This window comes from Kitasatospora sp. NPDC034035, from assembly GCF_055575755.1.
In genome coordinates this window covers 359165-450142 of the sequence record NZ_JBVISA010000002.1, presented here as the reverse complement: position 1 = coordinate 450142, position 90978 = coordinate 359165, and the positions used below count along the sequence as shown (strand labels likewise).

Sequence of the window (90978 nt, the reverse complement as noted above, 5' to 3'; positions counted from 1 at the left end):
CGGAGGCAGGTCATATCCGGTATTAGACCTCGTTTCCAAGGCTTGTCCCAGAGTTCAGGGCAGATTTCCCACGTGTTACTCACCCGTTCGCCACTGATCCACCCCGAAGGGCTTCACCGTTCGACTTGCATGTGTTAAGCACGCCGCCAGCGTTCGTCCTGAGCCAGGATCAAACTCTCCGTGAATGTTTACCCGTAATCGGGTTCCCACTCGCGTTGAGCGGCACGGCAACCACCGGAATAGGGCGGCCCCGCGCACTGCGTCCTCGCTAGTGTTATTTCAAAAGGAATCTCCAACCCCAGGAAGTCCTGAGGCCGGGGATGTCAACATATCTGGCGTTGACTTTTGGCACGCTGTTGAGTTCTCAAGGAACGGACGCTTCCTTCGGACCGCCTTCCAGCGGACCCTCCGGGCTTCGTTCTTTCGTGTTCCCAGCTTATCAGATGTTTTCCGCTCCGTTTCCGGGGCTTCGTTCATCCAACTCGCCGGTGTCTTCCGGGGCTTGACGCCCTGTCCGACGTTTCAAACTCTAGCCGATCCCCGCTCCGAAAAGCGAATCCAGCCGCAATCCGATAAAACGAACACGCCGAATAAGAACCGAGCCGCGACGCACAAATGCAGACGCAACCCAGCCCGAACCTGGGAAGTGGTGTTTCAGAGGATTGGCCGCCCCGGGACCGTCCGCGCCGATGCGTGTCCGGTGCTCCCTGTCAGGCAACTCGAAGAACACTAGACCTCGGGGATGATCGAGTCAAGCTCCGCAAGCGGATTTTCGGCGACCGCTTCCGCCGGCAGGTGGAAGGCCAGGATGGCGACGTCGTCGTCGTGTTCCGAGGTCACTCCCATCGCCCGCAGCAGCCGGGCGCAGATCACCTCGGGGGTGCCGATCGCGCCGGTCAGCGTGCGGGCCAGGAGGTCGAGGCCCTGGTCGATGTCCTCGTCTCGGCGCTCGACCAGGCCGTCCGTGTAGAGGACACCGGTCGTGCCGGGGAGGAGGCGCAGGGTGTGGGAGAGGTGCAGGCCGCCGCCGGTGCCGAGCGGGGGACCGTTCTGTTCCTCGCTGCGCAGGATGGTTCCGTCGGGGCAGCGCAGCAGCATCGGGAGGTGGCCGGCCGAGGCGTAGGAGAGGGTGCGGCGCTGTGGGTCCCACACGGCGTAGGTGCAGGTGGCGATCTGGTTGGCGTCGATCTCCATGGCGATGCCGTCGAGGAGGCGCATCACCTCGTGCGGCGGCAGGTCGAGGCGGGCGTAGGCGCGGACCGCGGTGCGCAGCTGGCCCATGACGGCGGCTGCCCGCAGGCCGCGGCCCATGACGTCGCCGATGACGAGTGCCGTGCGCCCGCCGTCGATGGCGATGACGTCGTACCAGTCGCCGCCGACGGCCGCCTCGGCGCCGCCGGGTTGGTAGGTGGCGGCGACCCGCAGGTCCGCCGGCTGGTCGAGCTTCTGCGGGAGCAGGCTGCGCTGGAGGGTGACGGCGGCCTCGCGCTGGCGGCGTTCGGCTTCGCGCAGGCGGGCGGCGGCGAGGACCTGGTCGGTGACCTCGGCGGCGAAGATCAGGACGCCGGCGGGCGGGCCCTCGGCGGGGGTGTCGGTGGTGTCGCCGGGGCCGAGCGGGACACAGGAGACGTTGTAGTAGCGGTTGCCGGTGAGCCCGAGGATGCAGCGGGCCTTGACGCTGCGCGGGCGGCCGCCGCGGATGACCTGGTCCATCAGGGCCAGGACGCCCATGGTGCCGAGTTCGGGGAGGGCTTCGCCGGCGGGCCGGCCGGTGGGGCGTTCGCCGAAGAGTTCGCGGTAGGCGCGGTTGGCGTAGCCGAGCTGGTGGAGCGGGCCGTAGGTGACGGCGACCGGGGCGGGGATGCGGTTGAGGACCTCGCGCAGGTTCTGGGGTTTGTGCGGGTCGAGGAGTTCGGCGGCGGTGGTGGGGCTGGTCGGGTCGCGGGGGCTGGGCACGACGACACCGTCGCTGGAGGGCGTGCCCTCGTCGGTGCCGGCCCCGTTGGACGGGGTGGCACGCCAGGGGGCTCCGGTGAGCCGGGCGCTCCAACGCATGAGGTTCAAACGACGGCCGCTTCCTCGTTTTCCAGGCATATCATCACTTTTTGTGTACGCAGCAGCACACGGGGTAATGACCAGGTCGGGCTGATCCTGTCAGGCAGAGGCCCGATTTCGGAAGTCGCGCGCCCGGCGTGGCCGTCCGATCGACCTCCGGCCCGGGTCGGCGGGCGCGGTCAGCGGGGCGCATCCGGTCCGGCGTCGGACGGTCGCCCGAACTTCTGGTCGAACCCGTCCTCGAAGGCCGAACGCGGGTGCTCCATCGCACCCAGCGAAACCACCTCGCGGGAGAACACCCCGCCCAGCACCCAGTCCATCAGCACCCGCACCCGGCGCTCCGTGCTCGGCAGCCGCCGCAGGTGCCGCGCCCGGTGCAGCCACCAGGCCCGCCGACCGGTGAGCGTGCCGCCCCGCCGGGTGTGCGCGACGGCCCGGCGCAGGCCGAGCGAGGTCGAGCAGACCGCGGGGCCGGGCCGGTACTCGGCCAGGCCCGGCGCGTGCGGCCCACGGTCCAGGGCCACCGCGATGTTGCGGGCGAGCAGCTCGGCCTCGGCGAAGGCGTGCTGGGCGTTGGGCGCGCAGGGGGCGCCGTCCGCGTTCGGGTTCGGTACGGCCGCACAGTCGCCGGCCGCCCAGACGCCGGGCAGGGCGCGCCCGTCCGGTCCGACGGCCTGCAGGGTGGAGAGACAGCGGACCCGGCCGAGGGTGTCCAGCGGCAGGTCGGCGTCGCGCAGCAGCGGGGACGGCCGGACGCCCGCCGTCCAGACCAGCGTGCGGGCACCGAAGCGGCTGCCGTCCGAGAGCGCGACGACCCGGTCGACGGCGGACTCCAGGGTGGTGCGCAGCCGGATGTCGACTCCGCGTTCGCGCAGTTCGCCGAGGGTGTGCTCGGCGAGCTCGGGCGACTCCTCGGCGAGGATCCGGTCGGTCGCCTCGACCAGGACCCAGCGCAGGTCCTCCGCGCGGACGTTGTGGTAGCCGCGCACGGCGGCGCGGGCCATGTCCTCCAGCTCCGCGAGCGCGCCGACGCCCGCGTAGCCGGCACCGACGAAGACGAAGGTGAGCGCGGACTGGCGCAGCGCGGGGTCGCGGGTGGCGGAGGCGAGGTCGAGCTGTTCCAGGACGTGGTTGCGCAGGCCCACCGCCTCGCCGACCGTGGAGAAGCCGAGGCCGTGCTCGGCGAGGCCCGGCACCGGGGCCGTCCGGGAGACCGATCCGGGGGCCACCACCAGGATGTCGTAGGGGAGTTCGATCGGGGCGGGGGGTTCGCCGGGGCCCCCGGCGTCGGCCAGGGCGCGGCGGGCGGCGTGTTCGATCCGGGTGATCCGGGCGGTGAGCACCCGGCAGTCCGGCAGGACCCCGCGCAGTGGGACGACCACGTGTCTCGGGTCGATCGAACCGGCCGCGACCTCGGCCAGCAGCGGGTGGTAGGTGAAGTAGGCCTGGGGCTCGACGACGGTGATCTCCACCTCGCCGCGCCGCAGCCGCTCCCGCAGGCCGCGCTGGAGGTGGAGTGCGGTGGCGGTACCGGCGCATCCGCCGCCGGCGATCAGGATCCTGATGGTGCACCTCCTGCCGAGTGACGTTTCGTCCCGGCCTCGCGGCCGGGGGTGTCCCCCCATCACGCCCCCTATGAAGGACCGGCGGAGGTGGTCTTGTCCACAGTCCGTACGGGGCGGGTTGGGACGCGAGTGACTGTCGTGGCCAGTTGTGCTTCCTGGGCGACTTTCTGACGCACTTTCGGCCGCGAAGTGCCGTGAACTATGGTCGGATTGTGTACCGGGGCGGCTGTCGCCATGACAATCGGCGGCGACGCACCGTGGAGCGGCCACTACGGCCAGTTCCAGCGTTGGCGTGAGAACCCGACTGGGCCACAGTCATCCGGGGAAGGTTAGTTCCCGGACAGGGCCCCGGACGGTGCCGACGCGCCGAGCCGGACGTGGACCCGGCCCGGCGGCACGAACCGTGGTCACCGGAACGGGACGGGCGGCACGAGCGATGGGTCATCGGGTCATTTCTGACGAGCTGAGCTGCACCGGGGGGTGCGGGGGCGGGCGACGACAGGGTCCGGATTCGGACGCCTGCGGGGGAGAGTTGGGATGATGGAACAGGAGCAGGTGTTGGGTCGGGCGGGTGCACCGCAGGCCGGGCCGGGCATGGTGCCCGAGCAGCGCGGCCCGGTGGACCTGCCGGCGCAGACCGGGATGGCGCAGGTCGGCTTGGTTCAGGCCGGCATGGTTCAGGCCGGAGGCCCGTACCGGGCCGAGCCCGCACAGGCCACCGCGCCGGTGCCCGGGGCCCGGCTGCGGGTGGACGCCCGGCGGAACCTGGAGAGCGTGCTGCGGGCGGCCCGCGAGGTGTTCGGCGAGTTCGGCTACGGCGCGCCGATGGAGGAGGTCGCGCGCCGGGCCGGGGTCGGGGTCGGCACCGTCTACCGGCGCTTCCCGAGCAAGGAGGTGCTGGTCCAGCGGATCGCCGCCGAGGAGGTGGCGTGGCTGACCGCGCAGGCGCGCGAGTCGCTGTACGGCGGCGACGGCGCCTGGGCGGCGCTGGCCGGCTACCTGGCCCGGGCGGTGAGCAGCGGCGCCGGGCGGCTGCTGCCGCCGGAGGCGTTCCGGTACGCGGAGGAGCTGGGCCGGGTTCCCGAACAGCGGGTGCCGGAACCGCCCGCGGCGGTCCGCTTCGACCTGCGCGGTGAGGAGGCCCGCTCCGGCGGCGCGGCCGATCCGTCGGCCGCCGACGCCGATCCCCGGCTGCTGCTCCAGCTGCTGGCCGCGCTGGTGGCGCGGGCCGGTGCGGCGGGCGAACTGCGGCCGGGCGTCACGGTGTCGGACGTGGTGCTGGTGCTGACCGCGTCGGTGCCGGTGCACGCGACCCGTCCGTCGGTCTCGACTCCGCCGGCGGGCGGTTTCTCGCCGGTTTCCCCGCAGACGGACGGTCAGGCACTCGCCGGGCCATCGGACCGGCTGCTGCAGATCCTGCTGGACGGTCTGCGGGCACGCTGACATCCGACGGCGAGCGCGGGCGGCGCGCTTGGCGGGCAGGACAGTCGGACGGATCGCCGGCGCGCGGGACTGGAGCGCGCGCCGGGTGCGGGCGTCGTGCGACCCGGCGTCGCACGCTGGGCGAACACATCCGCGACGGCCCCACGGAAGAGTGGGGAACGGCCGGTCCGGCTACCGCCCGTCCCTGCGCTATGCCATCCTTTGCCCGTGGTTGGAGCCAATGTCCCGATGCGCGCCCTTCGCGCGCCGTCGGCGCCGTACGCTGGAGAACCGTGCGCCTACGTACTCCCGCGCGCCCTGCCACACTACGGGGGCTGTCGTGGAATCTGGGGTCCGTTGTGAGCGCCGAGGAACAGAACGACTACGGGTACGGCCTCGACTTCGGGGGCCTGTCCGGTAGTACCGCCGAAGGGTCCGCCGCGGGCCCGGGCGGGGTCGGCGGCGCAGGTGGCGCAGGTGGCATCGGCAGTGTCGGAGGGGCCGGCGGTGCCGGCGGGTCGGCCCAAGTGCCGGGCGCCGCACCGGGTTCGGCCGCCGGACACGTCCCCGACCAGGCCGGGATGCCCAGCCGCGAGTCACTCTCCGCCTCCGCCGCCGCGCTGCCCTCCGGCCGGGTGCCCGGCCAGGCCCCGGCGGGCCGGGGCGGCGTCGCCCCCGAGGCGTTCGTCGGTGAGCCGTTCGGCGACAGCCGGCCCGCGCGCCCGACCGTGCCCGCGCCCGCCGACCCGGTGGACGGCGAGCGCCCGCCCTCCGACGCCGAGTTGACCGCCCGGGTCCGGGCCGGCGACGACACCGCGTACGAGGAGATCTACCGCCGGCACGCCGACTCGGTCCGCCGCTACGCACGCACCTGCTGCCGGGACAGCTTCACCGCCGAGGACCTCGCGGGCGAGGTCTTCGCCCGCACCCTCCAGGCCCTACGGGCAGGCAGGGGACCGGAGTTCGCCGTCCGCGCGTACCTGCTGACCGCCGTGCGCAACGTCGCCGCCGCCTGGCACCGCAGCGAGCGCCGCGAACAACTCGTCGACGACTTCGCCGTCTTCGCGCAGACCTCGGCCGCCGTGGTCGACCTCGACCTGGCCGACCCGGGCGCCGACGCCTGGGCGATGGCCATGGCCGACCAGCGGATGGTCATGCAGGCCTACGCCGAACTGCCCGAGGACGACCGGGTGGTGCTCTGGCACACCGAGGTCGAACGCGAATCCCCCAAGACCGTCGCGGTGATGCTGGGCAAGACCGCCAACGCCACCGCCGTCCAGGCCCACCGCGCCCGCGACCGGCTCGCCGCCGCGTTCCTCCAGGCGCACGTCTCCGGCAGCCAGGACAGCGGGTGCGAGGCGTACGTCAACCGGCTGGGGGCGTACGCGCGCGGCTCGCTGCGCAAGCGCGCCTCGGCGGAGGTCGGGCGGCACCTCAGGGAGTGCGACCGCTGCACGGCGGCCTGCCTGGAACTGACCGAGATCAACACCGGCCTGCGCGCGCTGCTGCCCGGCGGCGTGCTCATCTGGGTCGGGGTCGGCGGGTTCAGCGCCGCCGCGGCCGCCGTCGGTGGGGTCGCCGCGGTCGGCGGCGCGGCGGCGGGGACGGCGGCGGCGACCGCCGGGTCCTCGGGGGCTGCGGCCGGTACGGCGGGTACTGCGGCGGGTTCGGCCGGTGCGGCGGGTGCCGCGGGCAGTGGTGCGGCCGGTGCCGGTGCGGCTTCCGGCGGGAACACGGCTGCGGCCGTGGTCGGCGAAGGCCTGGGGACCGCCGCCAAGGCCGGGATCGCCGCCGCCGTCGCGGTGGCCGCGGCCGCCGTCGCCGCGTACGCGCTGACCGGCTCGCCCGAACCGAAGCCGCCGGTGGCCGCTCCCCCGGCCACCAGTGCCCCGGCCGCCCCCGCCCCGGCACCGCCCGCTCCCCGGGCACCCGCCCCCGCGTCGGCCCCGCCCCCCGCTCCCGCCCCTCCGGCCCCGCAGCAGCCCGCGCCGAGCCCCAGCGCGAAGCCGTCCGCCAGGCCCGCGCAGGCTCCGCCCGCCATCCGGGCGCCGAAGCCCGCCACGCCCGCGCCCAGCCGCCCGGCCGCCCCGAAGCCGACCATCGCTCCCCCGGTCGGGCCCGAGCCGACCCTGCCGCCGGTGCCCATGCCCGAGGTGCCCGTCGTCCCGACGCCCACCCTGCCGCCGATCCCGACCCCGACCGTCACCCCACCCGCACCGCCCAAACCGCCCGCGCCCACCGACTTCTGGGCCGACTCGCTGCCCGTGGTCAAGCCCGGCCACAACCGGGTGCCGCCGGACCGGCCGAGCATCCGGCAGAAGGGCAGTGACAACTTCTGGCAGCGCGAGGGCGGCTGGATCGGCGGCGACTACCACCCGCACGCCCTCACCGTGCACGCCCCGGCGACCACCCTGATCGACCTCAACCGCAGCTGCACGTCCTTCGACGCGGTGGCCGGGGTGGACGACGCCACGCTCTCACCGGGCGGGGTGGTCTTCTCCGTCCAGGCCGGCGATGGCCGCACCCTGTGGCACTCCCGGACGCTCGCCGCCGGCGACGACGCGGTGCCCGTGCACGTGCCGCTGGCCGGGCAGACGTCGATCCGGCTGGTGGTCACGCCGGCGCACGGGATCTGGTCGGCGCTGAACGTCGCGGACTGGGCCGAGGCCCGCTTCAGGTGCTCCTGAAACGGGCCTCGGGCTCCGGGCGGTAAGGCTCCGGGCGGCAGGGGTCGGCTGCGGTACGGGTCAGATGGCGCAGGAGCCGTCCGCGCAGGCCTCCCCGGCCGGGGCGACCTGCACCGGGGCCGGCCGGCGCTCGCCGATCTCGGCCGCGACCTGGTCCAGCACCTTGCGGAAGGTCTCGGCCTCCTGGCCGCCCTGGACCGCCCACTTGCCCTCGAACACGAAGGTCGGCACGGCGGTGATGCCCAGTTCCCGGCCCTCGGCCAGCTGGGCGTTGACCTCGGCGGTGCCCTCGTCGCCCGCCAGGTAGGCGGTCACCCGCTCCCGGTCCAGGCCGACCGCCACGGCGACATCGGTCAGCGCGGCGCGGTCGCCGACGTCGACGCCGTCGGTGAAGTGCGCCGTGAGCAGCGCCTCCTTCAGCCGCCCCTGGACGGCCGGGCCGTACTCGGCCTCGGCAAGGTGCAGCAGGCGGTGACCGAGGAAGGTGTTGGCGTGCAGCGCGGCGTCGAAGTCGTACGTGATGCCCTCGGCGAGGCCCAGCTCGGCCACCCGGGCGTCCATCGCCACCGACTGCGGGCCGTAGCGCTCGGCCAGCCAGGCACGGTGCGGGCTCGCCGTCGCGGGGGCGTCCGGGACCAGCTGGTACGGGCGGTAGACGACCTCGACCTGCTCCTTGCCCGGGAAACCCTCCAGGGCCTGCTCGAAACGGCGCTTGCCGATCCAGCACCAGGGGCAGGCGATGTCGGACCAGATCTCGACCTTCATGCGGGGGGCTCCAGGGGGCGTCTTGTCAGATGTGTACGAGATGGGTGAACGATGAACCATCTCGGTACATTCCCGACAACCCCCTGACCTGCCGATTCAGCCCGCGGGCGGCGCCGGAACCACCAGAACCGGACACGCCGAGTGGTGGACCAACGCCGAACTCACCGAACCCAGCAGCAGCCGGGCGAAGCCACCGTTGCCCCGGGTGCCGACCACCAGCGTGTGCTGCCGGGTCGCCGCCTCCAGCAACACCTCGATGACATTGCCCAGCACCACGTGCAGCGACATCTCCCCCACGTACGGGGCGGGGCGCTGCCGCTGCACGGCGGCCACCGAGCGGCGCAGCCCGTCCGCCGTACTCTCCACCAGCGTCTCCACGCTCTCCTGCACCAGCTCCGCCATCCCCGGCGGATAGCCGGCCGGCGCCGGGTTCACCACGGCCAGCACGTAGAGCGGCAGGCCGAACAGCTCCGCCTCCGACATCGCCCGGTCCAGCGCCCACAGCGACCCGTCCGACCCGTCACACGCCGCCAGCACCCCGGCCGGCCGGCCGGTCGGCGGCCGCCCGAGCACCGACAGCACCACGGGCACGTCCCGCCCCGCGCTCCCACCGGCCACCGCACACCCTCCTCACCCGGATCCACACCCCCGCCATCATGGCCCGCCCCGCCGACCGCACCCCCGCCACCGCGCCGAGAGCGAGAGGAGGAGACCGGCGGACGGCGGGCGGGGTTCGGGTGGGCGCCGGGGCTGAGCTCGGGGCCGGTGGGAGCGCGGGGCGGGGCCGGAGGGTCAGGGGGCCAGGGCGGGGGGTTGGGGGTGGGGGAGGCCGGTCCAGCAGGCGCCGTGGCGGCGGGCGCGGAGGCGGCGGAGCCAGAGTTCGGTGGAGACGAGGTCGGCGAGGCCGGCGAGGGCGGCGGGGGACAGGGGGGTGGCGGGGTCGGCGGAGTGGGCGAGTTCGGCGCGGACGGCGGGGAGGTCGATGAGGCCGGCTTCGGCGAGGAGGGGGGCGTCGAAGAGTTCGGCGAGGCCGTCGGCAGCGAGGCGGAGGCCGGCGCGGGCGGGGGCGGTGCGGTCGGGGCGGGGGCCGCGGCCCCAGTCGGGGGGCAGGTCGGTGCGGCCGGCACCGGTGAGGACGGCGTGCAGGAGGGCGTGCCGGGCGCCGGGTTGGAGGCGGACGTCGTCGGGGAGCAGCCGGGCGGCGCGCACGACCTGGTTGTCGAGGAAGGGCGCGTGCAGCCGCTGGCCGGGTTGTTCGGCGGCGTGCACGAGCGTGCGGAAGGAGCGCGCCTGGCGGTAGAGCGCGTGCCGGGCGCGGTGTGCGCCGGGGTGTTCCCCGGGTGCCGGTTTGCGCGCCGCCAGGCGGAGCCGCAGGGCCACCGAGGAGAGCGCCTCGTCGGAGAGCCAGCGGGCGGCCGGGCCGGGCACGCACCAGGCGAGGTCGACGGCCGAGCGGCTGCCCGCCGTCCCGCGGCCGTCCGGGACGTGGCGGGCGGTCAGTTTGGCGGCGGCCTCGTCCAGCGCCTCGGCGTAGCGGATCCGGGAGAGCCGGTGGGCGGCCCGGACCACGGTGAGCGGGGTGCGCAGCGCGCCGGTCAGGACGCCCGCGACGGCCCGGTCGGCCCCGGCCAGCGCGGCGACCGGGGGCAGGAGTTCGCGCGGGCGGCCGGCCCGGATGAGGTCGGCGAGGCGGGCCGGGTGGCCGTCGAGGACCTGGCGGGCGCCGTAGCCGGTGAGGTGGTCGGTGCCGCCGGCGTCGAAGCGGGCCTCGGCGCGGTCGGCGGCCACGAGTTCGGGCCCGGGCTCGTCGGTGAGCCGGCCGGCCTGCGGGTCGGTGCGGAGTCCGGCGTACGGGAGGGTGTCGGGGCCGGGGTCGAGCACGGTGTGCCGCAGGCGCGGGGTGTCGGGGGCGAGCGCGAGGGTGGCGGGGGGTTCGGTCTCGCCGAGCGTGACGGCGGCCAACTGCTCGGGGGCGGCGGGTTCCCGGGCGGCGGGCCGGGCCCAGGAGCCCTTGACCGCGCCGTTCCTGGCGCCGACGGTCTCGGCGGTCTGCTGGGCCGGGACGGTCGGCGCGGGCACCGGCGGCACCGGCGGCAGCGGGACGGCGGCGGCGAGCAGGGCGACGGTCGCGGAGGCCGTGCCGTACGAGAGGTCGACGCCGAGCCGGGCCCGTCCGACCGGATCGAGGACCGGCGCGGTGGTACGGACCCGGGAGCGGACGGATTCCAGCAGGGCGCGGGTGAGTTCGCGGACGGCGGGCGCCTCGTCGCGGGGCTGCTCGGCGAAGGGCGGCTCGTCGTAGGCCGACAGGTACGGCCGGCCGCCGCGGATCCCCAGCACGTGGCCGGGCGGCACCTGCTGGACGCCCAGGTACGGGGTGCCGGTGCCGAGCGCCTCGGGAGACTCGGGGCAGGCGAGGCGGGCGGCGAGGTGACCGGTGTCCACGGCGGCGCCGACCAGGTCGGCCAGCGGGAGGGCGGCGGTGGCGTACGCGGTGCCGCCGCCCCAGGGGGTGTGGAAGACGGGCTGGGCGCCGGCGAGGTCGGTGAGCAGCAGGGTGGAGCGGGTGCCGGAGCGCAGGACGACGGTGTAGCTGCCGGGCCAGGCGGTCAGGTGGCGGACGGCTCCGCCGCGGGCGCCCGCGAGGCCGGCGGCGAGTTCGGCGTCGGTGGCGCCGCAGTGGCCGAGGACGGCGAGCCGGGTGGTGGCGGGGGTGTCCTCGACCGGGTCGGGGGCGGTGGGGCCGGTGCTGACCACGGCGGGGGCGCCGGGGCGGAGCGTGACCAGGCGGATCTCCTCGGGGCGCCAGTCGCCGACGGCCCAGAGCGGGTCGGCTCCGGTCCACAGCGGGCGTGCGGCGATCGGCGCGACCGTGCCGGGCGTCTCGCGCGCGGGTGTGCCCGCCCGGGGTGTGCCCGCTCTGGGCGTGCCCGTGCACCAGCCCGTCAGCCACCGCATCGTGCCTCCACCGGACGAGGACCTGCATCCGCGCGGCGCGTTCGCCACCGGGCGGGCGGTGCCGTCGGGCGGCCGGGTGGGTGTGCCGTGGCGGCCCGCGCGCGTCCCGACGTGCCTCCGCAGCTCGACGCGCCGTCAGGGGACATCGTGCCACCGCTCGGCGTCGCCGGGGCCGGTGTTGCCGGTTCCGCTTCGGTGGCGACCGGCCGACGGCGGGTGGGAACGGGCGGAGCGGCTGTCGGCACCGCGGCAAAACCGCGCGGAGCGGCCTGTCGGCGCCGGGTGGAGCCGAGGTGGGGCCGGGCGGGCCGGGCCTCCCCCTCCGTGGCCCGGACCGCCCGCGGGCCGCCTTTGGCATGGGCATCGCGAGATGGCCGAAAGGCGTCACCCGGCCCGGGAGGGCATCCGCATGCCCTCCCGGACTTCACCGCCACCCGCGGGGATTGAGGCGGCGGCATCCCCGGCCCGCCGGGTCCTCGACGGCGGGCCGACCCACGACCACCAGCGAATCGCCGACCAGCCGGTCGGGCCAGGGGGCACGGCCGGGCGCACGTGAACACGGGACCGGAGCACGACGCTCCGGCGCGCGGCGGGATCGGCCGGATCCGAGCGGTCCGGACCAACTCCCGTGCGACACCGCCGAGTGCGCGATCCCGCCATCCGGAATGCGACCTCTTAACCGTCGGAACGCGTCCGACTACTCTAGGTACAGCAGCCACGGCCCGGTGCCGCCCGGGCCCCGCGCACAAGGCCGCAGGAGGTGCCGCCGCCACCATGACCGTCAGCCCACGTGGACCGAACGAACGGCTCGGCACGCTCCTGACCCTCGCCCAGATCAGCAACGCCGGACTGGCCCGTCGGGTCAACGACCTCGGTGCCCAGCGCGGGCTGACCCTGCGGTACGACAAGACCTCGGTGGCCCGCTGGGTCAGCAAGGGCATGGTCCCGCAGGGGCCCGTCCCGCACCTGATCGCCACCGCGATCGGCGGCAAGCTCGGCCGGCCCGTCCCGCTGGAGGAGATCGGCCTGGGCGACACCGACCCGGCACCCGAACTCGGCCTGGCCTTCCCGCGCGACGTCGCCGAGGCCGTCCGCTCCGCCACCGACCTGTGGCGGGTCGACCTCGATCTGCGCCGGGGCCCCGGCGGCGGCCGGTGGAGCGACAGCCTGGCCGGCACCTTCTCGGTCGCGGCCTACGCGACGCCGGTCTCCCGCTGGCTGATCACCCCGGCCGACGGCTCGGTGGCCCGCGAGGTGCCGCGCTCCCCCAGTGACACGTCCTCCTACCGGGTCGGCCACTCGGACGCCGCCAAGCTCCGCGAGGCCGCCCAGGAGGCACGCCGCTGGGACTCCAAGTACGGTGGCGGGGACTGGCGTTCGTCGATGGTGCCGGAGTGCCTGCGAGTGGAGGCGGCGCCGCTGCTGCTGGCCTCGTACAGCGACGCGGTCGGCCGGGCGCTGTTCGGCGCGACGGCCGAACTGACCCGGCTGGCCGGGTGGATGGCCTTCGACACGGGGCAGCACGAGGCCGCCCAGCGGTACTACATCCAGGCCCTGCGGCTCGCCCGGGCCGCCGCCGACGTGCCGCTCGGCGGCTACGTGCTGGCCTCGATGAGCCTGCAGGCGGGCTACCGGGGCTTCGCCGAGGAGGCGGTCGATCTGGCGCAGGCCGCCCTGGAGCGCAACCGGGGCCTGGCCACCGCCCGCACCATGAGCTTCTTCCACCTGGTGGAGGCCCGGGCCCAGGCCAAGGCGCGCAACGCGGCGGCGTGCGCGACGGCGCTCGGCGCGGCGGAGAGCGCACTCGAACGGGCACGCGCCGGGGATCCGGATCCGGCGTGGATCGACTTCTACGCCTACGACCGGCTCGCCGCCGACGCCGCCGAGTGCTTCCGCGACCTCGGAGTGCCCTCGAAGGTCCGGCAGTTCACCCGCGAGGCGCTGGCCACGCCCACCGAGGGCTTCGTCCGCTCGCACGGCCTGCGGCTGGTGGTCTCGGCGATGGCCGAGGCGGAGGCGGGCAACCTGGACGCCGCGGTCGCCGCCGGCGAACGCGCCGTCGAGGTGGCCGGCCGGATCTCCTCGCAGCGCAGCCGGGAGTACGTGGTGGATATGCTGCGGCGCCTGGAGCCGTTCCACGGCGAGCGCCGGGTGCGGGAGCTCGCGGAGCGGGCACGGGCGGTGATCGTCGCTCCGGCGTGAGCGGTCGGGCCGGCGGGCGGCGGGGCGAAGGGGCGAAGAGCCGGCGGGGCCCGTTACGGCCTGACGGTAATTGAGGTGCGCCGGCGAGAGGGGCCTGGCTATGGTCTCTCTCGTCCAGGTGCGCAGGCAGAGGTTACTTCCAACTCCTTATTGGGCAGGTCGCGGGTTCGAATCCCGTCACCGGTTTCGGACCGGTGTAGCTCAGTGGCCAGAGCAGCTTCGTCACCTCAGCCGCCTTCGATCTCTGGACACCTACACGTGAATAGGTTTTTCCGCACCTCCCGGTGCGACGGCAGCGGTTACTTCTGGTAGGCGCCGGATTTCCGGCGTAGCGGTTCGAACCCGCGAAACACCGCCGCCACTCCGATCTCGGGAGGCAGTGCGCTTCGGAGTGCCCGGTGCGCAGGCGGGGGTTACTTCGGATCTTGCGGTTCCGGGTTCGAGTCCCGGGTGTGCCGTGCGCGAGCGCGGCCGCTAGCTCAAGTGGTAGAGCACAAGGCATACACCTCCGCCGACGTCGGCCGTCCCACGGTCGGCACGATCTCGGGCACCCCTCATGCGGCATGCCTCCGTCCCACTGACACCAACAGGCCGAGGGGGGCTGTCGCATGTCCAGGTTCAACATCCGCAAGACCAAGGCGAGTCCGAGTTCACCGGTGGCCACGACCGGGCAGCTCACCCGCAACCACAACGGCGGCGTCGGCCACGTCCGGAACCGCAAGTCCGAGCTGTTCCTGCTCGCGGTGGCCAACATGGTCGGCAAGGACACCTTCTACGAGCGCGGCGGCGACCGCGACGACCGCTACACCGCACTGGTGCGCGAACTCGCCGTCGCCGAGCCCGAGTGGACCCTCGGGCTGCTGCGCTGGCTGCGCTACGGCGCCCACATGCGCACCGCCGCCCTGGTCGGCGCCGCCGAGTTCACCCGCGCCCGGCTCGACGCGGGCGCCCACGGACACTCCCGACAGGCCGTCGCGGCGGTGCTGCGGCGCGCCGACGAGCCCGGCGAGCTGCTCGCGTACTGGACCTCGCGCTACGGCCGGGCGCTGCCCAAGCCGCTCAAGCGCGGCGTCGCGGACGCCGTCCGGCACCTCTACGACACCCGCTCGCTGCTCAAGTACGACACCGCGGGCAAGGGCTACCGCTTCGGCGACGTGATCGAGCTGACGCACCCTTCGCCGGACCCGGACAAGCCGTGGCAGGGCGCGCTGTTCGCGTACGCGCTGGACCGCCGGCACCGGCCGGAGGAGGCCGTCCCGCCCGCGTCCGACCGGATGCTGACCGCCAACCGCGCGCTGCTCTCGCTGCCCGTCGAGGAGCGCCGGGCCGCGGTGACCGCCGAGGACGGCGCCGAGCGGCTGGCCGCCGCCGGGCTGACCTGGGAGGCACTGGCCGGCTGGCTGCGGGGGCCGCTGGACGCGCCGGTCTGGGAGGCGGTCATCCCGTCGATGGGCCCGATGGCGCTGGTGCGGAACCTGCGCAACTTCGACCGGGCCGGGGTGTCGGACACTGTCGCGGCCGAGGTGGCCCGGCGGATCTCCGACAAGGGCGAGGTACGGCGCTCGCGCCAGTTCCCGTTCCGCTACCTGTCCGCGTACCGGCACGCGCCCTCGCTGCGCTGGGGGCACGCGCTGGAGACGGCGCTCGGGCACTCGCTGGCCAACGTGCCGGAGCTGCCCGGCCGGACGCTGATCCTGGTGGACCGCTCCGGTTCGATGTTCGACCGGTCCGGCGGCCCGACCGAGCTCAACCGGGCCGACTCGGCCGCGATCTTCGGCACCGCGCTGAAGGTCCGCGCCGCCGAGGCGGACCTGGTCGAGTTCGGGACCACCAGCCGGGTGATCGAGGTCGGCCGGGGGGAGGCGGTGCTGCGAGTGCTGGATCGTTTCTCCAGTCTCGGCGGCACCAACACCGCCGACGCCGTCCGCGCCCACTACCGCGGCCACGACCGGGTGGTGATCGTCACCGACGAGCAGACCGGCCCCCACCACTGGGGCGGCGACCCGCTCGCCGCCGTCCCCGCCCACGTCCCCGTCTACACCTGGAACCTGGCCGGCTACGCCCCGGCCCACGGCCCCAGCGGCGGCGCCCACCGCCACACCTTCGGCGGCCTGAGCGACGCGGCCTTCCGCCTCATCCCCCTCCTGGAAGCCGGGGCGAACGCCCACTGGCCCTGGGAGGAGTAAGAGGAGCAGGGGGCGGCGGCCGGCACGGTCGGCGGCCGGCCCCGGGGGCCGCACCGACCGAGGGGAGACGGTCGGCGTGGCGGCGAGCGGCCGGGAAGGGACCCACGGGGGTGGTTCCTTCCCGGCCGCTCGCCGTTCCGGCGCGGGCCCGTCGCGCCCTCGACCGGTCCGGGCCGCCGTGGCAGCATCGGCGGCGGGGGCGGCCGGGCGAGGCGAGGAGTCGGTGGTGGCGGACGAGGTCGACGTGCTGGTGGTGGGCGGCGGGATCGTCGGGCTGGCCACGGCGTACGCGCTGACCCGGGCGCGGCCCGGGCTGCGGGTCGCGGTGCTGGAGAAGGAGGCCGGCTTCGCCGCGCACCAGACCGGGCGCAACAGCGGGGTGATCCACAGCGGCGTCTACTACCGACCCGGTTCGTTCAAGGCCCGGTACGCCGTGGCGGGTGCCGCCGAGCTGGTGGCGTTCTGCCGCGACCACGGCATCCCGTACGAGGTGACCGGCAAGCTGATCGTGGCCACCGGCGCCGCCGAGCTGCCCCGGCTGGCGGCCCTGGCGGAGCGCGGGCGGGCGAACGGCATCCCGGTCACCGAGCTGGACCGGGCCGGGATCGCCCGGTACGAGCCGGAGGTGGCCGGGCTCGCCGGGCTGCACGTCGGCACCACCGGCATCTGCGACTTCCCGGCCGTCGCCACCGCCTACGGCCGGCTGGCCCGGGAGGCCGGCGCCGAGCTGCGGCCCGCCAGCGAGGTCCGGACGGTGGCGCGGCGCAGGGACCTGGTGACGGTGGGCACCGCCACCGGCGAGCTGCGCTGCCGGGTGCTGGTGAACTGCGCCGGACTGCACAGCGACCGGATCGCCCGGCTGGCCGGGGACGAGACCGGGGTGCGGATCGTGCCGTTCCGCGGCGAGTACTACGAACTGACCGAACGGCGCCGGAACTTGGTGCGCGGCCTGGTCTACCCGGTGCCCGACCCGGCCTTCCCCTTCCTCGGCGTGCACCTCACCCGGGGCATCCACGGGGACGTCCACGTCGGCCCGAACGCGGTGCCCGCGCTGGCCCGCGAGGGGTACGACTGGCGCACCGTCCGCCCGCGCGACCTGGCCGGGACGCTGGCCTTCCCCGGCACCTGGCGGATCGCCCGCCGGCACTGGCGGTACGAGCTGGGCGAGCTGCACCGCTCGCTGTCCAAGCGGGCGTTCACCGAGGCCGTCCGGCGGCTGCTGCCCGCCGTCTCCGCCGAGGACCTGGTGCCGGCCGCCGCCGGGGTGCGGGCCCAGGCGGTGGCCCGGGACGGCTCGCTGCTGGACGACTTCGCCTTCGCCGGCTTCGACCCGCAGGACCCGCGCTCCCCGCGCCGCGCGGTGCACGTGCTGAACGCCCCCTCCCCCGCCGCGACGGCCTCGCTGCCGATCGGCCGGGAGGTGGCCCGCCGCGCCCTGGCCGCCCTGGAAGCGGGCGGCTGAGCGGGCGGGTCCGCGGGCGGGTCCGCGGGCGGGTCCGCGGGCGGACGAGCGGGCGGACGAGCGGGCGGACGAGCGGCGGAGAAGCCCCGGAATGAGCCCGGTCACAGGCCCTTCGGGGGAGCCCCGGCGGCCCCGTAGACTCGGGGGATTGTGACTGCCACCGCCCCGATCCCCCAGCCCTCGCCGTCCGCCCGGATGTCCGCGGCGCCGGCCGCGTACCCCGCGCCGATGTACCCGCACAAGGCCACCGAGGCCCAGCACCGGGAGCACCGGATCCGCAGCTTCCAGCCGCGCCGGGGCCGGATGACCAACGCCCAGGCGAGCGCGCTGGACCGGAGCTGGGAGACCTTCGGCATCCCGATCGACGGCGCCCCGCTCGACCTGCGGGAGCTGTTCGGCGAACTGCCGGTGACGCTGGAGATCGGCTTCGGCATGGGCGAGACCACCGCCGCGATGGCCGCCGCCGACCCGGGCATGGGCATCCTCGCCGCCGACGTGCACACCCCGGGCCACGGCAACCTGTTCGGCCTGCTGGAGCGGGACGGCTCGGAGAACGTCCGGTCGGCCGCCGGGGACGCGGTGATCCTGCTGCGCGACATGCTCCCGGACGCCTCGCTGGCCGGTCTGCGGGTCTTCTTCGCCGACCCGTGGCCCAAGCCCAAGCACCACAAGCGCCGGCTGGTCCAGCCCTCCTTCCTCGACCTGGTGCTGCCCCGGCTCGCCCCCGGCGCCCTGGTGCACTGCGCCACCGACTGGGAGCCGTACGCGGAGCAGATGCTGGCGGTGCTGTCCGCCTCGCCGGAGCTGGAGAACCTGCACCCCGAGGGTGACGGGACCGGCTGGCTGGAGCCCGCGGACCACCCGGACGGCAGCGTCCCCGGTTACGCACCGCGACCGGACTGGCGGCCCGTCACCAAGTTCGAACGGGCCGGGATCGCCAAGGGCCACGTGGTCCACGACCTGCTGTTCCGCCGCCGCTGACGCACCGGCCGCCGTTCGAACGGCGGCCACCCGCCGACCGTACGGGCGGGCCACCGGCGGACGGTTCGTCCCGAGTCCTCCCGGCGGGCGGCTGCCGTGGCCTACCCTGTGCCGCATGGGCGGCCCGTCCGGCGGCGGGTCCCGGCCGATCGTTCGGACGACTGTTCGGACAGAGGTTCAGGTCGCCGCCGACGCACCGGAGACGGTCCCGCGCACCGGCGACACCCGGACCATCCCGGGGCCCCGGAGGCGCCGGGTCCACCGCCTGCTGCCCCGGCCGGGCGGCCCGTTACCGCGGGCCGCGAACGCCCAAGCCGCCGCGCCCGGCACGCCCGGGGGGCCGCCGGGCCGCAGCCGCTCGGTGGCGCTCTCCTCGGTCACCGCGACCGCCGTCCTGACCATGGTCGGCTGCGGGGCGCTGATCCTGCACCTGGTCCAACGGCAGACCGGCACCGTCGGGCTGCTGGTCGGCCTGGGCCTGGCGATGGTGCCGCTGCCGTTCGTGCTGGGCGGCCTGGCCTGGCTCAACCTCACCGCCCGGGTGCCGCTGCGGCACACCGTGTTCTGCCTCGGCTGGGGCGCCTGCGCCGCCACCACCGTCGCCATCCTCGCCAACAACTGGACGGCCGACTACCTGACCCGGCACCAGGGTTCGCTCGGCGAACTGCTCGGCGCCGGAATCGCCACCCCGGTGATCGAGGAGACCGCCAAGGCCACCGCCCTGCTGGTGCTGCTGCTGCCGCTCGGCCGACGGCAACGCTGCCAGGGCCGCCGCACCGGGCGCCCCTGCGCGCCGCTGCTGCGCCGGCTGCCCGCGCCCCGGCGCCCCCGCCCGTACCAGCGCCGCCAGGTCGGCCCGCACGCCCGCGGCCGGCTGCGCCCGTACCTGCGGCCGCTGCCCTACCTCCGCCCGGCCCCGCCGTCCGGCGGCGCCGGGCCGCACCGCCGCTCCCGGCCGCGCACCCTGGCCGCCGGAGTGGTGCTCGGCGGGATGACCGCGTGCGGCTTCGCCTTCACCGAGAACGCCCTCTACCTAGGCCGGGCCTTCACCAGCGACCAGCGGCAGCGGCTGGACAGCATCGGCCTCGGCGATCGGCCCAGCCTGCGCGACTTCGACAGCACCGTGCAGACCTTCGTCCTGCGTGCCCTGCTCTCCCCCTTCGCCCACCCGCTGTTCACCGCGCTGACCGGGATCGGCCTGGCCGTCGCGCTGACCACCGGGCGGCGCCGGCTCGCCCGGCTGGCCGCGCCGACCGGGCTGCTGCTGGCGATACTGCTGCACGGCACCTGGAACGCCGCCGCCGACCTCGGTACGGACGGCTTCCTGGTGGTGTACGCGGTGCTGATGGTGCCCTGCTTCGTCGCGCTGGTCTGCTTCGCGGCCTGGGCGAGGGCCCGCTCGGCCCGGCACCCGGCGCGGGGCCCCCGGCGCGGGCGGTCGAAACCCTCGCCGAGGGGCGCTTGAAGAACCGATTTCCCATCTCGGTGACTTCCACGTATTGTTGTGTTCACCGACGCGGGGTGGAGCAGCTCGGTAGCTCGCTGGGCTCATAACCCAGAGGTCGCAGGTTCAAATCCTGTCCCCGCTACTCAGTAGCCGGAAGGCCCGGAGGATTCGTCCTCCGGGCCTTTCGCGTTCCCGGCACCACCGCACCGCCGCAAGGCCGCGAATAAATCCGTTGCCCTCCGATCGGTGGGCTGCCTATCGTGGCAGCACACTGAAAGGAGGTGATCCTGAATTGAGTACCGTCAGGATGTGTGAGGTGGCTGCTCGCTAGAGCCGCCCCTGCCTGCGCAGGGTGAGGCCCCTGGCCTCCGGCAGGCGAAATCCATAGCAGTCACCCGGCCCGCGGGCTCACCGGAACATCCCCGGTGCCTCGGCGCCTGGCCAGTGCACGGGCCGGCGCGGAGGAGTAGCCCGCGGGTCGTCTGCGTTTCCGGGGGCGCCCGGGCCGCCCGCGGAGTCCTGGCGCCGCAGTCGGTGCTCCCGTGTCGTAGCCGGGGCACCCGTGTGTAGCCGGGGCACCCGTGTCGCAGTCGGTGCTCCCCCGTGTCGTAGCCGGGGCGTGCCCGGGACGTTTCCGGGGTGGGCCGCGGCGCTAGAGTCGGCGCGGGGTTCCGGAGCGGAGCGGCACGGACACAGGGGGTAGGCGATGACGAAGGCGCGACGACTTGGCGGCGGATCGGCGCTGCGGACGGCGCAGTGGGGTGCCGCCGGAGTACTGGCCGGGACGGGGCTGATCGGGCTGCTGCTGTTCGCCCTCGGCCGGGACCAGACCTGGCAGGCGCTCGGCGGCGGCCTGGTGGTGGCCGGAGCCTCGACGGTGCTCGGCGGCGGCCTGGGCTTCCTGTTCGGTGTGCCCCGGGTGCGCGGCGACTCGGGCGAGCCGCACGGCTCGTACGCGCCGAACACCAATCTGGAGCAGGTCTCGGACTGGCTGACCAAGGTGCTGCTGGGCGTCGGACTGACCCAGCTCGGGTCGCTCGGCGAGCGGCTGCACGAACTCGGGTCGGCGCTGGCGCCCACGCTCGGCGGGGGCGACGCCGCGGTGCCGTTCGCGGCGGCCCTGGTGCTCTACTTCCTGGTCTTCGGCTTCCTCGCGGGCTGGCTGGTGACCAGGCTCGCGCTGCCGCGGGCGCTGAACGACGCCGACCGGGCGCTGGACCTCTTCCTCGCCGGGCAGGACCGCGACCGGCACGGCGACAAGGTGGGTGCGGACGACCTGCGGGTCCGCGCGATGCAGCAGCTCGGGCTGCTGGGCGGCAGCGCGGAGCACCCCGCCGCGCTGGCCGGGCAGCTGCCGCCCGCCTCGGGTTCGCCGGCCGGGCCGGCGGGCGTGGTGGCCGAGGTCCGCTCGACCGCGCGGCGGTCGGCGCTGACCGCGGACCAGGTGCGGGACCTCTTCACGGACGGCTCCGAGGGGCGGCGGATCCAGGCCCTCGCCCTGATGCAGGGCGACCCGTCGCTCGCGGACCTGGCGAGCGTGCTGGACGCGATCGAGCACCCGCGCTCGGGCTTCGAGCAGTACCACGCGCTGCTGGCCGCCCGGGGACTGCTCTCCCGGCTGCCGGCCGCCGAGGCGCAGCGGCTGCGGGACGCGGTGGCGGCGCAGCTGGTCGATCCGCGGGGCATCCCGTACGGGTCGGACCGCAGCTGGCTGGCGGAGAAGATCCTCTCCCGGCTGCAGGTGACGGCCTTCGTGCCGGCCCAGCAGGCCCAGGCACCCCAGCCGACCCAGCCGACCCAGCCATCCCAGCCGTCCGGCTCGGCTGCACCCGATGCACCGGCCGCACCGGATGCACCGACCGCACCGGATGCGCCGACGTCGCCCGCCTCGCCCGCCTCGCCCGCCTCTTAGCGGCCCCTACAGCCCGGCGGCCACGGGCTGCCCGGCCTCCGCCCGGGGGCGGCGGTCGGCGGCCCGCAGGACCAGGACGCGGCGGGTGCGTCCGTCCTCGGCCCGGGGGAAGCGGCGGACCTCGCTGGCTATCCGGCGCTCGCCGAGCGCGTACCGCAGGGGGTCGAGGTGCCCGCAGCGGCGGCCCCGGCCGTCGTGCAGGGGCTGGACGCGGACCTCGCCGCCCAAGGAGGTGACCCGGACCAGCTCGGTCAGGGCGGCCAACTGGTGCTCGGGGCCGAAGAGTTCGGGGTAGGCGAAGAGCAGGTAGCCGCTCAGGGTGAGGGCGAAGGTGCCGTCCGCGAAGGGCAGCCGGGGCAGCGCGGCGGCCACGTACCGCTGCGGGTGCGCGGCGGAGTCGGCGGCGAACAGCCGGCGGGCGCGGTCCCAGCTGCGCAGGTAGCGCTCGGGCCGGTGCGGGCGGGGCGCGGGGTAGAGGTGCGGGCGGGCGGCCATCGCGACGGCCATCGCCGCCCGGGCGGCCCGGGCGCGGTCCGCGACCACCGGCAGCGGCAGGGCGTACGCCGGGTCGGCGGCGATCACCCGGCAGCCCAGCGCGCGCGCCTCGGCGGCCAGGCCGGCCGCGCCGCCGGGGCAGTCCAGCAGCGGCCCGGGGAGGGCGGCGAGCTGGGCCCGGGTGAGGTCGAACAGGGCGCAGTACTCGTCCAGCGGGCGGGAGGTGACCAGGACGTCCGGGGGTTCGGGGGGAATGCCTGGGGCGGCCACGCGGTCATCCGAACACGCGGCGGCCCCGTCCGCATCCGGAGTGCGAACGGGGCCGGGACCGAGTCGGGGCCGGACGGTCAGCGCCTGGTCAGCGGCCGAGCAGGCCCTGGGCGGCGGCCCGGTTGACGTTGGTCAGGCCGCGGACGAGCTGCGCGGTGAGGAAGACCAGCACCACCCCGACCAGCGAGAACCCGGCGATCTGCCACATCCCCTCGACGTAGTAGACGTGCCGGACGTGGTGGCCGTCGGTGTAGTCGAACAGCTGGTACCCGCGCCAGCCGGTGTAGGTCGGGAAGACCCAGTGGTAGACCGGGTAGAGCGCCATCGCCCAGCCGAGCAGCAGGAACACCAGGGTCATGGTGAAGCTGAAGATCGCCCAGGGGAACATCACCACCTGGTACAGCGCGGCCTTCCAGCCCGCCCCGTCCGCCAGCCGCGCGGTGATCGCGCCCCAGTTGCCCGGGCGGACCGGGCGCACCGGCTTCGGGCCGGGAACGTCCAGGGCCAGCATGCCCCGCGCCCGGGCCCGCTCCAGTCGGCCGAAGCCCCGGGCGGCGATGGTCAGGCCGGCCAGCACGGGCAGGCCGAGGGCGGTGACGAAGGTGCCGAGGCCGAGGCAGAACAGGGTGATCGCGACGGCGAAGCCGGCGATCGCCACCGGCAGGCCGCTGAGCACGTAGCCGACCTCGCGGTAGTAGTGCGCGGAGAACGGCGCCGTCCAGAAGGCGGGCGGCTGTCCGGTCCGGTGGGCCCGGGCGGGGCGCGGGTCGTCGCCGTGACCGTCCAGGACGTCCCACTCGTGGTCCCGTGTGCTTCGGCTGCTGCTCATGTTCCGGCCCCCGGCCCCTCGTACTGACGGTCGTTCGTGCTCGCTGACGTCGTCCAGTCTGGCCGAACCGCAGGTCGCGGCGGCATCCGGAGGCCTGGCGGATCGGGGGTGGGGTTAACCCCCCGGCCCCCGGCCCCCGGCCCCCGGTCCGCCGGCCCGCCGGTCTCCCTGGCCACACGGGTGCGCCGTGGGGGTTCAGCCGGTCGGGCCCGGCCACTCGTCGACGAGCAGCGCGAAGAGGTGCGAGTCGGAGCGGACGCCGTTCTCGAGCCGGTCGTGCCGGGCCCGCCCCTCCAGCCGGAACCCGAGTCGGGTGAGCACCTTGGCGGAGGCCGTGTTGCCCACGTCGGCCGAGGCCGTCAGCCGGTGCAGGTCCAGGGTGTGGAAGGCGAAGTCGCAGAGCAGGCCGGTGATCTCGCCCGCGTGGCCTCGGCCCCGGAAATCGCGGCCGAGGACGCAGCCTAGGTCGGCGGCGCGGTGCTTCCCGAGGGTGAGTGCGGCGTGTCCGATCGGGGTCGCGTCCTGCGGGTCCTCGGCGTCGGCGAGCCTGGTGACGGCGAGCCGGTAGGTGTCCCGCTCGTCGGCCATCGCCTCCTCCAGGTAGAGCTCGATCTGGTCGGCGCAGGTCTCGCGGTCGTACGGCTCGAACGGCAGGTGGCGGGTGACCTCCGGGTCGCCGAACAGGGCGTGCAGCGCGTCCACGTCGCCGTCGGTGTGGTGGTACTCGCGGATGGCCAGCCGGGGGCCGGTGAGTCGTACGGGGACCATGGCGGCCGACCCTACCGGCCCCCGGAGGCTACCGTTCGGACTATGAACGACGAAGACCTGCGACTCGCCCCGCGCACCAGGGCCGCCGACCTGCTCGCCTGGGCGGCCGAGCAGGGCCGCACGCCGGTGGCCGAGGCGCCGCTGCGCGCGGTGCTGGCGCTGCTGGAGCTGGGCGAGGGCAGGATGCACGACGGCTGGCCCGAACTGACCTCCGACGCGGTGGAGCACCTGCTGTACGAGCGGCTCCACCTGTACGTCCAACCCACCCCCGAGGAGGACCCGCTCGCGTACGGCGACGCGGTCCGGTTGCTGATCGACCACCAGCGGGCGGTCCGGCGGCTCAACGCCAAGCGCCAGGAGCGGCTGCACGCGGAGGCCGAGTGGCAGGGCGAGGTCGCGGCCGGGCTGCTGCGCCGCGCCGACCTGGTGACCTGGCCCCGGCTGTACGCGCTGCTGCTGCACGCGTACGGGGTGGACGTCGCGGACGAGGCGGCGGTGCGGGACTGGCTGACCGGCTTCGGCGAGCTCCCGGAGGAGGAGCGGCTGGCCGCGTACGAGTCGCTGGTGCCGGCCGGCTGGCTGGACGAGCCGGACGAGCGGGGCTGGGGACCGGGCCGGGTGCTGTCGGTCGGCATGGCCACGGACGGCGCGCGGCGGCTGCTGGAGCAGGGCCTGATGCGGCGCAGCTACCGCAACCTGGCCGAGCTGACCGCGCTCGGGCGGCCGATGCCGGACGAGCTGGCCGGTGACTTCGGGCAGTTCGAGGAGGCGGCGGTCGACGCGGCGCTCGACCTGTTCGGGGAGTGGACGGTGCCGGGGCTGCCGCGGCTGCTGGTGGCGGAGTTCCCCGAGCTGGCGCCGGAGCCCGGCCAGGAGGAGATCGACGCGTACGTGGCGCAGTTGCCCGCGGAGGAGTGAGACGCCGCGAAAAGCCCCCGGCCGCTCGAACCGAGCGTGCGACCGGGGGCTTTCGGGTGTCCGTTACGGGTTGAGGCCGTGCTGCTGGAGCCAGGGCTCCGGGTCGACCGGGGCGCCGCCGCCGGGGCGCACCTCCAGGTGCAGGTGCGGGCCGGTGACGTTGCCGGTCGCGCCGACCTTGCCGATCTGCTGGCCGGAGGCGACGCCGCCGGAGCCCTTGATGATCGAGGAGAGGTGGCAGTACCAGATCTCGGTGCCGTCGGGCAGGGTCTCGACGATCCGGTAGCCGTACGAGCCGGACCAGCCGGCCGAGGTGATGGTGCCCTGGCCGAGCGCGTACACCGGGGTGCCGGTGTCGGCGGCGAAGTCCAGGCCGGTGTGCAGGTTGGCCCAGTAGCGGGCGCTCTGGCCGTAGTGGGCGGAGAGCCGGTAGTCCTTCACCGGGAGGGTGAGGGCGGCGGCGCGCTTGGCCTCCGCCTCCGTCGCGGCGGCCTTGGCCTCCGCCTCCTTGGCGGCGGCCTTGGCCTCGGCCTCCTGCGCGGCCTGCACGCGGGCACCCTCCTCGGCGGCGGTGCGCTGGCTGTCGGCCTGCTGCTGGATGCGGGCGGCGAGCGCGAGGCCGGGGTCGGCGGCGAGCGCGACCGGGGTCTCGTCGGGGGCCTCGATGGCGGGCGCGACGGCCGGGGTGGCCGAGGCGAAGCCGGTGGCACCGAGGGTGGCGGCGACGGCGGTGACGCCGAGCAGCGGGGAGGCGCCGCGGGTCTGACGCGGCATCCGGTGCCGGTTGGCCTCGGCCTCCGGGCCGAGGGCCTCGGGCCCGTCCACGCCGGGGTGGTCGAGGAGCTGGGTACCGGCTGCGGGGCCGGCCGGGTGTGCCGGGGTGTGCGTCGACGCCACGGAGGCGCGCTCCTTTCCTTCCTTCGCGCCTACCGGGTTAGCTGACGGGTTCGGAGCAGGAAGGTCTCCTACGGCCGGGCCGGGGCCCCGCCGATTCACCCCAAGGAACATGGTTCCCCGGCTCCCTGACCTGCCCGGAGGCCGGTCGGCGGGATTAGGCGACGGCGCACGGTGCCGTCTGGGAACGGCGTTGACGACCGCGCTGCGTTATCAAACGTTAATCCTAGGACGCTCTGATTCCAAGCCATCCGTCCGGGACGGCAGTGGAGCGAGTGATCGGACGTCAACGAACGACCCCTCATGCGAGCACCCCATCTGAGTACTCCTACTCATGTGCGGCCCGGCCGGGCGGCCGCATCCTGGCGCCATGAGCGCACCGATGCAGAACCGCACGACGGCCGCGTACTACATCCAGGCCATCCTCTCCTTCGCCCTGTCGGGCACCGCCCTCGCCGTCGGGATCGCCTACCTGCCGGTCGGCGGGTGGACTCGGGCATTCCTCGGGATCGGCCTCCTCTACACGGTCACCTCCTCCTTCACCCTGGCGAAGGTGATCCGGGACCGGCACGAGTCGAACGAGATCGTCAGCCGGGTCGACCAGGCCCGACTGGAGAAGCTGCTCAGCGAGCACGACCCGTTCAAGCCCGAGGGGATCTGAGGCGAGCCAGCCTTCCCCTCTCCCGTCGACGCCCTCTTCGACAGTTCCTTCGAGACTCTCTTCGGCCGAGGGCTTGACGGCTAAGGCTATTAGCCTTAGCTTTATGGCTATCGGCAGCAGCGCCGATGTCGCAGCGAAGGACCGAGGAGGCCCACCATGAACGCCCCCATCAGCCCGGACACCCAGTACCTGACCGTCCCCGGCGGGCGGATCGCCTTCGACGACACCCGACAGGGCGACGGCACCCCCGTCGTCCTGCTCCCCGGAATGCTCGACAGCCGGGCCGCGTACCGGCACCTGCGCCCGCTGCTCGTCGCCGCCGGCCACCGCGTCGTCACCATGGACCTGCGCGGCTTCGGCGAATCCTCCATCGCCTGGGACGACTACGGCCCCGCCGCCATCGCCGGCGACGTCCTCGCCCTGCTCGACCACCTCGGCATCGAACGCGCCGTCCTCGCCGGGAACTCCTACACCGGCGCGACGGTCGTCAAGGCCGCCGGGGACGCCCCGGAGCGGATCGCCGGGATCGTCCTGATCGACGCCTTCGTCGAGAACCCGCAGCCCGGCGCCCTGATGCGCGGCGCCCTCCGCCTGATGAGCGCGGCCCTCGTCCACTGGCCCGCCTTCTGGGGCTTCTACCTGCGCCGGATGGCCTTCCCCGGCGCCAAGCCCGCCGACTTCGACGGCTACGTGGACGGACTGGTCGCCGCCCTGCGCACCCCGGGCCGCAAGACCGCCACCCGCGGATACGTCACCGGGGACTCGTCGCCGGCCGGCTGGACGGCCGCCGTGCGGTGCCCGGCGCTGGTGGTCATGGGCAGCAAGGACCCCGACTTCCCAAAGCCGGAACTCGTCGCCGACCGGCAGGTCGCGGCACTCGGCGCGCGGAAGGCGATGATCGAGGGGTCCGGGCACTATCCGATGGCCGACAACCCGCAGGCCACCACGGACGCCCTGCTGCCCTTCCTCGCCGAACTCGCCTGACCGCCGGCCCGGCCGCCCGACCGAGCGGCCGTCCGGCCCGACCCGTCGCCCGACTTCCGTACGGAGAAGCCGAAACCATGCCCCGCGTAGGACTGACCCCCGACCAGGTCGTCGACCACGCCCTCGCCCTCATCGACGAACAGGGCGCCGACGCCCTCACCCTGGCCGCCGTCGCCGCCCGGGCCGGGGTCGCCACCCCCTCGCTGTACAAGCACGTCAGCGGCGGCCTCGCCGAACTGCGGCAGCTGATCGCCGTCCGGGTCACCGAGGAGTTGGCCGACCGCCTCGCGGACGCCGCCGTCGGCCGCAGCGGGGACGACGCCGTCGCCACCGTCCTGCGCGCCTACCACGCGTACGCCACCGAACGCCCCCACCGCTACAACGCCCTCCCCCAGGCCCCGCAGCCCGACGACGACCTGGCCCGGGCGGCCGCCCGGCTCGTCGGCGTGATCATCGCCGTCCTGCGGGAGTACGGCCTCGACGGCTCCGAGGCGATCCACGCCGCCCGCACCGTCCGCTCCCTCGCCCACGGCTTCGCCTCCCTCACCACCGCCGGCGCCTTCCAACTCGCCGAGGACCTCACCACCACCCAGGACCGCCTCATCACCGCCCTCACCACCGGCCTGCGCACCTGGCCGGCGTAGCGGCCCGACCAGGTGCGCAGGCCGTGGTGGGCGGGGGCCGGTGCGGCGGCTCGGTCACCCTCCACCGTCCGGGGAAATGGGGTATTAAGAATCAGTGCCCCCCTCCGAGGACGACAGCCGGACTCCCGACCAGCGCCGGACCCCGCTCAGCGGTTCGACCACGCGCAGTGCGATGCGCTGTGTGCGCCTGCTGCTCGGCTGCACCAGCGCCGCCGAACTGCTCGGCACCGTCCTGGCCGAGGGCCCGAGTTGGATCACCGGCGAGGGTTCCGCGCTCTACCTGCTGGATGCCGCCGGGATGCTCCGGCTGACCGTCTCGCACGGGCTGCCGGAGCGGGCGCACGAGCGCTACGGCGTGGTCGATCCGGCCGGTGAGCTACCCGCGGCGATGGCCCTGCGGCTGCGCCGCCCCTACCTGCTCAGCCCGGAGCACACCGGCATCGACTACCCGAACCGGAACGCCGGCATGGGCACCGGGATGGTCACCGTGATCACCCTGCCGATGGTGGTGGACGAGCGGCCGGTCGGTGTCCTGGCGCTCGCGCTGGCCCACCGGGGCACCGTCCCGCGCCGTGACCTGGACGTCCTGGAGACGATCGCGGAGGCCTGCGCGCACCGGATCGACCACCTGCTCGACCACGCCGCGGACGCCCGGCTCCCGCAGGGCGCCCGTTCGCCGCTCGGCGCCCGCTCACCGCAGGGCGTCCGGTTATCCGACGGCCCGGTGCCGGAGGGGGCGGACGGCCGCCCCGCCGGGCCGGCCCATCCGCTGTTGTCGCTCGCCGTCCGGGCCGCCGGGCACGGCGCGTTCGAGCGCGATCTGGTCACCGGGGAGAGCTACTGGGACGCCGCGGCGTTCCGGGTGGCCGGGCGGCCGGTCTCCCCGGACGGCGCCGCCCCCGAGCTGGACCGCCTGGTCCACCCCGAGGACCTGCCGGACGTGCAGGCCGCGCTGGCCGAGGCGCTGGCCGCCGGCGGGCACTACCGGATCGGCTACCGGGTGCAGCGCCAGGGCGGCAAGGTGGCGCGGGTGGAGGAGTCCGGCGAGGTGATGCCGGACGTGCACGGGCGGCCGGTGCGGATCGCCGGGCTGCTCGCGGACGTCGGTCACCGGGAGCGGCCGCCGACCGACGAGGGGAGCTCGCCCGCCACCGCCCGGACGGCGCTGCTGCTGGCGCTCACCCGGGCGCTGTCGCGGGCGGTGACCGTCCGGGACGTCACCGCGGCGGTCACCGACATCGCCCGGCCGGCCCTCGGCGCCGCCGGCATCGTCCTCGACCTGGTGGACGAGGGCCGGCTGCTGCCCGTCTCGCACACCGTGTACGGGGGCCCGCGGCGCACCGAGCTCACCCGGCTGGCGGACCTGTCCGAGGCCGTGATGCAGCGTTCGCCGGCCCGCTCCGCCCCGCTGTTCAGCGAGCCCTCCGCCGCCCGCGCCCGGCACGACCCGCTCACCCCGGCGGCCTGGGCGGTGCTGCCGCTGGTCGCCTCCGGGCAGCAGGTCGGCTCCTGCCTGATCACCTTCGCCGCCGAGCGGGTGTTCAGCCGCGAGGACCGCACCCTGTACTCGGCCTTCGCCGGCATCCTCGCGCAGTCCCTGGAGCGGGCCCGGCTGTACGACACCCACCACCACCGGGCCACCGAGCTGCAGCGGGCGATGCTGCCGCGCACCCTGCCCCGGCTGTCCGGGATCGCCAGCGCCGCCCGCTACCTGCCGAGCACCGAGGGCATGCAGATCGGCGGCGACTGGTACGACCTGCTGCGGCTGCCGGACGGCCGGGTCGGGCTGGTGATCGGCGACGTCCAGGGGCACAACGCCGAGGCGACCGCCGTGATGGGCCAGCTGCGCAGCGGCCTGCGGGCGTACGCGACGGACGGGCACGACCCGGCCGCCACCCTGACCCGCACCAGCCGGCTGCTGGCCGAGCTGGACACCGAACTGTTCGCGACCTGCCTCTACCTGACCCTGGACCCGGCCGACGGCGAGCTGACGGCGGCCCGGGCCGGCCACCCGGCGCCGGTGCGGATCACCGCCGGCGCCCGGGCCGTCGAGCTGGACCTGCCGGGCGGGCCGCCGCTGGGCGTGGCCCCGGAGCGGCCGTACCCGCTGGCGGTGGAGCGGCTGGCGGTCGGCGAGACGCTGCTGGCGTACACCGACGGGCTGGTCGAGGACCGCGAGGAGGACTACGACGAGTCGGTGCAGCGGATGCTCGGCGGGCTGGAGCTGTGGGCCCGGCAGACCGGGCCGGGGCGGATCGGTCCGGCGGCCTCGCTGGAGCGGCTGGCCGACCTGCTCACCCTGAACGTGACCGAGCGGCGGTCCCGGCCGGACGACGTGGCGCTGCTGCTCCTGCATCGGACGACGCCCCTTCCGTAACGCCCTGCACACAGGTCCCACACATCACGGGACGTGAATCGGCCATCCGGCGTGACGCCGCCGCACCGCGGTCGGCCTGGCGGCGCCGTCCCGAGGTCTCGTGAGGTGCGGCGATCGAGGGCGAACGAGTCCGGGTTGAGGGCGGATTGGCGCGATTTTGACGAGATCCGGTCACTTGGCGAGATCCGTTCACACCTTCGTAGGATCATCACCCTAGAATTCGCCGCGTGACGATGACTCAGTGGTCCGTAACGGCAACCGGCGTACTCGCCGTCCTCGCCCTCGTGGCCGCCGCGCGGTACCGCGCCGTGTCCGTCACCCAGCGCCGCCGTGCCGACAGCCTCCAGCTCTCGCTGCACATCGCCGGCAAGGAGTTCCTCCTCGAACACAGCCGCCGGAACACCGAACTGGCCGCCGTGCAGCAGGAGCAGGAGCACACCGCCTCCACCCAGCGGGCCTTCCTCAGCGTCGCCCGCCGGATCCTGGTGATGGCCCACGACCAGCAGGCACTGCTGGACGAGATGGAGCGCACCCACGACGACCCGGCGCTGCTGGAGGGCCTGCTCAAGGCCGACCACGCGGCCGCCCAACAGGCCCGGCTGGCCCAGACCCTGGCCGTGCTGTGCGGCGCCCGGGCCGGGCGGCACTGGCCGGAACCGGTCACCCTGGAGGACGTCGTCCGCGGCGCCCAGTCCCGCATCCTGCCGTTCCAGCGGGTGGTGGTCCGCAGCCGGATCGAGACCGCGGTGGTCGGCGCCGCGGCCGAGGCGCTGATCCACGCGATCGCCGAACTGCTGGACAACGCCACCCGCTACTCCCCGCCCAGCACCCAGGTGTTCGTCACGCTGATGCCGGTGCACAACGGCGCCGTCATCGAGATCGACGACGGCGGCGTCGGCATGCCCGAGCAGGCCGTCGCCAAGGCCGCCGCCGCGCTCGCCGGCGGCAGCACCCTGGAAGTCTCCCGACTGGGCGAGGTGCCGCAGTTGGGCCTGGCCGCGGTCGGCCGGCTCGCCGAGCAGTACGGCTTCCGGGTCACCCTCAGCTCGGCGCCCTCACCGTACGGCGGTGTGCGCGTGGTCGTCCTGCTGCCGAACGCGCTGCTCACCGAGCCGCTGCCGCCCACCGTCCCCGGCCTCGGGCCGGACGACCGGACGTTCGACCCCGACCCCCGACCGGCCTCTCCCGTCGGTCACCCCCTGGTGGAGACCCCACCGCCCGGTCGGGCCCCCCAGCTCGGCGACACCCCGCCGCCGCTGCCCCGCCGGAGCCACCGGCGCGACCGCGCCGACCGCCCCGCCCAGCACGCCGCTCCCCCGCCGCCGCCCGCCCCGCCGTACCGCTCCGCCCGGGACGCGCAGGCGTTCATGGCGATGTTCCAGGCCGGGACCGCCAGCGGCCGATCGGCCGCCCGGGCCCAGGCCCCCTCCGACCCTTCCCGTCCTGCTTCCCCCCGACTTCCCCAGCGCTCCGGAGAGTTCCATGACCACCACCCCTGATCTCGGCTGGCTGCTCGCCGACATCATCGCCGTCCCGCAGGTCCAGCACGCCGTCGTCGTCTCCAACGACGGCCTGGAGATCGGCCGCAGCACGGGCATCGCGCGCGAGGACGCCGAACGGCTCGCCGCGGCCTGCTCCGGACTGCAGTCGCTGGCCCGCGGCGTCGCGACGGGCTTCGGCGGGCCGGGCAGCGCCACCCGCCAGATCATCATCGAGTACGGCGGCGGCTACCTCTTCATCGTCGCCGCCGGGGCCGGGGCGCACCTGGCCGTGGTGACCAGCGAGGCGGTGGACGCCGGCCTCGTCGCGTACCAGATGCAGGTCCTGGTCGAGCGGATCGGAACCCACCTCACCAGCCCGCCGCGGGTCGACCACGCGGCGGGGGGCCACCGGTGAGCGGGCCGGTCCGGCCGTACGTCATCACCGGCGGGCGCAGCCGCTCCACCCGGGCCGAGCTGGCCGTGGAGAGCCTGGTCAGCGCCCTGCCCGGACCATTAGGGCGGCCCGAACCGCCGCAACTGCCCGAGCACGCGCTCCTGAACCGGGAGCACCGGCGCATCCTCGGACTCTGCCACAGCCTGCTGTCCATCGCCGAGGTGGCGGCCCACCTGGGGCTGCCCTTCGGCGTCGTCAAGGTGCTGGTCGGGGACCTGTGGGACCTCGGCGCCGTGCAGGTGCTCCCGCCCGTCCCGCAGGCCGAACGCCTGCCCACAACCCTCCTGGAAGAGGTGCTCGTTGGCCTCCGCCAACTCCGCTGAAGCCGTCCCCGAGGCCGCCGGTGCGGCCGACGGGCCGCAGTACCTGCCGTCCTCGGTGCAGGGCGCGGTCAAGATCCTGGTCACCGGCCCGTTCGGGGTCGGCAAGACCACCCTGGTCGGCTCGCTGAGCGAGATCACCCCACTGCGCACCGAGGAGACCATGACCGCCGCCAGCAGCGGCGTCGACGACCTCACCGGGCACGACACCAAGACGACCACCACGGTCGCGCTGGACTTCGGCCGGATCACGCTCAACCCGCGGCTCGCGCTGTACCTGTTCGGCACGCCCGGACAGCAGCGGTTCTGGCCGCTCTGGGACGACCTGTCGCGCGGCGCGCTCGGCGCCATCGCCATGGTCGACCTGCGCCGACCGGACGAGAGCTTCGACGTCCTCGGCCGGCTGGAGGAGCAGCGCATCCCGTTCGCGGTGGCGGTCAACACCTTCCCGGACACGCCGAGCTACCCGGAGGAGGAGCTGCGCACGGCGCTGGACCTGCTGCCGGACGTGCCGATCCTGTTCTGCGACGCGCGCGACCGCCGGCAGTCCTACGACCTGCTGATCGACTTCGTCGACCACCTGCACCGCAGCTCGATCCTGGAGCTGCAGGGATGAGCGCCCCCGAACCCCCCATGCCCTCCGGGTGCCCCGTCGCGCACGGCGGCGGCCGCCCGCCCGGCAGCGGACTGCCCGTCGGCGTGCCGCTGACCCCGCTGTACGGACCGGCCGTCGCCGAGGACCCGCACGGCCTGTACGCCCGGCTGCGCGAACGCCACGGCCCGGTCGCGCCGATCGAGCTGGAGCCCGGGGTCGAGGCCTGGCTCGTCCTCGGCTACGCCGAACTGCTCGAACTCACCCGCAACGAGGCGCTGTTCTCCAAGGACTCGCGCCGCTGGCGGGTGCCCGCCGAGGGCCGGCTGCCCGCGAACTCCCGGCTGCTGACGATGACCTCCTGGCGGCCCACCCTGCTCAACCTGGACGGCGCCGAGCACCAGCGGCTGCGCTCCGCCGTCTCGGACACCCTCGCCCAGATCGACCACCACCAGCTGCGCGGGACCACCGAGGCCGCCGCCAACAGCCTGATCGACAGCTGGGGGCCGGACGGCACCGCCGACCTGATCACCCAGTACGCCCGGCGGCTGCCACTGCTGGTCTTCACCCAGCTGATCGGCCTGCCGGCCGAGGCCGGCCCCCGACTGGTCGAACTGATCAGCCACTTCGTGGACAGCAGTGCCGAATCGCAGCGCGCCGGCGCCGAGTTCCAGGCGATCCTGGTCGACCTGGTCCGGCGCCGCCGGGCCGCGCCCAGCGCCGACCTCACCTCCTGGCTGCTCGCCCACCCGGCCGGGCTGACCGACGAGGAGGCGGTGCACCACCTGGTGGTGCTGATGGTCGCGGGCAACGAGACCTCGATCAACTGGACCGGGAACACGCTGCGGCTGCTGCTCACCGACCGGCGCTTCCGGGCCACCCTCACCGGCGGCCGGCTCACCGTCTCCGACGCCCTGGAAGAGGTGCTCTGGCGGGACCCGCCGACGCAGAACTTCCCCGGCCGCTGGGCCACCGGCGACACCGTGCTCGGCGGCCAGTACATCAGCGCCGGCGACATGCTGGTCCTCGGCCTGGCCGCGGCCAACGCCGACCCGGCCGCCCAGGGCGTCTCCGCCGCCGCCCAGGGCTCCCTCGGCGGCAACCGGGCGCACCTCGCGTGGGGCGCGGGCCGGCACGTCTGCCCGGCCCAGCACCCGGCCCGGATCATCACCGAGACCGCCGTCGAGACCCTGCTGCACCGCCTGCCGGACCTCCAACTCGCTGTCCCGTCGGGCGAACTGGCCTGGCGCCCGTCCCCGTGGTCACGGGCCCTGACCGCCCTTCCGGTGCTGTACAGCGCCTTCACCCCGCCCCGCCCGCCAGCCCCCGAGAGGCCCGCATGGACACCGCCGTCGACTCCGCAGGAACCCGCCCCGAGCCCATCAGACTCGACCCCTTCGGAAGCGACCAGCACGGGGAGAACGCCCGACTCCGCGCGGCCGGCCCCGCGGTCCTGGTGGAGCTCCCTGGCGGGGTGGTGGTCTGGGCGATAACCCACCACGACACCCTCCAGTCGCTGCTGGCCGACCCCCGCGTCGGCAAGAACGCCGGACTGTGGACGACCTTCCGGGAAGGGCGGCTCCCGGAGGGCTGGCCGCTGACCAACTTCATCGTCGTGCCCGGCATGGTCACCGCCGACGGGGACGACCACCGGCGGCTGCGCGGACTGGTCTCGCAGGCCTTCACGCCGCGCCGGATAGCCGCCCTGGCGCCCGCCATCGAGGCCAGGGCCATCACGCTGCTCGACGAGGTCGCGAAGCTGGAGGGCGAGTTCGACCTCCGCACGCACTTCGCCTACCCGCTGCCGATGCAGGTGATCGGCGAACTGCTCGGCCTCGCGCTGGAGCAGCAGGACGAGCTGCACGCGCTGTCCGACACCCTGGTCTCCAGCTCGGCCACCCCGGCCGCGGCCATCGCCGCGCAGCGGGACCTGAACGCGCTGCTGGCCTCGGTGGTGGCGGCCAAGCGGGCCGCGCCCGGTGACGACCTGACCACCGACCTGATCGCCGCCCGCGAAGCCGGCCACAGCCTCGACCAGCAGCGGCTCAGCGAGGCCGAACTGGTCGGCACCCTGCTGCTGATGCTGGTCGCCGGGCACGAGACCACGCTCAACCTGATCACCAACGCCGTCCGCGCCCTGCTCGCCCACCCGGACCAGCTGCGGCTCGTCCTGGACGGCGCGCAGCCGTGGTCGGCGGTGGTCGAGGAGACGCTGCGCTACGACTCGCCGGTCGGGCAGTTCCCGCTGCGCTACGCGGTCGAGGACATCGAGGTCGGCGACGTGGTGATCCGGCGCGGCGAGGCACTGCTGGCCTCGTACGCGGCGGCCGGGCGCGACGCCGGGCACCACCCCGACGCCGACCGCTTCGACCTCACCCGCCGGCCCGCCCGGCACCTGTCGCTCGGCCACGGCCCGCACTTCTGCCTCGGCTCCGGGCTGGCCCGGCTGGAGGCCGAGACGGCGCTGCGGCACCTGTTCACGCGCTTCCCCGGGCTGGCCCTGGCGGAGGGCCGGACGAACGAGCCGATCGCGTCGTTCGTCAGCAACAGCGTGCGCACCCTGTGGGTGACGGTCGGCGCCGCCCGGTGACCTGAGGGCGGCCGGGTCGTTCGGCAGGGCATGAAGAAACTCGCCACTCTGGCCGCCCTCACCATGGCGGGCCTCGCCATCGCCGCCCCGGCGGCCTCCGCCGCCACCCAGACCGCCTCCTCGCCGGACGCCACCGGCGGCCTGACCGACGGCCTGAGCCTCTCCCCCGCCGACCTCGCCCTGAAGACCGCGAGCAAGCTCCCGGTGGTCGGGCACACCGCCGACGAGGTGGAGGCCGTCGGCACCAACCAGATGAGCCACCCCGGGCTCAGCGGGCAGATCGGCTGACCACCCGGTCAGCCGAGGGCGGCCGGCCGACCCCCGAACGGCCGGCCGCCCGGTTCGAGGTGCTCAGCCGGCGAAGAGCCCGTTGAGCTCCGGGTAGGTCAGCCCGCCGTCGAGGGCGGTGTACGTGCCACTCGCGTACACCTCCTCGGCGGCCCGGCGGACCGCCGCGTACGCCGCCCTGGCCAGACCCGGGCCGAGGCTGATCCGGGCCACGCCGAGCTTCGCCAGCTCGGCGACCGACGGCGAGCCCGGGCCGGCCAGCACGTTCAGCGGCGCCGGGACGGCCGCGACCAGGGCGGCGATGGTCTCCGGGTCGGCCACGCCGGGGACGAACACGCCGTCCGCGCCCGCCTCGACGTACGCCCGCAGCCGGCGGACCGCCTCGTCCAGCCGGCTCTCCGGGGCGCCGATCCCCAGTAGGAACACGTCGGTGCGCCCGTTGACGAAGAGCGGGACGCCGGCCGCGTCGGCCGCCGCCCGGGCCGCCGCGATCCGCTCGGCGGCCTCCTCCAGGGGGCGTCCCCCGTCCTCCAGGTTCACCCCGACCGCGCCGGTGTCGAGCAGCGCGGTGACGCTCTCGCCGACCCCGGCGGCGGTGTCCGCGTAGCCGCTCTCGAGGTCCGCGGTGACCGGCAGGTCGACCGACCGGACCACCTGGGCGGTCCTGGCCAGCACCTGCTCGCGGTCGGCGCCGCCGCCGTCCGGACTGCCGAGCGACCAGCAGACGCTCGCGCTGGCCGTCGCCACCGCGCGGGCCCCGGCGACGGCCACCAGGCGGGCGCTCGCCGCGTCCCACACGTTCGCCAGCACCAGGGGCTCGCCCGGGCGGTGCAGCTCCCGGAGCAGCCGGGCCTTCTCCTGCTGGGCGGTCAGCGTCGTCATGTCCCCGCTCCTCACTTCGCGGCCGGGCTCATGCGGGTGCTGACGGCGATCCGGTTCCAGGCGTTGATGGTGGCGATCAGCGCGACCAGCTGGGCCAGCTCCGCCTCCTCGAACTGCCCGGCGGCCTCCGCCCACACGGCGTCCGGCACGTGGCCCTGGGTCAGCAGGGTGACCGACTCGGTGAGGGCCAGGGCGGCGCGCTCGCGGGCGGTGAACCAGGGGGTCTCGCGCCAGGCCGGGAGGGAGAGCAGACGGTGCTCCCGCTCGCCCTGCTTGACGGCGTCGGTGGAGTGCATGTCGATGCAGAAGGCGCAGCCGTTGATCATCGAGGCGAGCAGCTTGACCAGCTCGACGATCACCGGGTCGAGGCCCGTCCGGGAGGCCCGGTCCACGGCCACCATCGCCTGGTAGTAGGCGGGGGCGTGCTCCGGCATCGAGAGGCGCTGGTCCGGGCCGGGCACGTGGGCGTGGGTCCCGTCCGCCGTCACGGTCTCATTCGTCGTCGTCATGGCTGCCAGCCTAGGCAGTCGGTGGCCCGTTGCACTGGTGCATTGGGTGCCGGGTTCCTTGGGCCACTTCCGGTGCACGAACAGGCGTGCGAGGATCGCTGGGAGGACGAGGTCAGGGGACAGGGTCGTGTGCACGGCGTTCGTCAGCATCGAGCCGGGTGCGGCGGTGCCGGTGCTGCTGCTGTCCGTCCGGGACGAGTACCTGGGGCGCGCCTGGCTGCCGCCGGACCACCACTGGCCGGACCGGCCCGAACTGCTCGGCGGACTGGACCTCGCGGCCGGCGGCACCTGGCTGGCCGTCGACCCCACCCGGCGCACCGCCGCCTGCCTGCTGAACGGCTTCGGCCCGCTCGCCCCCGCCGACTCCCGGCGGACCCGGGGCCGACTGCCGCTCACCGCCGTCACGGAGGGCGGCATCGGCCACCTCGACCTCACCCCGTACGACCCCTTCCACCTCGTCCTGGTCCGCCCGGACGGCGCCACCGTCGCCGGCTGGGACGGCAACCGCCTGGCGGAGCGCGAACTGCCCGCCGGCCTCAGCGTGGTGCTCAACGACGGGCTGGAGGGCCTGGCCGCCAAGCGCTCCGCCTCCGAGCGGATCAGCGCGCTGATGGCCGCCCGCGCCGCCCACTTCCGGGCCCGCTTCACCGCCGCGCCCCGGCCCGAACCGACCGGCGACGGGCCCGCCGCGCGGGCCTGGGGCGGGTGGCTGCCGATCGTCTCCGGCGACGGGCTGGCGCGGGACGAGGACGCGGCGCTGATCCAGCGGCGGGACTTCGGCGACGGGCGGATCTGGGGCTCCTCGTCGATCTCGCTGCTCGCGCTCGGGCCGGACCGACTGCGGTACGACTTCGCGGCCGCCCCGGTGGCGGCGGACGGGTCGGGCTGGCAGCGGGTGGCGGTCTCCTGAGGCCCGCCGTCGGCGGCTACGGCGTCAGGGACTTGAACCTGACGTTGCGGGAGGCGGCATCGTGGCGTGCGCCGAGCCCGAAGCCGCACCCCGAGGAGCCACGATGCACCGCCTGCCCGCCGTCCTGACCGTCGCCCTGCCGCTGGTGGGCACGCCGCTCGCGGTGAGCGCCGTCGTCCTGCTCGGCGACGCGGCGCACCGGGCCGTCCCGTCCCCCACCGTACTGGCCGTCGTAGCAGGGGCGTTGATCCACCATCTCGGCGCCGATGTCGCCCGGACGTACGGTCGGTGAACTTCTGGCGGCGGGACTGCCGGGCGTCTACATGCCCGTAGTAGCTTCGCGAGGGCCACCGGATCAGGCCGGCCGCCGACCCCCCGAGCGAAGGTGCGCGATGTCCACCCTGACCTACCCGGAAGCGATAGGCGTCGGCCTGCTGCAGGGTGTGACGGAACTGTTCCCGGTCTCCAGCCTCGGCCACAGCATCCTGCTGCCCGCCCTGATCGGCGGGAAGATCCAGCACGACCTCGACATGACCGCCGAGGGCTCGTCCTACCTCGCCGCCCTGGTCGCCCTGCACCTGGCCACCGCGCTCGCCCTGGTCGTGTACTTCTGGAACGACTGGGTCCGCATCGTCGGCGGGCTCCTCAGCTCGATCCGCCACCGCCGGGTGGAGAGCCGCAACGAGAAGCTCGCCTGGCTGCTCATCCTCTCCACCATCCCGGTCGGCGTGGCCGGCCTCGTGCTGGAGAAGGCCCTGCGCAACGCGCTCGGCAAGCCCGTCCCGGCCGCCGTCTTCCTCGCCCTCAACGGGCTCGTGCTGCTCGGCGCCGAACGGCTCAAGCGCGGCGGCACCGGCCGCCGCCGGGCCACCGGGCACGCCGCCCCCGTCGACGAGCCGGGCCTGGACCCGGCGGTCGCCTCCGACCAGCGGCTGACCAGGCTGGGCTACGGGCAGGGCGCCTGGATCGGCGCCGCGCAGATCCTCGCGCTGTTCCCCGGCATCAGCCGCTCCGGCGTCACCATGAGCGCCGGCATCCTGCGCGGACTGCACCACGAGGACGCCGCCCGTTTCTCCTTCCTGCTCGCCACCCCGGTCATCCTGGCCGCCTCGGTGCTGAAGGTCCCCGAGCTGTTCAAGCCGGAGAACTCCGCCGTGCTCGGCCCGGTCGCCGCGGGCAGCGTCGCGGCCTTCGTCGCCGGGTACGTCTCGGTGCGGTTCCTCACCAAGTACTTCGAGACCCGCAGCCTGACGCCGTTCGCGGTCTACTGCTTCCTGGCCGGCGTCGGCAGCGCGGTCTACCTGTCCGTCTGACGACCCACGGGGAACGGCCGGACCGGGCGGGACGCGCCGCGGTGGGCGGCCCTCCGGGCCCGGCCGGCGGGGTGCCGGACGGGCCCCGAGCACCGGCCGGGCCTCAGACCACGAGGCCCAGGGCGGCCAGGCGGGTCGGGTCGGTGAGGATGTTCATCTCGGTGATGCGCCCGTCGTGGATGGTGAACGACATCACCGACAGCGGACGGCCCTCGGCGAAGGACACCACCCCGGGCGAACCGTTGACCAGGACCAGAGCGCCGTCGGCGGCGAAGCGGGCGAAGGCGATCGCCTGCGACGCGACGTCCGCCGCACCCCGGCGCAGCACGCTCGGCACCAGCGTGCCGCCGTCGGAACGGGCCACCACGTCCGGGTCCAGCACGGTCAGCAGGGCATCGAAGTCACCGCCCCGGGAGGCCGTCAGGAAGGCCTCCACCACCTCCCGCTTACGGGCGTTGTCGGCGTCCGCGGCCGGGGTGGCGCCCTGCACCCGACGGCGGGCGCGACTGGCCAGCTGCCGGGTGGAGGCCGCGGTACGGCCGAGCACCTCGGCGATCCCGTCGAAGGGCACCTCGAACATGTCGTGCAGCACGAAGGCCACCCGCTCCGCCGGGGACAGCGTCTCCAGGACCACCATGAGCGCGATCCCGACCGAGTCGGCGACCAGGATCTCGTGCACCGGGTCCAACGCCGCCAACCCGCTCACCACCGGGTCCGGCAACCGCACCTGCCCGTCCTGCTCCGGCAGCGGGTCCTCCCGGCGGGACGTGCGGGAGCGCAACTGGTCCAGGCAGACCCGGCCGACCACCGTGGTGAGCCAGGCCCCGAGGTTGCGCACCTCGCCCACGTCGCTGCGGCTCAGCTTCAGCCAGGCCTCCTGGACGGCGTCCTCGGCTTCGGCGATCGACCCGAGCATACGGTAGGCCACCGCCCGCAGTTGCGCGCGCTCCGCCTCGAAACGCCCTGCCAGCACGGCCAGTTCGGCCGGAGAAATTTCCTCGCTCACGCTGTCACATCCTCGCGTCGGGATCCGTCGGTCCAGTGACGGACGCTAACCGAAGAGGAGATCACCGTGACCACCGCCCGCATGAAGAACCCCGCCATGGTCCTGCCGGACGCGACCAAGGGCATCCAGGCCATCTACAAGGCCGCGTACCAGGGCGGCGTCGCCCCGCAGCTCCTGGAACTGGTCCACCTGCGCGCCAGCCAGATCAACGGCTGCAGCGCCTGCGTGTTCTCGGGCGTCAACGGCGCGAAGAAGCACGGCGAGACCGACGAGCGGCTGCACGCCGTCGCGGCCTGGCGCGAGGCACCGTTCTTCACCGACGAGGAACGCGCCGCCCTCGAACTCACCGAAGCCGCCACCCGCATCGCCGACCGCTCCGGCAAGGCCGTCCCGGACGCGATCTGGGACGCCGCCGCCGACCACTTCACCGAGGAGCAGCTCTCCGCGATCATCCTGATGATCGCGCTGACCAACTTCTTCAACCGCATCAACACCACCATCGAAGAGCCCGCCGGCACCACCTGGTGAACCCGGCTGGCAGCTCCCCCGCGCGAGAATGGGAGCGTGACCGGCTCCTGGACCTCCTTCGGCGGCGACCTGCACCTGGACCTCACCGAGCGGCGCGCCGCCGGAGCCGGGCTGCGGGCCGCCCTCGAGGACGCCCTGCGCGAGGCCGTCCAGGACGGGAGACTCGGACCCGGCACCAGACTGCCCTCCTCCCGGGCCCTCGGCGAAGACCTCGGGATCGCCCGCAACACCGTCGTCGAGGCGTACGGCCAGCTCACCGCGGAAGGCTGGCTGAACTCCCGGCAGGGCTCCGGCACCACCGTCGCCGGACGGACCGTGCCGGACCCGCCCGCCGCGGGCCGGCGGGCCGCCGCCCGGACCGAGCCCCGGCGGCGGCCCGTCCGGCACGACCTGATGTCCGGGCGGCCCGACCTCTCGCTCTTCCCCCGCACCGCCTGGCTCGCCGCCGCCCGCCGCGCCCTCGCCACCGCACCGCACGAAGCCCTCGACTACGGCAGCCCTCTCGGCCGGATCGAACTGCGGCAGGCCCTCACCCACTACCTGGCCCGGGTCCGCGGCGTCCGTACCGACCCCGACCACCTGCTCATCTGCTCCGGCGTCACCCAGGGCCTCGGCCTGCTCTGCACCGCCCTGCGGCAGCGCGGCGCCCAGGCGCTCGCCGTCGAGGAGTACGGGCTGCCGCCCCAGCACGCCATCGCCCGGGCCGCCGGACTCACCACCGTCCCGCTGCCACTGGACGAGGAGGGCGCCCGGACCGACCGGCTCGACACCCGCCCCGGCGCCGCCCTGCTCACCCCGGCCCACCAGTACCCCACCGGCGCCCCGCTCTCCGCCGAACGGCGGGCCGAGGCGGTGCGGTGGGCGCGCGAACAGGACCGGTACGTCATCGAGGACGACTACGACGGCGAGTTCCGCTACGACCGGCAACCGCTCGGTGCCATGCAGGCACTCGACCCGGAACGCGTCGTGTACGCCGGAACGGCCGCCAAGAGCCTCGCGCCGGGCCTGCGGCTGGCCTGGCTCGCCCTGCCGGACGCCCTCGTCGAACCGGTCGCCCGGCTCAAGGTGCTCGCCGACACGATGTCCCCGGTGCTCGACCAGCTGACCCTGGCGGAGCTGATCACCTCCGGCACGTACGACCGCCACGTACGGCGCTGCCGCCTCCACTACCGGCGCCGCCGCGACACGTTGGTCGCCGCACTCGCCGAACACGCCCCGCACGTCCGGGTCACCGGCATCGCGGCCGGCCTGCACGCCGTCCTCCAACTCCCGCCCGGCTCCACCCCCGAAGCCGAACTCCTCGCCCGTGCCCAAGCCGTCGGCCTCTCCCTGAACGGCCTCACCTGGCACCGCGCCACCCCGACCCCCACCGACACCCCGCCTTCCCTCGTCATCGGCTACGGCACCCCGCCCGACCACGCCTTCCCGGCCGCACTGCAGGCCCTCTGCGAACTGCTGCGCGGCGCGTGAGGAGGAGCGGGCGAAGGGTTCCGCCCGCCTCCCTCAGGGTGGGGGCGGGCGGGCGGCGGGGGCGGCTACTTGTTGCGGCTGCCGAGTTCGAACAGGAGCATGATGAAGCCGGCGAAGACGTGGATGCCGGCGGTGTAGATGACCAGCCGGAGGTAGACCCGCTTGTTGGCCCACTTGCCGGCGTCCATGGTCTTCGGGCCGGCGGGAGTGTCAGCGGCAGCGGCCGGGGTGGCAGGGGCCGGGGTGGCAGTGGCGGGATCGGCCATGGGGATCTCCTCCGAGGTGTTCTGACGGCAGGTCAGTGGGTCGCGGCGGGGCCGCCGCCGAGGCAGAGTTCGCCGCCGGGACTCTGCAGCAGGGTGTGGACGAAGAGCAGTTCGACGCCGTGGTCCGACTCGGCGGCGATGCAGTGCGGGGTGAGCGAGTCGAAGTGGGCGGAGTCGCCCACGGCGAGGTGGTGGACCCGGTCGCCGAGGGTGAGCCGGAGTGCGCCCTGCAGGACGTACAGCCATTCCTCGCCGGGGTGGACCCGGACCACCGCGTCCTGGACACCCGGCGGGACGTGCACCCGCAGGGCCTGCATGGCGCGGCCGGGGGCGCCGGCCCGGCGGTAGCCCCAGCCGCCGGCCCGGCCGGGTTCGATGGCGCCGCCGCGGACCACCGGGTCCGGTTCGGCCATGGTCTCGCCGAGCAGGCCGGACACCGAGGTGCCGTAGGCGCGGGCGAGGCCGAGCAGGACGGGCAGCGAGGGCTGGCGCCGGCCGGTCTCCAGCCGGGAGAGATACGCTGGGGACAGTCCGATCCGCGCGGCGGCCACCTCCAGGGTGAGGCGGCTGCTGAGCCGGTGCTCGCGGAGGCGGGCGGCGAGGCCGGCGACCTCCTGGTCGTCGAGCTGGTCGCCGGTGGCGGGGGTGCCGGTGGAGCTGGTGGTCATGTGCCCAGTGGACACCTGGCGTGCCGCACGGGCAAGAAATTTGCCTCAGAGGCAATCCCCGGAGGCGCTCCCCCGTCGCTCAGGGCCGGGGGATGTTCCGCAGGTTGCTCCGGGCCAGGTCGATCATGCGTCCGACGCCGCCGGAGAGCACCGTCCGGCCGGCCGCCAGCGCGAAGCCCTTCAGCTGGGCGGCGGTGATGTGCGGCGGGATGGACAGCGCGTTGGGATCGGTGACCACGTCCACCAGGGCCGGCCCGGGCCGTTCGAGCGCCTCGGCCAGCACCTCCCGCACCCGGGCCGGTTCGGCCACCCGCTTGGCCGGGATCCCCATCGCCCGGGCGATCCCCGCGTAGTCCACGTCCCCGTTGTCGATCTCGTACTCCGGGTAGCCGGAGACCAGCATCTCCAGCTTGATCATGCCGAGCGCGCCGTTGTTGAACACCACCGTCTTCACCGGCAGCCGGTGCTTCGCCACCGTGAGCAGTTCGCCGAGGAGCATGCCGAGGCCGCCGTCGCCGGACATCGCGATCACCTGGCGGCCGGGGTTGGCGAGCTGGGCGCCGATGGCGTGCGGGAGGGCGTTGGCCATCGAGCCGTGGAGGAAGGAGCCGATCACCCGGCGGTGGCCGTTGGGCTGCAGGTAGCGGGCGGCCCAGACGTTGTTCATGCCGGTGTCGACGGTGAACACCGCGTCCTGGGCGGCGACGTCGTCGAGGACGGCGGCGACGTACTCGGGGTGGATCGGCAGGTGCTTCTCGATGTCGCGGGTGTAGGCGCCGACCACGTCCTCCAGCGCGCGGCAGTGCTTGCGCAGCATGCCGTCGAGGAAGGCGCGGTCGGGTTCGGCGTCCAGCAGCGGCAGGACGGCCCGCAGGGTGGCGGCGACGTCGCCGTGGACGGCCAGGTCGAGCGCGGTGCGGCGGCCGAGGCGGGTCGCGTCGTGGTCGACCTGAACGGTGTGGACCTGCGGCAGGAAGGAGTCGTACGGGAAGTCGGTGCCGAGCAGCAGCACCAGGTCGGCGGAGTGCAGCGCCTCGTGGCAGGCCCCGTAGCCGAGCAGGCCGCTCATGCCGACGTCGTACGGGTTGTCGTACTGGATCCATTCCTTGCCGCGCAGGGAGTGGCCGATCGGCGCGTTCAGGGCCTGCGCCGCCTCCATCACCTCGGCGTGCGCGCCGCGCACCCCCGCGCCGCAGAACAGCACGACCTTACGGGCCGCGTTGAGCAGCCGGGCCAGCTCCTGCACCTGGGACCACGGCGGCGCGGCGACGGCCTGCTCGGTGAGGAAGTGGCTGGTGCCGGTGGGTCCGGCGGCGGGCAGCGCGGCGACGTCGCCGGGGAAGGCCAGCACCGAGACGCCGTGCGAGCCGAGCGCGTGCTGGATGGCGATCCGCAGCAGCCGGGGCAGCTGGGCGGGGGTGGAGAGCATCTCGCACCAGTTGCTGCAGTCGGTGAACACCCGCTCGGGGTGGGTCTCCTGGAAGAAGCCGGTGCCGATCTGGCCGGACGGGATGTGCGAGGCGAGGGCGAGGACGGGCAGGCCACTGCGCTGGGCGTCGTAGAGGCCCTGGACGAGGTGGGTGTTGCCGGGGCCGCAGGAGCCGGCGCAGACGGCGAGCCGGCCGGTGAGTTCGGCCTCGGCGGCGGCCGCGAAGGCGCCGGCCTCCTCGTTGCGCACGTGCACCCAGCCGATGCCCTCGGACCGGCGGATCGCGTCCACGACGGGGTTGAGGCTGTCGCCGACGACGCCGTAGACCCGCTCCACCCCGGCCTGCCGGAGCACCTCCACCATCTGTTCGGCCACGCTCGCCACGGGTGCGACTCCTTCGCTGGGCGCCGATCGTCATGGGCACCTGCACCCTCCGACGGACGGGGGGTGCGCGCAGCCGGGGTGCGCCGAACGGGTGACACGGCAGGTCGGGTGACAGGACAGGTCGGGGGGGTCGGGCAGGTCGGGGGGGTCGGGCAGGTCGGGGGCCGGGCGCTACTCGGCCGCGAGGTGGTCCGGTTGGCCGAGTTTGCCGGCGGCCAGGCCCGCCTGGGGTTGGCGGCGGGCGGGCTCGCGGCCGGGAGGCTGGGCGACGCGCTCCTGGGCGGGCGGGGCGGTGGTGGGCAGGGTGACCGGTCGGCCCGCCTTGACCTGGACCGTCTCGCCGTCGTGCCGCAGGTGGAGGACCTCGCCGCGGCGCAGCGTGTACGTCGTGTGCTCGTGGCTGATCCGGACGCCGAGCAGGTGTCCGCGCACCAGCAGGGAGAAGCTCAGCCGCATCAGCCCGGACGGCAGCCGGGGGCGGAAGAACAGCGTCTCGTCGTGGTCGCGCAGCCCGCCGAAGCCGGCCACCAGGGCGATGCAGGCCCCGGCGAGCGAGGCCATGTGCAGGCCGTCGCGGGTGTTGCCGCCGAGGTCGTGGAGGTCCATCAGGGCGGCTTCGGCGGTGTAGTCGTACGCGAGGTCGAGCTGGCCGACCTCGGCGGCGATGACGGCCTGGGTGCAGGCGGAGAGCGAGGAGTCGCGGACGGTGAGGCGCTCGTAGTAGGCGAAGTTGCGGGCCTTCTGCTCGTCGGTGAAGGCGTCGCCGCGGACCTGCATGGCGAGCACCAGGTCGGCCTGCTTGACCACCTGCTTGCGGTACAGGTCGAAGTACGGGAAGTGCAGCAGCAGCGGGTACTTCTCGGGCGGGGTGTTCTCGAAGTCCCACACCTGGTGGTGGGTGAAGTCGTCGGCCTGCGGGTGGACGCCGAGGTCCTCGTCGTACGGGATGTACATCGCGGCGGCCGCGTCCCGCCAGGCGGCGGTCTCCTCGGTGTCGACGCCGAGGGCGGCGGCCTCGCGCGGGTGGCGGACGGCGGCCTCGGCCGCGGCGCGCAGGTTCGCCTGCGCCATCAGGTTGGTGAACACGTTGTTGTCGGCGACGGCGCTGTACTCGTCGGGGCCGGTGACGCCCTCGATCCGGAACCTGCCGGCGACGTCGTGGTGGCCGAGCGAGCGCCACATCCGGGCGGTCTCGACGAGGAGTTCGAGCCCGTACTCGCGCTCGAACTCCTCGTCCGCGGTGGCCCGGACGTAGCGGGCGACGGCGGCGGCGATGTCGGCGCCGATGTGGAAGGCGGCGGTGCCGGCCGGCCAGTACCCGGAGCACTCCTCGCCGCGGATCGTCCGCCACGGGAACACCGCGCCGGACAGGCCGAGTTGGGCGGCCCGTTCGCGGGCCAGCGGGAGCGTGGTGTGCCGCCAGCGCAGGGCCTGGTTGACGGCGGCAGGCAGGCAGTAGGTGAGCACCGGCAGGACGAAGGTCTCGGTGTCCCAGAAGCTGTGCCCGTCGTAGCCGGGGCCGGTCAGCCCCTTGGCGGGGATGGCCCGCTCCTCGCTGCGGGCGCCGGCCTGCAGGACGTGGAAGATCGCGAACCGGACGGCCTGCTGGAGTTCGACGTCGCCCTCGATCTCGATGTCGCTGGTCTCCCAGAACTCCCGCAGGAACTCGGCCTGTTCCGCGACCAGTCCGTCCCAGCCGGTGTACCGGGCGGCGGTCAGCGCGGCCTCCACCTGGTCCCGGACGGCGGGCAGCGAGCGGGTGCCGGACCAGCCGTAGGCCATGAACTTGGCCAGCCGCAGCCGCTGTCCCGGCTCCAGCACGGAGGTGACGCTGATCCGGCACTGGTCGGGGTCGGCCTCGGCGACGGTGTCGAGCTTCTCCGGGCCTTCGATGACGTGGTCCATCCCGGCCGCGACCCGGATGCCGCTGTAGCGGGTGCGGTGGACCAGGACGCCCTTGGTGGCAGTGGCGTGGTGCGCCTCGGACTGCAGCGGCGCCTCCAGGACGGCCGCGGCGCGCGGGTCGCCCTCGGGGCCTCCGGGCAGCTGCTCGTTGGCGACCAGCTCGGACTGCAGGACGATCCGCACCGGGCCGTCCACCGCCTCGACGCTGTACTCGACGGCGGCGACGGCGCGCTGGGTGAGCGAGACCAGCCGGGAGGAGCGCACCCGGATGGTCCGGCCGGCCGGGGAGACCCACTCGGCCTCGCGGTGCAGCAGCCCCTCGCGGAAGTCCAACCAGCGCTTGTGGCTGATGAGTTCGCCGTAGCGCAGGTCGAAGGGCTCGTCGTCCACCAGCAGCCGGATGATCTTGCCGTTGGTCACGTTGATGACGCTCTGGCTGGACTCCGGGTAGCCGTAGCCGCCCTCGCCGTACGGCAGCGGGCGCAGCTCGAAGACGCCGTTGAGGTAGGTGCCGGGCAGGCCGTGCGGCTCACCCTCGTCCAGGTTGGCCCGCAGGCCGATGTGCCCGTTGGAGAGCGCGAAGACGGACTCGGAGCGGGCCAGCGCGGCCAGGTCCAGGCCCAGTTCGGTGATCTGCCAGGGGTCGATCGCGAAGTTGTCCGAGGGACTCATGCACCCACCTCGCTGCGCTCGGCAGGGGCATCCGCCCAGACGCACCCCTCGATGACTCGCTCACTACGCTCGCTCATGCACCCACCTCGCTGCGCTCGCTCATACGGGCTCCTGCAGGAGTTCGGAGAGGTCGTCGACGACCACGGTGGCGCCGTCGCGGCGCAGTTCGGCGGCCTGTCCGGTGCGGTTCACGCCGACCACCGCGCCGAAGCCGCCGGCCCGGCCGGAGGCGACCCCGGCGAGCGCGTCCTCGAAGACGGCGGCGCGCGCGGGCTCGACGCCGAGCGCGCGGGCGGCGTACAGGTAGGTGTCGGGAGCGGGCTTGCCGGGCAGGCCCTCGGCCTTGGCGACGGTGCCGTCCACGATCACGTCGAACAGTTCCTCGATGCCCGCCGCCCGCAGCACGTCACGGCAGTTGGCGCTGGAGGAGACCACCGCGCTGGGCAGCCCGGCCGCGCGCAGCCGGTGCACGTAGGCGACCGAGCCCTCGTACGGCTGGACGCCCTGCTCGCGGATCATGCGCAGCACGGTGTCGTTCTTGGCCCGGCTGATCCCTTGGACGGTACGGGAGTTGGGCGGGTCGTCGGGGGTGCCCTCGGGCAGGTCGATGTCTCGGCTGTGCAGGAACGCCCGGGTGCCGTCGAGGCGTGGGCGGCCGTCCACGTAGGTGTCGTAGTCGATGACGGCGTCGAAGGGGACGAACGGCCCGCCGGTGCGGGCGGCTTCGGCGCGCAGGAAGGCGTCGAAGGTGTCCTTCCAGGCCGCGGCGTGCACCTTCGCGGTCTGGGTGAGCACCCCGTCGAGGTCGAAGAGGAAAGCGCGGATGTCGTCCGGTAGCCCCAGCATGGGTGCAGTCTTACCCGGGAACGGGGGGAAGCCGCCCATTTCCCGGCGGCGCGTCGCGGGAAGGGCGGCTTCCGCCGGCCCGGCCGTGCCGCGGGCGGCTACGGGGGGCACGCGGACGACTACGGGGAGTCGGGCAGCTGCGCGTCGGGCGCCTGGACGACCGCGAAGACCGCGCCCTGCGGGTCCCGGACCACGGACATCCGGCCGGACTGCATGTCGAACGGCGGCTGGATCACCGAGCCGCCCGCCTTGACCAGGGCGTCCACCGTGGAGTCGGTGTCGTCCACCGAGAAGTAGGTCATCCAGTGCGAGGGGGTGCCCGGCGCCAGGTAGCCGGGGATCGGCTGCATGCCGCCCACCGTGCGGTCGGCGACGTTGAACGACAAGTAGCCGTCCATGCCCTGGATGGTCGCCGCGCGCAGCCCGAGCGCCGGCCGGTAGAAGCGGCCGGCCGCGTCGGTGTCGGCGGTGTTGAGCTCGTTCCAGACCAGCGCGCCCGGTTCGTTGACCACGCCCGCGCCGATGAAGTCCATGGCCTGCCAGACGCCGAACACCGCGCCGGTCGGGTCGGCGGCGACCATCATCCGGCCGATCGTGCCGACGTCCATCGGCTCGTACAGGATCGTGCCGCCGGCTGCGGCGATCGCCCGGTTGCTCTCGTCGGCGTCGTCCGAGGCGAGGTAGGTGGTCCAGGCGACGGACGGTGCCACGTTGCTGCCCGACGGCGCGACCGCCGCCATGATCCCGGCGACCGGCCGGTCGTTGAGCATGCACACGGAGTAGCCGCCGAAGTCGGCCGGGCCGACCTCGCCCTGCCAGCCGAACAGGTCGCGGTAGAAGTCGAGCGCGGCCTGCTGGTCGCTCGCCATCAGGTCGACCCAGCACGGGGTGCCGGGCTGGTACGGATCGGTGACTACGGGCATTGCGGGGCCTCCCGGAGGCGGTGGTGGCCGACGGCTGTGGAGACAGGGGGGCGGGGAAACAGGGGGGCGGGGAGACAGGGGGGCGGGGAGACAGGGGGGCGGTGGTCGCGGGAACGGGGCCGGTGCGACGGCGCCCCACCGCCACCATCGGCCCGGCGCCGCGATCCCGCCACCGGACGGCGCCCCGGCGGGCGACCTGCGGCAGGTTACGGAGCGTCGTGGCGCCGGGCCGTGACGAAGTACGGCTGCACCTTGCCGCTCTGCGCGTAGTCCTTGAGCCGGACCAGCAGTTCGGCCCAGGTGCCGGCCACCGCCGGGACGCCTTCCTCGCTGCCCGGCTGCCAGCCGCCGTGCCGGAACAGCAGCCGGGTGCGGTCGGGCGCTCCGGGCTGCTCGGGCTGTCCGGGGTGTCCGGGGTGTCCGGGGTGCTGAGGCTGCTCGGGCTGCTCGGCGAGGTCCCAGCTGATCCAGGTGCCGGCCCAGTGCGGCGGGAAGGCTCCGGCGTTCGTCCACACCACCCGGTCTTGGTCGGCCCGTTCCACGCGGAGCCGGAACGGCTCGGGGACCTCGGGGAAGTCGAACAGCAGGATGTCGTCCTCCCGGTCCACGGCGGTGGTCCACCAGGCGGTCAGCCCGTCGTGCGTGGTGAGTGCGGCGAGGACGACGGTCCGGGGCGCGGCGATGTCGAGCTGCAGGGCGATCTCGGGCATGGGGTCCGCCTTTCGGGACCTCGGACAGGCCTACGGCCACCATGGCACGACCCCCGGGCCCACGCGCCCCGGAGGGCGCCGGCCCGGGGGTCGTCCCCGCTGTCCGGTGGCTGCGGTCAGCCGCCGCTGCCGTAGGTGGTGTTGGCGCAGATGTCGTCGTCCGCCGAGCGGGCGTCGTTGGTGACGGTGGTGGGCAGCGGCTGCGGCGGGGTCGAGGCGCCCGGGGCGCCGCCGGCCGCGGCGGAGGGGACGCCGAGGCCGACGGCCGACGCGAAGTCCTGGCCGACGATCACCGAGATGCCCCGCGAGCTGCCGGAGGAGAGCTCGGCGCCGGGGAACAGCGCGGCGATCTTCTCGGCGTTCGCCTTCTGCCCGGAGCCGTACTCGATCGTGGTGGTCTTGTACTTGGTGCTCGCCGCCTGGCCCCCCGTGGTGGCGGTGAACTTGGCGGCCTTCAGCTGCTCGGTGCCCTTGCCGGCCAGGCCGTTGACGACGGTCCCGTTGTAGACCGCCACCTTGATCGCGGCGTTGGAGGCGTCCCCGACCGGGGCGGGCGGGGTGGTGGGCGAGGGCTGCTGCGGAGCCGGGCTGGTGCCGCTGCCGGCCCCGTCCGGCTGCTGGCCGGTGGCGTTCTGGCCGTCGATGGTCTGGTCGGCCTTGAGGGTCTCCCAGAGCTTGTTGGCGTCCGGCTGGATGAGGTCGATGTTGGCGTCCTGGGTGCGGTAACGCCAGGGCGCCGTCACGAACTTGAGGTCGTGCAGGTCGATGTTCTTCAGCGACAGGCCGAAGGAGAGCAGCTTGTCGGCGGAGTCCAGGCCCGGGTCGACGGTCAGCGACTTGGTGGCGGCGTCGGCGAGCGGCAGGAGGGTGGTGGGGCCCATCCCCTCCTTCTTGATCTTGCTGATGAGGGAGCTCATGAAGGCCTGCTGGCGCTTCATCCGACCGATGTCCGAGCCGTCGCCGATGCCGTGGCGCAGGCGCACGTAGTCGAGCGCCTTCTGGCCGTCCACGGTCTGCTTGCCCTGCGGGAGGACGAGCGCGCCCTTCTTGTGCAGGTTGGGGTTGATGTCCCCCTCGTAGATCGGCTCCGGCAGGCAGACGTCCACGCCGCCGACGGCCTTGGTCATCGAGGAGAAGCCGTTGAAGTCGACCACGAGGGTGTGGTCGACCCGGATGCCGGTCACCTTCTCCACGGTGTTCTGGGTGCAGGCCGGGTTTCCGGCGTCAGTGCCGCCGGTCGAGAAGGCGGCGTTGAACAGGTCGTTGTTGCCGCCCTTGCTCCATTTGCCGTTGGGCAGCTTGCAGGACGGCAGCTGGACAATCGTGTTGCGCGGGATCGAGATGCCCACGGCGTGCTTGTGGTCGGCGTAGACGTGCAGCAGGATCGTGGTGTCCGAGCGGGCGCCGCCGTCCTCGCCGCCGCCGAGGTCGTTGTTCCCGTTGCCGCGGCTGTCCGAGCCGATCAGCAGGATGTTGACCGGCTTGTTGCCGTCCGCGTCGGCCTTGGCCTCGGGCGGCCGGTCGGTCGCTATCGCGTCGGCGTCGAAGGACTTGATGTTGGCGTTCAGCTTGAAGTAGATCGCACCGCCCGCACCGGCGATCAGCACCAGCACACCGGCCGCCGACCAGGCGACGATCTTCTTCACGTTCTTCTTCGGCTTGGCGTTCTTGCGCGCCGCCGCCCGGCCGCCGGCCCCGGAGTCCGCGTTGCCGCCGCCGCGGCCGCCCTTGCCCTGGGCAGCGGCACGGCGGGCCTCGGCCCGTCCGCCGGACCGCGGGGACGGCACGGCGTCACCGCTCTCGGTGCCCTCCGCCGTGAGGGCACCGGGCGCGTCCTCGCCCCGAGCCGGGCCCTCGCCCCACTGACCTGACATGCGCGTACCTTTCACCGACGGAAGCGACGCCCCGGACGATCTGGCGCACCGCACACAGAGAGACGGCCCGAACCGTTCCCAGGTTGCACATACGACCGTCGGCATCAACCGACGATCGTGGCTTCCGATCATATTTAGGTGCGGCACGGTCACGGACCCCCGGTCGGCGGGCAAACCCGCCGACACCCGGGCAACCACCAGGCAGAACACCCGAAACCGCCCGATTCCGACGTGACTTACGCCACTCCGGCGCTCCCTGCCCGGGGTGCGGACGGGCGCTGCGACGGGCTCCGCAGCAGGCCCTGGGGCATGTCCCGGGGCATGTCCCGGGACATGCCCCGCGGCAGGCTCTGAGACATGCCCCGTGGCAGGCCCTGAGGCATGCCCCGCACAAGGCTCAGAGCCAACCTCGGCGCCCGGCCAGGAGGCCGGCCTCGAAGCGGCTACGGGCGCCGAGCCGGTCCATGAGGTCGGCCATCATCCGGCGCACCGTGCGCAGGGAGACACCGAGGTGCTTGCCGGCCGCCTCGTCGGTGTAGCCCTGGCCGAGCAGGCGGAGCAGCTCCTGTTCCTGGCGGGTCAGGCCCTGGGCGTCGCGCTCGCGCGGGGCCCCGAAGGGGGTCGCGTCGGCCCAGGTCTGCTCGAACAGCGAGAGGAGGGCGGTGATCACGCCGGGCGAGGAGATCTGCACCGCGCCCTTGCGGGTGTTGGCCGGGTCGATCGGGACGAGGGCCACCCGCCGGTCGATGACCATCATCCGTAGCGGGAGCGCGGGCACCGTCCGCACCTCGCAGCCCAGTCCGGTCAGCCACTCGGCGTGCTGGACGGTGGCCCGGTCCTTGCGGACGCTGTCCAGGTAGACCGTCCGCATCGCCACGCCGCGGGCGAGCAGTTCCTCGTTGCCCGGGCGGCTGGCCTGGAGCGAGGCGGCGGACTGGGCCCCGCCGGGGTTGAAGGTGAGCAGTTCGTTGGAGACCGAGCGGACCAGCTCGTCCAGTCGGGCCTGCACCGTGGCGAGCCCGATCAGCCGCTCCAGCTGGCTGTCCTCCCGCGCCGACTCGTCCCGGTACTCGGCGAGCAGGGTGGTGATCGCCGCCTGGCGCCGCTCGAACTCCTGCTGGGCACGCTGCTGGACGGACTCGTAGTGGCGCAGCAGGGCGGGCAGCCCGACCCTCGGGTCGACCGGCCGCAGGCCGCCCGGGAGCTCGCCCGGGAGTTCCTCGGACGGTCGGAGCAGGCGGAGGTCGGCGAGCTGGTCGAGCGCGCCGCGGACCCGCCCCTCGGTCAGGCCGAGCTCCTCGGCGAGGCCCTTGGCATCCAGGTGATGATCGGTCAGCATTAACCGGTAGACCGCCTGTGCCGCGTCGTCGATCCCGTCCAACATCGGCGCACCACCCCCGCAGTCCGTCCCCTCGACCGGCAACTTCGACCGGACGAGTTGCCGCCTGATCATGCCAGGGCGAACGGACCGGGACAACCGTCCGACGCCCCCCGTTCCGCCCCCCGGATCGGCCGGATCGGGACAAGGTAATGGAAGGGTAATGGCACCATCGTGCCAGGGCGATCTTCCTGCCGTCCCGAACACCTTCCGGTGCCCCTCGGCGTGCAGCAGACTTTCGGTTGTCGGGGAGCGGCGAGCTCCCCGGCCGGGCCCGCCAATGACCGCGGACCGCCCTCACCGGCGGTCGACCGCCGCGGCCGCGGAAATGCCCGGCATCCGCTTCCGAAACATCGCTCGTCCAGGGGGATTCCATGCTTTCCTGTCGCAAGTTCGCCTGCACCACCGCCGCCGCGATCGCCCTGGCCTGTGGCGTCCTGGCCGGGTCCGCGCAGGCCGCAACCGGCCACGCACCGATCGTCGGCACGGGCGTCACCCTCCCGGCCGCCACCGTGCTGGGCCACCTCGCCGACGAGATCAACATGTCCCGGCTCGCCGAGGCGCCCGCCATCAACACGCCGGGAGACTGGCGCTGGGAGTGATCGGCAACACCGCCGACGAGCCCCGCACATGACGTCTCCTCACCGCACCCCGGCAGCCGGGCAGCCTGACCGGACGGTGAAGGACTTCCGGGCGGACGCGCCCGGCCACTGAGCCGGGCGCCGACCCCGATGCACCGCGCCCCCCACCCGTCCACACCGGCCGCAGCGCCGCCGACAGGTGCTCCCCGGCCCCGCACGCCCCACCTGGGCCGTCGCGGCCGGGACGAACTCCGGGTGCCATCAGAAATTGAATGTGCAACAAACCCGTCAGGAGCGACAGTGCCGGTTATCGAACCGATTGTGCTGAACTTCTTCGGCATCGAGGTCGGCCTCGTCCGGGCCGACCGCGACGAGATCTCGTTCCATTTCGGCCCGCACCTCACCGGGATTTCCCAGGACCCCGACCAACTGCGGGTGGAATTCTCCGGCACCCCCGGAAAGGGCGACCCCGTCGATTTCCTGGTCCGCCGCAGCGACGGCACGCCCCTGCTGCGCCGCACCTTCCGGGGCTGGGGCAACGTGCCGCCCGCCGTGCCGCCGTTCGCCGCGCTGCAGGACCGGTTCTGCCTGGCCCCGGCCGTCGTCCTGGCCAAGGGCGGCGCCACCGTCGCGCTGCTCGGCGGACCGTACTCGGAGCAGGCCAACGTGGGCGCCGCGCTGGCGCAGCGCTCCTGGGAGTTCGTCTCCGGACGGCTGCTGGTGCTGGACCGGCGCAGCGGCCACGTGCTGCCCTACCTCGCCCCGCTGGAGGCGCGCGGACCCGCCGCGGCCTGGCTGCGCGGCGCCGGACTGCCGGAGGGGATGTGGCGCACGGTCGCCTCGCCCATCGGCGGTGAGGTGCTGCTGGTGCGCCCGGAGTGCCTCGGCCCGGTCGTCCCGGTACGGGCCCGGCTGGCGCCGCCGGCACTGGTTCGGCTGTGTCGCAGCGCCGACGAGGAAGTACGCCTGGCACCATGGGAGTTCACGACCCAGACCTGGCCGGCCGGATCGGCCGGCCTGCTCGCCGAAGCGCCGACCCACTGCCTGCACCTGCCCGGTGTGGGCGGAGCGGAGGAGGCGGCGGGCCTGATCGACCACGCAATGACCAACGAGAAGGACGAGTCGTGCCTCGACGTACCCGCTATGCCATCGGTGCACCGTGCTGGGCTGACTGCATCACTCCCGATCTGAGCGGCAGCCGGGACTTCTACTCGGCGCTGTTCGGCTGGGAGTTCGTCACCGAGTCGACGGACTACCAACTGGCCATGCTGGACGGGGAGATCATCGGCGGCTTCGGTGCCGCGCCGACCGGGCTGCCGCCCGGCGCGGTGTGGAACATCTACCTGGCGACCAAGGACGCGAACCACAGCTGCGCGCAGGTCGGGCGGCACGGGGGCCGGGTGGTGATGCCGCCGGTCCCGGTCGGGGCGAACGGACGGCTCTTCCTCGCCGTCGACCCCGCGGGCGTCGCGGTCGGGTTCTGGGAGGGCAGCCGCGCCGAGGGCGTGGTGCTCGCCGACGAGGCCGGCGCGATCTGCGGCCACGAGCTGCGGGTGCCGCTCGCCGCCGCCGCCGAGTCCTTCTACGGCGCGCTCTTCGGCTACCGGCTCACCACCGACGGGGAGTTCGAGCTCGACGGGGTCGGGCAGGCCCGGGTGGTGGAGAGCGACCAGGGCCGCCCGCTGTGGCTGCCCCACCTCGGCTCCCCCGATCCGGCGGACACCGTGCGCCAGGCGATGGAGCTGGGCGCCCGGCTGATCCGCCCGGGCCGCGAGGAGCCGCCGGTGCTGCGCGATCCGTGGGGCGCCGAGTTCGGCGTCGTCGCGGTGCCGGACGGGGCCTGACCGACCGAGGCCGCGGGGGACGGCACGGGGGCCGAGGCCGCGGGGGCCGGCACGGCCCGGGTCACGGGGGACCCGTGGGGGCGGGAACGGGGGGACCGCACGGGGGCGGGAACCCGGGGGGAGCGAGTGGGCGGGGTCACGGCTTACGGCCGCGGCCCCGCCCGTCGGCATGTCCGGGCGTGGGGCGGGGCCGGGCGGGGCCCGAACCGGCCCCCGCCGTCACAGCGCCTTGACGGCCGAGGCCAGTTCGGGCCTCCCCTTGATGGCCAGCTTGCGGTAGATCCGGCCCAGGTGGGTGTCGACGGTGCGCTTGCTGAGGCAGAGGCGTTCGGCGACCTCCAGGTTGCTCAGCCCCTGCAGGACCAGTTCGGTGACCCGGCGTTCGCTCGGCGTGAGCCGGACCGGGCCGGCGTCGCGGGTGCCGATGGCGGGGCCGCGGTCCTCGGCCGGACGGGGGCGGGCGTCGCCGCCGGGGAGCGGGTCGGCGGCGATGGTGCGGGCGGCGGCGGGTTCGCCGAGTGCCTGGTAGGCCTGTGCGGCGTGCGAACGCCACGGTACGCAGGCCGGGTTGGCGATCCCCCGGGCGGCCAGCTGGTGGCCGCACTCGAGGAAGAGCCGCAGCGCCTGCTGGTGGTCGCCACGGTGGGCGGCGAGCAGCCCGCGGGCCTCCAGCACCACCGCGCGCAGCAGCGGGTGGGCCTCGGCCGGCAGGTCGACCGCGGCGAGGTCCGCGCCGTCCACCGGCAGGCCCCGGCGCAGCCGGGCCCGGACGACCAGTGCCCTGGCCGCGCCCGCGAGTTCGTCCGCCCGGACCCGGCAGGCCAGTTCGGCGGCGTGTTCGGCGTCGGCCAGGGCGGCGTCCAGCCGGCCCTGGCGGTGGGCGATGTCGGAGCGGGCCAGCAGGGCGAGGGCCAGTTCGCCGCGGTGGTTCCAGCGCTGGGCGGAGCGGACCGCCCGGCCGGCCCAGGCGGCGGCCTCGTCCAGCCGGCCGGTCCAGGCGTAGGCCATCGCCGCGCCGAGCACTTCGACGCCGGCCTCGGCGGGCGAGACCCCGCGCACGCTGCGGGCCGCGAGCCGGACCGCCGTACGGGGCAGTCCGCCGGCGGCGGCCACCGCGGCCTGGGCGCCCAGCAGGTCGGGGGCGGCGGCCGCGGAGGCGTCGGCGCGCAGCGCGGCGACGGCCTGCCGCAGGGCGGTGCGCCGGCCGGTCAGCAGCGCCTGGGCGGCGAGCGGCAGCAGGAGGTCGGCGGGCGGTTCGGTGGTGGCGGCGAGGGCGTGGGCGGCCTCGGTGAAGGGGACCGGCGCGGCGCCTGAGGAGCTGAGTGCCAGGACCGGGCCGGCGAACGGCCGCAGCAGCTCGGCCCGTTCGACCGGGTCGGCGACGGCGGCCAGGCCGGTGGCGCAGCGGGCGGCGGCGGAGACGTCCCGGTGGAGTTCGACGGCGCCGAGCTGCCCGGTGAGCGAGCGGACCGTGTCCGGGTCGGTGGTGTCGGCGAGCGCGCGCTGCAGGTAGCGGGCGGCGTCGTCCCAGTGGCCGTCGACGGCGGCCTCGCGGGCGGCGGTCCGCAGGACCGGGACGGCCCAGTCGAGGCCGGTGGTGCCGGAGGACATCAGGTGTTCGGCGGTGCGGCCGGCCGGGGCCCCGAGCCGGACCAGCAGGGCGGCGGCCCGTTCGTGCAGGGCGACCAGGACCCGCGGGTCGGTGCGGGCCAGCACGGCGGTGCGGACCAGCTCGTGCCGGAAGGTCTCCGGCGGTCCGGGCTCGATCAGGTCGGTGCGGCGCAGTGCCTCGCGGGCCTCGTCGGCGAGCAGTTCGCCCTGGCCGGCCAGCAGGGCCGCGGTGGCGAGGTCGGCGTCGGCGCCGAGGACGGCGAGGCCGGTGAGCAGTTCGGCGGCGCCGGGGTGGCTCTGCCGCAGCCAGCTGAGTGTGGTGTCGGCGAGGGTGCCGGCGCCGATCCGGCGCACGGTGTCGAGGTCGGGCGAGCCGGGTGAGATCCGGGCGGCGACCAGCCGGGCGGTGAGCTCTTCCAGCACCAGCGGGTTGCCCCGGGAGAGGTTGTGGCAGACGGCGGCCAGTTCGGGGTCGACCGGGGCGTCGAACTCCTCGGCGACCCGCTCGGCCACGCAGCTGTCGCAGAGCGGTCCGGGGGTGACGGTCCGGGCGTGGCCGAGTGCGCCGAGTTCGGCGGCCAGTGGGTCGTCGGCCTCGTCGGCGGTGGTGGCGAGCAGCGCGACCGGCAGGCCGTCGAGCCGGCGGGCGAGGTAGGAGAACCACTGCCGGGACTCCTCGTCGGCCAGGTGGAGATCGTCCACGGCCATCACGACGGGGGTTCGGGAGGTCAGCGAACGGGCCGCGTGGAAAAGGCTGTTGAGGACCCTTTCGCGCCCGTTCCCGGGGGTTTCGGAACTCTCCGGGATCGCTTCGGCGAGGAATTCGCCGCCGGGGAATTCCCCGTCTTGCGCGGAGATGCTTGACATGCGCATGATGGGGTCGAAGAGCTGGCGCACCACCCCGTACGGAAACTCCCGCTCGTTGTCGTGACATCGGGCCCGCAGCACCACCGCCTCGCCCGGCATCCGGGCCAGCGCGGCCCGCAGCAACGCACTCTTGCCGATCCCCCGCGGACCCCTGACCAGCACCACCGCAGGCCTCCCGGCACCGGCACCGGCCACCGCGCGGGCCAACTCGGCCAGCTCCTGTTCACGGTGCAGCAAAACTCCAGTCGGCATCGCAACCCCCCGTCGACACGCTCGCGCGGACACAGCAGTATCCCCTGCCCCACCCCACTGTCAACGCGCCGGACGAATACGTACCGCACTACGTACCGGCGCCGCGGAATACGTAATTCCACGCGATGCGTATATCGACCGGCCGACCGAATATGCAGTATGTACAGCTGTTTTGACGGCGTGTTGAATATCCGCAAGGAACTTGTGAACACAGGGGGATGACTTATGGAGCGTCCGCGGCTCAAGGCCCATTTCCTCACCGAGACGGTGGGCGAAAAGGTCTTCCTGCTCGGAGAGGGTCAGGACTACCTCGTACCGGGGGCCGCCGCGGTGCGCCTCCTGCCCTACCTGGACGGACGGCGCACCGTCGCCGAGATCCTCCAGGAACTCGGCACCACCGTGCCGCTCGGCCAGGCGCTCACCGCGCTGCGCCGCTACGAGGCGGCCGGGCACCTCGCCGAGGGCCGGCCCGACCTGCCGGACCACGTGCTCGCCTACTGGGACGCCCAGGGCGTCGACCCGGCCGTCGCCCTGGAGGCCGCCCAGGCCACCGAGCTGCTGGTGCTGGCCCTCGGCGCCGCCGACGCCGCGCCCGTCGTGGACGCGCTGACCGCGACCGGCCTGCGGGCCCGGGCGGTGACCGAGGACGACGCCGTCGCCGCCGGCCCCGACACCATGGTGATCGCGCTCACCGACGACTACCTGGACGGCGCGCTGGAGCGGCTGAACACCGCCCGCCTCGCCGACGGCCGCCCTTGGCTGCTCGCCAAGCCCACCGGCACCGCCCCGTGGCTCGGCCCGCTGCTGCGCCCCGGCGAGACCGGCTGCTGGACCTGCCTCGCCCAGCGGATCAGCGGCAACCGCCAGGTCGAGCGCTACCTGGCCGGCAAGCGCGGCGAGACCGTGCCGCTGCACCCGCTGCGCGCCGCGATCCCGGCCGGCCCGGCGATGGCCGCCCAGCTGCTGGCCGCCGAGACCGCCCGCACCCTGGCCGACGAATGCTGCTCCGCGCTGGCCGGCACGATGGTCAGCCTCGACCTCAACACCCTGCAGACCACCGAGCACACCCTGGTCCGCCAGCCGCAGTGCCCGAGCTGCGGCGACCCGGCGCTGCTCACCGAGCGCAGCCCCAAGGTCGTCCTGCAGCCCAGCCCCGCCCGGCACACCACCGACGGCGGCTACCGGGTGCAGGCCCCGCAGTTCACCTACGACCGGCTGAAGCACCACATCAGCCCGCACCTGGGCGCGATCACCCGGCTCGGCGCGCACGAGGACACCGGCAACGGCATCACCTACAGCTTCACCGCCGGCCACAACTTCGCCATGGTCAACGACAACATGGACCTCCTGCGCCGCAACATGCGCGGCCAGAGCGGCGGCAAGGGCCGGTCCGAGATCCAGGCCAAGGTCAGCGCGATCTGCGAGGCGATCGAGCGCTACTCGGCGGTCTGGCGCGGCGAGGAGCCGGTGGTGCGCGCCGCCTACCGCGACCTCGACCCGGCCGTCGCCGTCCACATGGACGCCCTGCTGCAGTTCTCCGAGGAGCAGTTCGCCGGCCGCGCCGCGTGGAACGCCGACCCCAACCACCGGCTGCACCTGGTGCCCGACCCGTTCCCGACCGACGTCGAACTGGACTGGACCCGCGCCTGGTCGCTCACCCACGACGCCGAGCGCCTCGTCCCCTCCGGCTACGCCTGGTACGGCCACCCCGACCTGCAGCAGCACTTCTACTGCGTCGGCGACTCCAACGGCTGCGCCAGCGGCAACACCCTGGAGGAGGCGATCCTCCAGGGCTTCTGCGAGGTCGTCGAGCGCGACGCGGTGGCGCTGTGGTGGTACAACCGGCTCGCCCAGCCCGAGTTCGACCTCGACTCGCTGAACGACCCGTACGTGGACACCATGCGCGCCTTCTACGCCTCGGTCGACCGCGAGCTGTGGGTCCTGGACATCACCTCCGACCTCGGCGTGCCGGTGTTCGCCGCCATCTCCCGGCGCAAGCACGCGGTCGAGGACATCATGGTCGGCTTCGGCGCCCACCCGGACCCGCGGATCGCCGCGATCCGCGCGCTCACCGAGGTCAACCAGTTCCTCCCGTTCGTCGACCGCCGGGACGAGGAGGGCAACACCCTCTACCGCACCGACGACCTGGAGACCCTGGAGTGGTGCAAGACCGCGACCGTCGCGAGGGAGCCCTGGCTGCTGCCCTCCCGCGACCAGGCCGCCAGCACCCTCGCCGACTTCGCCCCGCTCGTCGGTGACGACCTGGCCGGGCACGTCCGGGACTGCGTCGAGCGCGCTGCCAAGGCCGGCGTCGAGGTGATCGTGCTCGACCAGAGCCGCCCCGACCTCGACCTGAGCGTGGTCAAGGTGATCGCCCCCGGCATGCGCCACTTCTGGCGCCGCCTCGCCCCCGGCCGGCTGTACGACGTGCCGGTGCGCCAGGGCCGGCTGGCCCAGCCGCACACCGAGGAGCAGCTCAACCCGAAGAACGTCTTCTTCTAGGAACGGCCGGGTGCTGACACCATGACCACCGCACTGACCACCGCGCCGACCACCGCCGTGGACGAGATCCACCTGCCCGCGACCGCCCGTACGGTGCGCCGGCTGCGGCTGCGCCCCGACGGCGCGTTCGCGCCGCTCGGCCCGCGCGCCGTCCGGCTGACCGCGCCCGTCGGCGCGCTGAACCTGAACGACCTCGCCCCCGGCGCCCTGGAGGCCGTGGCCGCGCTGGCCGCCGGGGAGCAGACCGAGGAGGAGCTGGCCGCCCTGGTCGCGGCCCGGGACGGCGACGCCGGGCTGCTGCGCTGGCAGCTGACCCGCCGCCGGCTCGGCACCGCCGGGCTGCTGGAGCACTCCGTCCACCTGGTGACCGAGGCCTCCGAGGCTTCCGAGGCCTCGGACGAGCCGCTGGCCCGGCTGCGGCCCGTCGGGCGCGGCGCCGCCGAGCCGGGGCCGACGCCGGACCCGACCGGACAGGTCAAGCTGTCCCGCTTCGCCTCCGCCTCGGCCGAGGACGGCGCCCTGCTGGTCCGCGCCCCGGGCAGCCCGCTGGCCGTCCAGCTGACCGCCCGGGCGGCCGGGCTGCTGGCCGCGCTGGCCGGCTGGACCAGCCCCGCCGCCCTCGCCCAGCTGCCCGGCGGCCTGCCGCTGGACGCCGTCCGGCAGACCCTGCGGCTGTTCGCCGCGGCCGGCCTGCTGGCGTACGGGGCCCCCGGCGCCGAGCCGGAGGCCGAGGAGCAGCGCTTCGCCCAGTGGCAGGCGGCCGACCTCGCGTTCCACTCCCGCACCCGCCGGCCCACCACGGTCGCCGGGTACGGCGGCACCTACCGGTTCGGCGACCGGTTCGCCCCGGAGCCGGCCTCGCCCGCGCCGTTCCCCGGCGAGAAGGTCGCCCTGCCCGTCCCCGACCCGGACGAACTCGCGCGGGCCGACCGGCCGTTCACCGAGGTGCTGGAACAGCGCCGCTCGGTGCGCGACCACGACGAGCAGGCGCCGATCACCGTCGAGCGGCTCGGCGAACTGCTCTGGCGCTCCATGCGCCGACGGCAGACCTTCACCGGCGGCGACGGCCAGGAACTGGCCGACCGGCCGTACCCGAGCGGCGGCGCGGTGCACGAGCTGGAGGTGTACCCGCTGGTCACCTCCTGCGCCGGCCTCGCGCCGGGCCTGTGGCACTACGCGACCGACCGGCACGAGCTGGAGCTGGTCAGCGAGCCCAACGCGGCGACCGCCCAACTGGTCGCCGGCGCCCGCAAGTCGAGCCTGATGAAGGCCGACCCGCAGGTGGTGCTGCTGGTCACCGCGCGCTTCGGCCGGGTGATGTGGAAGTACGAGACGGTCGCCTACCCGCTGATCCTCAAGCACGTCGGCGCGCTCTACCAGACCCTCTACCTGGTCGGCACCGCGATGGACCTCGCGGTCTGCGGCCTCGGTGGCGGCGACGCCGCCGACTTCGCCGCGGCCAGCGGCATCGACTACTTCACCGAGGGCACCGTCGGTGAGCTCGTGATCGGCAGCCGGCCCCCGACGCTGCGCCAGGACGTCGGCGTCCCACGGAGAGAAGCCAGACGATGAAGTTCCGTTTCAAGGCCCTGCAGCGGATGCGCGAGCCGGACGAGCTGGACTCGCCCACGCTGCTCGCCGCGCCGCGGGGCTGGATCGCCCTGTTCGTCGTGATGATCACCATGGCCGCGGCGCTGCTGTGGACCTTCGCCGGGAACATCCCGATCACCGTCGACGCCCCCGGCCTGCTGACCCGCCCGCACGGCACCGCGATGATCCAGAGCCCGTTCGGCGGGATGGTCCGCTCCGTCCTGGCCCGGCCCTCCGACCAGGTCAAGCAGGGCCAGTCGGTGGCCCGGATCGAGGACGCCGAGGGCCACAGCCGGGAGATCACCAGCCCGTTCGGCGGGCGGGTGGTCGGCCTGTCGGTCACCGACGGGCAGGTCGTCACCCCCGGCTCCCCGGTCGTCTCGGTCGAACGGATCGAGGACCCGCAGGAGGGCATGGTCGCGATGGTCTTCGTGCCCGCGGCCCGCACCGTCGGGCTGGAGCCCGGCGACCAGGTCGACCTCAACGTCTCCACCAGCCCGGCCGGCGCCTTCGGCCTGCTGCGCGGCACCGTCAGCTCGGTCAGCCCGTACGCGCTCACCAAGGAGGCCGTGTCCGGCCTGGTCGGCGGCGACCTCGCCGCCCAGCGCTACCTGGGCAAGGAGGCGCCCCGACTCGTCGTCGTCGACCTGATGCCCGACCCGAACACCCCGACCGGCTACTCCTGGACCTCGCAGAGCGGCCCGCCGAACCCGCTCGGCACCCAGGTGTCCGTGACCGCCACGATCAACGTCGGTCAGCAGACGCCGTTCAACCTGATCCTCGGCCGCTGAGGGGGGCTCCGATGACAGCCACGATCCCGGAGAGCACCCGGACCACCGCCCCGGAGCCCGCACCGGGCAAGAAGCCGAGGAAGAGCCGCCGCGACCGCCCCACCCGGGCGGCCGCGTCGCGGCGCTGGCGGCACGTCGTACCGACCGTCCTGCAGATGGAGTCGGTGGAGTGCGGCGCCGCCAGCCTCGCCATGATCCTCGCCTACCACGGCCGCTGGGTGCCGCTGGAGGACCTGCGCGGCGTCTGCGGCGTCTCCCGCGACGGCGCCCGCGCCTCCACCCTGCTCAACGCCGCCCGGACGTACGGGCTCAAGGCGCGCGGCTACCAGACCGAGGCCGAGAAGCTCCGCGACCTCGACGGCCCGGTGATCATCTTCTGGGCCTTCCAGCACTTCATGGTGGTCGAGGGCATCCGCACCCGGTACGGCCGCACCGTCGTCGCGGTCAACGACCCGGCCAGCGGCCCGCGCCTGATGGAGTGGGACGAGTTCGACTCCGGCTTCACCGGGATCGTGCTCTCCTTCGAGAAGGGCCCCGACTTCGAACCCGGCGGCGACAAGGGCGGCATCACCCGCGCCCTGCTGGAACGCCGGCTGCCCACCGGCCGCGCCATGCCGCTGGTGCTGCTCGCCAGCCTGCTGCTGGTGCTGCCCGGCATCGCGATCCCCGCCTACACCCGGGTGTTCATCGACCGGGTCCTGGCCGGCAGCGGGAGCGGCTACCTCCTCCCGCTGCTGGCCGCCATGACCGCCACCGCCGTGGTCGTCTTCGTGCTGACCTCCGTCCAACGGCACTACCTGCTGCGGATCGAGATCCGGATGGGGCTGGTCAGCTCCGCCCGGTTCTTCCGGCACCTGCTGCGGCTGCCCGTCGACTTCTTCCTGCAGCGCCGCCCCGCCGAAGTGGCCAAACGGGTGTCCGGCAACGACGTGGTCGCCGAGATCCTCTCCCGCGACCTCGCGCTGACCGTCATCAACCTCGGCCTGGTGCTGTTCTACGCGGCCATCCTGATCCGCTACGACATCCTGCTCGGCGTCGTCGGCGTCGGCATGGCGCTGCTCAACATCGTCGTCCTCCAGGCCGTCGCCCGGTCCCGCACCGACGCCGTCGCCGCGCTGCGCACCGACCGCGGCAACCTGACCGCGACCACCTTCACCACCCTCTCGCTGATCGAGACGGTCAAGGCCACCGGCGCCGAACCGGACGCGTTCAGCCGCTGGGCCGGCTTCCTGGCCAAGGTGGTCACCGCCAAGCAGAAGCTGGGCATCCCCAGCGCCGTGCTCACCGTCGTCCCGCCGATGCTGGCAGCCCTCAACAGCGGGCTCATCCTGCTGGTCGGCGGGCAGCGGGTGGTGGACGGCGCGATGAGCGTCGGCATCCTGGTCTCCTTCCAGACCCTGCTCTCCTCGCTCAGCCGCCCGGTCACCCAGCTCACCAACCTGGGCGGCCGGCTGCAGGACGTCACCGCCGACATCAAGCGGCTGTACGACGTCGAGCGCTACCCGGTCGCGGCCGCCTTCGCCAAGCCGGAGCCGCCCGCCGGGCCCAAGCTGGACGGCAACCTGGAGTTCGAGAACGTCCGCTTCGGCTACAGCCCGCTCTCCGACCCGATCATCAAGGACCTCAGCCTGACCGTGGTCCCCGGCCGCCGGATCGCCGTGGTCGGCGGCTCCGGCAGCGGCAAGTCCACCCTCGGCCGGCTGCTGACCGGCCTCTACACCCCGTGGTCGGGCCGGATCCTGCTCGACGGGCGGCCCCGCGAGGAACTCTCCCGGACCGTCCTGGCCTCCTCGCTGGCCTACGTCGACCAGGACATCTCGCTGTTCGAGGGCACCGTCCGGGACAACCTCACACTGTGGAACGACGACGTCCCCGACGAGGCGGTCACCGCCGCCCTGCACGACGCCGCCGTCTTCGACACCGTGATGACCAGGCCCGGCGGCATCCACAGCCCGGTCCTGGAAGGCGGCCGCAACTTCAGCGGCGGCCAACGCCAACGCCTGGAACTGGCCCGGGCCCTGGCCACCGAGCCGACCCTGCTGGTCCTGGACGAGGCCACCAGCGCACTCGACCCGGAGACCGAGCGGGTGATCATGGACAACCTGCGCCGCCGCGGCTGCGCCTGCCTGATCATCGCGCACCGGCTCTCCACGGTCCGCGACGCCGACGAGATCATCGTGCTGAACCAGGGCGAGATCGTCGAACGAGGCACCCACGACGAGCTGTTGGCGCTGGGCGGGCACTACACCGCGCTCATCGAGTCCGCGCGCCGCGAGGAGGAGGACGAGCTGTGAGCGAGCGAACCATCAGAAGGTGCGACTTCGCGGCAGCGGCTGCCGAGCGAAGCGAGGTGGCCGCATGAGCACTGCCCTGGAGGTCTTCTCGCCGTTCTTCACCGAAGCCGCCGAACCCGTCGAACCGCTGACCGACCGCTACCTCGTGCTCGACGACCCCGGGCGGATGCTGCTGGTCCGCTCCGGCGCCGTCGACCTGTTCGCCGTCAGCCTCGACTCCGGCACACCACAAGGCCGTTGGCACTTCCTCTGCCGGATCGAGGCAGGCACCCTGGTACCCGGCGCGGCCGCCGGACCGCGCCGCGGCATCGTCGCCCGCCCGGTGCTCGGCGCCGAACTCTCCTTCCTCGCCACCACCTGGGTCGAAGGCCTCTCCGCCCGCGGCCGCGAATGCGGCACCGCGGCCGGCGCCGCCGTCCGGGCCCTGCCCGCAGGCGAACAGCAGCAGGCCGCCGACCAGTTCCTCGCCGGGCTCGCCCTCGGCCTCACCGCACTGGCCGGCGCGCTGCGCGACACCCTGCCGCCCCGCGAGTTCACCCCGCTCGACCCGGCCGAACCGACCGTCCTCAAGCGCGGCCAGGCGCTGCGCTCCGTGGACGGCCTGCAGTGGGTCCGGGTCGAGGAAGGCGCCGTCGAGGCGCCCGAAGGCGCGGCCGGCTGCGCGGCCGGTGAACTCGCCGAGGGCGCCGAACTCTGCCTCACCGAGAAGGACTGGCTGGTCGCCACCGGCCCGGCCACCGTCCGGGCCCGCTCCCCGCGCGAACTCCTCGACGAAGGCGGCCTCTGGGAACGCCTCGCCACCCACTGCGGCCGACTGCTCGACGCCGTCGACCGCCGGATCGGGACCCGCCGCGACAGCGAGACCGAACTCATCGCCGCCCGCCGCGAACGCGACGCCGGCACCCTCGCCGACTCCGCGCGCGGCTTCGAGACCATCCTGCGCGACACCGCCTCCCGGCTGCGGATCGGCGACGCCACCGGCGACGATCCCACCCTGGCCGCCGCCCGGCTGGTCGCCGCCCACGAGGGCTACACCGTCACCGCCCCGGTCTCCGGCAACGGGCACGACCGCCGGCTCGACCGGCTGCAGGCGATCGCCCTGGCCTCCGGCGTCCGTACCCGCTCCGTCCGGCTGGACGGCCGCTGGTGGCACCACGACCTCGGCGCGATGATCGGCTACCGCAAGGCCGGCGCCCCCGTCGCGCTGCTCCCCCTCGGCGACGGCTACGTCCTCGCCGAGGGCGGCAAGGTCACCCCGCTGACCCCGAAGGTCGCCGCCGAACTGCAGAACAAGGCCACCGTGCTGTACCGGCCACTCCCGGCCACCGTACGGACCGTCGGCGGACTGCTGAAGTTCGGCCTGCGCAACAACCGGCGCGACCTGTGGATGTTCACCGGCATGGCCGCCCTCGTCGCCCTGATCGGCCTGCTCGTCCCGGTGATGACCGGCGAAGTACTCGGCACCTTCGTCGCCCACGCCCAGCGCAACCTGATCACCGAAGGCGCGCTGGTCGTCATCGGCTCCGCGATGGCGGTGGCCGCACTGTCCATCGTCCAGAACATCGCCGTACTGCGGATCGAAAGCCGCTCCACCGCGGCGATGCAAGTCGGCGTCTGGACCAGGCTGCTGTCCCTGCCCGCGCCGTTCTTCGCCAACTACTCCACCGGCGAACTCGGCACCACCGTGCTCGGCGTCAGCGCCGCCCAGGAAACCCTCTCCGGGATGATGACCACGGCAACCCTCGGGCTGCTCACCGGGCTCGCCAACCTGGTGCTGGTCTTCTTCTACGACCTGCGGCTGGCCGGGCTGGCCACCCTGCTCGTCCTCGTCGGCGGCGGCTTCGCCCTGGCCGCCGGCCGGTTCGAGGTCCGCTGGCAGCGCCGGCTGTACGCGCACGAGCAGACCATGTCCGCCCGTGTCTTCCAACTGCTCACCGCCATCCCCAAGTTGCGGGTCACCGCAGCCGAGGACCGGGTCTTCGGGGTGTGGGCCGCCGAATTCGGCAAGGGACGCGGCCTCGCCGCCTCCTCCCGCCGGGTCCAGAACGCCGTCACCACCTTCAACGCCGGCTTCCCGCTGGTCTGTTCGGTCATCGTCTTCGGCGTGATCGCCGGCCCGCTGGACGGCCGCGTACCGATCCCGGTCTTCCTGTCCTTCTTCACCGCCTTCAACCTGCTGATCGCCTCCAGCCTCCAGTTCACCTCGGCCGCGGTCACCGCGATGGGCGTCGTCCCGATGCTCGAGCGGCTGCGGCCGATCCTCGAGGAGAAGCCCGAGGTCGACGACACCAAGGCCGACCCGGGCGACCTCTCCGGACGCCTCGGCCTCAGCCACGTCACCTTCCGCTACGGCCAGGACGGCCCGCCCGCCCTGCAGGACGTCACCCTCACCATCGAACCCGGTGAGTTCGTCGCCGTCGTCGGCCCGTCCGGCAGCGGCAAGTCCACCGTCCTGCGACTGCTCCTCGGCTTCGAACGGCCCGAGGCCGGCACCGTCCTCTACGACGGCCAGGACCTCGGCGAGTTGGAGGTCTCGGCGGTCCGCCGACAGTGCGGCGTCGTGCTCCAGCACGGCGCACTACTGGCCGGCGACATCAAGGCCAACATCGTCGGCTCCACCAACCACACCCTCGACGACGCCTGGGCCGCCGCCGAAATGGCCGGCATCGACAAGGACATCGCCGCCCTCCCGATGGGCATGAACACCGTGCTCTCCGAAGGCACCAGCACCCTCAGCGGCGGCCAGCGGCAACGCCTCATGATCGCCCGCGCACTCGTCTCCCGGCCCCGCATCGTCTTCTTCGACGAGGCCACCAGTGCCCTCGACAACCCCACCCAGCGCCTCGTCACCGAATCCACCCGCCGGCTCAACGCGACGCGCGTGGTGATCGCCCACCGGCTCTCCACCGTCGCCGAAGCCGACCGGATCATCGTCATGGACCAGGGGCGGGTCGTCCAACAGGGCCGGTACGAGGAACTGCTGGCCGACCGGGACGGACTGTTCGCCCGACTCGCCAGCCGCCAGATGTAGGCCGTTCTTCCCGGGGAGGGGACGCATGGAGTACGCACTGCTGGTCTACGGCCAGGAAACGGACTGGGACCGGATGACACCCGAAGAACGCGAGGCGCGGTTCACCGCCAACCGCGCCTTCGGCCGGGAACTCGCCGAAGCCGGCGTACGGATCTCCTACGGCGCGCGGCTCGCCCGGCCCGCCGCCGCCGAAGGCGAGGCCCGGGCAGCGGACGGCGTACCGGAGGTCGGCGGCCTCTGGGTGATCGACGTGCCCTCCGACCAGGAGGCGCTCGGCTGGGCGGCGAAACTGCCGGTCAGCGAATCAGGCCGGGTGGAGGTCCGTCGCTGCGACGGACCCCCGCGGACCAACCGGCCGGTGGGAACGGAGAACTGAGGATCATGGAATACACCCTGCTCATCCACGGCGACGAGCGGGTCTGGAACGGGCTGACCGAGGCCGAGGAGGCCGAACTCGACGCCGCCCACGCCAGATTCGGCCGCGACATGCACGAGGCAGGGGTGGCCGTCCGGTACGGCGGCGGGCTGCACCGCAGCTGCAGCGCCCGACTGGTAGTGCCGGGCGGCGCCTCCGGAGCCCCGGTCTCGGACGGACCGTACCGGGAGGGCCACGAACACCTGGGCGGCATCTGGGTCATCGACGTCGCCGACGAGGCGGAAGCCATCACCTGGGCCCGCCGCATACCCTCCGCCCCGGGCGACCTGGTCGAAGTCCGCCCAGTCCGGGCCACCTGAGCGGTTCGACGGAGGAGTGGGAAGTCGGCAGGTCCGACTTCCCACTCCTCCTTGCTTTGGCGGGCTTCACGGGACATCGGTGAGGTCGAGCTCCGCCCAGACCGTCTTGGAGTTGGGGTGGCGGGGGATGGTGCCCCAGCGGTCGCAGAGGGCGTCGATGAGGGTGAGACCCCGCCCTGACTGCGCGGTGGGGGTGAGGTCGGAGGGGAGGACAGGAAGCCTGTCTCCCCTGGGGTCGCTGATCTCGATGCGCAGGGTGGTGCCCCAGCGCGCGGTGGTGAGCGCGAGGTGCAGCTCGAAGCCGCGCCCCGGAACACGACTGTGCGTAGTCGCGTTAGCGGCCAGCTCCGCGACGATCAGCAAAGCCGAGTAGAACGGCTCGATGTGCGTCGAGTTCAGCCCCCAGAGGGTGAGTTGACGTCTGGCGATGCGCCGGCAGATGGCAGCGCCCTTGGGCGAGGCGGCGAGCGTGGTGGTGTGGCTGCGCGGGCTGTCGAGCGGGATTTCGGTCGTCATGGGAGAAAAGCGTGACGGCACGGACGTACCCTGACCATGCATCCGGCGAGTACGGAGAGTGCATGTGCGGATGCGCAGGGTCTGCCTGTCGGGTGGCCCGGATCATTCGATCGAAAGGGCGGGTGATTGCCGTGGGTGGCGTCGAACGCACGGTCTCCGACGACGGCGAGACGGCGGAGAACTCCGACGGGGTCGCGGAGTTCTACAGCGCGGTGGGGAAGCTGATCAAGCTCTTCCGGGAGCGGGCGGGGCTCACGCAGAAGCAGTTCGCCAAGCTGACGGGCTACAGCGAGGACCTGATCGGCGCGATGGAGCGCGGGGTGAGAACGCCGAGGATCGAGTTCCTGATGATGGCCGACGGCCTCCTCAACGCCGGTGGCGCACTGAGGGCCGTCGCGGACGACGTGATGAAGGCGAAGATCCGGGTGGCCACGCGGCACCCGGCGTTCAACAGGGCCTTCACAACGGAAGAAGCCAAGGCCCTGGAGATCCACGACTACAGCACGCTCGACATCCCAGGCTTGCTTCAGACCGAAGCGCACACCCGGGCGCTCTATGAGATGCGGCGACCCTGGCTGTCAGTCGAACAGATCGAGAAGTGGGTCGAAGCGCGCCGAGCGCGGCAGGAGATCCTCACCCGGTGGCCGCTGCCGCTGATGACCTGGGTGATCGACGAGAGCGTTCTGCGGCGCCCCCTGGGCGGTTGGGACGTACATGAGGGGCAGCTCCGACACATCCTCAAGGTCGCGGAGATCAGGGGCCTTGAGATGCAGGTGGTTCCGCTCGACAGCACGGAGCACGCCGGGATGGGCGGACCCTTCACCCTGCTCACTCCGCCCGGCCGTCCACAGATTGCGTACGTTGAGGTCCAGCACGTCAATAGACTCATCACGGGCCCCGAAGAAGTCCGTAGGATGGCCGCACGATACGGCACCCTCAGGGGGCAAGCGCTCAACATGAGGGAGTCCTTGGCCTTGATCGAGAAGATCCTGGGAGAGCGGTGAGCATGTCCGAGATGGCATGGTTCAAGAGCAGCCACAGCGGCAACGAGGGCGCCAACTGCGTGGAGGTCGCCGAGACCCCCGGCACCGTCCACGTCCGTGACTCCAAGGACAAGAGCGGCCCCCAGCTGGCCTTCGAGCCGGCCGCCTGGGCGGCGTTCGTGGCCTTCGCCGCCACCACCGAGGTCTGACCGGACTTCTCCCGTCGGCCCGCCGCTCCCGAGCGGCGGGCCGTTGGCGTACTCGCCTCGCATGTACGGGTGGCGCGCACCTCGGCACGGCCTTCCCCACGGTGCGGGAACACCGGCACGCACGGCCCGCCGATCGCGGTCAGGTAGCAGCCGATTACTATCGGACAGCAGAACGCTGTCGGATACGCGGCCCCAGGCGGCGCCCCGGGGCCCGACTGCAGGGGGGAACAGATGGCAGACACTGATCTGGCCTTGGAGCTCAAGGTCAATCCGGCCGAGCTGGACGGCTGCGGGCAGAGCGCCCAGCACATCGGTGGCCTCATACCGGGCGAGACCGCGAAGATCACCGAACCGTCCAACCAGGCCGCCGGCACCCTGACGGGCTGGCAGCTGGCCGCCGCCATTCAGAACTGCGGCACCAACTGGAAGACGCTGCTGGACAAGCTCGGCGGCGACATGGGGGATGTCGGCACCAAGCTCGCTTCGTCGGCCGGCTACTACCGCCAGGTCGAGAAGAACATCCACGCGAGCCTCAAGGACCCCAACTCGCCGACCACGGACGAGCCGGACCCCTTCGGCACGGTCGTCGCCCCGGGCCCCGTGAAGCCCTACAGCGCGAAGGCGGCCGAGTAGACGATGGACATCAAGACGCTCTACGACGCCAACATCAACAACATCACCGTCGCGAAGAACGCCTACGACGCGCTCTTCACCGCCTTCGGCCAGCACATCGAGTCCTGGGACCACGACGTGGTCAATCGGCTGACCAACTCACACTGGACCGGTACGGCCTCCGGCCACGCCCACGCCCGCATCCAGTTCCTGGGCACCGAACTCCAGGCGGCGAAGCAGGAACTCGGCCTCATCAGCAAGGCGCTCTCCGACGCCGCCGAAGGCATCGCGGCAGCGCAGTCCCACCTCATCAGCGCGCTGGACGACGCCAAGAACAACAAGATGACCGTGGCTCCCGACGGCCGCATCACCTGGGACAACGACCCGAACTCCGCCAACTACGCGGGCGAGAAGGCCGAGGGCATCGCCCAGGCGATCAGCAAACGGATCACCGACGCGCTCACCGAGGCAGATCACGCCGACCAGGCCATCAGCGCACGGCTCGGCCACCTGTCCACCAACGCGACCAACGGCACCGGACTCGACGCCGCCACGGCGAAGAACGACCAGGCCGCGGCGAACGCACTCAGCCAGGTCCCCGCCGCCGGCACCGACCCGGACAGCGTGAAGAAGTGGTGGGACGGCCTCACCGACGCGCAGCGCCAGCGGATGATCGTCACCGCGCCTGACAAGGTCGGCGGCCTCGACGGCGTCCCCGCCGTCGCCCGTAGCCAGGCCAACCGGATCAACCTGCAGCGCGGCAAGGAGGACCTCCAGCGCCAGATCAACGACCTCGGCCCCGAGCCGGTGAAAACCCTGGCGACCGTCAACGGCCAACCCGTCAAGAATCCTGACTACGACGAGTGGAAGCGCAAGCACGACGCCCTCAAGGACAAGATGGATGGCGTCAAGGCCATCGAGGAGCGGATCAACAAGCCCGTCGACGCCGATAACCCGCCCGCGTTCCTGCTCGGCTTCGACACCAAGGGCACGGGCCGTGCCATCATCGCGGTCAACAACCCGGACACCGCCGACAACGTCTCGACCTACGTCCCCGGCACTGGAGCCCGCGTCGGCGGCAGTCTCGCCGGCGACATCGAGCGCTCGGACCTGATGGTCGCCTCGGCGAACGCGGCCACCAATAACTCCAAAACGACGTCGTCGATCACCTGGGTCGGCTACACCGCGCCACAGTCGATCGTCCCCGAAGCCGCAGTTGACCTCTTCGCAAAGGCCGCAGAGAACGACCTGCACAGCTTCGAGACCGGGCTCCGCGCCACCCATGAAGGAAAACCGTCGAACAACACCATCCTCGGCCACAGCTTCGGCACCACCACCGTGGGCTACACCCTGCGTGACAAGGGGCTGCCGGTCGACAACGTCGTCCTGATCGCCAGCCCGGGCGCCGGCGTCGAACACGCCCGTGATCTGGGCGTCGACCCGTCCCACGTCTTCGTGGCACAGGGCGACAAGGACGCCATCAAGTTTGCGATTCCGGAGAACGCGGACAACGCGGTGAGCAACATCGTCAACAACGTCGGCGCTGACCTTGGATACAACGACAATCCCGACCATCACGTAGCCTTCGGGCGCGACCCGAGCGTCCCCCAGTTCGGCGCGCAGACAATCCCCACCAGCCCGGGAACGGATCACAGCGGGTACTGGGACAACAACAGCGCCTCCCTCATCGCGATGGGAAAGGCCATCGCGGGAAAGCCGATCTCATGAGCACCAGGATTCATGCTTCCACAGCACCGTCACTGGCCAAGAGGTTCGCAGTCACAGCCGTGCTGGTGATCACGACGCTGGGCCTGAACGCCTGTGGGGTGGAGACGGCGAAGGAACGGTCAAAGCCCACGATGACGCAAGACCAGGCGAAGAAACTGATCGACAGCTACCAGACAGACATTCTGGCGAATCTGCCCATCAAACCGGTGTCGAGTCCGGCGCCATTCCGCGATCTGGAGTGCGACCTCAACAACGTTGGTCCGCACGGCCGGAAGCAGACTTGGCGGTCCGCCACCTTCGAGGACCTCCCACTGCCCGACAGGACACAAGCGGCGGACGCCTTCCGCACCTACCTCACCGGGCGGGGCTTCCAACAGGTCGAGGCCGACACCCATCTCGGCTGGGTGAAGATGAAGAACCCCAAGGACGACTTCGTCGCCGTCCTGGACGGAGCGGCCGACGGGAGCCGCGTCTTCCAGCTGGACGTCAGCTCGCCCTGCGTCTGGCCCAACGGCACCCCACCTGCCTGATCCGGCTCCCTCTCCGTCGGCCCGCCGCTCCCGAGCGGCGGGCCGACCGCACATCTCCCGCAGCACCACCACGCTGACGTGTGCTGCTCGGCGACGTTCGCGGCCGCATTGGCCCCGCGGCCGGCAGCTCCGCATCGAGGACCGATCGGCCGTACGCGTGCGGGCATCCGGAACATGAGATACCGCCGTGCAACGCCAAGTGCTGTACTCGGCATGGCAATTCCTTCATCAATCTTCGCGCCGCACCTCTTGCTGGGCTCATGACAGGTCGGCAACTCTGGACTGCCGCCGCGTCACGGCCACCCCCACGGCTCGTGCCGGCGTGTGAGCCTCCTGCCTGTTCCCCCACGAAGGAGCCAGCATGCGCACGTCCCTGATACGCGTCGCCACCCTCGCGGCGGCCGCCGTCCTCGCCGCCCCCGCCGTGCCGGCCACGGCGGCGGCCGCGCAGGCGGTGTCGTTCCGCCCGCTGAGCTACAACACCAACGGCTACAACTGGGGCGGCTACGCCGCCACCGGCAGCGGCTTCACCTCGGTCTCGGCGACCTGGACCGAGCCGCACGCGACGTGCAACTCCACCAACGACCTCTACGCCCCCTGGGTCGGCATCGACGGGTACGGCTCCTCCACCGTCGAGCAGACCGGGGTGGCGACCGACTGCTCCAGCGGCAGCCCCGTCAACCAGGCCTGGTACGAGATGTACCCGGCGAACCCGGTCTACCTGAGCCTCAGCTCGTACCCGGTGTCGGCCGGTGACTCCATCACCGCCTCGGTGACGTACGCCGGGAGCAACAGGTACACCCTCAAGCTGACCGACTCCTCGCGGGGCTGGACCTACAGCACCACCAAGTCCCTCACCGCGCAGCGGACCAGCGCTGAGGTCATCATCGAGTCGCCGACCGGCTCCTACCCCAACTTCGGCACCCTGAGCTTCACCTCGGCGACCGTCAACGGCAAGTCCCTCGGTTCCTCGGGCCCGGTCGCCCTCGACCCCAGCTCGAACGGCACCTACGAGGCCCGCACCGGTGGGCTCGGTTCCAGCGGCACCAGCTTCACCGAGACGTACCTGCACCAGTAGCCGCACCGACGTCGAAACGGCCCGTTCCCTGCGCGCAGGGAGCGGGCCGCACTCGTACGACGTTCAGGCGAGGTGCGCGGCGATCAGCGGGGCGCAGACGTCGGGGCGCTCCAGGAGCGGGAGGTGGCCGGTCTCCTTCAGCGACGACAGCCGGCAGTCCGGCACGGTGTCGCGCAGCAGCTCGGCGTTGCGGACGAACGCGGGCATGTCCTCGTCGCCGAGCACGACCAGGGTCCGTGCGGTGATCCGGCGCAGGTCGTCCGCCGTGTGCCGGTGGGCGGTGAGGGCGTCCATCGCCCGGTTGCCCAGTTCGGCCCAGCTGTGGCGGGCGATGACCTCACGCAGGGCGGCGCGGAGTTCGGGGTGGCGCCGGGTGCCGGTGAAGATGTCGGGCGGGGACTGCATCCAGAGGTCGGCCAGCTGTTCGCCGGGGCCGGCGAAGCGGTAGAGCATGGCGAGCTGCCGGTAGCGGACCCGGGCCGAGTCCTCGTTGGGGGTGCCGGCCAGGGTGGGGGCGGCGAGGACCAGGCGGTCGAGCAAACCGGCGTCCTGAAAGGCGAGTTGGATGGCCGACATGGAGCCGAAGGAGAGGCCGACGAGCCTGCGGGCGCCGGTCTCCTTCGCGACCTCGGCCAGCTGCCCGGCCAGGGCGGTGAGCGTCAGCCCCGGGGGGAGCGGGGCGGAGCCGCCGTGGCCGGGCAGGTCGACGCCGATGTGGGTCCAGCCGGGGAGGCGGTCCCACAGTGGCTGCCAGGTGGTGGAGTCCATGGTGTAGCCGTGGATCCACAGCACGGCCGGGCCCTCGCCCTGACGGCGCAGGTGCAGGTACGGGGCCTCAGGCACCGGTGCCTCCGGAGAAGTCGGCGCAGAAGGCCCGGAAGGCGAGCACCGGCTCGTCCCGGGCGTCGTAGCGCGGGGTCATCGTGTGGTCCAGGTGCTCCCAGACCACCTTGTCCTCGGCGAGCGCCTTCTCGCTGCCGCCGAGCAGGGCCGGCAGCGCGGCCCGCTGGTTCCCGCGCACGCCGATGGCGACCCGGGCGACGCAGCCGCCGTCCTCGGTGGGCACCGAGCCGGTGACGATCACCTGCCGTTCCTCGAGCGGGCCGAACTCGGTGACCACGATGTTCGGGCTGAACGCCTGGGCGTGGAAGCGCGGTTTGAAGTCCCAGCGGACGCGGCCGGTGCGGACCGCCTCCCAGCGGATCTCCTCCAGCTTGCGGGCGTCCTGCCAGGGCGAGGCCTGCATCAGGAACTCGCCCTCGATGACCAGCTCGCCGTTGTCGCCGGCGCGGGTGGTCATGCCGCGGGTGCCGGGGACGCCGTGGACGGCCTTGAAGTGGTCGGGGTCGAAGGCGTTCTCGACCACGTACTCGGAGGACACCGCGACCGGCAGGCTGACGGCCGCGACCAGCGGGTAGTCGTCCTCCCAGTCCTTCAGCGCCTGCTCGAAGCCGCGGTCGCCGTCCGGGTCGTCGGAGAGCCGGACGAACAGCGCGTCGCCCCACTCCAGCACCCGGTGCTCGGCGACGGACCAGTGCCTGGACGGGTCGCCGAGGGCGATCCGCTTGCCGTGGAACGGGCAGACCAGGCAGTCGCCCTCGCGCCGTCCGCCGTAGCCCAGGTGGGCGCCGCGGTGCGGGCAGTTGGCGTCCAGGACGCGGATCCGCCGGCCGCCCTCGCGGACGGCGATCAGGCGGCGCGGGCCGATCGCCAACGGGGTGATCTCGTCGGCCAGTTCGGATCGGAAGGCCAGCAGGTACCAGCCGTGGTGCACGGTCATCGGACTCACGTTCGTCGAATTGCCTTGAGGACTTGTTCGGCGGCCCGCTCCCCGCTCGCCAGGGCGCCGTGCACCCAGGGCAGCCGTTCGCCCGCGACGGTCGCCTCGCCGGCGAAGAACAGCGTGCCGTCCACCGGCTCCGCCCACTCCCGGGCGGCTCCTTCCAGTCCGGCGCGGGGCGCGGTGAACGCGCCGCCGGCGTACGGGTCCCGGCCCCAGTCGGCGACGGTGAGGCCGAGGACGGTGGCGTCGGAGGTCCAGGGCAGTGCGGTGGCGAGCAGGGCGGCGAGCGCCGTACGGTCGGCGGCGGCCGCGCGCAGGTCGGCGGCGGCTCCGGCCTTGGCGACCACCAGTGCCTCAGGGCGGCCGGCGGTGCAGCGGACGAAGCCGGTACGGCCGTCCACGTCGAAGACGATCATCGTGTCGGGTGCGGGCCGGTCCAGTGTCACCACGGCGCAGCAGCCGTCCCCGGCGGGCAGTCGGGCGGCGTCCGCCAGCTTGCGCGCGGGCAGTCCGGCGATCGCGCCGGCGGCGAGGACGGCGGGCGGGGCGGTGAGCACGACGGCGCGGGCGGTGGCCGTGCCCGTGTCGGTCCGGACGGTGACCCGCCCTGGTCCGTACATCAGCTCCCGGACGGGTTCGCCGAGCCGGACGTCCAGGCCCTCGGCCAGCCGCTCGGGCAGCCGGGCGAAGCCGCCCTCGACGGCGAACTCGCCCTCGCCGACGCCGTCCCGGCGGTGCGCGTCGGCGACGGCGGCGGCGCTCAGCTCGTCGGGGTCGGCGGCCCAGTTCTGCCGGAACCACTCGGTGGCGGCCGCGGCCTCCGGGCCGGTGCTGCCCTGCGCGCGCAGCCAGGTGCCGACGGACAGGCCGGTGATGCCGGGCGCGCGCTGCAGCATGGCTTCCAGCTGCCAGGGCGCGCGCCGGCCGAAGCTCAGTGCGCCCATCTCCCGGTTGGCGCCGTCCTCGACGATCCGGGCGGTGACCCGGCGCGGTACGGCGGTGGTGGCGCCCGGGCCGACCAGTTCGTGCACCGGGTTGTGCTCCCCGTGCACCACCTGGGCGCCGAGTTCCAGCGGCGGGCCGCCGTCGGCGGGGTGGTGGGTGTGGATCCGGCCGCCGAGCCGCTCCCGGGCCTCGAGCACCACGACGCCCAGGCCCTCCTGGCGCAGCAGGCGGGCGCAGTTCAGGCCGGAGGCGCCGGCGCCCACCACGATGACGTCGTACGTGCTCACAGCTCGCCTCCGAGGTCGATCGGCAGCGCCCGCAGGCGGCGCGGCACCAGGCACTGGTCCCAGTCCGGGGCGCCGGCCGGGCCGCGCAGGGCCGGGTAGCGGCGGACCAGGCGGGGCAGCAGCAGGGCCATGGTCTGGCGGACCAGCGGGGCGGCGAGGCAGAAGTGCGGGCCGCCGCCGAAGCCGAGGTGGGGGTTGGGGTTGCGGTCCAGGCGCAGTTCGTCGGGGTCGGCGAAGACGTCCGGGTCGCGGTTGGCGGCGGTGAGCACCGCGAGCACCCGGGCGCCAGGCGGGAGCACGCCGCCGTCGAGTTCGACCCGGTCGGTGGTGACCCGGGCGGTGAACGGGATCGGCGCCTCCAGCCGCAGCAGTTCGTCGACGGCGAGGCGGCCGGCGTCCTCGCCGGCTTCCGCGAGCCGGGCGACCGCCGAGCGGTCGGGCAGCAGCAGGTGCAGGGCGTTGCCGATGGACTCGGCGAGCGGCTGCCAGCCGCCGATGACGGCCAGGTTGAGGATGCCGAGCATCTCGGCGCGGCTGAGCCGGTCGTCGGCGGCGAGCGCGGCGAGCGGCACCTCGGCCCCGGAGACGGTGATCCGGGCGGTGTGCTTGTCGAGGTAGTGGGTGAGCGCGCCGGCGGCGCTGCGGCCTAGGGCGGCGCGGGCGGGCGGCACCATCGGGTCGAGGTTGACCGAGGCGGCCCGGGCGAGCGCCTCGAAGCGCTTCAGCTCGGTGGCGGGCAGGCCGAAGAGGCGGGCGTAGACGGCGGTGGCGAGCGGCCGTCCGAGGTCGGCGACGGCGTCCACCGGCCGGTCGACGGGAAGGGTGTCGAGCAGTGCGTCCACGTCGGCGGCGAGGTGGACGCCGAGCGGGCGGACGGCGGCCGGCCCCAGGAGCAGCGCCCCCGGGGCCCGGAGCCGGTGGTGGTCGGGCGGGTCGGTGGTGAGCATGGACGGCGGCAGGGCGTCGTCGCGGGCGCGTTCGCGCTGGCCCTGCGCGGCCGAGAAGCGCGGGTCGCGCAGTACGGTCGCGCAGTCGGCGTGCGCGGTGACGAGCCAGAGCCGGGACGCGGCGTCGTAGTGCACCGGGTCGTTGGCCCTGAGCCACCGGTACGCCGGGTGCGGGTTCGCCCGCCCGGCCGGGGCGAACGGGTGGATCAGGTGCTCCGGCAGGCGCACCGGCGCCGTCGTCATGTCCGGCTCCGAGCGGTCGTCATGGTCCGGCTCCCAGGGGGTCTCAGCGGACCCGGGGTCCGCGCCAGCGGAAGGAGAAGGCGGTCAGTACCAGGCCGGCCAGCGACCAGGCCACCAGGACCATCGCGATGTGCCCCAGTTCCCAGTTCCCGGCGGGTTCCACGACGGTGAAGGAGTCCGGCAGGAAGACCGAGCGGAAGCCCTGGGCCATCCACTTGACCGGGAAGAACGCGGCCACGGTCTGCATCCAGGCGGGCAGTTGGCCGAACGGGAAGAACACGCCGGAGATGAACTGCAGCACCATGAAGACGGGGGTGACGATCGCCGCGGCCGACCGGCTGTTGGGGATCAGCGCCGAGTACGCGGCGCCGGCCATCGCGCAGGCGACGGTGCCGAGCGCGAGGTCCCAGCCGAGGGTGAACCAGCGTTCCGGGGTGCTGGGCAGCGGCAGCCCGAACAGGGCCAGCGCGATGCCGATCAGCAGCACCGTCTCCAGCGCGGTGGTGACGATGACCCGGACCAGCTTGCCAACGAAGTAGGCGGACTTGGGCATCGGGGTCATCGCGAGCCGCCGGACCGTGCCGGTGTCGCGCTCGATCGCGATGTTGATCGCGAGGCCGGAGAAGGCGGTGCTCATCACGCCGGCGGCGATGATGCCGGCCATGAACACCAGCTTGACGTCGGTGTCGGTGCCGGCCACCTTGCCCGAGAAGATCGAGCCGAAGACGACCAGCAGGATCACCGGGAACATCAGCGTGAAGACCAGCGACTGCTTGTTGCGGAAGAACGCCCGCAGTTCCACCTTGGAGCGGGCCGCGCCGGCCCGCCAGATGCCGGGCGGCCGGGCGGCGCTCCGGGGCGCCTCGTCGGCCTTGCGGGCCCGGGCGGTCGCGGTCGGTTGGGTGAGGGTCATCGCTTGCCCGCCTCGGGGGTGCCGTGGCTCGTGCCGTGGGTGATGCTCTGGCTGGTGTCGGCACCGCGGTCGGTGCCGTCGGCGTGCTCCCGGATCAGGTCCAGGTAGACGTCCTCCAGGGTGGGCCGGTGCACCCGCAGCTCGGGCAGCTCGCCGACGCCCGCCTGGTGCGCCCAGGGGACCAGCGCCGCGAGCAGCGCGGTCGGGGCGTGCGTGGCGATCCTGAGCACGTTGTCCACGCCCACCGGGGCCGGTTCGGCCCCGGGTGGCAGCGGCGGCAGCGTGCGGCCGGCCAGCTCCGGCGGAATCCGGAAGGAGACCGTGGTCGGAGTCTGCGTACGGCCGCCGAACTCGGCCAGCGGCCCGTACTGGACCACTCGGCCGGCGACGATCACCGCGGCGCGCTGGGCCAGCGCCTCGGCCTCGTCCAGGTAGTGCGTGGTGAGCACGGTGGTGCGACCGCGCTCGGAGAAGTAGCGGACCAGGTCCCAGGCCTCTCGGCGAGCCACCGGGTCCAACCCGGTGGTGGGTTCGTCGAGGAAGATCAGGTCCGGGTCGCCGACGATGCCCACCGCGACGTCGAGCCGGCGGGCCTGGCCTCCGGAGAGGTCCGTGCTCTGCTTCTTCTCGTGCTTGCCGAGTCCGACCATGTCGATGACCTGGCCGACCGGCAGCGGGTTCGGGTAGAACGCGGCGAAGTGTTCGACCACCTCGCGCACGGTCAGGTCCGAGTAGGCGCCGGTGGTCTGCGGGACCACCCCGATCCTGGCGCGCCACTCGCGCCGGTCCTCGGCTGGGTCGCAGCCGAGGACCCGCACGTCACCGCCGGTTCGCTGGCGGACGCCCTCCAGGATTTCGACGGTCGTCGTCTTGCCCGCGCCGTTCGGCCCGAGCAGGGCGAAGACCTCACCCTGGTGGATGTCCAGATCCAGACCCTGGACCGCGTGCCAGTCGCCGTAACTCTTGCGCAGGCCGCGGACTGAGACGGGGTGTTCCCCGACGGCAGTCGCCACTGTGGATCGCTCCTCTGTGGGGTGTTCAGGCCGACCCGGTACTCGGGTCGACCGGCCGGGCGCTCTGCCCGGCGGGCGGGTTTCCCGGCTGGATCAGGTGCAGCAGCAGCACGGGCAGCAGCAGGAGTTGCCGCCGGCCGCGATGTCCGACAGGTCGCCCTCGCTCAGCTCGGCGGTGTCGATCTGCGGGGTCTCGGGGATGTGGAACTCGTAGCGACCGGTCGCCAGACCGATCTCGAAGAGCTCCACCTGCACCTCGAGGTTGCCCTCCTGCTCGCCCTCGGCGGCAGTCTGGACGATGACGATCTCGGCGTCGGCCGGGAGCTCCAGGCCGGCCTCGGCGAGGGCGGCGCGGGCGTCGGTACGCAGGCGGGCCGCGTACTCCTCGCTCGACCAGGCGCTGATCAGGGCACGGGTGTAGCCGTTGACGAACTCGGCCCGCTTCCTCTGGTCCAAAGCCATGTGACTTTTCCTTTTCTCGGTTTCCGGTGGTGCCGGCGGCGCTTCCCGGCGCTGCCTGCAAATGAAGAATGACACGGCCGCAATCGGCCGCCAAGACCTCATTTCCGGTGCCCGGACTAAGTATTGAGCACGTGCGGCAGGTGCGGTAGATTTCAGCCGTCACGCGCCCATGAATACGTATCAGAATACGCATCGGAATACGTATCCGAATACGTACGTGGAATTTCCGCGTACGCATTCCGGAGTCACGTACGTATTCCGGAGTCCCGGGTAAGCATCGAGAGGAAATCACGGGGGTGGTCCGCACCGTGCCTACGCACACCGTCCCGCCAGGCCCTGCCGACGACATCGACATGGCACTGATGAGGGAGTCGCCGCTCGACTTCATCACCGACCTGGCCCGCCGCTACGGCGACATCACCCGCCACCGTGCGGACGGCGACACCGTCTACCTGCTCAACCGGCCCGAGTACGCCAAGCACGTGCTCAAGGACAACGGCGCCAACTACACCAAGGAAGGCACCCCGGACGACGCCATGCTGCGCCCGCTGCTCGGCAACGGGCTGCTCACCAGCAACGGCGCCGACTGGGCCCGGCAGCGGCACCTGACCGCCCCGGCCTTCCGCCCCAGCGCCGTGCGCACCTTCGACACGATCGTCACCGACGCCACCACCGGCATGCTGGAGCGCTGGCGCCCGGCGCTGGAGTCCGGCGCCCCGGTGGAGGTGGACGAGCAGTTCACCGCGCTCACCCTGGGCATCCTCACCCACGCCATCCTCGGCGCCGACATCGACGGCATCGGCGAGGGCTTCGGCCGCGCGGTCGACGCCGTCAACCGCTGCATCGGCCACTACGTACCGAACCCCGACCCCGACCCGGCCGACACCGCGCGCCGGTTCGCCGACTTCGGCCGGGCCCGGGTCTTCCTCAACACCGTCACCCGCACCCTGATCGCCTCCCGCCGCGCGGGCGGCGGCGGAGGCGGCAACCTGCTGGACACCATGATGTCCACCGACCACCTGGTCTCCGACGAGGACCTGCGCGACCAGGTGCTGACCATCGTGATGGCCGGCCACGAGACCACCGCCAAGTCCCTGACCTGGACGCTCTACCTGCTCGACCGTCACCCCGAGGAGCTGGCCAAGGTCCGCGAGGAGGTCGACCGGGTCCTCGACGGCCGCCCGCCGACCGCCGCCGACCTCCAGGACCTCCCGGCCTGCCGCCGGGCGATCCAGGAGGCGATGCGGCTCTACCCGCCGGTCTGGCTGATCTCCCGGCGGGCGGTGGAGGAGGACACCGTCGGCGGGTACCGCGTCGAGCCCGGCACCCTGGTGTGCGTCAGCCAGTGGGTGCTGCACCGCCACCCCGACTACTGGGACGCGCCGGACGCGTACCGCCCCGACCGCTTCGACGGCGCCACCCTCCCCAGCCACCTCTACCTGCCGTTCGGCGGCGGCGACCGGATCTGCGTCGGACAGCACTTCGCGATGCTGGAGGCGGTCCTGGTGCTCGCCACGCTGCTGCAGTCGGTCCGGCTGGAACTGGTCGAGGGCTTCCCGGTGGAACCCGAGGCCCTGGTCACCCTCCGCCCCAAGCACGGCATGACGATGATCGCGAGGCCCCGATGACCACCGCCCCTGCCCTTGACCGCCCGGCCGAGGACCGTCCCGTCGGCGGCTCCTACGACCCGGCCCGCACCACCGGCGGCGGCCTGACCGCCGAACTCGACCGGCTGGAGGCGCAGGCCGCGCTCTCCTTCCCCGAGGAGCTGCGCATCCTGCGCGAACTCGGCCTGGGCGGCGGCACCGTCCTCGAACTCGGCGCCGGCCCGGGCGCGGTGACCCGACGGCTGCGCGCCGCGCTGCCCGCCGGCACCGCCCTGATCGCCGCCGACATCGACGGCGGGCTGCTCGCCCACGCGGCCGGCCCCGGCGTCACCCTGCTGGTCGCCGACGGCGCCGACCTGCCGCTGCCGGACGCGAGCATCGACTTCGTCCTGCTCCGCTACGTCCTCCAGCACGTTCCCGACCCGGCCGCCGTCCTGGCCGAGGTCCGCCGGGTGCTGAAGCCCGGCGGGCGGGTCGCCTGCACCGAGGTCGACTCCGCGCTGTGGGGCGCCGCCGAGCCCTCGTACCCCGAACTCGCCGGCGTGCACGCCAAGATGGCCGCCGCCCAGCGCGCCGACGGCGGCGACCGGTCGATCGGCCGACGGCTGCCCCGGCTGCTGCACGCGGCCGGCTTCGACGAGGTCGTGCTGCGCCCCTTCGCCACCACCAACGACGACCACCCCACCGACGCCTTCGCCCCCCAGCTCGGCCCGCAGCGGCTGGAACCGCTGGTGGCCCGGGGCGTCCTCTCCCTGGCCGAACTCGCCCTCGCCGCCGACCGCTGGAACCGCTTCCGGTCGGACCCCGACGCCTGGGTGATGCTGCTCGGCCTCACCGCCGCCGCGACCGCACCCGCGGGCCGCGGACCGCAGGAAACCGTCCGAGAGCAGCACTGACAGAGCAGCACTGAAAGGAAACCCGTGCACCCCAAGGTCAAGATCTTCATCACCATCTTCTGCTACATCAGCGCCGTGGCCGGCCTGATCACCGCCGTGATGGACGCCAGCCACAAGCCCGCCCAGACCACCGACGCGGTCGTCGCCGGCGTGCTCGGCGTCGCCTTCCTGCTGGGCGGTCTGGCGCTGACCCGGAAGCCGCGCTACTGACGGTGGTGTCGACGCCCGGTCGCTTAGCAGCAACAACGGGTCGGGGGGTAAGGCTTCAAAAGCCTTACCCCCCGACCCGTTTCCGGTACGGCCTACTCCGCGTCCGCCTAACGCGACCGGCGCAGCGGGTTGATCACCCCGAACGCCCCGGTCAGCGTGGACGGGTCGACGAAGGAGCCGCCCGGCCCGTGCGTGCGGCGGAAGTTGTCGACCAGCCCGCGGAACGACGGGTCGACCTTCGCGCGGTACGCGGCCAGCAGGTTGACCCGCTCCGGCGTGGACAGCTCCTGCTCGGCACGCAGCTGGTGGCTGCGCGACAGGTGGTACATGCCCTCGACGGTGTACCCGGCGTCCAGCCAGCCCTGCCACAGCGCGTCGCGGTCCGCCTCCTGCCCGGCGAAGTACTCCAGGGCGCGCTGCCGCGGCTCGGTCGGCGCGGCCGCGGCCGGCACCGGCTCGGCCCGCAGCTCGACCCGCCGCCCGCACAGGTACAGCACCGCGACGCCCTTGCGGACGCAGAAGTTGAGCGCCTCCCCGGCCTGGTCGACGACGGCCTCGGCCTTGTCGTTGAGCGAGGTGTTGCACAGGATCGGCACCCCGGTCGCGGCCCGGAACGCGTCCAGCGCCCGGTGCAGCCGCGGGTTGGACTCGGCGGTGACGGTCTGGTGCCGGGCCGAGCCGTCCAGGTGGACGATCGCGGGCACCAGGTCCCGCACCTCCGGCCGGACCTGGACGGCCTCCAGCATGTACGGCGACTCGCGGTCCGAGGCGAACCACTCGCCCGCGTACTCGGCCATCACCATCGGCGCGACCGGGCGCCACCACTGGCGCCGCTTGTACGTGTTCAGCAGGTCCTTGACCTTGTGCGAGCGCGGGTCCCCGATCAGGCTGCGGTGGCCCAGCGCGCGCGGCCCGAGCTCGGCCCGGCCGTCCACCCAGGCGATCACGCCGTCCGAGACGTCGGCGACGAACCGCTCGGCCTCGAAGTCCGTCACCGAGGCGATCCACGGCGCGAACTCGGCCAGCGCCTCCTCGACGTCCAGCACGTCCCGGCCGTAGTACGGCGAGACGATCCGCAGTCCGGCTTCCGCCAGCGCGCCGGCCCCGTACAGGCCGAGCAGGCCGAGGCCGATGCCCTGGCCGGAGTCGTTGGCGCACGGCGGGGTGACCAGGCCCTTGAAGCCGAACCGGTCCATCAGCAGCGTGTTGGTGGGGCAGTTGAGCGCGTAGCCGCCGCTGGTCGACAGGTGGGTGTCCTCGGCGCGGATGCCGCCGACCTCCAGCAGCCGTTCCACGTTGCGGATCGCGACGCCCTCGCAGCAGCGCTGGATGACCTTCATCACCGCGCTGCGCAGGTGGTCCTCGCGGCTGAGCGTGTCGTCGAGCTCGACGCCGGCCAGTTGCTCGTCGGCGGCGGCCACCACGGCGCGCACCAGGTCGTGCGCGGCCTTCCAGGGCTGGGTCGCGGCGCCGCCGAAGAAGGTGACTTCCGCGATGGCCGCCTCGGCGTCGTACTCGATCGCCGCGGTCGAGGCCGAGGCCAGGGCCATCAGCGAGCCGGGCTCCAGGCCGAACACCGTCTCGGCGGCGGTGTACAGCGGGCCGGGAGACTCCACCGGCTCGAAGGTGATCCGCCCCTGCTTCACCACGCAGCCGGCGTACCAGTAGGTGTTCGGGCGGCTCTCCTGCGCGTAGTCGGGCAGTGCGTCGATCGCCAGACCGATGATCTGCCCGTCACGGAACAGCGGGACGTCCCGCAGCACCCCGCTGAACAGGTGCGCCAGGCTGTGCAGCGGGAACTCCTCCGACCCGGCCGGCTTGGGCACCGACTGCGCCTTCGGCAGCCCCGGCGTGCCCCAGGTCGCCGTCACGTCGTCGAGGGTCAGCCCCTCCTCGGCCAGCAGGGCCGACAGGAAGGCCTCGGCCCGGCCCTCGGTGTACAGCGGCCAGAAGTGGTGCTTCTGCCCGCTGACCCGCTCCAGTTCCCACACCCGCACCAGTTCGACGTCGGCGCCGTCCCGGCGCCACAGCGCGACATTCTGGTCGTGCCGCACCGAGAAGACCGCACCCGGCCCCGGCGGCGTGAGATAGGCGGAAAGGAAATACTCGGCCACGGTTACCTCTTTTTTCCTCGGTCTGCCCAGGAGGAGGTAATTCCGGCCCGTTCGCGAGGGGATTTCCCGCACCCCGCCCAGGGCCGGCCGCCCGCCCCCGGCACCAGCGACTACCCGGTCATTCGACCATGCGTGCGGACGCCCGGTACATACTGAAATCCCCGTTTACGCACGTCCCGGCCGCCCGCATACGCATGCGCAGCGGGGCCGGCGGCCCGTCTGACGGAGTTTTTGACAGAGCAGCCAAGAACTGCCATCATCCTCCCATGGCACGCCCGAGGAAGTTCGACACCGAGGCCGCGATCGACGCGGCCATGAACACCTTCTGGACCAAGGGGTACACCGCGACCTCGACCGACGACCTGGCCGAGAGCACCGGCATGCTGCGCGGCAGCCTGTACAACGCCTTCGGCGGCAAGCGGCAGCTGTTCGAACTGGCACTGCGCCGCTACCGGGAGCAGGGCGCCGCCGGCGCGAACGCCATGGCCGACGACCAGCCGCCACTGGAGCGCATCCGGCGGCTGCTGCGCACCGGGGTGGACCGCACGACGGCCGACCACCGCGGCTGCCTGGCCGTCAACACCGTGACCGAACTGGCCGGGCCCGAGCCGGAGTTGGCACACCTGGCCCGACAGGCCTTCATCCCGCTGGAGTCCGCGCTGACGACGGCGGTCGAGGCGGGCCGGGTCCGCGGCGAGATCCGCGCGGACCGCACCCCGCAGCAGCTCGCCCGGCAGGTGATGGCCGCCTTCCACGGCCTACTGCTGCAGGCCAAGGCCGGCTTCGAGCCCGAATCGCTGCACGCGACCGTCGACGCCGTCGTCGACGACCTGCGCGCCTGAGTTTCTCCGCCGGGCCACCCCCGGCGCTTTTCCTGCCCAAGTTTTTGGCACTTCAGCCAATAACAGCCCTCACCGGAGGCCTGACCCGATGTCCGTCCAGCCCCGCCCGACCCATCAGTCTCGCCCGCCCCGTCCGTCCAGCCCGCTCCAGCGGCTCCGCCCACCCCTCCTGCCCGTCATCCTGGCGGCCTTCTTCATGTACGGCTTCGACGGCAACGTCGTGAACGTCGCCCTGCCCGCCATCCGCGCCGACCTCGGCGCCGGCCAGGCCATGCTGGAACTCGTCGTCGCCGGCTACGTGTTCAGCTACGCCACCGGACTCGTCCTCGGCGGACGGCTCGGCGACATCCTCGGCCACCGGCGGATGTTCCTTACCGGGATGGCCGCCTTCACCCTGGCCTCCGTGCTGTGCGGACTGGCCCAGTCCCCCACCCAGCTGGTGCTCGCCCGCCTGCTCCAGGGCCTCACCGCCGCCGCCATGGTGCCCCAGGTGCTCGCCCTGATCACCACCGCCCTCCCCGCCGAGGGCCGGCCCCGCGCTCTGGCCTGGTTCGGCGTCACCGGCGGACTCAGCGGCGTCTGCGGCCAGTTGCTGGGCGGCGTCCTGCTCGACGGCGACCTCTTCGGCCTCGGCTGGCGCGCCGTCTTCCTCGTCAACCTGCCGGTCGGCCTGATCGTCCTCGCCGTCGCCGCCGCCGTCCTGCCCCGCACCACCACCGGCCGCCGCCCCGCCCTCGACGGCATCGGCGTGCTCGCCGTCTCCGGCTCGCTGGCCCTGGCCCTCGTCCCGCTCGTCCTCGGCCGGGAGGCCGGCTGGCCGCTCTGGGCCTGGGCGATGCTCGCCGCCGCCGTCCCCGCCTTCCTGGCCGCCCTGCGCTGGGAGAGCCGCCTCGCCGCCCGCGGCGGACAGCCGCTGCTCGACCCGGCGCTGTTCCGCGGCCGGGTCTTCCGGACCGGACTGGCCGTCAACGCCGCCTTCATGGCCTTCTTCGCCGGCTTCGTCTTCGTCATCAGCCTCACCGTGCAGACCGGCTTCGGCTACAGCCCGCTCCGCTCCGGCCTGGTCTTCACCCCCATGGCCGCCCTCGCCATGGTCTCCTCGCTGACCGGCAAGCGCCTGATCCCCCGGTACGGGCTCCGCGTCCCCGTCGTCGGCGGACTGATCACCGCCCTGAGCCTGCTGCTCACCGCCCTCGCCCTGCAGACCGACGGCGAACGGCATGCCCTCCCCTGGCTGCTGACCACCATGGGCCTGATGGGCATCGGCAACGGCCTCGTCCTGCCCTCCCTGATCGGCGCCCCGATGGCCGGCATCACCCCCCAGCGCGCCGGCACCGCCGCCGGCACCCTCTCCACCACCCAGCAGTTCGCCGCCGTCACCGGCGTCGCCGTCCTGGGCGGCACCTACTTCGCCGTCCTCGACCACCACACCCACGCCACCGCCGCGGCAGCCGCCACCTGGCTCGCCCTCGCCGCCGTCCTCGCCATGATCGCCCTCACCCTCCGCCTCTCCCGCGCCACCACCGCCCCCGCCCCCGCCCCCGCCGAAGCCTCTCCCGCCCGCACCGCCGTCCCGGCACCCGCTCGGGCGAACTGAGCGACCTCCGGCGCCAAAGGCCCCTTGGGCACACCGCAGTTGAGCCTCCACCCGGGCCCGACCCGCCCGCCCCGGCCGGGCCCCTCCCCGGCCCCGAAGACGACGAAGGGCGTCCTCCCCTCAGGGGAGAACGCCCAGGTCGGACAGCATTCGATCGGGTGGGGCACCAGGGGCTCGAACCCTGAACCTACGGATTAAAAGTCCGCAGCTCTGCCAATTGAGCTAGTACCCCGCGGCCCTTGGTCCCGGTGGTGCCTGGTGGGAGGGCCAGGGCGATCCTACCCGGTGGGGCCCCGGGCTCCGCCAGTGGATTGCGCGGGCGCGCCGGGGGTGTGCAGCGGCCCTTGAGGCGGGGTGTAGTGGGCGGCGCGGACGCGGCGGAGCCAGGCCTCGGCGGGGCGGGGGTCGGGAGCGGCCGGGAGGACGCCGGGACCGGCCAGCCGGTCGGCGGCGTCGGCCAGCAGGGATTCGGCGACGGCGGGGCGGTCGGCGATGCGTTCGCCGAGGTCGCGGATCCGTTCCGGGTCGGGCAGCCGGATCAGGTTGTGGCCGGTTTCGTGCAGGCGGACGGCCTGCTCGACCAGCCGGACCAGGTGCCGGGCGTGCTTGGCGGCCCGGCGGCGGGTGGCCGGGTCGGTGGTGTCGCGGGTCAGCAGCTTGCGGAACTGCTGGTCGGCGTACCCGAGGTAGGCCTTCCGCACGGCGGGGGCGCTGAGGAAGGCCGCCCGGATGCCGATCAGCTCCTCGCCGAGCGGAGTGCGGGTCTCGTACAGATGGTCCGGCAGCCAGACGAGTTCGGATGCGGTCGGGTTGCAGGTCAGCGCGAGCCGGCACCACTTGGCGGCCTCGTGCAGGGTGAGGTCGGGCCGGGTGCTGACGTGCGACTCGGCCGGGCGGTGCAGGCCGTGCAACTCCTCGGTGGGGGTGGCGAACAGGCCCAGCCGGTCGAGGTCGGAGCCGGCGTGGGCGAAGCCGTACGCGGTGGAGCCGACGATGCCGGAGAGCAGGACGGTGCCCGGAGTCTCCGCTGGGGACAGGGCTGCGGGCACGGGCGGTCTCCTCCCGGGAGGCGTACGGACGGGCTGCGGACAGGCTGCGGACAGGTACGGGGCATCTTCTCCGGAACAGGCCGCGCCGGGCGAGCGAATTCCGGTCCGGGGCCCGCCCGGCCGCCGATACTGGCCGCATGGAGCACGATCCCCACGTGGAAGCGGTGGCAGCCGTCGGCGTCGAGAAGCTGCGGGCCTGGTGGTCGCACCGGCAGTGGCTGGACCGCCCGCACAGCGGCGCGTCCGCCGCCGAGGTGCTGGCCGCCACCGGCTGGGCCCGCTCCGTGGGCGGCGCGGCGCCGTACCTGGGCCTGTTCGCCCGGGCCGGGATCCGCCGGGCGGCGGTGGACGCGGCGGTGGCCCGGCTCGAGGTGCACGAGCTACCGGCCGCGCGGGGCTGTACGTACGTGCTGCCGGCCGCCGACTTCGCGCTCGG

The 90978-nt window shown here is 73.7% G+C and carries 78 protein-coding genes, 2 tRNA genes, 1 rRNA gene, 1 pseudogene and 1 riboswitch (1 of these 83 running past the window's edge); of the genes and pseudogenes, 48 read left to right on the top strand and 34 right to left on the bottom strand.

What is annotated here, in order from left to right; genetic code table 11:
* The 3 genes and pseudogenes from ACZ52J_RS04860 to ACZ52J_RS04850 all read right to left on the bottom strand — a co-directional run.
* Positions 1–185: ribosomal RNA gene (locus ACZ52J_RS04860) — 16S ribosomal RNA — on the bottom strand; the annotation flags it as partial.
* 595 nt (positions 186–780) lie between these two features.
* Positions 781–2064 (bottom strand): annotated as a pseudogene (locus ACZ52J_RS04855) (SpoIIE family protein phosphatase); the annotation flags it as partial.
* Positions 2065–2234: 170 nt separating this feature from the next.
* A complete protein-coding gene (locus ACZ52J_RS04850; protein ID WP_465615853.1) occupies positions 2235–3680 on the bottom strand; it encodes an NAD(P)/FAD-dependent oxidoreductase in 1446 nt (481 codons plus the stop codon).
* A 612-nt stretch (positions 3681–4292) separates the two neighbouring features.
* On the opposite strand from ACZ52J_RS04850, the gene ACZ52J_RS04845 reads away from it, so the two are divergent.
* The gene (locus ACZ52J_RS04845) at positions 4293–5063 is read left to right on the top strand and encodes a TetR/AcrR family transcriptional regulator (RefSeq protein ID WP_465615882.1); all 771 of its coding nucleotides are present in this window, start codon (positions 4293–4295) and stop codon (positions 5061–5063) included.
* A 560-nt stretch (positions 5064–5623) separates the two neighbouring features.
* The gene (locus tag ACZ52J_RS04840; protein WP_465615851.1) at positions 5624–7729 is read left to right on the top strand and encodes a sigma-70 family RNA polymerase sigma factor; all 2106 of its coding nucleotides are present in this window, start codon (positions 5624–5626) and stop codon (positions 7727–7729) included.
* A gap of 60 nt (positions 7730–7789) precedes the next feature.
* Here the strand turns inward: ACZ52J_RS04840 and ACZ52J_RS04835 are convergent, their stop codons facing one another.
* The 3 genes from ACZ52J_RS04835 to ACZ52J_RS04825 form a co-directional block, all read right to left on the bottom strand.
* Positions 7790–8494, bottom strand: coding sequence for a DsbA family oxidoreductase (locus ACZ52J_RS04835; protein WP_465615849.1), 705 nt, complete (start codon positions 8492–8494; stop codon positions 7790–7792).
* A gap of 96 nt (positions 8495–8590) precedes the next feature.
* Complete coding sequence (locus tag ACZ52J_RS04830; RefSeq protein WP_360505792.1) at positions 8591–9112, bottom strand: universal stress protein; 522 nt, start codon at positions 9110–9112, stop codon at positions 8591–8593.
* 174 nt (positions 9113–9286) lie between these two features.
* On the bottom strand, positions 9287–11452 hold the full coding sequence (locus ACZ52J_RS04825) for an asparagine synthase-related protein (RefSeq protein WP_465615846.1): 2166 nt from the start codon (positions 11450–11452) through the stop codon (positions 9287–9289).
* Positions 11453–12226: 774 nt separating this feature from the next.
* Between ACZ52J_RS04825 and ACZ52J_RS04820 the strand changes: the two genes are divergently transcribed.
* The 7 genes from ACZ52J_RS04820 to ACZ52J_RS04790 all read left to right on the top strand — a co-directional run bounded on the left by ACZ52J_RS04820 (position 12227) and on the right by ACZ52J_RS04790 (position 21642).
* Entirely contained in the window at positions 12227–13654 is a 1428-nt protein-coding gene (locus ACZ52J_RS04820; protein WP_465615844.1) for an MFS transporter, read from the top strand.
* A gap of 608 nt (positions 13655–14262) precedes the next feature.
* Positions 14263–15840, top strand: coding sequence for a TROVE domain-containing protein (locus ACZ52J_RS04815; RefSeq protein ID WP_465615843.1), 1578 nt, complete (start codon positions 14263–14265; stop codon positions 15838–15840).
* Positions 15841–16063: 223 nt separating this feature from the next.
* Positions 16064–17302 (top strand): L-2-hydroxyglutarate oxidase, encoded by a 1239-nt coding sequence (gene lhgO, locus ACZ52J_RS04810; protein ID WP_465615880.1) that lies wholly within the window; start codon positions 16064–16066, stop codon positions 17300–17302.
* A gap of 195 nt (positions 17303–17497) precedes the next feature.
* Positions 17498–18283 carry a tRNA (guanosine(46)-N7)-methyltransferase TrmB gene (gene trmB / locus ACZ52J_RS04805; protein ID WP_396290290.1) on the top strand — a complete coding sequence of 262 codons (786 nt, stop codon included), beginning with the start codon at positions 17498–17500 and terminating at the stop codon, positions 18281–18283.
* Between the two features lie 115 nt (positions 18284–18398).
* Positions 18399–19748 (top strand): PrsW family intramembrane metalloprotease, encoded by a 1350-nt coding sequence (locus ACZ52J_RS04800; RefSeq protein WP_465615842.1) that lies wholly within the window; start codon positions 18399–18401, stop codon positions 19746–19748.
* A 50-nt stretch (positions 19749–19798) separates the two neighbouring features.
* A tRNA-Met gene (locus ACZ52J_RS04795) sits at positions 19799–19872 on the top strand.
* 564 nt (positions 19873–20436) lie between these two features.
* The gene (locus tag ACZ52J_RS04790; protein WP_465615841.1) at positions 20437–21642 is read left to right on the top strand and encodes a hypothetical protein; all 1206 of its coding nucleotides are present in this window, start codon (positions 20437–20439) and stop codon (positions 21640–21642) included.
* Positions 21643–21648: 6 nt separating this feature from the next.
* On the opposite strand, the gene ACZ52J_RS04785 is transcribed toward ACZ52J_RS04790, so the two are convergent.
* The 3 genes from ACZ52J_RS04785 to ACZ52J_RS04775 form a co-directional block, all read right to left on the bottom strand.
* Positions 21649–22407, bottom strand: a complete 759-nt coding sequence (locus ACZ52J_RS04785; RefSeq protein ID WP_465615840.1) for a hypothetical protein — start codon at positions 22405–22407, stop codon at positions 21649–21651.
* Between the two features lie 88 nt (positions 22408–22495).
* Positions 22496–23236, bottom strand: a complete 741-nt coding sequence (locus tag ACZ52J_RS04780) for a sensor domain-containing protein (protein WP_465615839.1) — start codon at positions 23234–23236, stop codon at positions 22496–22498.
* 195 nt (positions 23237–23431) lie between these two features.
* Positions 23432–24004: a GNAT family N-acetyltransferase gene (locus tag ACZ52J_RS04775; RefSeq protein WP_465615837.1), complete on the bottom strand. Its 573-nt coding sequence runs from the start codon at positions 24002–24004 to the stop codon at positions 23432–23434.
* Positions 24005–24046: 42 nt separating this feature from the next.
* Between ACZ52J_RS04775 and ACZ52J_RS04770 the strand changes: the two genes are divergently transcribed.
* Entirely contained in the window at positions 24047–24922 is an 876-nt protein-coding gene (locus tag ACZ52J_RS04770; RefSeq protein ID WP_465615835.1) for a hypothetical protein, read from the top strand.
* 63 nt (positions 24923–24985) lie between these two features.
* Here ACZ52J_RS04770 and ACZ52J_RS04765 read toward each other — a convergent pair whose 3' ends face one another.
* Entirely contained in the window at positions 24986–25819 is an 834-nt protein-coding gene (locus ACZ52J_RS04765) for a M23 family metallopeptidase (RefSeq protein WP_465615833.1), read from the bottom strand.
* Positions 25820–25831: 12 nt separating this feature from the next.
* Positions 25832–25990, bottom strand: a riboswitch (cyclic di-AMP (ydaO/yuaA leader).
* 196 nt (positions 25991–26186) lie between these two features.
* Between ACZ52J_RS04765 and ACZ52J_RS04760 the strand changes: the two genes are divergently transcribed.
* From ACZ52J_RS04760 to ACZ52J_RS04710, 11 genes are all read left to right on the top strand, one after another.
* Positions 26187–26477: a YiaA/YiaB family inner membrane protein gene (locus tag ACZ52J_RS04760; RefSeq protein ID WP_360505828.1), complete on the top strand. Its 291-nt coding sequence runs from the start codon at positions 26187–26189 to the stop codon at positions 26475–26477.
* Between the two features lie 156 nt (positions 26478–26633).
* Positions 26634–27461 (top strand): alpha/beta fold hydrolase, encoded by an 828-nt coding sequence (locus tag ACZ52J_RS04755; RefSeq protein ID WP_465615831.1) that lies wholly within the window; start codon positions 26634–26636, stop codon positions 27459–27461.
* A gap of 77 nt (positions 27462–27538) precedes the next feature.
* Positions 27539–28105: a TetR/AcrR family transcriptional regulator gene (locus ACZ52J_RS04750; protein WP_465615829.1), complete on the top strand. Its 567-nt coding sequence runs from the start codon at positions 27539–27541 to the stop codon at positions 28103–28105.
* 94 nt (positions 28106–28199) lie between these two features.
* Positions 28200–30482 carry a SpoIIE family protein phosphatase gene (locus tag ACZ52J_RS04745; protein ID WP_465615827.1) on the top strand — a complete coding sequence of 761 codons (2283 nt, stop codon included), beginning with the start codon at positions 28200–28202 and terminating at the stop codon, positions 30480–30482.
* Between the two features lie 233 nt (positions 30483–30715).
* Positions 30716–31981: an ATP-binding protein gene (locus ACZ52J_RS04740; protein WP_465615878.1), complete on the top strand. Its 1266-nt coding sequence runs from the start codon at positions 30716–30718 to the stop codon at positions 31979–31981.
* On the top strand, positions 31965–32378 hold the full coding sequence (locus ACZ52J_RS04735; protein WP_360505840.1) for a roadblock/LC7 domain-containing protein: 414 nt from the start codon (positions 31965–31967) through the stop codon (positions 32376–32378). The genes ACZ52J_RS04740 and ACZ52J_RS04735 overlap by 17 nt, the downstream gene beginning before the upstream one ends.
* Positions 32375–32740, top strand: a complete 366-nt coding sequence (locus tag ACZ52J_RS04730; RefSeq protein WP_465615824.1) for a DUF742 domain-containing protein — start codon at positions 32375–32377, stop codon at positions 32738–32740. Before ACZ52J_RS04735 ends, ACZ52J_RS04730 begins: the two co-directional genes overlap by 4 nt.
* Positions 32718–33353, top strand: coding sequence for a GTP-binding protein (locus tag ACZ52J_RS04725; protein ID WP_360505846.1), 636 nt, complete (start codon positions 32718–32720; stop codon positions 33351–33353). The genes ACZ52J_RS04730 and ACZ52J_RS04725 overlap by 23 nt, the downstream gene beginning before the upstream one ends.
* The gene (locus ACZ52J_RS04720; RefSeq protein WP_465615822.1) at positions 33350–34822 is read left to right on the top strand and encodes a cytochrome P450; all 1473 of its coding nucleotides are present in this window, start codon (positions 33350–33352) and stop codon (positions 34820–34822) included. Before ACZ52J_RS04725 ends, ACZ52J_RS04720 begins: the two co-directional genes overlap by 4 nt.
* Entirely contained in the window at positions 34786–35919 is a 1134-nt protein-coding gene (locus tag ACZ52J_RS04715) for a cytochrome P450 family protein (RefSeq protein ID WP_465615820.1), read from the top strand. The genes ACZ52J_RS04720 and ACZ52J_RS04715 overlap by 37 nt, the downstream gene beginning before the upstream one ends.
* Positions 35920–35949: 30 nt before the next feature.
* Positions 35950–36207 carry a hypothetical protein gene (locus tag ACZ52J_RS04710; protein ID WP_360505853.1) on the top strand — a complete coding sequence of 86 codons (258 nt, stop codon included), beginning with the start codon at positions 35950–35952 and terminating at the stop codon, positions 36205–36207.
* Positions 36208–36270: 63 nt separating this feature from the next.
* Here ACZ52J_RS04710 and ACZ52J_RS04705 read toward each other — a convergent pair whose 3' ends face one another.
* Together ACZ52J_RS04705 and ACZ52J_RS04700 are read right to left on the bottom strand one after the other, a co-directional pair.
* Complete coding sequence (locus ACZ52J_RS04705; RefSeq protein WP_360505856.1) at positions 36271–37089, bottom strand: isocitrate lyase/PEP mutase family protein; 819 nt, start codon at positions 37087–37089, stop codon at positions 36271–36273.
* Between the two features lie 11 nt (positions 37090–37100).
* A complete protein-coding gene (locus tag ACZ52J_RS04700) occupies positions 37101–37598 on the bottom strand; it encodes a carboxymuconolactone decarboxylase family protein (protein ID WP_360505858.1) in 498 nt (165 codons plus the stop codon).
* Between the two features lie 127 nt (positions 37599–37725).
* Here ACZ52J_RS04700 and ACZ52J_RS04695 point away from each other — a divergent pair, with 127 nt between their 5' ends.
* From ACZ52J_RS04695 to ACZ52J_RS04685, 3 genes are all read left to right on the top strand, one after another.
* On the top strand, positions 37726–38508 hold the full coding sequence (locus ACZ52J_RS04695; RefSeq protein WP_465615817.1) for an NRDE family protein: 783 nt from the start codon (positions 37726–37728) through the stop codon (positions 38506–38508).
* A gap of 103 nt (positions 38509–38611) precedes the next feature.
* Entirely contained in the window at positions 38612–38800 is a 189-nt protein-coding gene (locus ACZ52J_RS04690; protein ID WP_360505863.1) for a hypothetical protein, read from the top strand.
* Positions 38801–38900: 100 nt separating this feature from the next.
* Positions 38901–39821, top strand: coding sequence for an undecaprenyl-diphosphate phosphatase (locus ACZ52J_RS04685; RefSeq protein ID WP_465615815.1), 921 nt, complete (start codon positions 38901–38903; stop codon positions 39819–39821).
* A 103-nt stretch (positions 39822–39924) separates the two neighbouring features.
* Here ACZ52J_RS04685 and ACZ52J_RS04680 read toward each other — a convergent pair whose 3' ends face one another.
* Positions 39925–40827: a sigma-70 family RNA polymerase sigma factor gene (locus tag ACZ52J_RS04680; protein ID WP_465615813.1), complete on the bottom strand. Its 903-nt coding sequence runs from the start codon at positions 40825–40827 to the stop codon at positions 39925–39927.
* An 81-nt stretch (positions 40828–40908) separates the two neighbouring features.
* On the opposite strand from ACZ52J_RS04680, the gene ACZ52J_RS04675 reads away from it, so the two are divergent.
* Both ACZ52J_RS04675 and pdxR read left to right on the top strand, forming a co-directional pair.
* Entirely contained in the window at positions 40909–41355 is a 447-nt protein-coding gene (locus tag ACZ52J_RS04675; RefSeq protein WP_465615876.1) for a carboxymuconolactone decarboxylase family protein, read from the top strand.
* 36 nt (positions 41356–41391) lie between these two features.
* The gene (pdxR, locus tag ACZ52J_RS04670; protein WP_465615811.1) at positions 41392–42825 is read left to right on the top strand and encodes a MocR-like pyridoxine biosynthesis transcription factor PdxR; all 1434 of its coding nucleotides are present in this window, start codon (positions 41392–41394) and stop codon (positions 42823–42825) included.
* A gap of 65 nt (positions 42826–42890) precedes the next feature.
* Here pdxR and ACZ52J_RS04665 read toward each other — a convergent pair whose 3' ends face one another.
* The 9 genes from ACZ52J_RS04665 to ACZ52J_RS04625 form a co-directional block, all read right to left on the bottom strand.
* Positions 42891–43091 carry a DUF6126 family protein gene (locus ACZ52J_RS04665; protein WP_465615809.1) on the bottom strand — a complete coding sequence of 67 codons (201 nt, stop codon included), beginning with the start codon at positions 43089–43091 and terminating at the stop codon, positions 42891–42893.
* A 32-nt stretch (positions 43092–43123) separates the two neighbouring features.
* Positions 43124–43759: a helix-turn-helix domain-containing protein gene (locus ACZ52J_RS04660; protein ID WP_465615807.1), complete on the bottom strand. Its 636-nt coding sequence runs from the start codon at positions 43757–43759 to the stop codon at positions 43124–43126.
* 79 nt (positions 43760–43838) lie between these two features.
* On the bottom strand, positions 43839–45551 hold the full coding sequence (locus ACZ52J_RS04655; RefSeq protein ID WP_396290288.1) for a pyruvate dehydrogenase: 1713 nt from the start codon (positions 45549–45551) through the stop codon (positions 43839–43841).
* A gap of 192 nt (positions 45552–45743) precedes the next feature.
* A complete protein-coding gene (locus ACZ52J_RS04650) occupies positions 45744–48149 on the bottom strand; it encodes a glycoside hydrolase family 65 protein (RefSeq protein WP_465615805.1) in 2406 nt (801 codons plus the stop codon).
* Between the two features lie 99 nt (positions 48150–48248).
* Positions 48249–48995, bottom strand: a complete 747-nt coding sequence (locus tag ACZ52J_RS04645) for an HAD family hydrolase (RefSeq protein ID WP_465615803.1) — start codon at positions 48993–48995, stop codon at positions 48249–48251.
* 119 nt (positions 48996–49114) lie between these two features.
* Positions 49115–49918 (bottom strand): VOC family protein, encoded by an 804-nt coding sequence (locus tag ACZ52J_RS04640; RefSeq protein ID WP_465615801.1) that lies wholly within the window; start codon positions 49916–49918, stop codon positions 49115–49117.
* Positions 49919–50124: 206 nt separating this feature from the next.
* Positions 50125–50628 (bottom strand): SRPBCC family protein, encoded by a 504-nt coding sequence (locus ACZ52J_RS04635; RefSeq protein WP_465615799.1) that lies wholly within the window; start codon positions 50626–50628, stop codon positions 50125–50127.
* Between the two features lie 116 nt (positions 50629–50744).
* Positions 50745–52502: an LCP family protein gene (locus ACZ52J_RS04630; RefSeq protein WP_360505894.1), complete on the bottom strand. Its 1758-nt coding sequence runs from the start codon at positions 52500–52502 to the stop codon at positions 50745–50747.
* A 397-nt stretch (positions 52503–52899) separates the two neighbouring features.
* Entirely contained in the window at positions 52900–53886 is a 987-nt protein-coding gene (locus ACZ52J_RS04625) for a LuxR C-terminal-related transcriptional regulator (RefSeq protein WP_465615796.1), read from the bottom strand.
* Positions 53887–54254: 368 nt separating this feature from the next.
* On the opposite strand from ACZ52J_RS04625, the gene ACZ52J_RS04620 reads away from it, so the two are divergent.
* From ACZ52J_RS04620 to ACZ52J_RS04610, 3 genes are all read left to right on the top strand, one after another.
* Positions 54255–54482, top strand: coding sequence for a hypothetical protein (locus ACZ52J_RS04620; RefSeq protein ID WP_465615794.1), 228 nt, complete (start codon positions 54255–54257; stop codon positions 54480–54482).
* Between the two features lie 300 nt (positions 54483–54782).
* Positions 54783–55652 carry a hypothetical protein gene (locus ACZ52J_RS04615; protein ID WP_465615792.1) on the top strand — a complete coding sequence of 290 codons (870 nt, stop codon included), beginning with the start codon at positions 54783–54785 and terminating at the stop codon, positions 55650–55652.
* Positions 55586–56305 carry a VOC family protein gene (locus ACZ52J_RS04610; RefSeq protein ID WP_465615790.1) on the top strand — a complete coding sequence of 240 codons (720 nt, stop codon included), beginning with the start codon at positions 55586–55588 and terminating at the stop codon, positions 56303–56305. Before ACZ52J_RS04615 ends, ACZ52J_RS04610 begins: the two co-directional genes overlap by 67 nt.
* A 219-nt stretch (positions 56306–56524) precedes the next feature.
* On the opposite strand, the gene ACZ52J_RS04605 is transcribed toward ACZ52J_RS04610, so the two are convergent.
* Complete coding sequence (locus ACZ52J_RS04605; RefSeq protein WP_465615788.1) at positions 56525–59035, bottom strand: ATP-binding protein; 2511 nt, start codon at positions 59033–59035, stop codon at positions 56525–56527.
* A 225-nt stretch (positions 59036–59260) separates the two neighbouring features.
* On the opposite strand from ACZ52J_RS04605, the gene ACZ52J_RS04600 reads away from it, so the two are divergent.
* The 7 genes from ACZ52J_RS04600 to ACZ52J_RS04570 all read left to right on the top strand — a co-directional run bounded on the left by ACZ52J_RS04600 (position 59261) and on the right by ACZ52J_RS04570 (position 69978).
* Positions 59261–61537, top strand: coding sequence for a TOMM precursor leader peptide-binding protein (locus ACZ52J_RS04600; RefSeq protein ID WP_465615786.1), 2277 nt, complete (start codon positions 59261–59263; stop codon positions 61535–61537).
* 21 nt (positions 61538–61558) lie between these two features.
* A complete protein-coding gene (locus tag ACZ52J_RS04595; protein WP_465615784.1) occupies positions 61559–63109 on the top strand; it encodes a SagB family peptide dehydrogenase in 1551 nt (516 codons plus the stop codon).
* Positions 63106–63918 (top strand): biotin/lipoyl-containing protein, encoded by an 813-nt coding sequence (locus ACZ52J_RS04590; RefSeq protein WP_360505917.1) that lies wholly within the window; start codon positions 63106–63108, stop codon positions 63916–63918. Before ACZ52J_RS04595 ends, ACZ52J_RS04590 begins: the two co-directional genes overlap by 4 nt.
* An 11-nt stretch (positions 63919–63929) precedes the next feature.
* The gene (locus ACZ52J_RS04585; RefSeq protein WP_360505920.1) at positions 63930–66212 is read left to right on the top strand and encodes an NHLP family bacteriocin export ABC transporter peptidase/permease/ATPase subunit; all 2283 of its coding nucleotides are present in this window, start codon (positions 63930–63932) and stop codon (positions 66210–66212) included.
* Between the two features lie 64 nt (positions 66213–66276).
* The gene (locus tag ACZ52J_RS04580) at positions 66277–69243 is read left to right on the top strand and encodes an NHLP bacteriocin export ABC transporter permease/ATPase subunit (RefSeq protein WP_465615781.1); all 2967 of its coding nucleotides are present in this window, start codon (positions 66277–66279) and stop codon (positions 69241–69243) included.
* A gap of 25 nt (positions 69244–69268) precedes the next feature.
* Positions 69269–69619, top strand: coding sequence for a YciI family protein (locus tag ACZ52J_RS04575; protein WP_465615779.1), 351 nt, complete (start codon positions 69269–69271; stop codon positions 69617–69619).
* A 5-nt stretch (positions 69620–69624) separates the two neighbouring features.
* The gene (locus tag ACZ52J_RS04570) at positions 69625–69978 is read left to right on the top strand and encodes a YciI family protein (RefSeq protein ID WP_465615777.1); all 354 of its coding nucleotides are present in this window, start codon (positions 69625–69627) and stop codon (positions 69976–69978) included.
* 66 nt (positions 69979–70044) lie between these two features.
* Here ACZ52J_RS04570 and ACZ52J_RS04565 read toward each other — a convergent pair whose 3' ends face one another.
* Positions 70045–70494, bottom strand: a complete 450-nt coding sequence (locus tag ACZ52J_RS04565; protein WP_465615775.1) for an ATP-binding protein — start codon at positions 70492–70494, stop codon at positions 70045–70047.
* Between the two features lie 131 nt (positions 70495–70625).
* Here ACZ52J_RS04565 and ACZ52J_RS04560 point away from each other — a divergent pair, with 131 nt between their 5' ends.
* The 6 genes from ACZ52J_RS04560 (at position 70626) to ACZ52J_RS04535 (ending at position 75634) form a co-directional block, all read left to right on the top strand.
* Positions 70626–71498: a helix-turn-helix domain-containing protein gene (locus ACZ52J_RS04560; RefSeq protein ID WP_465615773.1), complete on the top strand. Its 873-nt coding sequence runs from the start codon at positions 70626–70628 to the stop codon at positions 71496–71498.
* A 2-nt stretch (positions 71499–71500) separates the two neighbouring features.
* Positions 71501–71686, top strand: a complete 186-nt coding sequence (locus ACZ52J_RS04555) for a DUF397 domain-containing protein (protein ID WP_360505936.1) — start codon at positions 71501–71503, stop codon at positions 71684–71686.
* Between the two features lie 231 nt (positions 71687–71917).
* Positions 71918–72319: a hypothetical protein gene (locus tag ACZ52J_RS04550; protein ID WP_465615770.1), complete on the top strand. Its 402-nt coding sequence runs from the start codon at positions 71918–71920 to the stop codon at positions 72317–72319.
* 3 nt (positions 72320–72322) lie between these two features.
* The gene (locus ACZ52J_RS04545; protein ID WP_465615768.1) at positions 72323–74026 is read left to right on the top strand and encodes an alpha/beta hydrolase; all 1704 of its coding nucleotides are present in this window, start codon (positions 72323–72325) and stop codon (positions 74024–74026) included.
* Positions 74027–74085: 59 nt separating this feature from the next.
* A complete protein-coding gene (locus ACZ52J_RS04540; RefSeq protein ID WP_465615766.1) occupies positions 74086–74556 on the top strand; it encodes a hypothetical protein in 471 nt (156 codons plus the stop codon).
* 361 nt (positions 74557–74917) lie between these two features.
* Positions 74918–75634: a G1 family glutamic endopeptidase gene (locus ACZ52J_RS04535; RefSeq protein ID WP_360497828.1), complete on the top strand. Its 717-nt coding sequence runs from the start codon at positions 74918–74920 to the stop codon at positions 75632–75634.
* 63 nt (positions 75635–75697) lie between these two features.
* Here ACZ52J_RS04535 and ACZ52J_RS04530 read toward each other — a convergent pair whose 3' ends face one another.
* The 7 genes from ACZ52J_RS04530 to ACZ52J_RS04500 form a co-directional block, all read right to left on the bottom strand.
* Entirely contained in the window at positions 75698–76477 is a 780-nt protein-coding gene (locus tag ACZ52J_RS04530; protein ID WP_465615764.1) for an alpha/beta fold hydrolase, read from the bottom strand.
* Positions 76470–77414: a Rieske 2Fe-2S domain-containing protein gene (locus tag ACZ52J_RS04525; protein WP_465615762.1), complete on the bottom strand. Its 945-nt coding sequence runs from the start codon at positions 77412–77414 to the stop codon at positions 76470–76472. The genes ACZ52J_RS04530 and ACZ52J_RS04525 overlap by 8 nt, the downstream gene beginning before the upstream one ends.
* A 5-nt stretch (positions 77415–77419) precedes the next feature.
* Positions 77420–78649 carry a flavin monoamine oxidase family protein gene (locus ACZ52J_RS04520; protein ID WP_465615760.1) on the bottom strand — a complete coding sequence of 410 codons (1230 nt, stop codon included), beginning with the start codon at positions 78647–78649 and terminating at the stop codon, positions 77420–77422.
* A complete protein-coding gene (locus ACZ52J_RS04515; RefSeq protein WP_465615758.1) occupies positions 78646–79839 on the bottom strand; it encodes a cytochrome P450 in 1194 nt (397 codons plus the stop codon). Before ACZ52J_RS04515 ends, ACZ52J_RS04520 begins: the two co-directional genes overlap by 4 nt.
* Before the next feature lie 43 nt (positions 79840–79882).
* Entirely contained in the window at positions 79883–80752 is an 870-nt protein-coding gene (locus ACZ52J_RS04510; RefSeq protein ID WP_360497838.1) for an ABC transporter permease, read from the bottom strand.
* Entirely contained in the window at positions 80749–81765 is a 1017-nt protein-coding gene (locus ACZ52J_RS04505) for an ABC transporter ATP-binding protein (protein WP_360497840.1), read from the bottom strand. The genes ACZ52J_RS04510 and ACZ52J_RS04505 overlap by 4 nt, the downstream gene beginning before the upstream one ends.
* 93 nt (positions 81766–81858) lie before the next feature.
* The gene (locus ACZ52J_RS04500) at positions 81859–82227 is read right to left on the bottom strand and encodes a hypothetical protein (RefSeq protein WP_360497842.1); all 369 of its coding nucleotides are present in this window, start codon (positions 82225–82227) and stop codon (positions 81859–81861) included.
* Between the two features lie 353 nt (positions 82228–82580).
* Here ACZ52J_RS04500 and ACZ52J_RS04495 point away from each other — a divergent pair, with 353 nt between their 5' ends.
* The 3 genes from ACZ52J_RS04495 to ACZ52J_RS04485 are packed head-to-tail and all read left to right on the top strand — an operon-like array spanning position 82581 to position 84940.
* Positions 82581–83855, top strand: a complete 1275-nt coding sequence (locus tag ACZ52J_RS04495; RefSeq protein ID WP_465615755.1) for a cytochrome P450 — start codon at positions 82581–82583, stop codon at positions 83853–83855.
* Positions 83852–84730 (top strand): class I SAM-dependent methyltransferase, encoded by an 879-nt coding sequence (locus ACZ52J_RS04490; RefSeq protein ID WP_465615753.1) that lies wholly within the window; start codon positions 83852–83854, stop codon positions 84728–84730. The genes ACZ52J_RS04495 and ACZ52J_RS04490 overlap by 4 nt, the downstream gene beginning before the upstream one ends.
* A 24-nt stretch (positions 84731–84754) precedes the next feature.
* Complete coding sequence (locus tag ACZ52J_RS04485) at positions 84755–84940, top strand: hypothetical protein (RefSeq protein ID WP_030245889.1); 186 nt, start codon at positions 84755–84757, stop codon at positions 84938–84940.
* Positions 84941–85047: 107 nt separating this feature from the next.
* Here the strand turns inward: ACZ52J_RS04485 and ACZ52J_RS04480 are convergent, their stop codons facing one another.
* Positions 85048–87054, bottom strand: a complete 2007-nt coding sequence (locus tag ACZ52J_RS04480; protein WP_465615751.1) for a carbamoyltransferase C-terminal domain-containing protein — start codon at positions 87052–87054, stop codon at positions 85048–85050.
* 266 nt (positions 87055–87320) lie between these two features.
* Here ACZ52J_RS04480 and ACZ52J_RS04475 point away from each other — a divergent pair, with 266 nt between their 5' ends.
* Together ACZ52J_RS04475 and ACZ52J_RS04470 are read left to right on the top strand one after the other, a co-directional pair.
* A complete protein-coding gene (locus ACZ52J_RS04475) occupies positions 87321–87896 on the top strand; it encodes a TetR/AcrR family transcriptional regulator (protein WP_465615749.1) in 576 nt (191 codons plus the stop codon).
* 88 nt (positions 87897–87984) lie between these two features.
* Complete coding sequence (locus ACZ52J_RS04470; RefSeq protein ID WP_465615747.1) at positions 87985–89493, top strand: MFS transporter; 1509 nt, start codon at positions 87985–87987, stop codon at positions 89491–89493.
* A 159-nt stretch (positions 89494–89652) separates the two neighbouring features.
* On the opposite strand, the gene ACZ52J_RS04465 is transcribed toward ACZ52J_RS04470, so the two are convergent.
* Together ACZ52J_RS04465 and ACZ52J_RS04460 are read right to left on the bottom strand one after the other, a co-directional pair.
* A tRNA-Lys gene (locus tag ACZ52J_RS04465) sits at positions 89653–89725 on the bottom strand.
* A gap of 46 nt (positions 89726–89771) precedes the next feature.
* A complete protein-coding gene (locus ACZ52J_RS04460) occupies positions 89772–90542 on the bottom strand; it encodes a nucleotidyltransferase domain-containing protein (RefSeq protein WP_465615745.1) in 771 nt (256 codons plus the stop codon).
* 137 nt (positions 90543–90679) lie between these two features.
* On the opposite strand from ACZ52J_RS04460, the gene ACZ52J_RS04455 reads away from it, so the two are divergent.
* Positions 90680–90978: the beginning of a DNA glycosylase AlkZ-like family protein gene (locus tag ACZ52J_RS04455; RefSeq protein WP_465615743.1), read on the top strand. The gene runs 940 nt beyond the window's last position; the window shows 299 of its 1239 coding nt (coding positions 1–299); its start codon is at positions 90680–90682; its stop codon lies beyond the right edge, outside the window.

What these genes read in the sequence shown, in the direction of transcription:
- ACZ52J_RS04850 (WP_465615853.1), bottom strand. Translation starts at nt 3,680, where the DNA reads ATGGGGGGACACCCCCGGCCGCGAGGCCGGGACGAAACGTCACTCGGC.
- ACZ52J_RS04845 (WP_465615882.1), top strand. Translation starts at nt 4,293, where the DNA reads ATGGTTCAGGCCGGAGGCCCGTACCGGGCCGAGCCCGCACAGGCCACC.
- ACZ52J_RS04840 (WP_465615851.1), top strand. Translation starts at nt 5,624, where the DNA reads ATGCCCAGCCGCGAGTCACTCTCCGCCTCCGCCGCCGCGCTGCCCTCC.
- ACZ52J_RS04835 (WP_465615849.1), bottom strand. Translation starts at nt 8,494, where the DNA reads ATGAAGGTCGAGATCTGGTCCGACATCGCCTGCCCCTGGTGCTGGATC.
- ACZ52J_RS04825 (WP_465615846.1), bottom strand. Translation starts at nt 11,452, where the DNA reads ATGCGGTGGCTGACGGGCTGGTGCACGGGCACGCCCAGAGCGGGCACA.
- ACZ52J_RS04820 (WP_465615844.1), top strand. Translation starts at nt 12,227, where the DNA reads ATGACCGTCAGCCCACGTGGACCGAACGAACGGCTCGGCACGCTCCTG.
- ACZ52J_RS04815 (WP_465615843.1), top strand. Translation starts at nt 14,263, where the DNA reads ATGTCCAGGTTCAACATCCGCAAGACCAAGGCGAGTCCGAGTTCACCG.
- trmB (WP_396290290.1), top strand. Translation starts at nt 17,498, where the DNA reads ATGTCCGCGGCGCCGGCCGCGTACCCCGCGCCGATGTACCCGCACAAG.
- ACZ52J_RS04800 (WP_465615842.1), top strand. Translation starts at nt 18,399, where the DNA reads ATGGGCGGCCCGTCCGGCGGCGGGTCCCGGCCGATCGTTCGGACGACT.
- ACZ52J_RS04790 (WP_465615841.1), top strand. Translation starts at nt 20,437, where the DNA reads ATGACGAAGGCGCGACGACTTGGCGGCGGATCGGCGCTGCGGACGGCG.
- ACZ52J_RS04780 (WP_465615839.1), bottom strand. Translation starts at nt 23,236, where the DNA reads ATGAGCAGCAGCCGAAGCACACGGGACCACGAGTGGGACGTCCTGGAC.
- ACZ52J_RS04775 (WP_465615837.1), bottom strand. Translation starts at nt 24,004, where the DNA reads ATGGTCCCCGTACGACTCACCGGCCCCCGGCTGGCCATCCGCGAGTAC.
- ACZ52J_RS04770 (WP_465615835.1), top strand. Translation starts at nt 24,047, where the DNA reads ATGAACGACGAAGACCTGCGACTCGCCCCGCGCACCAGGGCCGCCGAC.
- ACZ52J_RS04760 (WP_360505828.1), top strand. Translation starts at nt 26,187, where the DNA reads ATGAGCGCACCGATGCAGAACCGCACGACGGCCGCGTACTACATCCAG.
- ACZ52J_RS04755 (WP_465615831.1), top strand. Translation starts at nt 26,634, where the DNA reads ATGAACGCCCCCATCAGCCCGGACACCCAGTACCTGACCGTCCCCGGC.
- ACZ52J_RS04750 (WP_465615829.1), top strand. Translation starts at nt 27,539, where the DNA reads ATGCCCCGCGTAGGACTGACCCCCGACCAGGTCGTCGACCACGCCCTC.
- ACZ52J_RS04740 (WP_465615878.1), top strand. Translation starts at nt 30,716, where the DNA reads ATGACTCAGTGGTCCGTAACGGCAACCGGCGTACTCGCCGTCCTCGCC.
- ACZ52J_RS04735 (WP_360505840.1), top strand. Translation starts at nt 31,965, where the DNA reads ATGACCACCACCCCTGATCTCGGCTGGCTGCTCGCCGACATCATCGCC.
- ACZ52J_RS04720 (WP_465615822.1), top strand. Translation starts at nt 33,350, where the DNA reads ATGAGCGCCCCCGAACCCCCCATGCCCTCCGGGTGCCCCGTCGCGCAC.
- ACZ52J_RS04710 (WP_360505853.1), top strand. Translation starts at nt 35,950, where the DNA reads ATGAAGAAACTCGCCACTCTGGCCGCCCTCACCATGGCGGGCCTCGCC.
- ACZ52J_RS04705 (WP_360505856.1), bottom strand. Translation starts at nt 37,089, where the DNA reads ATGACGACGCTGACCGCCCAGCAGGAGAAGGCCCGGCTGCTCCGGGAG.
- ACZ52J_RS04700 (WP_360505858.1), bottom strand. Translation starts at nt 37,598, where the DNA reads ATGACGACGACGAATGAGACCGTGACGGCGGACGGGACCCACGCCCAC.
- ACZ52J_RS04690 (WP_360505863.1), top strand. Translation starts at nt 38,612, where the DNA reads ATGCACCGCCTGCCCGCCGTCCTGACCGTCGCCCTGCCGCTGGTGGGC.
- ACZ52J_RS04685 (WP_465615815.1), top strand. Translation starts at nt 38,901, where the DNA reads ATGTCCACCCTGACCTACCCGGAAGCGATAGGCGTCGGCCTGCTGCAG.
- ACZ52J_RS04675 (WP_465615876.1), top strand. Translation starts at nt 40,909, where the DNA reads ATGAAGAACCCCGCCATGGTCCTGCCGGACGCGACCAAGGGCATCCAG.
- ACZ52J_RS04665 (WP_465615809.1), bottom strand. Translation starts at nt 43,091, where the DNA reads ATGGCCGATCCCGCCACTGCCACCCCGGCCCCTGCCACCCCGGCCGCT.
- ACZ52J_RS04660 (WP_465615807.1), bottom strand. Translation starts at nt 43,759, where the DNA reads ATGACCACCAGCTCCACCGGCACCCCCGCCACCGGCGACCAGCTCGAC.
- ACZ52J_RS04655 (WP_396290288.1), bottom strand. Translation starts at nt 45,551, where the DNA reads ATGGTGGAGGTGCTCCGGCAGGCCGGGGTGGAGCGGGTCTACGGCGTC.
- ACZ52J_RS04650 (WP_465615805.1), bottom strand. Translation starts at nt 48,149, where the DNA reads ATGAGTCCCTCGGACAACTTCGCGATCGACCCCTGGCAGATCACCGAA.
- ACZ52J_RS04645 (WP_465615803.1), bottom strand. Translation starts at nt 48,995, where the DNA reads ATGCTGGGGCTACCGGACGACATCCGCGCTTTCCTCTTCGACCTCGAC.
- ACZ52J_RS04640 (WP_465615801.1), bottom strand. Translation starts at nt 49,918, where the DNA reads ATGCCCGTAGTCACCGATCCGTACCAGCCCGGCACCCCGTGCTGGGTC.
- ACZ52J_RS04635 (WP_465615799.1), bottom strand. Translation starts at nt 50,628, where the DNA reads ATGCCCGAGATCGCCCTGCAGCTCGACATCGCCGCGCCCCGGACCGTC.
- ACZ52J_RS04630 (WP_360505894.1), bottom strand. Translation starts at nt 52,502, where the DNA reads ATGTCAGGTCAGTGGGGCGAGGGCCCGGCTCGGGGCGAGGACGCGCCC.
- ACZ52J_RS04625 (WP_465615796.1), bottom strand. Translation starts at nt 53,886, where the DNA reads ATGTTGGACGGGATCGACGACGCGGCACAGGCGGTCTACCGGTTAATG.
- ACZ52J_RS04620 (WP_465615794.1), top strand. Translation starts at nt 54,255, where the DNA reads ATGCTTTCCTGTCGCAAGTTCGCCTGCACCACCGCCGCCGCGATCGCC.
- ACZ52J_RS04605 (WP_465615788.1), bottom strand. Translation starts at nt 59,035, where the DNA reads ATGCCGACTGGAGTTTTGCTGCACCGTGAACAGGAGCTGGCCGAGTTG.
- ACZ52J_RS04600 (WP_465615786.1), top strand. Translation starts at nt 59,261, where the DNA reads ATGGAGCGTCCGCGGCTCAAGGCCCATTTCCTCACCGAGACGGTGGGC.
- ACZ52J_RS04595 (WP_465615784.1), top strand. Translation starts at nt 61,559, where the DNA reads ATGACCACCGCACTGACCACCGCGCCGACCACCGCCGTGGACGAGATC.
- ACZ52J_RS04590 (WP_360505917.1), top strand. Translation starts at nt 63,106, where the DNA reads ATGAAGTTCCGTTTCAAGGCCCTGCAGCGGATGCGCGAGCCGGACGAG.
- ACZ52J_RS04585 (WP_360505920.1), top strand. Translation starts at nt 63,930, where the DNA reads ATGACAGCCACGATCCCGGAGAGCACCCGGACCACCGCCCCGGAGCCC.
- ACZ52J_RS04580 (WP_465615781.1), top strand. Translation starts at nt 66,277, where the DNA reads ATGAGCACTGCCCTGGAGGTCTTCTCGCCGTTCTTCACCGAAGCCGCC.
- ACZ52J_RS04575 (WP_465615779.1), top strand. Translation starts at nt 69,269, where the DNA reads ATGGAGTACGCACTGCTGGTCTACGGCCAGGAAACGGACTGGGACCGG.
- ACZ52J_RS04570 (WP_465615777.1), top strand. Translation starts at nt 69,625, where the DNA reads ATGGAATACACCCTGCTCATCCACGGCGACGAGCGGGTCTGGAACGGG.
- ACZ52J_RS04565 (WP_465615775.1), bottom strand. Translation starts at nt 70,494, where the DNA reads ATGACGACCGAAATCCCGCTCGACAGCCCGCGCAGCCACACCACCACG.
- ACZ52J_RS04555 (WP_360505936.1), top strand. Translation starts at nt 71,501, where the DNA reads ATGTCCGAGATGGCATGGTTCAAGAGCAGCCACAGCGGCAACGAGGGC.
- ACZ52J_RS04550 (WP_465615770.1), top strand. Translation starts at nt 71,918, where the DNA reads ATGGCAGACACTGATCTGGCCTTGGAGCTCAAGGTCAATCCGGCCGAG.
- ACZ52J_RS04545 (WP_465615768.1), top strand. Translation starts at nt 72,323, where the DNA reads ATGGACATCAAGACGCTCTACGACGCCAACATCAACAACATCACCGTC.
- ACZ52J_RS04535 (WP_360497828.1), top strand. Translation starts at nt 74,918, where the DNA reads ATGCGCACGTCCCTGATACGCGTCGCCACCCTCGCGGCGGCCGCCGTC.
- ACZ52J_RS04525 (WP_465615762.1), bottom strand. Translation starts at nt 77,414, where the DNA reads ATGACCGTGCACCACGGCTGGTACCTGCTGGCCTTCCGATCCGAACTG.
- ACZ52J_RS04515 (WP_465615758.1), bottom strand. Translation starts at nt 79,839, where the DNA reads ATGACGACGGCGCCGGTGCGCCTGCCGGAGCACCTGATCCACCCGTTC.
- ACZ52J_RS04510 (WP_360497838.1), bottom strand. Translation starts at nt 80,752, where the DNA reads ATGACCCTCACCCAACCGACCGCGACCGCCCGGGCCCGCAAGGCCGAC.
- ACZ52J_RS04500 (WP_360497842.1), bottom strand. Translation starts at nt 82,227, where the DNA reads ATGGCTTTGGACCAGAGGAAGCGGGCCGAGTTCGTCAACGGCTACACC.
- ACZ52J_RS04495 (WP_465615755.1), top strand. Translation starts at nt 82,581, where the DNA reads ATGGCACTGATGAGGGAGTCGCCGCTCGACTTCATCACCGACCTGGCC.
- ACZ52J_RS04490 (WP_465615753.1), top strand. Translation starts at nt 83,852, where the DNA reads ATGACCACCGCCCCTGCCCTTGACCGCCCGGCCGAGGACCGTCCCGTC.
- ACZ52J_RS04475 (WP_465615749.1), top strand. Translation starts at nt 87,321, where the DNA reads ATGGCACGCCCGAGGAAGTTCGACACCGAGGCCGCGATCGACGCGGCC.
- ACZ52J_RS04470 (WP_465615747.1), top strand. Translation starts at nt 87,985, where the DNA reads ATGTCCGTCCAGCCCCGCCCGACCCATCAGTCTCGCCCGCCCCGTCCG.